Consider the following 115343-nt stretch of genomic DNA (forward strand, 5'->3'; position numbering starts at 1 on the left):
TGGTGTTCCCGAGTAGCAGCGAGCTCGTGGAATTTGCTGTGAATCTGCCGGGACCACCCGGTAAGCCTAAATACTTCCTGAAGACCGATAGCGGACGAGTACCGTGAGGGAAAGATGAAAAGTACCCCGGGAGGGGAGTGAAAGAGTACCTGAAACCGTGTGCCTACAAGCCGTCAGAGCCTACTTGTTGGGTGATGGCGTGCCTTTTGAAGAATGAGCCTGCGAGTTAGTGCTGCGTGGCGAGGTTAACCCGTGTGGGGTAGCCGTAGCGAAAGCGAGTCTGAATAGGGCGCCTATAGTCGCGTGGTCTAGACCCGAAGCGGAGTGATCTACCCATGGCCAGGGTGAAGCGACGGTAAGACGTCGTGGAGGCCCGAACCCACTTAGGTTGAAAACTGAGGGGATGAGCTGTGGGTAGGGGTGAAAGGCCAATCAAACTCCGTGATAGCTGGTTCTCCCCGAAATGCATTTAGGTGCAGCGTCGTATGTTTCTCCACGGGGGTAGAGCTACTGGATGGTCTAGGGGCCTTACCGGGTTACCGAAATCAACCAAACTCCGAATACCGTGGTGTTAGAGTACGGCAGTGAGACGGCGGGGGATAAGCTTCGTCGTCGAGAGGGAAACAGCCCAGAACACCAGCTAAGGCCCCTAAGTGTGTGCTCAGTGGGAAAGGATGTGGGATTGCCCAGACAACCAGGAGGTTGGCTTAGAAGCAGCCACCCTTGAAAGAGTGCGTAATAGCTCACTGGTCAAGTGGTCCTGCGCCGACAATGTAGCGGGGCTTAAGCACACCGCCGAAGCTGTGTCATTGACACATGTGATCCATGCGAGCCCTTGAGGTTTGTGTGTAGTCGTGTTGATGGGTAGGGGAGCGTCCTGCACCCAGGGAAGCCGTGGCGGAAGCTAGCGGTGGAGGGTGTGGGAGTGAGAATGCAGGCATGAGTAGCGAATGCAGAGTGAGAAACTCTGCCGCCGGATGACCAAGGGTTCCTGGGCCAGGCTAATCCGCCCAGGGTAAGTCGGGACCTAAGGCGAGGCCGACAGGCGTAGTCGATGGACAACGGGTTGATATTCCCGTACCCGAGCATGTGCGCCCATGACGAGGCGTTTGATACTAACCACCCAAAGCCATCGCTTGAAGCCTTCGGGTGGATGGTGGTGTGTGGAGCGTGGGACCTGATTTCGTAGTAGTCAAGCGATGGGGTGACGCAGGAAGGTAGCTCCGCCAGGCGATGGTTGTCCTGGTGTAAGCGTGTAGGCCGAGTGGTAGGCAAATCCGTCACTCGTGAAGGCTGAGACGTGATGCGTAGCCGTTTGAGGCGAAGTAGAGTGATCCTATGCTGCCGAGAAAAGCCTCTAGTGAGTGCATGCACGGCCCGTACCCCAAACCAACACAGGTGGTCAGGTAGAGAATACCAAGGCGATCGGGTGAACTGTGGTTAAGGAACTCGGCAAAATGCCCCCGTAACTTCGGGAGAAGGGGGGCCAAACATCCTGAAGCCCTTCGCGGGCTAGGGGTGGGTGGCCGCAGAGACCAGCGGAAAGCGACTGTTTACTAAAAACACAGGTCCATGCGAAGTCGCAAGACGATGTATATGGACTGACGCCTGCCCGGTGCTGGAACGTTAAGAGGACCGGTTAGCCAGCAATGGCGAAGCTGAGAATTTAAGCGCCAGTAAACGGCGGTGGTAACTATAACCATCCTAAGGTAGCGAAATTCCTTGTCGGGTAAGTTCCGACCTGCACGAATGGCGTAACGACTTTCCGGCTGTCTCAACCACAGGCCCGGCGAAATTGCACTACGAGTAAAGATGCTCGTTACGCGCGGCAGGACGGAAAGACCCCGGGACCTTTACTATAGTTTGGTATTGGTTTTCGGTTCGGCTTGTGTAGGATAGGTGGGAGACTGTGAAGTGGTCACGCTAGTGGCTGTGGAGTCGTTGTTGAAATACCACTCTGGTCGAATTGGGAATCTGAACCTCGGGCCATGATCTGGTTCAGGGACAGTGCCTGATGGGTAGTTTAACTGGGGCGGTTGCCTCCTAAAGAGTAACGGAGGCGCCCAAAGGTTCCCTCAGCCTGGTTGGCAATCAGGTGTTGAGTGCAAGTGCACAAGGGAGCTTGACTGTGAGACAGACATGTCGAGCAGGGACGAAAGTCGGGACTAGTGATCCGGCACCTCCTGGTGGAAGGGGTGTCGCTCAACGGATAAAAGGTACCCCGGGGATAACAGGCTGATCTTGCCCAAGAGTCCATATCGACGGCATGGTTTGGCACCTCGATGTCGGCTCGTCGCATCCTGGGGCCGGAGTAGGTCCCAAGGGTTGGGCTGTTCGCCCATTAAAGCGGCACGCGAGCTGGGTTTAGAACGTCGTGAGACAGTTCGGTCCCTATCCGCCGCGCGCGTAGGATACTTGAGGAAGGCTGTCCCTAGTACGAGAGGACCGGGACGGACGAACCTCTGGTGTGCCAGTTGTTCTGCCAAGGGCATGGCTGGTTGGCCACGTTCGGAAGGGATAACCGCTGAAGGCATCTAAGCGGGAAGCCTGTTCCAAGATGAGGTATCCCACCCTTTGTGGGTTAAGGCCCCCAACAGACCATTGGGTTGATAGGCCAGAAATGGAAGCACAGTAATGTGTTGTCGAGTTGACTGGTACTAATAGGCCGAGGACTTGTCTACGAAGATGTTGCGCATCCACTCTACGGTTCTGAAACACCACGCCGGTGAACGGTGTGTGTTGTTTCGGAGTGTTTCGGTGGTTTTAGCGTCAGGGAAACGCCCGGTCCCATTCCGAACCCGGAAGCTAAGCCTGACAGCGCCGATGGTACTGCAACCGAAGGGTTGTGGGAGAGTAGGACACCGCCGAACTCAACATGATGGAAAGGCCCCGGTCGAGAACCCCGCAAGGTTCTCCCGGGGCCTTTTCCTATTCCCCGGCCGGCCGGCGCAGCAGGCACGTGTCCATGATCCACCCGTGCCGTTCCCGCGCCTCCGCCCGGACGCGCCGGATGTCCTCGGCCAGCGCCGGCGTCAGCGGGCCCGAACGCAGGATCTCGTGCGGCGTGCCGAGGTAGGCGCCCCAGAAGATGTGCAGCCCCTCGTCGACGTAGCGGTCGAACGTCGTGTGGGCGTCCAGCAACACGAACACGTCGTCGGCCCCGTCCGGCCAGCCCGAAGCGAGCCGGCGGCCCGTGGTCAGCTGGACCGCCCGGCCGATCTGGTTCATCGTCGTCCGGTGCCGGGCCGCCAACGCCGAAATGCTGCTGATCCCCGGCACCACCTCGTACTCGAACGCCACGTTCCCCCGCACCAGCACCGCCTCGATCAACGCGATCGTGCTGTCGTACAGCGACGGGTCACCCCACACCAGGAACGCGCCCACCTCGCCCGGCCCCAGCGACGACAGGATCAGCGATTCGTACACCGCCGCGCGCGCCGCGTGCCAGTCCGCCACCGCCGCGCGGTAATCCGCCGGGGTGCGGTCACGGGGTGGGTCCTCCGCCCGGACCACGCGGTACTCGCGCGTCACGAACCGGTCCAGGATCTCCTGCCGCAGCCGCACCAGGTCGGCCTTCTCCGCGCCCTTGTCGAGGACGAAGAACACGTCGACGCGGTTGAGGCGGTCGATGGCCTGGACCGTCAGGTGCTCGGGGTCGCCGGCGCCGATGCCGATCGCGTAGATCTTCCGCATGCCGCGAGTCTGGCGGGCCCCGATGGAGAACCCCTACCCCCGATGGGTATAAAGGAAGGAGACGAAAGGAGCGGGAAATGGCCGAAACGACCTACACCGTCGAGGGCATGACCTGCGGGCACTGTGCCACGTCGGTCCGCGAGGAGGTCTCCGAACTCGACGGCGTCCGGAACGTGGACGTCGACGTCGAGAGCGGGCGCGTGACCGTGACCAGCGACACCCCGCTCACCACCGACGCGGTGGCCGCCGCCGTGACCGAGGCCGGCTACCGCCTGGTCGCGTGAGCCCCGCCGACGTGACCACCGCGACCCGCGTCGAGCTCGCCATCGGCGGGATGACGTGCGCGTCCTGCGCCGCCCGCGTCGAGCGGAAGCTCAACAAGGTCGACGGCGTCACCGCGACGGTCAACTACGCCACCGAAAAAGCCCAGGTCAGCTACCCGAGCCGGCTTTCGGTGAGCGACCTCACGGCCGTCGTCGAAGCCGCCGGCTACTCCGCGCGGCTCCCCGAGCCGGAGACGCCGGACGAACCGGCGACCCTGCGCAAACGTTTGCTCACCTCCGCGGTGCTCACCGTGCCGCTGGTCGCGCTCGCGATGGTCCCGGCTTGGCAGTTCCCGGGCTGGGCCTGGGCCGCGCTCGTCCTCGCCGCCCCGGTCGTGACCTGGGGCGCCTGGCCGTTCCACCGTGCCGCCGCGGTCAACCTGCGGCACGCGACCGCCACGATGGACACGCTGATCTCCCTCGGTGTCGTCGCTTCCGTGGCCTGGTCGCTGTACGCCCTCCTCGCCGGCGGCGGCCACCACCACCTGTACTTCGAGGTCGCCGCCGCCGTCGCCACGTTCATCCTGGCCGGCCGCTACTTCGAGACGCGGGCGAAGCGCCGCGCCGGCGCCGCCCTGCGCGCGCTCATGGACCTCGGTGCGAAGGACGTCACCGTCCTGCGCGACGGCGAGGAGCACCTGGTCCCGGTGGCCGGCCTCCACGAAGGAGACTTCTTCCTCGTCCGGCCCGGCGAGAAGATCGCCACCGACGGCGTGGTCACCGAAGGCGGCTCCGCGGTCGACACCAGCATGCTCACCGGGGAATCCGTCCCGGTCGAGGTCGGGCCGGGCGACGCGGTCACCGGCGCCACCGTCAACGTCGGCGGGCGCCTGTTCGTGCGGGCCACCCGCGTCGGCGACGACACGCGCCTGGCGCAGATGGCGCGGCTCGTCGAGGCCGCCCAGAACGGCAAGGCCGGGGCCCAGCGGCTCGCCGACCGCGTCTCGGCGGTGTTCGTCCCGCTGGTCGTCCTCGCGGCGCTGGCCACGCTGGTGGTCTGGCTCGCCACCGGCGGGGCCCCGGACCAGGCGTTCACCGCCGCGGTCGCGGTGCTGATCATCGCCTGCCCGTGCGCGCTCGGCCTCGCGACGCCGACGGCGCTGCTCGTCGGCACCGGCCGGGGCGCCCAGCTGGGCATCCTGATCAAGGGCCCCGAGGTGCTCGAATCCACCCGCCGCGCCGACACCGTCGTCCTGGACAAGACCGGCACCGTCACCACCGGCCGGATGACCCTGGTCGAGGGCGACGGCGAGGCGCTGCGGCTGGCGGGCGCCGTCGAGGCCGCCTCCGAACACCCCATCGGCCGCGCCATCGCGGAGGCGGCGAAGCAGCGGTTCGGCGTGCTTCCCGCGGTCACGGACTTCCGCAGCACGCCGGGCGTCGGCGTGACCGGCGTGGTCGAAGGCCGCACGGTCAGCGTCGGGCGCGCCGAGGGCGACGCCGCGACGACGGTCGGCGTGACCTGGGACGGCGAGGTCCGCGGCCGGCTGGTCGTCGCCGACACGATCAAGCCGACGTCCGCGCAGGCCGTCGCCGAGCTGCGCGAACTCGGCCTGACGCCGGTGCTGCTGACTGGCGACAACGCCGGCGCGGCGCGGGCGATCGCGGCCGAGGCGGGGATCGACGAGGTCGTCGCCGAGGTGCTGCCGGAGGAGAAGGTCGCGGTCGTCAAGCGGCTGCAGGCCGAGGGCCGCGTGGTGGCGATGGTCGGCGACGGCGTCAACGACGCGGCCGCGCTCGCCCAGGCCGACCTGGGCCTGGCCATGGGCACCGGCACGGACGCGGCGATCGAGGCGAGCGACCTGACCCTGGTGCGCGGCGACCTGCGCGTGGCGGCCGACGCGATCCGGCTGGCCCGGCGGACGCTGTCGACGATCAAGGCCAACCTGTTCTGGGCGTTCGCCTACAACGTGGCGGCGCTGCCGCTGGCCGCACTGGGCCTGCTCGACCCGATGATCGCGGGCGCGGCGATGGCGTGCTCGTCGGCGTTCGTGGTCAGCAACAGCCTCCGCCTGCGCCGCTTCCGCTGACACCCCGGGAGGGTATAGTCGGTGGCGGGAAGCCGACGACGGGGACAGGTGGGCGATGACGGGTTACGGCAGCGAGCGGGACGCCTATCTCAAGCGGCTGCGCCGGATCGAGGGGCAGATCCGCGGGTTGCAGCGCATGGTCGAGCAGGACAAGTACTGCATCGACATCCTGACCCAGGTCTCGGCGGCCACGAAGGCGCTGCAGTCGTTCTCCCTGGAGCTGCTGGACGAGCACCTGGCCACCTGCGTGGTCCAGGCGGCCGCTGCGGGCGGCGAGGAAGCGGACCTGAAGGTGCGGGAAGCGTCGGACGCCATCGCGCGGCTGGTTCGCTCGTAGGCGGCAGCGCTGCTGGTTCGTTCTTCGGGGCGGGAGCGCTACTGGTTCGTTCTTCGGGGCAGGAGCGCTGCTGGTTCGTTCTTCGGGGCAGGAGCGCTGCTGGTTCGTTCGTGAGCCGAGCGCCGCTCAGCGCACCAATACCGCGAGGGCCAGGCCGCCCGCGTTGGTCGTGAAGTGCACGATCACCGACGCCAGCACGCCGCGGCCCGTGTGCCGCCACCAGTGCAGGAAGATCCCGGCCGCGCCTGCTGCCGCCATGGCCAGGACCTGCAGCACCACCGCCGGCGTCGAACCGAACACCTCGTGGACCGCCGCGTTGCGGCCGATCGCCAGGGCCGGGAGCGCGTGCCACAGGCCGAACAGCGCCGCCGCCGCGAGGATCGGGCGCCAGCGCCACCGTTCGTCGGCCGCGCCGAACAGGGCCGGGAGCACTCCGCGGAACGCCACCTCCTCGATCAGCACCGTGCCGAACAGGATGCGGCCGCACGTCAGCCACAGCAGCTGGGCGAAGTCCGGGTCGCCGACGCGGCCGTCCTGATACACCGTGCGCAGCGCCGGGACCGCCAGCGCGATGCCGAACACCACCGCCACCAGCCCCGCTCCGGCCAAGCCGACCAGCGCGGGACGGCGGACCGTGTGCAAGCCCAGGTCAAGCCACGAACACCCGGCCGCGCGGGCCAGCGCCACCAGCACCGCCGCCGCCACCAGGCCGCACAGCGGGTACGCCCACCCCGGCAGGACTCGGTTGGCCAGGGTCGTCGACGCCGCCAGCGTCACCACCGCCGCGGCCACCGCCGGCCCGCGCCGGACCGAAGCGGCGGCGTTCGTCAACCGACCGCCAGGTCGGTCGCCGGTGAACGGCGCTGGACCGGGACTCTCTTCGACATCGGCAACGTCGCCTCCGGGTCGAACGGTCCCGGGCGGTCGTCGAGGGCGACCGCCGCGTCGGCCAGCAGGGACCGGCAGCCCGTGAGGCTCGCATGGAGCTTGTCGCGGACCTCGGACAACGCCGTGACCTCGCGTCGGGCCGCCTCGACCAGCGATTCGCCGTGGCGGGTCGCGTCGGTGACCACCTGCGCCGCCTTCTCGCGGGCCGCGGCCAGCTCGCCTTTGGCCGTCGTGACCAGCTGATCCGCCTTCGCGCGGGCGGCCGCTTCCTGCTCGGCCAGCTCGCGCGCCGCGTCGGTGCGCCGGACCGTCATGGCGCGCGTGTGGTCCTCTTCCAGCTGGGCGCGGCGATGCGCCGCGGCCTCGTCGAGCTCGCGACGGCGCAGCTCGGCCGCGCGGACGAACTCCTCGTGCTCGGCGCGCTGCCGCTCGCGCTCGGCCTCGGCGTCCGCGACCAGCCGGCGTTCCTTCTCGGTGAGCCGGACGGCCTCCGCCTCGGCCTCGCGGCGGATCCCCGCCGCCGTTTCCCTTGCCTGCGCGGTGATTTCCGCCGCTTCCTCGCGGGTCAGCTCGATCATCCGGCGAGCGCGCTCCTGCAGCGCGTCCGCCGGGATCGGCGTCATGCTGATCCGGTCGATCTTCACGCGGAGCTCACGGTTCTCCTCGGCGAGCTCGGCCCCGCGTCGCCGCGCCGCGTCGCGTTCGGCGGTGAGCCTGCGGATCTCGGCCTCGGCCCACTCGACGTATTCGGTGACCTGTGCGCGCTGAAAACCGCGCCACGCCAGGTCGAATCCGGGCAACGCGAGCGCCACGTCCTCGCCACCGCCGGGGGCCATGTCTCACCTCCGAATTGGATGGTTTCTCCCCGGCCGCGCGTTTCCGTTGCGGCATCGGGGAATTTCGTGTGTACCCCAGTGTGCCGCAAACTCCCCGCCGAGCGCTCCCCGGGCGGGCGATCATTCGTCGAACGGTTCCCCGCGGCCGGTGGACGTGCTCCGCACGCCGGGCAGTTCGGCCAGTTCCCCGGCGAGGTCGTAAAGATCACCGCGCCCGTCCAGGCGCAGCGTGACGACCGCAATCCGGTGCCCCTCCTCGGAAACCGACTCGTGGTCGACGTCGACGCGGTGCACGGACCAGCCGCGTCCGGTGCACGCGGCGAGCGCCGCGCGCAGCACGCCGCGGCCGTCGAGATAGCTCAACCGGATCACCGGCGGTTCACGCCGGTGGCGCGCGACGAACCGCTGCAGCGGCGGCAGCCCGCGCGTCACCACGAAATGGGCGATGGTCGTGCCGGCGGCGAGCACCGGCAGCCCGGCACCGCACGCCGTGCCGACGGCGGCGGTGAGCCAGATGGTCGCCGCCGTGGTCAGCCCGCGCACCGCGTCGCGGCGGACGAAGATCAGGCCGCCGCCGACGAAGCCGATGCCGGACACGATCTGCGCGGCGATCCGCGACGGGTCGAGCGAGACTTGGTCGAGGCCGAGCAGGTCGGCGAAGCCGTACTTCGACACGAGCATGAACACGGCCGAGCCGACGCCGACCAGGCTGTGCGTGCGCAGCCCGGCGGCCTTCATGCCGGCCTCGCGCTCGAGCCCGATGGCGACGCTCAGCACGAGCGCCAGCAGGACCGGCGGCAGCAGCTCCCACTGCGCCGACGTGGACCACAGGGTGGGCAACGGACCTCCAAGCGGGTTCGGTGGCGGCACGCGAGGAGAACCGGCGGGGCCGCCACCAGGGCATACTGGGCCTCGAGCACCGATCGTGCCAGGGTGAGGTGGAACGCGTGACAGCGACTCGGCCGGTCCCGGCACCGGACTTCGTGGGCTACCCGGCGGTGCGGCGCGGCATCCGCGCCCTGCTCGAGGGGCGGCCCGGCGACCACCACCGCCCGGTCCCGGCGTGTCCTGAATGGACGGTCACCGACCTGCTCGGCCACCTCACCGCCATCGCCGAACGCGTGCTCGCCCGCCACGGCGGCACCCCGCCCCCGGCACCGGACGAGCCGCCGTCGGTGCCGGCGCTGCTCGACCGCTGGGACGAGGTCGGCGCGGAGGTCGACCGCCGGCTCGCGGCCGCGGGCGGGACCAGCGGCGAGATCATGGTGATGGACGCCTACACCCACGAGCTGGACCTGCGCGCGGCACTGGGCGTGCCGCCGCCGGTGGAGCACGCGGCCTGGGCGCCGAGCTTCGACCTGCTGGTCCGCGGCTTCTCGGGTTCGGTCACCGGCCACGGGCTGCGACCCCTGCACCTGCGCACGACCGGCGGTTCGGTGTGGACGGCGGGCCCGGGCCGGCCCACGGCATCGCTGACGGCGCCGGCGTACGACCTGTACCGCGCGCTGGCCGGCCGCCGGTCGCTCGGGCAGCTGGCGGAGCTGGAGTGGAGTGAGGCGCCGGGGCCGTGGCTGCCGGCGTTCACGTGGGGGCCGTTCGCACCGCCGGCACGGCCGGGCGCTTGAGGGCCTCCCGGCTGGCTGACGGCTGACTGGCGGCTGACACCGCCACGCCGGCCGTGGCTGATCGGGCGGGGCGACCGCTCCCCAGCCGCGGGGGTGGTGAGCAGCGCCGGAACCCCGACGCCGGCCGGCCGGAGTGGGGGCCGGCCTCAGCAGAGCGGTGGGGAGCGCCATCCTTGCCGCGGCTGCTCGGTGGTGGGGCGACCGCCCGCGGCAGCGGGGCGGGTGAGCGGCCTCGGCCGTCGGGTGGGGCGGTGTGCAGCGCCGGCACCGCTACCCTTGCCGCGGCTGCTCGGAGGCGAGGCGACCGCCCACGGCTGCGGGGCGGGTGAGCGGCCTCGGCCGTCGGGTGGGGCGGTGTGCAGCGCCGGCACCGCCGCACCTGCTCGGGGCGAGGCGACCGCCCGCACCTGCTCGGGGCGAGGCAACCGCCCGCAGCTGCGGCGCGGCCTCAGCCGCCCGGTGGGGTCACTGTCAGCAAGGCCGCCAGCGCCAACACCCCCACGCTGAGCACCACCTCGACCGCCACCGCCAGCCGCAAGCGGTGCAAGCTTGCCGCGACCGTCTTCGTTGCGCCCTTCTCCGCGGTGCCCGTCAAACTCCGGTGCACCGCCCGGCGCGACCGGCTCGCCACCGCCAGCAGCACCGCGAAGCCGGCGATCTTCAGCAGTACCAGCAGGCCGAACCCGGTGGTCCAGAGCGTGCGCAACGACGGCATGATGCGCAGGGCCAGCACCGCGCCGCTGAGGGCGATCGCTCCCACCGAGCCCGCCGCGAGGCCGGAGAACCGGGCCGCCACCGGGGCGAGGTCCTCGTCCGCGGCCGGGCGGAACAGGGCCAGGGCCAGCTGGGTCAACCCGCCCGCCCAGAGGGCGATCGCGCCGAAGTGCACCAGGTCCGCCGTCACCGAGACGAACATGATCGGGTCCGTGACCGGGTGGCCGGTGGCCGAGAACGTCAGCAGCACCACGAAGCCGCTCACCATGGCCAGGTTCTCGTAGCGGGACCGCAGCCGGTCGGGGAGCGCCGGCCGCAGGAGGCCCGGCACCAGCACCGCCAGCGCGGCCACCGCCGCCAGCCGCAGGAGCAGGAGCTTTCCGTACGCGACGCGCCAGGTGTCCGCGAGCAGCCCCGTGTCGAAGACCGCCTCGAGGTTCCGGCCGGCCGCGTACGGGCCCTGCAGCACGAAGGCCGCCACCGTGGTCACCGCGACCAGCCCGGCGCCCCAGCTCAGGAGCCGCCGGGCGCGGGGGTCGGTGCGGGCCGCCGGGCGGCACAGGACCACGAACGCCAGGCCGCCCAGGAGCACCACGCCCAGGTAGGCGAGCCAGCGCACCGTCGTCGACAGGGCGCCGACGGCCGCGTCGGTGCCGGTGGCCGCCGACACCGCGCCCGCCGACGTCACCAGCGGGCCGGTGCCGACCACGAACGCGACGGTGCCGCGCACCGGGTGGGAATCGGCCGAGACGAAGGCGTATTCGACCAGGTAGCTGCCGTCCGGCAGGCCGGCCTGCAGCCGCACCGCGACCTGCTCGGCGGCCTCGCCGGGCTGGAACACCGGCCCGGTGTCCACCTGCCGGCCGCCGAGGTCGACGACCTTGATCGACCCCGGCTGGATCCCGACGTTCTCCGACAGGGTGACCGACACGAGGGACGGCGCCGCGCTCAGGCGGGCGCCGTCCCCGGGGGTCGACGAGATGATCTCGACGTGGGCGGACGCCGGCGTGGCGCTGAACAGCAGCCAGCCGGCGAGCAGCGCCAGCAGCGCCAGCGCCCGCTTCACGACGCGGCGAGCACGGGCTGCCTGGGCGTGCCGCAGGAGCAGCCGGTCACCTTGCGCTCGGCGGCCGAGGCGCGCCGGTGCAGGACGACCGCGACGATCATCGGGATGGTGACGATCGTGTTGTAGAACAGGTGCAGCTCCACGCGGGGCACCAGCAGCTGGATGATGCTCGTGGGCACCTTCTGCCCGGCCAGCCGCCAGCCCGACTGCGCCTGGATGAACAGCAGCAGGTGCTCGATGTGGTGCCAGAACTGGATGCCCAGCGCGAGGTTCCACCACTGCCGGGACCGGCCCGCGAAGCCGTGGCGCAGGACCCACAGGAAGACCAGCATCACCAGCGCGTAGCCGTAGTGCAGCCACTCCTGCGAAATCAGCCACGGGAACGGCATCCCGAGCACGCCGCGCGCCTTCGAGGTGGGCCAGCCGAAGCCGTAGATCTGGACGGCCTGGACGATGTGCTCGGCCCAGTGCGCGACGACGATGACCATGAACACGGCGAGCGCGCGGTGGTGGTGGCGGCTGTTGAGCTCGCCGAGGAACCCGCCCGGCCGGGCGACTGCGGACGTCGACATGTGCACCCCAGTGTCTCGCGAATCCGGCATTTCGGTGTGTCGACGATATCGGGCCGCGGGCGGCCGCCGATTACTCCAGAGTGCTGATCCCGGAACGGGAATTGCGGCACCCGGCGGATTGCGCCGGGGCCGCGGGTGGGACGTCCGGAACGGGCGGGTCAGTGCAGCGCGAGACCGGTCGAGCGCTCGGGGGCCGGCGGGATGTGGAACAGCCGGGTGAACACGTCGAGGTGGGCGGGGTCGCCCTCCAGCCGGACCTTGCCGCCGTCGATGGCGTCCTTGGCCGACAGGCTGCCGGTGAGCAGGTCGAACAGCGCCGGGCCCTGCGGTTCGATCACCAGGTCGGCGTCGGGCAGCGCCCCCGCGGACGCCTTGAGCGCGCCGTCGTCGACCATCGCGTGCACGATCATCTCGCCGCCGAGGTGGTGCACCTCGTAGTTCAGGTGGACACCCGCGGCGGCCTCCTCCTGGAAGGTCGCGTACAGCGAGATGATCGCCGTGTCCAGGGTGAAGGCGTCGTCCGGCTTCGGGTAGCTCAGCGAGCGCGCGCCCCACAGGCCGAGGTCGAGCACGATCTGGTCCAGCTCGGCGCCGTACTCGGTGAGTTCGTAGACGACGCCGGCGTCCAGCTGCGAGAGGACGCGGCGGCGCAGGACGCCCGCCTCCTCGAGCTCGTTCAGGCGCGAGGTCAGGATGCTCACCGGGATCCGCGGCAGGGTGCGCTGCAGGTCGTTGAACCGCTTCGGGCCGAGCATGAGGTCACGCACGACGAGCAGCGACCACCGTTCCCCGACGATCTCGAGTGCCCGGGCGAGGCCGCAGAACTGTCCGTAGGTGCGAGCAGAGGTAGGCATACTCGGGTCCTCACTTGTGTCGGAGTGCCGGCCCGGGAGCGGTCCGATTCGCGCAGGGCCGCGACTTCGGTTACGGTGCGCCGTGCCGCCAAGGGCGTCGCTGTCTACGGTGACGGTTCCCGGCCGCGTACGGCCAGTGAGCCGTGCACTCCCGCGCTGTGCGTTTTTCATGTTCAAACATGGGAAACGCACGTCTTCGGCCGTGCTCGCGGCACTGGCCGTGCGGTCACCTGGTGGAGCAGGATTCTGATTCCTCGTCCCGCCCACCCGACGACCGGCAGGAGAGCGCATGCGCAACGCAGCGGTGGACGCGCGGATCCCGGCAGGCGACGGCGAGCCCGCGCCCGCGCCGGCCGCCACCCCGGCGCCCGCCTTCCGACGGCACCTGCGGGCCGAAGTCCGGGAGGGCAAGGGGGCCTACCTCTTTTCCGAACAGGGCGTCATCGCGATGCGCGGCGCCAAGATCGAGTCGCTGGCGGCGCTGCTGGACGGCACCCACGACCTCGAACGGCTGCTGCGCGGCCGTCCCGGCGGGATGGCGCCCGAGGAGGTCGCCGCGCTGCTGACGCAGCTGGTCGACGCCGGCCTGGTGACGTTGCGCAGCCGGCCCGCCGAACCGCGTCCCGGCGACGAGGGCGTGCTGGCCTACTGGGACGCCTGTGGCGTCGACGCCGACCTCGCGGCCGCACGGCAGGGCACCGTGCAGCTGATCGCGGTGGGCGACGACGCCGACGGCGTCGACCCGGGCGCGGTCGAGCGGGCCCTGGCCGGCGCCGGGCTCGGCGTGCGCACGGACGGCGGCCCCGCCGAGCTTTCGGTCGTGCTGTGCGCCGACTACCTCGACCCGCGGCTGGCCACGATCGACGCGGAGCACCGGCGGGCCGGGCGGCCGTGGCTGCTGGCCCGGCCGTGGGGCGCCCACGTCTGGATCGGGCCCGTGCTGCAGCCGGGCGGCGCGTGCTGGCACTGCCTGACCCACCGGCTGTGGGGCCACCGGCACGCCGAGGCGTGCGTGCAGGAGGAACTCGGCCACGACGGCCCGGCGCGCCGGCCGATGGCCGCGCTGCCGCCGCTGACCGCGGCCGCCGCGCACCTGGTCGCCCTGGAGGCGGCCAAGTGGGTGGCCGGGTACCGCTACCAGGGCCAGCAGTGCGTGTGGACGCTCGACACGCTCGACCTGCAGGGCCGGCTGCACGAGCTGCGCCGCCGCCCGCAGTGCCCGCGCTGCGGCGACCCGTGGCTGGTGGCGTGGCGTTCGACGCGGCCGGTCGTGCTGCAGCCGGCCAAGAAGGCGACCACCGGCGGCGGCGGGCACCGCACCGCGACGCCGGCGCAGATGCTCGACCGGCACCGGCACCTGGTCAGCCCGATCACCGGAATTGTCAAGGAGATCCAGCGCGACCCGGCCGCGCCGTGGTTCGCCAACGCGTACCGCTCCGGGCCCAACATCGCCCGGGGCGTCACCGGCATGGCGGCCCTCGCCGCCGGGCTGCGCTGCGAGAACGGCGGCAAGGGCGTCAGCCCGCTCGACGCCGAGGTCAGCGCGCTCTGCGAGGCCGCGGAACGGTTCTCCGGCAACTTCCAGGGTGACGAGCTGCGGATCCGGGGCTCCTTCGACGAGCTGGCCGAGCAGGCCGTCCACCCCAACGACTGCATGCTCTTCGCGGACCGGCAGTACACCGAGCGCACCGCCTGGAACGCCGAGCACGCGGACTTCCAGCGCGTAGGCGAGCCGTTCGACCGCGCCGCCCGGATCGACTGGACGCCGGTGTGGTCGACGTCCGGGCGCCGCCGCCTGCTGCCGACGTCGTTCCTGTACTACGGCACCCCGCGGGAGGGGTCGGCGCGCGGGGTGCGCGCCGACTCGAACGGCGCCGCGGCGGGCAGCAGCCTGGAGGACGCCATCCTGCAGGGGGCGCTGGAGCTCGTCGAGCGCGACGCCGTCGCCCTGTGGTGGTACAACCGCACGCCGGTGCCGGGCGTCGACCTCGCGTCGTTCGCCGACCCGTGGCTGGCGGAGATGTCCGCGAACTACGCGGCGATCAACCGCGAGCTGTGGGTCCTCGACGTCACCTCGGACCTGGGGATCCCGGTGACCGTCGCGCTGTCCCGGCGGACCGACAGCTCGCACGAGGACATCATGCTGGGCTTCGGCGCGCACCTGGACCCGCGGATCGCGGTCCGCCGCGCGGTGACCGAGCTGAACCAGATGCTGCCCATCGTGCAGGCCGCCGGCGCGGGCCTCGACGACCCGGACGCGCGCCGCTGGCTCGCGCACGCCACCGTCGCGAACCAGCCGTACCTGCGGCCCGCGGCCGGGCAGCGGATGCGGACCGCCGCGGACTTCCCGTTCGTCAACCGGACCGACGTCCGCGACGACGTCGAGGCGCTGGGCCGGGTGTTCGGCCGCGCCGGGCTGGACCTGCTGGTGCTCGACCAGACCCGGCCCGACGTCGGGATCCCGGTGGTCAAGGTGCTCGCGCCGGGGCTCCGCCCGTTCTGGGCCCGGTTCGCGCCCGGCCGGCTCTTCGACGTTCCGGTCCGGCTGGGCCGGCTCGACGTGCCGACGCCGTACGAGGGGCTCAACCCCTTCCCGATGTTCCTGTGAGGGCGTCCCCGCAGGGGGCCCGTGTTCGTTAGGTTCGCTTGAGGAGTTGGCCTTGCCTGCTGACCGCCCGGAAGGGATCCCGGAGACCGTCCGGCTCTGGTCCCTCACCGAAGACACCTTGCTGGAGGCGGGGGACGACGACACCGTCGTCGCGATCACCTGGTGGGGCGAGTACGAACTGGCGGGGATACCCGGGCCGGTCCGCGAGTCGCTGAGCCGGATGGTGCTCGGCCCGGTGTCGATGCGCAACCTCGCGTCGTCGGTGGCCGGCGGCGCGGAAGCGTGGGCGGCGGCGCTGCGGAAGGTCCTCAACCGGCTGTCCGGCTCGGTCGTGCACTCGCTGGCCCTCAACGACGGCCGCGGACCGGTGCTTTCGGCGATCCCGGTGACCCAGTCGCCGGTCTTCGCGACCGATCCGGTGCCACCCGGACGGCTGATCAAGCTGTCGCGGTTCTCGGCGATGCGCCCGGAGGACGGCGGCCTGCTGCTCGAGTCGCCCCGCGCCCGGTACCGGGTCGCCCTGCTGCGCCCGCCCGCGGTGACCGTGGCGTCGTCGCTGGCCGGCCCGGTCACCGTCGCGCAGGTGGCCGAGGCGACCGGGCTGACCGAGCTGCTGGTGGCGGACGTCGTGGCGTTCCTGGTGGCCGCGGGCGTGGTGCTGGTGGCCGACGACTGGGCGGCGTTCGCCGAGGACACCGACGCCGAACTGGCCGTCTGGTCGCCCGACGACCTGATGTTCCACGCCCGCAGCCGGACCTGGCAGAAGAGCAGGCCGCCGGACCCGGAGGCGCACCGGGTGGGGACCGAACCGCCGGTGGTCAAGCAGCTCACCGCGGGTCCGACCTTCCCGCTGCACCGGCCCGACCGGGCGGTGATCGAGGCGACCGACCCGGCCCTGACCACGCTGCTCGAACGCGACCACACGTGCCCCGAGGTGACCGAGCGCGCGTTGTCCGCCGAGCAGGTCGGCGAGCTGCTCTACCGCGCGGCGCGGGTGCGGTCGATCGGGCCGGCCCACCTGCCGGGCGGCCCCGGCCACGAGGCGTCCCAGCGGCCGTACTTCAGCGTCGCCTGCCTGTACGAGCTGGAGATCTACGTCGGGATCAACCGCTGCGCGGGCCTGGCGCGGGGGATCTACCACTACGACCCGCTGTGGCACACGCTGACGCTGATCAACGACGACATGGGCGTCCTGGACGGCATGCTCGACGTGGCGATGATCGGCGCCGGCAGCCACCGCCGTCCCTCGGTGCTGCTGACGATGACCGCGCGGATGTCGCGGATCGCCTGGGTCCTCGGCAGCGCGGCGTACGCGACGACGCTGGTGCACGTGGGCGCCCTGCAGCAGGTGCTCTACCTCACCGCGAAGGCGATGGGCCTGACCGCGCACGCCGTCCCGGTCGACGCCGGCGACCGCGTCGACCGCTCGCTGAAGCTGGAGTGGCCGACGGAGGTGAGCGTCGGGGAGTGCGTGCTGGACTTCCCGTTCTCCGGGTAGCCGCAGCCGCGGACCGCCGGCCGATGATCGATCGGCACCCTCGTGCCCTGTTACCTTGGTAGCACTGGGGGCACGGGGGGTAAGCGGGAGGGGGCCGTGGTTCGGCCGGTGCGCAATCGCGGTACAGGAGTCCGGCGACGGGCCGGCGGGCCGTCCGCTCCTCCGATGCCGGAGGAACGGCCCGGGGTGCGGGCGCTCGTGTTCGGCGCGCAGCCGGCCGCGGTCGCCGCGCTCGCGCTGCTCGCGTTCCTGTCCGTGCTGACCGCCCGGGCGTCCTGGCTGGACCGGCTGGCCGCGCTGGCCTGCGCCGCGGCCCTCGCGGCCGGGCACCTGATCTGGTTCACGCACGGCCGGGCCGGCCGCCGGCTCGTGGTCCTGGCCGTCCAGGCCGCGCTGGGCTTCGTGCCGTTGCTGCAGTTCGGCGCCCTGTGGAGCCCGGCGAGCGGGTTCTTCGCCGGCGGGCTGCTGCTGGCGTTCCCGCCGTCCAAGGCGGTGCCCGGCGCGTTGCTGGCGTGCGTCGTGGCCGGGCTCGGCTCGGCGTGGCCCGGAGCCTCGGTGCACGCGGGCGTGGCCGGTGCGGTGGTCGCCGGGGTCGCCGGCCTCACCCTGTTCGGGCTCGGCACGTCGGCGCGGCTGGTGGCCGAGCGGGACGTGGAGGTGCGCGAGCTGAAGCGCCAGGCCATCGCCGAAGAGCGCAAGCGGTTCTCCCGCGACGTCCACGACCTGCTTGGGCTCAGCCTGTCGGCGATCACCCTCAAGGGTGAACTTGTGCACCGCCTGGTGCCCACCCGGCCCGCGCAGGCGAAGGAGGAGCTCGCCGAGCTGCTGGTGATGTCGCGGCGGGCGCTGGCCGACGTCCGCACGATTGCCGCGGGCTACCGCGAACTGTCGCTCGAGGAGGAGTGCCGGGCCGCGGCCGACGTGCTCAGCGCGGCCGGGACCCGGGTGACGGTGGCCCGCTCCGGCCTCGACGAGCTGCCCCTGCGGGTGGCCACCGCGCTCGGGACGGCGCTGCGCGAAGGCGTCACGAACGTGGTGCGCCACAGCACCGCGAGCTGGTGCGCGCTGTCGGTGAGCACCGAGGACGGGACGGCCTGGCTGGAGATCGTCAACGACGGCGCGGCCGGGGCGGCCGACGCCGGGGCGGACGCCGGCGCGGGCCTGCGGAACCTCCGCGACCGCATCGACGTCCTGAACGGCACGCTGACGACCGAAGCGGGTCCCGACGGGACCCACCGCCTGCTGGTGGCGATCCCGCTGGGGCGTGCGGCGTCCTAGCTGTTCTGTCCGGGGAGGTTGCGATCGTGGTGCCACCTGATCGGATGATCTTGATGTGAAGGAGGCCTCCGGGTTCGGTGTGGAGTGCGACGTCTACACCGAGCAGCGGAGGCTCTCGCGGCGGATCATCGAAGTCCGCCTGATCCGCCGGTGGGACTGGCCCGGATCGCCTACCTGCCGGGTTGAACCCCGCAACGGTGCATCAGGTCCTGGTCCGTTACCGGCTGGCCCGCCTCGATCGAGCTTCCGGTCGCCCCATTCGCGCTACGAACACGCCGCCCCCGGCGATCTGGTGCACATGGACATCAAGAAGCGACACGCTGCGCGGCGCGCAGATCACCCGCAAACACACCCGCCCCTACCGTCCCCAGACCACCGGCAAGGTGGAGCGGTTCAACCGGACCCTGCTCGACGAATGGGCCTATGACCAGCCCTGCCGCACCGAGGCCGAACGTCGGGCTGCGCTACCGCGGTGGCTGCACACCTACAGTCACCACTGCGGCCACACCGCGCTGGGCGGCAAACCACCCGCCGGCCGCGTCCCCAACCTCGCAGGGCAATACACCTGGCCGGCGCGGGTCGGGTAAGCGTTTTCCCGGAGGTTTCTCCGTGGTGAAGCGGATCCGGCCGGTGGGTCAGAGCCACTCGGCTTCGGTGGCGATGCGGATGGCGTGCACCCGGTTGCGGGCGTTCAGCTTCGTCACGACCGAGGCCAGGTAGTTGCGGACCGTGCCGGCCGAGAGGAACAGCTCGGAGGCGATGTCGGACACCGTGCGCCCCTTGGCCGCCAGGCCCAGGATTTCGACCTCGCGCGGGGTCAGCGGGCAGTCGTCGGTCTCCCAGGCGGCCAGGGCCAGCTCGCTGTCGATGACCCGGCGGCCGATGGCGACCGACCGCACGGCGTTCGCCAGCTTGTCCGACGGCGCGTCCTTGAGCAGGAAGCCGTTCACCTTGGCGTCCAGCGCCCGGCGGACCGTGCCCGGGCGGCCCAGGCTGGTCAGGATGAGCGTGTGGCAGTCCGGCAGGCTCTCGTGGATCTCGATCGCCGCGGACAGCCCGTCCTTGCCCGGCAGATCGATGTCGATGACCGCGACGTCGGGGTGGGCCGCCTTCGCGGCGGGGAGGATCTGGTCGCCCGAGGACACCTCGGCCACCACTTCGATGTCGGATTCGAGGTTCAGCAGGGCGACCAGGGCGCCGCGGACCATGTGCATGTCCTCGGCCAGCAACACCTTGATCACGTCGGTACCTCGCACCCCAGTCCGGCGACTCCGAACCGCAATTGTACGCCATTGCGCGGCCTTGCCGGTGTTTCCCGCGATCGCGGCCGCCGGAATACCGAATATTCACCCGCCGCCTACCCGATCCGGGCCGGTGCGGGCAATCCGGCCGCCGATGCCTGCTGCTGGGCCGAATGGCTGTGCCTCACCCCGAACAGGTGAGTCCGCCGCCCGTGGATTAACGGACGGCGGATTCGATCCCCCGGAATTGCACGCTCAGCTCGCGAGCGGGCGTGAGACTACGGCGTGGCGCAGGTCGGGCAGGGCCAGCAGGACGGGCGGGTCGAAGCCGTGCCGCGGGCGCAGCCGGACGTCGGCGAGGCTCGCCGTGACGCCGCGGTGGATGGTCACCGGCCCGGTCAGGCCGGTGAACGGCCGCAGCCCGTGGTTGTCGAGCGGGGTGGTCCCGTAGGCGTGCGTCAGGACGTACCAGGACCCCAGCGGGACGTCGGTCAGCGCGTACGGCCCCGGACCGGGCAGGATGGCGTACCGGGCCGGCGCGCCTTCGGCGATCCGGGCGGCGAACAGCCCGACGAACACCGGTCCGACCTCGGCGGCGGAGGCGACGCGCAGCTGGCCCCGCACGGTCGCCCCGGACCCCGGCTGGGCCTGCCGGTCGGCGATCCGCGGCGCCATGCCGTGCAGCTGGCGGTAGCCCGACGGCGAGACGCCGACGCTCCCGCTGAACCGCGCGCTGAACGTGCCGACGCTGTTGTACCCGACCTGGTGGCTGATGTCGGCCACCGAGATGACGGTGGTGGCCAGCAGGCGCTTGGCCTCCGCCAGCCGCAGGGCCGACAGGAACCGGCCCGGCGACAGGCCGGTGACCCGCAGGAACACCCGGGTGAAGTGGAACTTGCTGAACATGGCCGCGCGGGCGAGGTCGTCGATCGTGAGCCGCTCGCCCAGGTTGTCTCGCATGGTCACGATGGCACGTGCCACGGCTTGCCGGACGATCTCATCCATGGTGGGCCGTCCCCTCCGGTCGACGGTGCCGCGTCCGGGCCTTCCGGTGAAGTGTCCGGGTGCGGAAAAACGATTCCGACCAAAACTGTAGAACGGCGGACGTCTACTTCTTAAGTGCTCTGTGCACCGGTGCGGATGGATTTCACCGGTGGTCGACATGCGTTTTGCACATGCCGGGTTTGACGTCGCCGATGCTGGGTATCCGACCCGTGACGGATGCACATGGGTGCTGCCGGTGACCGCACCCCGCACCCGGCCGATCGCGCTTGGTGACGAAATCAGCGTGATTCGACCCGCATTCGATGGTTGGTTAGGCCGTTCGGCCCCATTCCGGAAACCGCACGGACCATGTGTAAGCCACGGCGGCCCGATGACGCGGGCACTGGCTGATACCGCGGCACTGGGCGACGATTTATGTCACGTGAAGCATTCATCTTCGCCACTGGGAGCACATAATGTCCGCACAGGTTTCCGCCAACGTCCGCGCACTTTTCGCCGATCTGGGCATCGAGGTCGAGAAGACCGTCACCGACCTGTCGATCGACCGGTTCGAGCAGTGGAGCGACGGCACCGCCGACGTCCGGCCGATCCTGGGGAGCATCTGCCGGCTGGACGTGCTCGAGGCGGCCTGAGCACCGTTTTCGCTGTTCTCGTGTTTGCCGGGCCGGTCACGCCGGGCGCGCTCCGCGCGCCGGGTGGCGACCGGCCCGTCGCATGTGGAGCACATCGACGTCGTCCACAAACGACGTGACGGGAAAATTTCCAACAGCCTGTGGATCATGGCAAGAACTCGTTACCGGTCGTAGTCGCACGGTCGCGACAAGGCAGTTTTAACCCGGCATTTGCCTGTGCCGGTGCATTTCGCGGCAGTGCTGTCCAGAGATGCCCGAACGGTGTAACCGATTCGTCAAGCAGAATGGTTGACTTGAGTTCTGGGGAATCGTGACTGCGGAGGCACCCGTGATCAGAGTGCTGGTTGCCGAGGACATGCACATCGTACGGGGGGCGCTGGTCGCCCTGCTGCGGCTGGAACCCGACATCGACGTGGTCGCGGAGGTCGCGTCCGGCCTGGAGATCCTGGCCGCGGCCCGCGCCAACCACGCGCAGGTGGCGGTCATCGACATCGACCTGCCGGGCAAGGACGGCCTCACCGCGGCCGGTGAGCTGCACGAACAGCTGCCGGGGTGCCGGACGCTCATCCTGACCAGCCTGGGCCGGCCGGGGACGCTGCGGCGGGCGCTGGACGCCAAGGTGGGCGGCTTCCTGCTGAAGGACGCGCCGCCCGACAAGCTGGCCAACGCCGTCCGCGGGGTCCTCGCCGGCCGCCGGATGGTGGACGGCGACCTGGCGCTGGCCGCGTGGGACTCCGTCGACTGCCCGCTCACCGGCCGCGAGCTGGACGTGCTCCGGATGACCGCGCAGGGCTACGGGACGGTGGAGGTCGCCGCGCGGCTGTACCTGTCCGCCGGCACGGTCCGGAACTACCTGACGACGGTGGTGGCGAAGCTCAACGCCCGCAACCGGGTCGACGCGATCCGGATCGCCGAGGAGTCCGGCTGGCTCTGAGCCGCGAACAGGTATAGACCAGTAAGGAATCCGGCCGTCAGACCGGAACCACGGCCCGCAGCCGGAACCGGCCGTCCGCCTCCACCCCCGCGGTCAGCTCGCCGCCGAGGTCGGCGACCCGGTGCGAGAGGTTGCCGATCCCGCTGCCCGGCGAGGAATCGCGGGGCGCGGTGCGCGGCGCGGGCACGACCGGCGCCGGCGGTTCCGCGGGATCGCCGGGGTCATCGGGGTTTTCGGGGTTTTCGGCCCGCGCGTCACGGTAGCCGCCGACGCCGTCGTTGACGATGTCGAGGCTGATCCCGCCGTCCGTGCGGTGCATGGCGATCTCGCAGCTCTCCACCTTGCTGTGCCGCAGCACGTTCGTGACGCCTTCGCGCAGCACCACGGCCAGCACCGTCCGCACCGGCGTCGGCAGCTCGTCTTCGAGCATCTCCATGCGCACCCGGACGTCGGCGGAAATCAGCACCGACTTCGCGGTGCGGGACTCGCTGGCCAGGGACAGTTCGCGGTAGCCGCTGGCCACCGACCGCACGTCGGACAGCGCTTGCCGGGTCAGGCCGAGGACCTCGGCGAGCTCGTCGGCGGCGCGGTGGCGGTCCAGCGACAGGATCCGGGCCGTCAGCTCGCTCTTCAACGCGATCGCCGACAGGCTCATCCCGAGCAGGTCGTGCAGGTCGCGGGCGAAGCGCAGCCGTTCCTCGGCGAGGGCCATCTCGGCCAGCCGCCGCCGGGTGTTGTCGAGCTCGGTTACCAGCCGGACCAGCCACAGCAGCCCGAACACGGCCAGCCCGGTCATCACGGTCGCGGCCGTGTAGAAGACCGTCGAGGTGATGTCCGCGCCCGAGATCCGCTGGATTTCCGCGTACGCGGCGATGTTGAGCGCGAAGAACACCCACCCCGCGACCGGCGGCAGGACGAGCAGCGAACTCCCGATCAGCAGCCCGGGCAGGCTCACCCAGTTCGGGCCGAGCGGCAGCAGCGGGAGGTAGACCAGGCAGGCCTGGACGAACACCATGCCGTAGCTCTGCGCCGTGCGCAGGTTGGTGGCCGGCCGGTTGAAGTAGGAGAACTGCAGCGCCAGCAACGCCACGATGGAGCCGACGACCAGGATCACCTGCCACGGCTGGGTGGTCAGCTCGAGCACGTGCAGCGTGGCCCCGCACGCCATCAGGGACATGACCACCGGGAGCAGCCGGCGGATCCGCTTGGACTCGGTCTCCGTCTGCTGCTCGGCTTCGTGCGCGGCCCCGCTGCCCAGCCGTTCCGGGACCGGGAGCTCGACCCGGAGCCGGAAGCGGCCGTCCGAACCGGTCTTCGCGGTCGCCGTGCCGCCGAGCGCGGCGACCTCGTCGGGCAGGGTCGCCAGCGTGGCCGCCGGGTCGTCCGCCGTCACGCCGTCGTTGACGATTTCGAGGGTGACCTTGCCGTCGTGGTGGCGGACGTCGATCTCGCAGTGCTCGACCTCGCTGTAGCGCAGCACGTTCGTGACGCCTTCGCGGAGCACCTTGGCCAGCAGCGTGCGCGCCTGGACCGGGAGGTCGCCCTGGTCGAGGTGGACCCGGACGGCGACGTCCGAGGCCGACAGCAGCGTTTCGGCCGTCCGCGACTCCTTCTCCAGCGAGAGTTCGCGGTAGCCGTGCGAGACCGCGCGGACGTCGGACAGCGTGCGCTGGGCGGTCGCGGTGATCTCGCCGAGCTCGGCCTTGGCCGCCTCGACGGACTTGCGCATCAGCCGCTGCGCGAGCTCGCCCTTGAGCGCGATCGCGGACAGGCTCAGGCCGAGCAGGTCGTGCAGGTCGCGGGCGAAGGCGAGGCGTTGCTCGGCCACCGCGCGCTGGGCCAGTTCGGTGCGGGCGCGGTGGAGTTCGTGGACCATCCGCGCGAGCCGGGCCAGCAGGTAGTAGAGGATGCTGTAGAAGCAGGCGGAAAAGCCGATGTAGATCGTGTCCAGGGGGGACGCGCCGAACGTGTGGTAGACCCACACCTCGCTGAGCGCGACCACCCCCAGCGTCGGCCACGCGTACCGCGGCGGCAGCACCAGCAGCGCCGCGCCGCCGACGAAGTCCGGCATGTCCGCCCACAGGATGCCGAAGGTCGGCAGCGGGACGTAGGCCAGCACGACCACCACGGCGAGCAGCACCCGGCTGGTGACCGAGTCGAGCCGCGCGGACGGGCGGCTGAACCACAGCAGCTGAATGCCGAGCAGGCCGGCGACGGCGGCGACGGCGTACAGGGCGTGGAGGCCGTCGACCGACGCCGGCAGCAGGCCGACGACGCCGATCACGCTGAACCCGGCGATGACGACGACGATGATGGCCGAGGCCAGGTAGGTGGCCAGCCGGGGGCGCCGGTCCGCCGCGGTGGTGCCGCGGGGTTCGGCGGTCGCTGAGCGCCCGGTGGAGGGCTCGAGAGCGGCGACCGGAGACATCAGTGCGGACCCTCCGGATCTGCGCGGCGACCGGCCGCCCGGGAGGCCGGGTCTGGGCGCTGTGTGTGCGAGCTGACGGCTGATCATAACTCAAGGGCGCGCACCGGAAACGGTGCGAAAACGTGCGATCGGACGGGCCGGCGCGGCCTGGCCGCGTCCGATCGGGTCAGCGGCCGTCCGGTGTGGGCGGCAGCCCGCGCGCGTTCGCGAGCAGGCTCAGGAAGTCGAGGCGCGGCACGGCGACCGAGCCGGTGTGCAGCACGGAACCGGCCGCCAGCCGGAAGAAGCTGAGCCCGGACTCGTCGTCGTCCCAGGAGTCGCCCCCCGCGGCGCCGGGCACGTGCCGGGTGGCCGGGAAGTCGTCGGTGAACGCGGTACCGGCGGCCGAGTACGCGGCGACGTTCCAGCCGAGGTGCCGCCAGTACTGCGCCAGTTTGGCGTAGGGCGCGCGGGAGACGAGCACCAGCCGCAGGCCCGGGTCGTGCAGCGCGTCGGTGACTTCTGCGGCCGGGACGACGTCCGCGGGTCCGCTGTGGTCGGCCATCGGGTGGTGCACGGCGAGCCGCGGGTGCCCGAGGAACAGCTCGGTCAGCGAGACCCGCCCGCGCGGGCCTTCGAACAGGTACCTGGCCCCGGCGACGACACGGGGGCTGTCGAGTTCCGGCACGGTCAGCTCCGTCATCACTGGCCCTCCCTGGCTGTGGTCCACTGCGGATTGTGGGCCGCCACCCGCGGGTGGGCCCAGCGTTCGGTCCGGGTACGGCAAGATAGGAGACGCGCGGGGGCCGCCGCGCCGTCCCGGGCGGCCGAAACTAGGCTCGGCCCATGGCACGCTATTTCGACCTGCACCCGGAGAACCCCCAGAAGCGGTCGCTGGGCCAGGTGGTCGAGATCCTCCGGAACGACGGGCTGATCGCCTACCCGACCGACTCGTGCTTCGCGCTCGGGTGCCGCCCGGGCAACCGCGACGGGCTCGACCGCATCCGCGCCATCCGCAAGCTGGACCACCGCCACCACTTCACCCTGGTCTGCCAGGACTTCGCCCAGCTCGGCCAGTTCGTCCACATCGACAACGCGGTGTTCCGCGCGATCAAGGCGGCGACCCCGGGCAGCTACACGTTCATCCTCCCGGCCACCAAGGAGGTGCCGCGCCGGCTGATGCACGAGAAGAAGAAGACGGTCGGCGTGCGCATCCCGGACCACCGCGTCACCCAGGCGTTGCTGGCCGAGCTCGGCGAGCCGTTGCTGTCGAGCACGCTTCTGCTGCCGGGCGAAGGCGAGCCGATGACGCAGGGCTGGGAGATCAAGGAGGAGCTGGACAACGCCCTGGAGGCGGTCCTGGACTCGGGCGACTGCGGCGTGGAACCGACGACGGTGGTCGACTTCTCTTCCGGGGAAGCGGAGATCCTGCGGGTGGGGGCGGGGGATCCGGCACCGTTCGAGTAGGCCGCGGGTGGGCCAGGACCGGCGGCCGGCGCCGGCGTTGAGGCCGCGCCAATGCACCTGCGTGAGCGGCTGGGTGGCCTGCGAGGTTGCCGCGCGCTGGCCGTTGCGCCGCGAGGAGCGGCCGGCGGTGCGGCCGCGGGCGGGCCCCGCCGGTGCACCTGCGGGAGCGGCTGCACGCCCACCGAGCCGGCCGCGGCGAGAGTCCCGCGGCCCGGCGCCGGATGAGCGCAGGCCGGCGAACCCCGGACCTACCGAAGCCTCAGCGCTCCAGCAACTCCAGCCATTCGGCGGTGTGCCCGCCCGTGAACACCAGGGACAGGTCCTCCGCGAACCGGCGGCCGGTCACCAGGAGGCAGAAGTCCTCCGCCGGACCCGTGATGCGGTCGCGGGCGTCCTGGGGGCCGAACGCCCACAGCTCGCCCGAGGGCGCGCGCAGCTCGAAGCGGAACTGGCCCGGCGGTGTCTCCTGGTGGCGGTGGTACACGCGGTCGCGGGTGCGGATGCCGTAGTAGGCGACGTGGCCGATCGCGTCGTCGCGGCGGAGGCGGATGCCGACCGCGTCGGCGATGTCCTGGCCGCAGGCGAACAGCTCGGTCAGCACCGCCGCCGCGAGGACCGAGGGGCGCAGGGGGCCGTCGCTCCACGGGAGCTCCGGTTCCGGCGGGGCCGAGGTGAGCAGGGCCGTCGCCTTGCGCTGCTCGATCAGCCAGCTCACGATCGCCTCGTCGAGCGTGTCGTACGAGATCTGCGGGGTCACCCCGAACGCCGCCGGGTGCTCGACGCTGAGGCGGACCAGGCGGGCGGTCGACGTCAGCCGGGCGAAGTACCCGGCGAGGTCCGGGCCGGGGCCGTACCCGTGCCGCTCGGCCAGTTCGGCCAGCGCCTCGGTCTCGGTCTGCAGGTCCGTGAACACGTCGGCCATCGGCGCCCAACCTCCTGGTCCGGGCAGCCGGGACTGCCCGTAACCAGCCTCGCAGGCCCCCGCGCGGCGGCTCCACTCCGCGGTTGCGGCGCGGTCGGCTATCTTCGGCCACGGACGCGGCGAGGGTGGCTGAAGGGAGCCCGGACGTGAAGTACCTGCTGGCGATGTACCTGAACCCGGACGTGCTGGCGAAGCTGTCCGAGCAGGACATGGACGCCATCATGACCGGGCACCAGGAGTTCATCCGCACCATCCGGGAAACCGGCGAGATGATCAGCACCCAGGCGCTCGGCGCGGTCGCCGACAGCAGCGTCGTGCGGGTGCGCGGGGGCCTGCCCGCCGTCACCGACGGCCCGTTCCTGGAGTCGAAGGAGTTCCTGGCCGGCTACTACCTCGTCGAGTGCGCGAGCAAGGAGCGCGCCGTCGAGCTCGCCGGGATGATCCCGGACGCCGCCGTCGAAGGCCTCGGCATCGAGGTCCGCGAGGTGGTCTACTTCGCCGACGCCGAAACCGAAGTGCCCATGGCGTGACCGCGGTCGCCGACGTGCTGCGGCCGCTCGTGCCGCAGGTGCTGGGCGTGCTGGTCCGCCGGTACGGCCAGTTCGACGCGTGCGAGGACGCGGTCCAGGAGGCGCTGCTGGCGGCGAGCGGGCAGTGGCCGGCCGAGGGCGTGCCGGACAACCCGCGCAGCTGGCTGGTGACGGTCGCGACCCGGCGGCTCACCGACAGCTGGCGCAGCGAGAGCGCGCGGCGGCGGCGTGAGGAGTCGGTCGCCGTGCGGGAGCCGGTGACCGTCGTGCCCGGGCCCGGCGAGGAGCAGCCCGCGGCCGGGGACGACACGCTGAAGCTGCTGTTCCTGTGCTGCCACCCGGCGGTCTCGCCGCCTTCGCAGGTCGCGCTGACGCTGCGGGCCGTCGGCGGCCTGACCACGGCGCAGATCGCGAGCGCCTTCCTGGTGCCCGAGGCGACCATGACGCGGCGCATCACCCGCGCGAAGGAGAGCATCGCCGCGGCGGGGTCGACCTTCAGCGAGCCGTCGCCGGCCGACTTCCCGGCGCGGCTGCAGGTGGTGCTCCAGGTGCTGTACCTGATCTTCAACGAGGGGTACACGGCGACGTCGGGGGAGAACCTGCTGCGCGCCGAGCTGGCCACCGAGGCGATCCGGCTGACCCGCGCGGTGCACGCGCTGATCCCCGGCGAGGGCGAGGTCGCGGGCCTGCTGGCGCTGATGCTCCTGACCGACGCCCGCCGCGCGGCGCGCACCGGCCCGGACGGCGAGCTGGTGCCGCTGCCCGAGCAGGACCGCGGCCGCTGGGACGCGGCGATGATCGAGGAAGGCGTCACGCTGGTGCGTTCGACGCTGGGCCGGGGCCCGGTGGGGCCGTACCAGGTCCAGGCGGCGATCGCGGCGCTGCACGACGAGGCACCCGGCACGGACGAGACCGACTGGCCGCAGATCGTGGAGCTGTACGGCGTGCTGGGCGAGCTCATGCCGGGGCCGGTGGTGACGGTGAACCTGGCGGTGGCCCTCGCCCAGGTGGCGGGCCCGGACGCCGGGCTGGCGGTGCTGGACGGGATCGACGCCAAGCTGGACGTCGGACGCCGCGTGGACGCGGTCCGGGCGCACCTGCTGGAGCGCGCGGGCCGGCCGGCCGACGCGCGGGAGTACTACCTGCGCGCGGCGGAGCGGACGGAGAGCGTCCCGGAGCGGCGCTACCTGGAGGCGCAGGCCGCGCGGGTCGGCCTGCCCCGGTCCTGAAGGCGGCACTTTCACGTGAAAGCGCCCACCTGGGGCGGCACTTTCACGTGAAAGTGCCGCTCGGGTGCCGGGCCTGCGCGGGGGCAGGCCCGGCCGTGGGTCAGACCGCGATGCCGCCGGCCGGCTCCGGAGCCGCCGGGACGTGGAACAGCTGCGCGAACAGCTCCAGGTCCGCCACCTCGCCCTCGATGGTGAGCTTGCCCGAGCGGACCGCCGCCGCGGCGGTGAGCTGGCCGCTCATCAGGTCCAGCAGCGCCGCGTTGTGGCCGGTGCGGATGGCCAGCTCGGCGCCGGGGAACCGGCCTTCGCCGACCTTGACCGCGCCGTCCTCGACGAGGGCGTGCACCGTCATGCGGTCGTCGTAGCGGATCTCGAAGTTGATCTGCACGCCTTCGGCCCGCTCGGGACGGAACGTCGTGTAGAGCGACAGGATCGCCGCGTCGAGGGTGACCACGTCGTCGGCGGCCGGCTTGCTCAGCGAGCGTGCGCCCCAGAGGCCGAGGTCGAGCACGATGTTGTCGAGCTCGCTGCCGTACTGGGTCAGCTCGTAGACCAGGCCCGCGTCGAGCTCGGCGCGGACGCGGCGGCGGATCACGCCGGTCGCCTCCAGGTCGTTGAGCCGGGCGGACAGGATGGACGGCGGGATCTTCGGCAGGCCGGCCTGCAGCTCGTCGTACCGCTTGGCGCCGAGCACCAGGTCACGGATGATCAGCAGCGACCAGCGCTCGCCGATGAGCTCGAGCGCGCGGGCGACGCCGCAGAACTGGCCGTAGGCACGGGTGTGCGGAGTGGGCATCGAACTTTCCTCACTTCTTTTCGGGCGGTGCGACGGCCCGGCGGGAGCCGGGAACGGAGGCGGGGCGGCTCACCGGTGGTCGCCCTCGGAAATCAGCTCGCGGTGCAGAACCTGCAGGTCGTCGCACGGTTCGACGCCCAGCTCGCCGGCCAGCCGCGTGCGGAGCCTGCGGTAGACGGCCATCGCGTCGGACCGCCGGCCGCTGCGGCCCAGTGCCCGCATCAGCTGCCCGTGCAGGGCTTCGTCGAGCGGGCTGCCGGTGGTCAGCGACCGCAGCTCGCCGATCAGCTCGCGGTGCCGCCCGCTGACGATCTCCGCTTCGATCCGCAGGTGCAGGACGCTGCGCCGCAGTTCGAGCAGCTCGGTCCGGTAGGCCGACAACACCGGTCCACAGTGGATGTTCGCCAGCGGCGGCCCGGACCAGAGGTCGAGCGCGGCGCGGCAGGCGTCGGCGGCACCCGCGTGGTCGCCGGCCGCCTGGCGCTCGAACCCCTGCTGCTGCAGCCGCACGAACCGGTGGATGTCCACTTGGGCCGGATCGATGTTGAAGGTGTACCCGGACTGCTTGGTGACCAGCAGCTTCTCGGCGTCCTCCGCGAGGTCGTTCTGCATGATGCAGCGACGCAGGTGGTAGACGTAGGTGTGCAGGGTGGTCCGGACGGTGCGCGGCGGGTTGTCCGACCACAGCTCCCGGATCAGGGTGTCGATGTGTACCATCTTGCCCGGGCGCATGACGAGCACGGCGAGCAGCGCCAGCACCTTCGGGGCGCTCGGCGCGTAGTCGACGCCCTCGCGCAGCACTTCCAGCGGGCCCAGCACGCTGAAGTGGACACCACCGTCGTACGGCTCGTCGGTTCGCTGCGGTTCGGAGTACATGGCTGGCCTCCAGCATCGTCAAGGCGTCCTCGCGCTCCCCAGGTCGTGCCGCGCGGGTCGGTGGACGGCCGAACTCCGGGCTTCTATCCGAATGTGACAGAGCGCCGACCCGGCGGCCAGTGAACCGCCCACCGGACCCGGCGTGGGTTCGTCCTGCCCCCGCATGCGTTCCGCAGGTTCCGGGGGTGCGCTACGCACCCGCCGCCATCTGGTGGAACCCGCCCCCCGCCGGGGCGCGGCCTCCCCGGATCGGACCAAACGCGCGTCCCGCGGGACCGCTGCCGATCATGGCCGCGGGTGTCCGGCACACCGCACCCGGGCGTTCCGCACGCGCCGGTCCGGGTGGACCACCCGCCCACGACCGGGTGTCCCGCGGACGGGTGAATCGGATCCCCGGTGTCCTCCATCGCTCGTCAATCGATCTCCGAGATACGGCGTCTTCCCTGACACGAGGAGAAGGAGAACTTCCACCAGGGGATTAGAGGTTGGACTGATGATGTTGCGCTCTATAGCGGCTGTCGGACACGGCAGCGAGTTCGACGCTCCAGCCCGGGAGCCGGCGCTCGAGAGAGTGGACAGGTCGGTCCGGCCCGCGGTGCTGCAGGCCATCTCGTCGATCCGGGAGCGGTACTTCGAGCCGATCACGCTCGCCGACCTGGCGTCCGAAGTGTTCGTCAGCCGGTTCCACTTCTCCCGGATGTTCGCCGACGCCACCGGGGTGACGCCCGGCCGGTTCCTCACCGCCGTGCGCCTCTTCGAAGCGAAGCGGCTGCTGCTGACGACGTCCCTGAACGTCTCCGACATCGTGTGCAGCGTCGGCTACAGCAGCGTCGGCACGTTCACCAGCCGGTTCTCGCGGGCGGTCGGGATGACGCCGACGCAGTACCGGGAACCGCAGGTCGCCGAGCTGCTCGTGGCGATCTCCCCGACGCTGCGGCGGCTGCCGCCGCTGCGGACGCTGCGCGCGGCCGGCCGCAACTGCGCGTCGCTGCAGGCGGGCACCGGCGAGCTGGCGATCCAGCTGGACCTGCCCGGGGGCGCGGCGCCGGCGGACACGCTGGTCGGGCTATTCGCCGACCCGGTGCCGCAGTGCGGCCCGGTCGCCTTCACCGGCATGGCGAACATGAACTCGGGCGAGCTGACCATCCACGGCGCACCGGCCGGGCAGTGGACCGCGATCGCGGTCGCGCAGCACCAGCCGGGCACCGCCGGGCCGCGGTTCTCGATCGCCTACTCGACCGTCCACGTGGCACCGCACGGGCGCTCCGCCGCCCGGATCGGGCTGCGCGCGCCGGCGCCGACCGACGCCCCGATCGCGATCACGCTCGCGTCGAAGCAGTCGCCGTTCACCCAGCGCATGCTCGCCGCGGCCCGGCCGCACCTGCGCGCCGTCGCCTGAGCCACCGCCGACCAAGGGGCCAATCACGATGTCCACCGTTATCGGAGTTCTGCGCAAGCGTTTTCTCGCTCCATCGCTGGCGTCCGTCGGCTTCGCCGAACGCGGCTTCCCGGTCACCCACACCGACGCGACGGCCCGGCTGGAGGCGGTGCCGCAGGCGGTCATTTGCGGGTTCGAGTGGGCGGTCGAGGGCGCGTCGCTGTGGGAGGTCGAGCGCCGGCTCGCGCTGATCGAGCCGGAGCAGCGCGGGTTCGCCTACGAGGGCGCGACGATGGGCTACACCGTCCTCGACGCGATGCCCGGCGGCGGCCGCGACCGCACGCGCGCGCTGCTGGAGGGGCCGGCGCGCCCGTACATCTTCCTGACCTACATCGGGATCGGCTTCGCGATGGCGCGGCTGCCGCGGCCGCTGTGGAAGAACATCCTGCCGGAGCTGACCGGGGTGGCCTACCACCCGACGATGAGCTGGCTGGCCGTCGACGGCTACGGCTTCGACCGGGCCTACTTCGACACCGAAAAGTGGGTCGGCAGGCAGGCCGAGCCGGTGCCCTACCCGTGGGAAGGGCGGCCCGAGTACTTCGCCCGCGCCTTCGACCAGGGGGTCGGCCGGGCGCTCTGGTTCATCCACGGCGGCAACCCGGCCGCGGCCGCCGCCGCGGCGGGGCGGTTCGCCGAACACCGCCGGGCGGACCTGTGGAGCGGGATCGGGCTCGCCTCGACCTTCGCCGGCGGCGCCGACCAGCGCGGCCTGGCGATCCTGCGCCGCGCGGCGGGCGAGTACCACGACGAGCTCGCCCTGGGCGTGGTCTTCGCGGTCAAGGCGCGCACCTACGCCGCCTACGTGCCCGCGCACACGCACCTCGCCGCCGAGGTGCTCACCGGCCACTCCGTGCAGCAGCTGCGGGACATCTCCGACCGGACCGAAGCCGCCGGCGGCGGCGACGGCGACCTTCCGATGTACGAGGTCTGGCGCGAGCGGATCCGGGCCGAATTCCGGCCCGACGCCCGCCGCCTGGCGAGCTGAACCCCAGGTCCGCGGCCCGGCGGCAAACGTGGAGTAGAGCTGCCGGTGCGGAATCTGTGACCGTGGATGCATTCGGCCAAGAATTTATGCGACCCGTAAGGGGGAAGTGCGTTGGGCGACGGTTGGCGCGCGTTGAGGCGCCGCATCCTGACACCGGACGTCTCCGAGACGTCGCTGGACAAGCGTGGTTTCCACAAGAAGAGTCCGCAGGCTCAGGAATTGCTGGAAACGGTGGGGGAGAAGTTCCTGCTCGGCTACGCACACGCCGTGGAAGCGCGGACCCCCGCTCAGTGCGAAGAATGGCTGGGTCGCATTCCGGAACAGTTCCGCGGATTCGCCTACGAAGGCGCGGGAATGGGCTACGCGATGCTCGACGGGCTGCCCTTCGGCGGCCGGAAGCACATCGACGACTTCGTGGCCGGACCCGGCGGGACGCAGCAGCACTACATCATCCTGGTCGGCGTCGGCTGGGCGATGGCGCGGCTACCGCGCTTCGCGTGGCCGAAGGCGGACCGGTTCGACCCGCTGCTGCGCTGGCTGGTGCTCGACGGCTACGGCTTCCACCAGGCGTACTTCAAGACCGAGAAGTACGTGCGGCAGCAGTACCAGGAGCCGGGCTTCCCGTGGCCGTCGCGGCAGTACAGCAGCTACTCGCTACGGGCCATGGACCAGGGCATCGGCCGCGCGCTGTGGTTCATCTGCGGCACCGACGTCGACCTGGTGACGAAGACCATCGCCGGGTTCGACCCGGCCCGCCACGGTGACCTGTACGCCGGGGTCGGGCTGGCGTCGACCTACGCGTGCGGGGTCGCCGAAGCCGAGCTGGTCGAGCTCGCCGAGCGCGCGGGCAAGCACCGCGGGCAGCTCGCCCAGGGCAGTGCCTTCGCGGCCGACGCCCGGGTGCGCGGCGGCGTGCTGATCCCCCAGACCGAGGTCGCCACGCGGGCGATCTGCGGGCTGCCCGCCGAGCGCGCGGCGGCGATCACCCAGGAAGTGCGCCCGGCGGAGGTCGTCGACGGCGAGCTCCCGGCATTCGAGGCCTGGCGGCAGCGGATCGCCGGCGAAGTGCTGACCCATGGAAGAGTGAACCAATGACCGCGACCACACGCTGGCTGCGTCGGCAGCTCGCGGGCATCGTGGCGATCGCGCTGGTGCTGACGTTGTTCTTCGTCGCGCGCCTGCCGAGCGTCTCGGCCGCCGAGCAGGACCAGCTGGCAGGCAAGTTCCAGTTCACCCCGATGACGATCGCGTTGCCGGCGGCGGCGAAGTCGCAGTACGTCCGGACGCTGAACAAGCAGTACGAGCACATCTCGGCCTGGATGTCCTCGACCGGTGCCGCCATCGCGATGAACGACCTCGACGGTGACGGCCTGGCCAACGACATCTGCCTGGTCGACCCGCGCAGCGACCAGGTCGTCGTGACGCCGGCGCCCGGCAAGGGGCAGGGCCGCTACGCCCCGTTCGCCCTCGACCCGGCGCCGCTGCCGACGTGGGACTACCTGGCCCCGATGGGCTGCGTCCCCGGCGACTTCAACGAAGACGGCCGGATGGACGTCCTGGTCTACTACTGGGGCCGCACCCCGGTGGTGTTCCTGCAGAAGGCCGGCGCCACCAAGCTCGCCCCCTCGGCCTACGCGCCGGCCGAGCTCGTGCCGGGCAGCAAGCGCGGCCCGGACGGCAAGTACAACGGCCCGCTGTGGAACAGCAACGCGGCCACCATCGGCGACTTCGACGGCGACGGGCACGTGGACGTCTTCGTCGGCAACTACTTCCCGGACAGCAAGGTGCTGGACCCGAACGCCGACGGCGGCATCACGATGAACCAGTCGATGTCGCACGCGAAGAACGGCGGCGGCAAGTACCTCTACCGCTGGACCGGCGCCACCGCGGGGACGAGCCCGACCGCGTCGTTCGCCGACGCCTCGGACGCGATCCCGGCCGGCGACCGCACCGGCTGGACGCTGGGGGCCAGCGCCACCGACATCGACGCCGACGGCCTGCCCGAGCTCTACATCGCCAACGACTTCGGGCACGACCACCTGCTCTACAACAAATCGACGCCAGGGCACGTGGCGTTCGGCGAGGTCACCGGGGTCCGCGGGGTCACCGAACCGAAGTCGAAGGTGCTCGGCAACGACTCGTTCAAGGGCATGGGCGTCGACTTCGGCGACTTCAACCACGACGGCCTGTACGACATCTTCGTCTCCAACATCACCACCTCGTGGGGTGTCGAAGAGTCGAACCTCCAGTTCGTCAACACCGCCAAGGACCTGACCGACCTGCGCACGCAGCTGAAGGACGGCGTGGCCCCGTTCCACGACGAGAGCGGCGACACGCGGACGGCGTGGTCCGGCTGGGGCTGGGACCCCAAGATCGAGGACTTCAACAACAGCGGTGACGTCCAGATCGCCCAGGCGACCGGGTTCATCAAGGGCCAGGTCAACCGGTGGCCGCAGCTGCAGGAGCTGGCGGTGGCCAACGACGGCATGACGTCCAACCCGTTCTGGTGGCCGAACGCCCGGCCCGGCGACGACCTCGCCGGTGACCAGACGCTGCACTTCTTCGTCAAGCGCTCGGACGGCACCTACGTCGACCTCGCGCCGAAGCTCGGCCTGGCCGTCCCGGTGCCCACCCGTGGCATCGGCGTCGGCGACGCGGACGGGGACGGCCTGCCCGAGTTCGCCGTCGCGCGGCAGTGGGAGCAGCCCGTCTTCTACCACAACGACAGCCCGAAGACCGGCAAGTTCCTGCAGCTGAAACTGAGCACCGACGCTCCCGTGGCGCCGGGCCCGCTGCCTTCGGCCGGTTCGCCGGCGATCGGCGCCGAGGTCACGGTGACCGCCGCGGACGGCAAGAAGTACGTGGGCCGCGTCGACGGCAGCAGCGGGCACGCCGGCCGCCGCAGCTTCGACGTCCAGATCGGGCTGGGCGAGAACGTCTCCGGTCCGCTCGCCGTGCACCTGCAGTGGCGGGACCGCACCGGGCAGCTGCGCACGCAGGACCTGCAGCTCGCCCCCGGCTGCCACATGTTCCAGCTCGGTACCCAGGCGAAGGAAGAGATGTGACGTCATGGCGACGCCCATAACGACCAAAGTGGACACTGCCCCGCCGAAGCGGACCAACAAGGTCATCACGGCCCTGCGCCGCTTCGCCATCTCGATCACGATCTTCAACATCCTCGGCTACACCGTGCTCGGCTTCGAGCAGCCGTGGCTGTACCCGTTCGTCGCCGTGGGGGTCGCGTACACCACGGAGATCCTGCTGGAGATCATCAACGCCCGGGTCACCCACCGCGAGGTGCGGTTCCGCGGCAACGGGTTCCGGGGCCTGGTCGAGTTCCTGTTCCCGGCGCACATCAGCGGCCTGGCGCTGAACATGCTGACCTACGTCAACGACCACATCTGGGCGATGATCTTCGGCGTGGTCGTCGCGGTCGGCGCGAAGTGGGTGCTGCAGGCGCCGGTGTACGGCCGGCTGCGGCACTACATGAACCCGTCGAACTTCGGCATCACGATCATGCTGCTGGTGTTCCCGTGGGTCAACATGACCCCGCCGTACCACTTCTCGGAGAAGGTCGACACCTGGGTCGGCTGGCTGATCGTGGCGGTCATCCTGATTTCGGGCACGGTGCTCAACTCGCTGCTGACCGGCCGGATGTGGCTGATCTTCGGCTGGTTGTCCTTCTTCGTCGTCCAGGCGTTCCTGCGCGGCGCGCTCTTCGGCACGTCCATCCCGGGCGCGCTGGCGATGGGCACCGGGATCGCGTTCGTGCTCTACACGAACTACATGGTGACCGACCCGGGCACGTCGCCCTCGAAGCCGGTTTCGCAGTTCGCCTTCGGGGCCGGGATCGCGATGATGTACGGGTTCTTCACCGCCGCGCACATCGCCTACGGGCTGTTCTTCGCCACCGCTTCGGTGTGCCTGATCCGCGGGATGTACCTGTGGGGCCTGCACTTCTCGAACAAGGCGCGGATCAAGTTCGAGGCCGAGCAGGCGGCGCAGAAGGTGCAGCTCGCCGCGGCACCGCCGGCGCCGTCCGGTGACGAAAAGCCCTTGGCGGCGTGACCGCTCTACTGTGGACAGTCTGGTGAGGAGGTAGGCCGGTGGCAAGCGAAGAAGAGGTCCAGGTGCTGACCCTGGAGGCGTACGCCGACACGATCGTGCCGGGGGAGAAGCGGTACCCGGAGGACCGCGCCGTGGCGGGGGCCGCACCCGGGCCCGGCGCGGTGGAGGCGGGTGCGCTCGAACTGCTCAACTACGACGCCACCGGCATCACCGCCGGCCTGCCCTACCTGGTGCAGTCGCTCAACGACCACGCGAAGTCGTACGCGGGGGAGGTCGAGCTGGAGCTCGACACCGACCTCCCGCCGTTCGTCGCGTTGCCGTACGAGCACCGGCGGGCCCTGGTGACCCGGCTGACCAAGCCGGGGCACCCGGAGAAGGAGGGGTGGGTGAGCCTGGCCCTGTTCTGCAACATGGCCTTCGACACCGCCCCGCACCGGCACACCAAGGAGGCCCTGGAGAACGGGCACCCCGGGTTGCTCGCCCTCGGCTACCGCCTCCCGGACGACGACGGGCTGTGGCGGTTCCCGAAGTTCTCCTACGGCCGCAAGCTGGCCGATCTCCATCCCGACACCACACCTTCGGGGAGCCCGGCATGAGTGCCATCGAGAAGACCGACGTCGTCATCGTCGGGAGCGGCTTCGGCGGCTCGATCCCGGCGTACCACCTCGCGGCGGGCGGCGCGAAGGTCGTCGTGCTCGAACGCGGGCCGTGGCTGGCCGCGGAGGACTTCGAGCACGACTACCTGCTGGGTTCGTCCTACACGCGGGTGTTCGACTTCGTCGCCGGCGAGGGGATGAGCGTGCTCGGCGGCAACTGCGTCGGGGGCGGCAGCGTGGTGTACTTCGCCGCGATGCCGCGGGCGCCGAAGTTCGTCTTCGACCGGCACGGCAGCATCGGCCGCCGGATGTGGCCGGCGGAGATCAGCCGGGACTCCCTCGAGCCGTGGTACGACCGGGTGGACGAGTCGATCCCGGTGTCCAAACAGGACTGGAACGACGTCTCGTACGCCGGTGGGCTGTGGGCCGCGGCCTGCAACCACTCGGGCCGCACGGCGAACCCGGCCCCGGTGGCCGTGGACAACGACCGGTGCACCAACTGCAACTTCCAGATGGCGGGCTGCCGGTTCGACGCGAAGCGGTCGATGCTGACCAACTACCTTCCCGCCGCGCTGGCGCACGGCGCGCAGATCCGGCCGCTGCACGAGGTGGAGCGGCTGGAGCGCACCGAGGACGGCGGCTACCGCGTCCACTTCGACCTGATCGACGAAGAGGACTACCGGATCCACACCGGGTCCGGGGTGATCGAGGCGAAGATCGTCATCATCGCCGCCGGGGCCGGCGCGACGCCGGTGATCCTGCAGCGTTCCGAGGCGGCGCTGGGCACCATGCCGCACGGCGTCGGCCGGTACTTCTCCGGCAACGGCGAGCGGCTGAACACCGCGATCATCGACGAGGACCGGGTGCGCGAGGTGCTCGGGCTGTCCCGTGAGGACGGTGCCGTCTACGCGGCCAACCACATCGGCAAGGGCCCGACGGTGGCGAACTGGGACAAGCTCGACGGCTCGCTGCCGGAGTACGAGCGGTACTCGCTGGAGCAGCTGTACTTCCCGCCCGGGCTCGGCACGATCCTCGCGCAGGCCCCCGGCGGCGAGGAGCCGCGCTGGTTCGGCGCGGAGAAGAAGCAGATCCTCGAGAAGTGGGCCAACTGGCTGACGATCTTCCTGATGACCGAGGACGACAACGAGGGTGTCTTCGGCACCCCGCCGCCGACCGGCAACGCCTACCGCATCTCGCAGCAGATGCTCGGCCGCGGGCCGCTGCGCTACGAGCCGACGGCGAACACCCTGCGCGGCTGGGCGCTGGCGGACGCGGACTGCAAGGCGATCATCGAGAAGGACGGCCTGGCGAAGGTGTCGCCGTGGACCAACGACGTCGTCGGCGCGTACACCGTGCACCCGCTGGCGTCCTGCCGGATCGGCGACGACCCGGCGACCTCGGCCCTGCACCCCAGCCACGAGCTGCGCGACCACGCGGGCATCTTCGTGACCGACAGCGCGTCGGTGCCCGGGGCGCTCACGGTGAACCCGGCCATGACGATCGCGGCGCTGGCCGAACGGGCCGTCCCGGGCATCGTCCGGGCGCTGCAGGAGCGCGGGGTCGACGTCAAGTACGGCGCCCCGGCGCCCGACGGGTCCATCACCGGCCGCCGCGCGGTGTCCAAACTGGACCTGGTGGCCGGCAACTGATCGAAGCCGGGTGCGGCGCCCGCCGCGCCCGGCAGGAGAAGACCCCGGTCGTCGCGGCAGGTGACGATCGGAAGGCAGATCGGGCGCCGGGGCTTCGCAGCCCCGGGACAACCGACCCCGAGTCCGGGACCGGCCGTCGCGCCGGCGCACCCGATCCGCCGTCCCCGATGGCCGCGGTGGCGGTACCCCCGCCCCCGCGGCCATCGCGGACAGCCCAGGTACAACCGAGGATCGAGAGGACGGCAAGGTGACTGACACGACGGGCGTGATCGCCGACTTGACCGCCGAGGCCGACGTGGTCGACGTGCTCGTGGCGCGCCTCGCCGAAGCGGAGTGGGAGACTCCCACCCCCGCGCCGGGCTGGCGGGTCCGGGAGCAGATCGCCCACCTGACGTTCATCCTCCGCATCGCCGGGCTGGCCGCGGCCCAGCCGGAGGTCTTCGTCGCGATGACGAAGTCGCTGACCGGCGGGCTCGACGTGGCGGTCAACGCGGCCCTGAAGGAGTTCGAGCACGACCCGGCGGAAGTGCTGCTGACGAAGTGGCGCGCCGATCGCGACACCGCCATCAAGGCGCTCGCCGCGGTGCCGGGCGACCAGCTCGTCCCGTGGCTGGTGCGGCCGCTGCCGCCGTACGTGCTCGCGTGCGCCGGGATGATGGAGCTGTTCGGGCACGGCCAGGACATCGCCGACGCGCTCGGCGTCCGGCCGGCGCGCACCGACCGGCTGCGCCACCTCGTCGGGTTCGCCGTGCGCGTCCGCGACTTCGGCTACGAAGCGCACGGGCTGACGCCGCCGGAGACCGAGTTCCGGTTCGAGATCACCGGGCCGTCGGGCGCGGTCTGGACCTTCGGGCCGGAGGACTCGCCGGAGCGGATCACCGGGAGCGCCGAGGACTTCTGCCTGCTGGTCACCCGGCGCCGGCACCGCGACGACCTCGACCTTCGGGCCGAGGGGGCGCTGGCCGACCGGTGGCTCGACATCGCGCAGGCCTACCGCGGCCCGGCCGGCGAAGGCCGCCAACCGGGGCAGTTCGCCGACTGAGCGGTGTCCGTCCATTGTGGAACATGAGTTGTCGCTGCGTGCGGACAAGGCGGCCGCGGGCATGGAGAAAGAAGACTTGACCGGCAGGCAAAGCCATGCTGGAACCGGATCGGGTTACTGGGACCGCGATATCCGGGGCTCCGCCCCGGGCCGGGGGCTCCGCCACCCGGAACCCCCCAAAGACACAAGAGCCAGTGGGAGTGCGTTGGCATGAGCGGTGAGCGGATTTCGATCGTGGGTATCGGCCTCCGGTATCCGGACGCAAGTTCCCCGGAGGAGCTCTGGGAGAACGTGCTGGCCGGCCGCCGGGCCTTCCGACGGCTGCCCGACGAGCGGATGAACCGGGCGGACTACTACTCGCCCGACCCGAAGGCGCCGGACCGGTTCTACGCCCAGAACGCGGCGGTGCTGCGCGACTACGAGTTCGACCGGGTCGCCCACAAGGTCGCGGGCAGCACCTTCCGCGCCACCGACACGACGCACTGGCTCGCCCTCGACGTCGCCGAGCAGGCGCTCGCCGACGCCGGGTTCCCCGAGGGCGAAGGGGCGCCGAAGACGGCGACCGGCGTCGTCATCGGCAACAGCCTGACCGGCGAGTTCTCCCGCGCCAACGTGCTGCGGCTGCGCTGGCCCTACGTCCGGCGCACGGTCGCCGCGGCGCTGGCCGAGCGCGGCTGGGCCGACGACGAGACCGCGGACTTCCTGCGCGAGCTGGAGGTCCAGTACAAGGAGCCGTTCCCCGAGATCAACGAGGACACCCTGGCCGGCGGCCTGGCGAACACCATCGCCGGGCGCGTCTGCAACCACTTCGACTTCGCCGGCGGCGGCTACACCGTGGACGGCGCCTGCTCGTCCTCGCTGCTGTCCGTGGTCAGCGCCGCGAACGCGCTGGCCCAGGGCGACCTCGACGTCGGCATCGCCGGCGGTGTCGACCTTTCGATCGACCCGTTCGAGGTGATCGGCTTCGCCAAGACCGGCGCGCTGGCCAAGCGCGAGATGAAGGTCTACGACGCCGACTCGAACGGCTTCTGGCCGGGCGAAGGCTCGGGCATGCTGGTGCTGATGCGCGAAGCCGACGCGATCGAGCAGGGCAAGCGGATCTACGCCACGGTCGCCGGCTGGGGCATCTCCTCCGACGGCAAGGGCGGCATCACGCGGCCGGAAGCCGCCGGTCACCAGCTCGCCCTGAAGCGCGCCTACACCCGCGCGGGCTACGGCGTCGAGACCGTGTCCTACTTCGAGGGCCACGGCACCGGCACCGCGCTCGGCGACGCCACGGAGATCGAGGCGCTGTCCACCGCACGCCGGGAGGCGGACCCGCTGGCCAAGCCGGCCGCGCTGTCCACGATCAAGGGCAACATCGGGCACACGAAGGCCGCGGCCGGCGTCGCCGGGCTGATCAAGGCCACGCTGTCGGTCTACCACCAGGTCATCCCGCCCGCCACCGGGCACTACGTGCCGCACGAGTCGCTGACCGGCGACTCCGCCCGGATGTACGTGCCGCGCGAGGCCACGCTGTGGCCGTCGGACCAGCCGGTGCGCGCCGGCGTGTCCGCGATGGGCTTCGGCGGGATCAACTCGCACGTCACGGTGGCCGAGGCGCCCAACGCGGCGCGCCGCGCCGACCTCGACGAGCGGTCCCGCACCCTGGTCGCCGGCCGGCAGGACGCCGAGCTGCTGCTGTTCGACGCCGACGACGTCGCCACCCTGCGCGGCCGGATCGCCGCGCTGCTGGAGCTGGTGCCCAAGCTGTCCTTCGCCGAGCTGACCGACCTGGCCGGCTCGCTGGCCGGGGAGCTTTCGGGCAAGGCGGTCCGGGCCGCGGTCGTCGCCGCGAACCCGGAGCAGGCCGAGCGGAAGCTGACCCGGCTGCTCGAACTGCTCGAGGAGGGCCCGGCGGTCTTCGACGCCGCCGACGGCATCTTCGCGAGCTCGCGGCCGTCCGCGCCGAAGATCGGGTTCCTGTTCCCCGGCCAGGGTTCCGGCCGCGGTGGCGACAGCGCGCTGCGCCGCCGGTTCGCCGCGGCCGCCGAGATCCACGACGCCGCGGGGCTGCCGGTCACCGGCGACCAGGTCGCCACCGAGGTGGCGCAGCCGCGGATCGTCACCGGCTCGCTCGCCGGGCTGCGCGTGCTGCGCGCGTTCGGCATCGAGGCCGACGCGGCCACCGGGCACAGCCTCGGCGAGCTGACCGCCCTGCACTGGGCGGGCGCGGTCGGCGAGCGGGACGTGCTGAAGCTCGCGAAGATCCGCGGCAAGGTGATGGCGACCGAGGTCGGCCCGGGCACCGGCGCGATGGCCAGCATCGCGGCCTCGCCCGGCCGCACCGAAGAGCTCGGCCTGGGTTCGGACGTCGTCATCGCCGGCTACAACGCACCCCAGCAGACGGTCATCTCCGGGCCGGCCACCGCGGTCGACCGGGTGGTCGACCGGGCGAAGGCCCAGGGCGTCAGCGCGGGCCGGATCAAGGTGTCGCACGCGTTCCATTCCCCGGAGGTCGAGCCCGCGGCGACCGCGATGATCGAGCGGCTCGGCGAATTCGCCTTCGCGCGGCTCGAGCGTCCGGTGGTCTCCACGGTGACCGGCGACGTCCTGCACGCCGCCGAGAACCTGCCGGAGCTGCTGCGCGACCAGATCGTGCAGCCGGTCCGGTTCCGCGAAGCGGCGGCGAAGGTCGCCGAGCGCAGCGACCTGGTGATCGAGGTCGGTCCCGGCCGGGTGCTCACCGGCCTGTTCGAGGAGATCGCGCCGGGCACCCCGGTGCTGGCGCTGGACACGGACAACGCCTCCCTCTCCGGGGTGCTGCGGGTGCTGGGCGCGGCGTTCGCGCTGGGCGCGCCGGTCACCGCGGAGCGGCTGTTCGCCGGCCGCGTGGTCCGCGAACTGCCCGCCGACGGGGTGTTCCGGTTCCTGGCCAGCCCCTGCGAGGCCGCGCCGGCGATCGACGCCGACCTCGCCGCCGAGCTGGCCGCGGAGCGGGCCCAGGCCACCGAGGCCGAGGTCGACGCGACCGCGGACAGCGGCAGCACGCTCGACCTGCTCCGCAAGCTCGCCGCCGAACGCGTCGAGCTGCCCCTGGAGTCCGTCACGGCCGACACCCACCCGCTCGACGACCTGCACCTGTCGTCGATCACGGTGGGCCAGCTGGTCAACGACGTCACCCGCGCCCTGGGCCGGCCGGCCCTGGAGGGCATGCCGAACTTCGCCACGGTCTGCCTCGGCGAGCTCGCCGAGATGATCGACGAACTGGCGCAGACGGCGAAGCCGGACGACAACGCCGGCAAGGGCGAGGCGCCCGGGATCGGGCCGTGGGTCCGCCCGTTCGCCGTCGAGTACCTGCCCGCGGCGCGCCCGGCCGCGGACCTCACCACCGGCACCGGTGCAGCGGAGTGGCAGGTCTTCGCCACCCCGCGGAACCTGCTGGCGGAGCCGCTGCGGACGGCGCTCGCGCACAGCGGCGTCGGCGACGGCGTCCTGCTGTGCCTGCCCGCCGACTGCGATGCGAGCCACGTCGGGCTGTTCCTCGACGCGGCCCGGACGCTGCTGGCCGCGCCCAACGGCACGCGGTTCGTCGTCGTGCACCACGGGTACGGCGCTTCCGGCCTGGCGAAGACGCTGCGGCTGGAGGACCCGTCGGCGAAGACCACGATCGTCGACCTGGCCGACCCGACCCCGGCGGCCCCCGAGGCGATCGAGGCGGCGGTGACGGCGGTGGTCGCCGAGGTCGCCGCGACCACGGACTTCACCGAAGCCCGCTACGACAGCCAAGGCGGGCGCACGGTGCCGCGGCTGGTCGGCCTCCCGGCCGCGCCGGCCGGGCCGATCCCGGAGACCCTCGACCGCACCGACGTCCTGCTGGTCACCGGGGGCGGCAAGGGCATCACCGCGGAAAGCGCGCTGGCGCTGGCGAAAGACTCCGGGGCGAAGCTCGCCCTCCTCGGCCGCAGCGACCCGGAGCAGGACGCCGAACTGGCGGAGAACCTCGACCGGATGGAAGCGGCCGGCGTCCGGTACCGCTACGAGCGGGCCGACGTCACCAACGCCGTGCAGGTCGCCGAGGCGGTCGCCCGGATGCAGGCCGACCTGGGCCAGGTCACCGCGGTCATGCACGGCGCGGGCCGCAACGAGCCGGCCGCGTTGTTCAGCCTGACCGAGGACACCTTCCGCAAGACGCTCGCGCCGAAGATCGGCGGCCTCAACGCCGTGCTCGACGCGGTCGACAAGAGCCGGATCAAGCTGCTGGTCACCTTCGGCAGCATCATCGGCCGGGCCGGCCTCCGCGGTGAGGCGCACTACTCCACCGCGAACGACTGGCTGACCGAGGCGACCCTGCGCTTCGGCCGCGAGTACCCGCAGGCGCGGGCGATCGCGCTGGAGTGGTCGGTCTGGTCCGGGGCCGGCATGGGCGAGAAGCTCGGCGTGGTCACCGCGCTGCAGCGCGACGGCATCACGCCGATCCCGCTCGACGACGGCATCGCCATCCTGCGCCGCCTGCTCTCCGACCCGGCCACCCCGCCGGTGCTGGTGATCTGCGGCCGGATGAACGGCCTGCCCACGCTGCCGATCCAGCGGCGCGAGCTGCCGCTGACCCGGTTCATCGACCGGGCGGTCGTGCACTACCCCGGCGTCGAGCTGATCACCGAGGCCGAGCTGTCCGCGGGCAGTGACCCGTACCTGGCCGACCACCTGCTCGACGGCCAGCTGCTCTTCCCGGCCGTGCTGGGCATGGAAGCGATGACCCAGGCCGCGACGGCGACCCTCGGCCGCGGCGGGACGCCGGTGCTCGAGAACGTCGAGTTCCTCCGGCCGATCATCGTCTCGCCCGGCCGGTCGACGACGATCCGGCTGGCCACGCTGGCCCGGGACGCCGACACGGTGGACGTCGTGCTCCGCAGCGACGAGACCGGCTTCAGCGCCGACCACTTCCGCGCCCGGCTGAACTTCGGCCGCCCGGCGGAGCTCGGTGAAGCGGTGCGGCGGGACGTCGCGCTGCCGCCGGTCCCGGTGGAGCCGATCAGCGAGCTCTACGGCACGGTCCTGTTCCAGGGCAAGCGGTTCCAGCGCGTCGTCGGCTACCGGCGGGCCAGTGCCCGGCACGCCGTCGCCGAGATCGCGACGACCGCGAACGTCTCCTGGTTCGCGCCGTTCCTGCCGCAGGAGCAGCTGCTCGCCGACCCGGGGACCCGCGACGCGATGATGCACGCGATCCAGTGCTGCATCCCCGACGCGACCCTGCTGCCGCAGAGCATCGAGAAGCTGTACCTGGCCGAGCCGGGGGCCCAGCACGACGAGTACGTCCTGCTGGACGCCCGCGAACGGTTCCAGGACGACGACAGCTACGTCTACGACCTCGACGTCCGCAACCCGGACGGCACCCTGGTCGAACGCTGGGAAGGGCTGATGCTGCGGGCGGTCCGCAAGCGCGACGGCGCGGGCCCCTGGGTCCCGTCGATGCTCGGCTCCCATGTGGAGCGGGCGTGCGAGCGGCTGCTCGGCGGGACCCGGTCGGTGGTCGTCGAGCCGGACCCGGTCGGCAGCCCGGCCGAAGGCATCGCCGAGCGGCGGGCGCAGACCGCGCTGGCCGCGAGCCGGAGCGTCGACCGGCAGCTCGAGATCCGCTACCGCCCGGACGGCAAGCCGGAAACGGACGGCGTCGAGGTGAGCGCGTCCCACACGGCGCAGCTGACCCTGGCCGTCACCGGGACCGGGCAGCTCACCTGCGACATCGAGAGCGCGATCGAGCGGACCGACGAGGACTGGGCCGGGCTGCTGGGCGAGGAGCTCGTCGCCGTCGGCCGGCTGCTGGCCGCGGACACCGGGGAGCCGCTCGCGGTGGCCAACACCCGGGTGTGGAGCGCGCTGGAATGCGTCCGCAAGACCGGCCTGATGACCCAGGCGCTCACCGTCCGCCGGGTGGAGCCCGACGGCTGGGCCCTGCTCGCCTGCGGCAGCGCCCTGATCGCGACCTGGTCGACCACGGTCAACGACCGGCCGGACCCCGTGGTCTTCGCCGTGCTCCAGGCAGAGGGGAACTGAGATGACCGACTACTACGAGCTCCGCCACACGGTCGGCTTCGAAGAGACCAACATGGTGGGCAACGTCTACTACGTCAACTACGTGCGGTGGCAGGGGCGCTGCCGCGAGATGTTCCTCCTGGAGAAGGCTCCGGCGGTCCTGGAGGACATCCGCGGCGACCTCAAGCTCTACACGCTCCGCGTGGAGTGCGAGTACTTCGCCGAGATCACCGGGTTCGACGAGCTGTCCATCCGGATGCGCCTGGAGCAGCTGACCCAGACGCAGCTGCAGTTCACGTTCGACTACGTGCACCTGCACCCGGACGGCGAGCGGCTGGTGGCGCGCGGGCGGCAGCGGATCGCGTGCATGCGCGGGCCGAACAACGCGACCGCGCCGGCCCGGGTGCCCGAAGCGCTGCTGGAGGCACTGAGGCCGTACACGGTGGCTTCGGTGCTCAACGGCAAGGGAGCGTGAAGTGGCCCAAGCAGGAGGGAACTCCGTCGAACGGCGGCCGCTGAAGCGGCTGCCGAAGTCGCCGGGCCGGCGGGACCTCTCGCCGCAACCCGCGCTGCGGCAGGTGATGTCACGCTTCGCGACGGGCGTCACGGTGCTCACCGTCGGCGGCGAGGGCGCGCACGCCATGACGGCGAACGCGTTCACGTCGGTGTCGCTGGACCCGCCGCTCGTGCTCTGCTGCGTGTCGAAGGCGGCCCGGATGCACTCGTCGATCGTCGCCGCCGGCTCGTTCGCGGTGAACATCCTCGCGTCGGACCAGCAGGGCCTGTCGAAGTACTTCGCCGACTGGCGGCGGCCGGACGGGATGGCCCAGTTCGACAGCGTGGCCTGCACCCTCGGCACGCAGACCGGCGCGCCGCTGCTCACCGGCGCGCTGGCCTGGCTGGAGTGCGAGGTGGCGCAGGTCGTGCAGGGTGGTGACCACTCGATCTTCCTCGGCCGCGTGGTCGCGGCCAGCTCGGGAACCGGCGAGCACGCGCTCGTCTTCTACGGCGGTGGCTACCACAACGTGGACGCCCGCGCCCGCGCGGCGTGAAGACGCCGCACAAGGATGCCGGTCCCGGACGAGCCGGGACCGCGGTGATGGAGGAGGTCTACCCGTGACCGCCAGTGAGGCAGGACGCCCGGAGTCCGGTGCGGCACCGGTGCGGCTCGTTCCCGAAGCGAGCGCGCCGGCCGAGGTGATCACCCACCCGATGCCGCGGCTCGGCCGGGGCATCGTGTGGTCGGACATCGTCGCCGAGATCGAGCGTGACCGGGAAGAGCGGATGAGGGATGCCGCGTGAGCGGTCCCTCCGACAGCGGCGCCCAGCGCGCGGACGAGACGGACGTGGTGCCCGTCCCGGCCGAACTCCGCGCCGGGCGCCGCCGGCTCGGCCGGAGCGCGGAAACCGGCGACGCCCAGGTGATCGCGCTCGCCACGGCCGACTCCGTGCCCGCGCCGCCACCCGGCATGCCGCTGCTGCGGCAGCGCCGGCGTGAGCTGCGCGGGCACATCGTCGACGGGAAGCTCGACGCGGTGCGGCGCCAGCATTCGCTGGGCAAGCTCACCGCCCGGGAACGGCTCGCGCTCCTGCTGGACGAGGACTCGTTCCTGGAGCTTGAGCCGTACCGCCGTCACCAGGCCACCGGGCCCGGGCTGGCCGCGAACCGGCCGCACACCGACGGCGTCGTCACCGGCTCCGGCACGATCGACGGCCGCCGCGTGTTCGTCTACGCCCAGGACTTCACCCTCTTCGGCGGGTCCTTGGGGCAGGCGCACGCGGCGAAGATCCAGAAGGTGCTCGACCTCGCCGTGGCCAACGGTGCCCCGGTGATCGCCCTGAACGACAGCGGGGGCGCGCGGATCCAGGAGGGCGTGCTCGCGCTCGACGGCTACGGCGGGATCTTCCGCCGCCAGGTCGAGGCGTCCGGCGTGATCCCGCAGATCAGCGTGATCCTCGGGCCGTGCGCCGGCGGCGCCGCCTACTCGCCGGCGTTGGCCGACTTCACCTTCATGGTGCGCGACACCGCGCGGATGTACCTGACCGGCCCCGACGTGGTCGAGGCCGTGACCGGACGGCGCGTCAGCCACGAAGAACTCGGCGGGGCCGACGTCCACGGGTCGCATTCGGGGGTCGCCACCGTCGTGCACGACGACGAGCAGGAATGCCTCGCCGACGTGCGCCACCTGATTTCCCTGCTGCCGTCGAACTACCTCGAGCAGCCGCCGGTGACCGCCCCGACCGGGGCGGTGGAGGACTACCGGCCGAAACTGGCGGAGATCGTGCCGTCGGAACCGAACCAGCCCTACGACATGCGGGACGTGTTCGCCGAGATCGCCGACGACGAAGAGTTCTTCGAGCTGCACGCGGGCTGGGCCCGCAACGTGCTGTGCGCGCTCGCCCGCGTCGACGGCCGGGTGGTCGGGCTCGTCGGCAACCAGCCGGTGGTGTTCGCCGGGGTGCTCGACGGGCCGGCGTCACAGAAGGCGGCCCGGTTCGTGCGGTTCTGCGACGCCTTCGGCATCCCGCTGGTCAGCCTGGTCGACGTCCCCGGCTTCCTGCCGGGCGTCGAGCAGGAGCGCGGCGGCATCATCCGCCAGGGCGCGCAGCTGCTGCACGCCTACTGCGAAGCGACCGTCCCGCGGATCCAGGTGATCCTGCGCAAGGCCTACGGCGGCGCGTACATCGTGATGGACTCCCGGTCCATCGGCTGTGACCTGTCACTGGCCTGGCCGACGAACGAGATCGCGGTGATGGGGGCGGAGGGCGCGGTGAACGTGCTGCACCGCCGTGACCTCGCGGCCGCCCCGGACCCGGCGGCGTTGCGAGCCCGCCTCGTCGCGGAGTACACCGAGGAGTACCTGAACCCGCAGTACGCCGCCGAGCGCGGCCTGGTCGACGACATAATCGACCCGGCCGACACCCGAGCGGCGATCGCCCGGGGCCTGTCAATGCTGCGCGACAAGCGCAAACCCGCCCCGGCCCGCAAACACGGCAACCTGCCGATCTGACGGGGGCGGGTGTGACGAAGGAACTGGTCCTGGTCGTACGCGGCGAAGCGGACGACGCGAGCCTGGCGGCACTGGTGACGGTGCTGGCCGGGCTCGCCGCCGCCGCGCAGGAGTCCCCGCCACCCACGCGTTCGGCGTGGGCCGGCGGAGGCTGGGGGAACGGCCCGGAAGCATGGCGCCGCTCGGCGCTGCCGCGGTAGATCGGGTCGGCTGTTTCTTTCGGCCTCCGCAGCCGACCCCCCAGGTACGCAAGCCGACGGTCCAGGCACGCAAGCCGACCCTCCCGCCACACACCGGCGCCCGAGAATCCCACCCGCGGCAGCCCACACCACCAACCGGCGGCCGAGAGCGCAACAAAACCCCACGCCACCCAGTCCCCCCGCAACCCCGATCCGAAGTCAGAACACGGCCGGCGGCACCGGGTCAAGGCACGCTTTCCCGCCTTGACGCGGTGTCGCCGGCCGTAGTCACAATCAGGCTTCGGGGTTGCGGCACGCAAAGAGCCGACCAAAGCACCCAAGCCGGCCGGCTCACGCACCCAAGCCGGCCGGCCCGCCTGCCCGGAGGGTCATCTCGCGTGTCTGGGGAGTCATCTCGCGTGATTGGAGGGTCGCTGCCCGGTGGCGAACTCGCGTGCCCGGCCGGACGACACTGTCCACCGAACACGCGAGTTCGCCGTTTACCGCGCGCTCACGCGGGGTCCAGGCTGCCGGCCAGCCAGGTGCTGACCCGGCGGGCCGCCGCCATGCCGGCCCACGCCGCCAGCTCGATCAGCGTCGCGTCGGCGGGGGCCGTGGCGCGGAAGGCGTCGACCAGGCCCTCGTCGACCTGGTAGGACGCCAGCGCCACGGCCAGCGCGAGCCGGCCGGCCGGGCGGTCCGCCTCGGTGAGGCCGGCGACCGCTTCCTCGAGCCAGGCGCGGCTGAGGCCCGGCGGCTGTCCGTCCCAGGTGGACAGCCGGTCGTGCAGCAGCGTGCGGACGGCCGGCGGCACCGAGCGTTCGCCCGCGGCCTCCGTCGCCGCGTAGGCGCGGGCGAACGCATCGGCCACGACCGCGTTCGGCCGGGCCCAGCCCAGGTCCTCCGGGAGCGGGGCCGGCGGCAGCAGGCCCACCGAGTCGCCCGCCCGCGGGCCCGGCCCCGACGGCGGCCGCAGCACGCCGCCGAGCACGCGCCGCGCCTGCGGCTTGGCCGATTCCGGTACGTGGGCGGGGAACGGCGACTCCCGCAGGAACACGTTGACCATGCGGTTGTAGTACTGGAACGCCACGGCCACGCCGACCAGCTCGGGCGCGTGCGCCGGCGGGAACGGCGGTGCGTCCGCCGTCCCCGTCGCGGACGCGCGCGCCCACGCCTCGAGGGCGGCCGTGTCCGGTCCGGCCGGGATCGCGGCCAGCGTCATGCCGTGCACGTCCACGCAGTACGGGCAGCTGTTCGCCACCGACACCCCGGTGGCCACCGCCTCCTTGGCGGCCCGGCCGGCGACCCCCTGGGCCAGCAGGGTTTCCCGCAGGACCGTCCACGCGGCGGCCAGCGCTTCCGGCGCCGCGGAGTGCAGGGCGACCGGCGGGGCGAGCATGCTGAAATCGCGCTCGACCTGCCGGTACACCTCGGCGACCAGGCCCGTGGCCCGGCGCCGCGGGACGACCCGGACGTACCGGGTGTCCCGCAGCGACCGGCGCACGGCGAACCGGACCAGTCCGGCGACCATCGCGGGCCCTACCGCGCCGCGCGGGCGATCACGGCGCCCACGACGAAGTCGGGGTACTCCTCGGCGATCGCGTCGACGTCCGGGAGCACCGTCACGTCGCCGAGCCCGGCCGCCTCGAACGTGGCGCGCCAGGCCGCCGGGGTCAGGAAGCCGTGCGTCGGCCGCTTCACCGGGTCGGTCATCACGTCGGTGAAGCTGTCCAGGAAGTCGAAGATGATCTCGGCGTGGATCGGCCGGGCGAGCTTCGTGGGCCGCACGCATTCGGAGACGACGACCGCCCCGCCCGGCTTCAGCGCCTTCGCCGCCTCGGCGACGACGAAGTCGAGGTCGGGCGCCACGTGGAAGCAGTTGACCGCGTACACCGCGTCGAACGTGCCGGGCTCGACGCCCTGCGCTTCCCACGGCAGCGTCATGTCGATCCGGGCCGACTCGACCGTCGTCGACGGCGACGCGGCCGCGGCCGCCGCCTTCTCGCCGTGCCGGGCGAACGTCTCGGCCACCTCGGTGAACCGGTAGCGCTTGACGTCGGTCCCGAGCGTGCGCAGCACCTGCTCGGCGCCGCTGCCGCAGCCGCCGCCGATCTCCAGGATCTCGATCCCGCCCGCGGGCACCAGGCGGGACAGCGCCTCCGCGCCCACCTTGTTGTTGATCGAGTACAGCAGGTTGTCGTTCGAGAAGTACTTGAGCCACAACGGGAGCTGCGCCGGCGCGAAGAGGATCTCGTCGCCGGTGGCCTCGCCGGCGAAGAACTTCTTCGCCTCGTCGACCAGGGTCTGCAGGATGTCGGCGGCGACGGCGGCCCCCGGCTCCCGCGCGGCGAGCTCGGCCGCAACGTCGTCCCACACCGGGACGGCCGCCGAGCCGGGGACGTACCGGCCGCCCTCGCGGGCGAAGATCCCCGAGTCGGACAGCTTTTCGTAGAGGAAGTGCAGCGGGATCGTCCGGCGCCACGGGATCGACAGGTCCCGCTTGGCCTGCGGCACCGAAATGCCGTCGGCGGTCGGCAGGGCGCCGATCGACGCCAGGATCCGGTGCGCCGTCGCGTCGACCAGGCGGGCGAAGGTCTCGTTGGCCGCCAGGAACCGGAACGGGAAGTGCTCACGGACGCGTTCGTCGGCGATGGCGGCACGCAGCTTCGCGAAATCCGCCGCCTTCGGGTGCTCTTCGGGCAGACCGTAGGGGCTCTCCGCCTGGTCACTCATGTACTTCACTCACTTTCGCGACGTGGGACGGGGTCAGGCCGCGGAACGGCCGGCGTCCGGGAACGAGCGGACGGTCAGCGGGAGGCCGCCGCCGAGGCGCAGCGACATCATCGGCTCGGGCACGACCGTCCGGCCGGGCACCGTTTCGAAGTGCAGCTCGCGCAGCAGCGTGGAGATGATGAAGGTGGCCTCCATCAGCCCCAGGTGGTTGCCGACGCAGAACCGCGGACCGGCGCCGAACGGGATGTGGGCGTAGCGGGGGCGGTCCACCGGCTTGTCCGGGTCGAACCGGTCCGGGTCGAACCGCTCCGGCTCCGGCCAGTACCGCGGGTGCCGGTGCAGGGTGTACGGGCAGATCAGCACCTCGGCGCCGGCCGGCACGTGGTAGCCGCCGACCTCGTCGTCGGCGACCGCCCGGCGCGGCAGGATCCACACCGGCGGATTCAGCCGCATGGCCTCCTGCAGCACCATGTGGGTGTAGCGCAGGCGCGTCAGGTCCGCGTACTCCGGACGGCGGTCGCCGTAGACCGCCACCGCCTCCGCGTGCAGCCGCTCCCGGACCTCCGGGTGCCGGCTCACGTGGTCCAGCGTCCAGCCGACCGTGCTGGCGGTCGTCTCGTGCCCGGCCAGCAGCAGGGTGACCAGCTCGTCGCGCATGCGCCGGTCGGCGACGCGCCGGTCGCTCTCCTTGGCGGTGGAGGCGATCAGCCGGGTCAGCACGTCGTCGCCGGCCGCGGACGGCTGCGCCTTCCGCCGCTCGACGAGGATCCCGACGACCTCCTGGAGGTGGTCGCGCGCCGACCGGAACGCCCGCTGCCCCTTCAGCGGCAGCCACCGCGGCACCAGGCCCAGGGTCTCCATCTCGAACATGGCCTGGTCCTGGACGGCCTCGAAGGAGTGCTCGACGCCGTCGAACTCGCCGAGGTCGATGTCCAGCAGGGTGCTGCCGAGCACGCCCAGGGTGAGGGCGGTGACCTCGGTCAGCACGTCCACCGGCCGGCCGGTGTCCCGGTGGGCGGTGAGCCGGCCGACCAGGCGGAGCGCCTCGTCGATGATCACGTCGGCCTGCGCGGCGATCCGCTTGTGCTGGAACACCGGCTGGATGGTGCGCCGCTGCTCTTTCCACAGCGCGCCCTCCGACGTCAGCAGCCCGTCGCCCAGCGCGCGTTTGGCCTCGGTGTAGCCGATGCCCTTGTGGTAGTTGGCCGCGTTGTCCGCGAGCACGTGCTTGGCGTGGTCGGGGTGGTTGAAGATGTAAAGCGTCTTCGGGCCGATCGCCACCCGCACCGCGTCGCCGTACTCGCGGACGGCCTCGCTCATCAGGCCCAGCCGGTCCGCGCGCAGCTTGCGCAGGATCCCCGGGGCCGCCCGGCGCGGGGGTCCCGGGGGGACGCGGCGGAGGGCGCCGGTCATGCCGCGGAGGTGGTCGTGCCGGGGACCGGCAGGCCGTGCTTCGCCGGGGTGTTCTGGTACGCGGCGAGCTTCCACTGGCCGTCGGTGCGCACGGCGAACCAGGACGCGCGGATGGCCTGGGCGTCGGACACCTCGGTCTCGCCGGCCGCCACGACACCGCCCGAGGACAGCAGCAGCGCGACGTCGGCGCCGAGGAACCGCAGGCCGATCGGCTTGCCGACGACCTGGGTGCCGGCGTACTGGTTGTCGAAGGCGTCCTTGAAGAAGGCCTGGATGTCCGGGCGGCCCTGCTTGAAGATGCCGGGCAGGATCAGCGTGCCGTCCTCGGTGAACAGATCGGCGATCGACGCGGCGTCCTGGTGGACCCAGGCCGCGAGGAGCCGCTGGGTGAGCACTGCGACGGCCGCCTGGTCGGCGGGCGACACCTCGGTCGTGGTCATGGTGCTTCCTTTCGGCGCGAGCGAGAGAAACCGCGGGCGGCGGAGGGAAACTGGCCCCGAACGCGGGCGCTCGTCTCCCAGCCGGCCCTTCCACGTTCGCACCGACGCCGCGCCACCCACGTCTCCCGCAGTGCGGACCGGGCGGGTCAGGCCGCGGCTTCGCGGGCCGGTGCCGTCCGTGCCGCGGGCAGCCGGGACGTGGCCAGCCGCTCGCGCGCCGGAGCGTGCGTGCTGTGCCCGGAATGCACCGCCACGTACCGGATTTCGCCGTCGATCAGCACTTCGAGCTCGGTCCGCCGGCCGGGCTCGAACGCCGCGCCGCACGCCGCGCAGGTGCGCTGGCGCGCGGCCGCACCGGCCGGGGACTGCGGGGCCGGGCCGCCGTGCGGGGCGGGGTGGTCGGTCATGGGGCACCTCCTGTGCGGACGCCGGTGTCGTCACCGGGCGGTGTGCGGAACTCCTGCCCCCCGAGTGCACACCGCACGGCTTCGGCGGGACGTCTTGTGCACTGCGCAATCCCCGCGGTATGGCGGATCCGCCCGGCGCGGCACGGCACGGTCGGAGATGCCCGCGCCGCCGCGTCCCGGCCAGACTGGACGCTGTGTGGGCCGGAGTGTCACCGAGCCCGGCGCGGACCAGGCCCGCGACCCGTCCCGGGTTTCCGACGGACGTTGATGGGGAGGCCGGCTGATGGCGATGCGCCTCCAGCTCACCGATGGGTTCGAATTGCTGGAAGAGTGGGCCGAATCGGCGTCGCAGGCCGAGCGGAACGTCATGTACGACGCATTGTTCGCGGTCGGCGACGGATCCGCATTCCTGATTTACGACATATTCGGCGACCCACGGGACCGCAGCAATTTCATTGTCTCGGTAAAACCGGGTCTGGTGCTGAAAGTGCTGCTGCGGCGGGCGGATTCATCGTTCGCGATCCGCTACCTCGGCGCCCCCGACGCCGACCCCGGCGACGCGGCCGGGAACACCACACCGGCCCGCGAGGAGCCGAGCAGCCCGGAAGGCGCCTAGGCCGAACGGGTTAGCCCGGATGTCCCCACCGGCCGCGCCGATCACGCGTCGTCGATCATGCATTCCTCACCTTGACAGCCTCTCAAGGCGTGTGAAAGCCTTTTTGTGTTTGCTGGTCAGCCCACATTACTGGGGTCTTCAACATAGGAGGCTGCACCATGTCATCACCTGAATTGCCGGGACTGGACGTCTCCGGTCGCGTGCGGGCCCGTGACATTCAGATGACCGGTGTGGCCGACCTCGGCCGCCGGGTGTTGATGATCACCGGCGCGATCGACACGACCGACCACGACGTCGCGGTCAACGTGACCCTGCCGGAGCCCGGCCGCTGGCAGGTCATCAAGGCCGAGACGAACCTGACCGACCGCACCTGGGTGGCCATGCAGGCGGTGCTGGACGAGGACTCGACGTTCGTCGACGACCCCGGCACCGCGGTGATGTCCCCGCAGTTTTCGAAGAGCTTCATGACGCCCGACCAGCGGCGGCTCACCTTCTACGACGGCGAGGTCCGCCCGGGTGAGTCGGTGCTGAAGATGTATTCGATGGAGACGAGCGGCCGCAAGCCGGGGTACTTCTACTCCCGCTACAGCCCGATCGCCACCGACAGCGCCGAGCAGTCCCAGGCGACCCTGGACCAGCTGGTCAGCGACGGGATGCAGCAGCGCCCGGTGATCGAGCTGATCGTGCCGATCACCGTCGTCGACTGAGCCCGGCAGGGGCCCCGTGATCAAGTTCGTGCCGGAGCCGCACCTGCTCGAATCGCCCCGCGGACGTGACTGGCCGCGCCTGCCCGCGCCCGCCGCCCCCGGCTCCGGCGGCACTCCGGGGAACGCCGCCGACGTCGTCATCGTCGGGGCCGGCCCGGCGGGGCTCGCGGTCGCGTCCGCGCTGTGGCACCACGGCGTCCGCGACGTCGTGGTGCTCGACCGGACCGGCCGTCCGTGCGGGCGGTTCTTCGGCCGGATCGACCGCCTCGGCCAGCGCGTGCTGCGCTCGCCGTACGAGCACCACCCCGGCGTGGAGGGGTTCCGCGACTGCGAGCTGCTGGACTTCGCCCGGCTGCACTGGTCGCGGCTGACCCGCACCGAACGCCGGGAGGTCCGGATGGCGCAGGCCGGGCACCGCTCGGTCGTGCCGGTCGACGTCTTCGAGGCCTACTGCGACCACCTGGTCACGAGCCACCACGTCGCGGAGAAGACGTGGCAGGCGTCCGTGCGCGAGGTGCTGCCGACGTCCGACGCGGTCACCGTGCGCGCGAACCGGTTCACCGTCACCGCGCAGCACGCCGTGCTCTGCCTCGGCGAGGAGCGCCGCCCGGCGCCCGACGCCTGGTGGGGCGGGGGACGGCCGCCGGCCGGAGTGTCCTATTGGGACGAACCGGTGCCCGCGGGCGCGCGGCGCCAGATCGTGGTCGGCGCCGGGCTCACCGCGGCGCACCTGATCACCGGCGCGCTCGAGGCGGGCCGCCAGGTGCACTGGGTGGTCCGGGAAACCGCCGAGCGCTACCAGTGCGCCGACGTCAATTCGTCGTTCTTCCGCCCGGAGGGCCGGGCCCGCTTCGACGGCGTCGACCGGGCCGGCCGCCTGGAGCTGATGCGCCGCCACCGGCGGGCGTCGGTGATGTTCGAGTTCCGGCCGCTGCTGCAGCAGGCCGAAGCCGACGGGCGGCTGGTCGTCCACCGCGGCGAGGCGGTCAAGGAGATCGGCGACGGCGTGGTCTGCCGGCTGGAGAGCGGGCGCCTGGTCGAGGCGGACACCGCCGTGCTGGCCCTCGGCACCACGCCGGCCAGCGGCGCCGGGCTGCTGCCCCCGGACCTCGTGGGTGAACGGGACGGCTGGCCGGACCTGGACGAACGGACGCTCGGCTACACCCTCGCTCCCCGCGTTTCGGTGGTCGGCGCGGCCGCCGGGCTGATGCTCGGCCCGGCCGCGCGCAACATCGACGGCCACCGCGTGACGACCGCGCGGGTGGCCGCGGCCATCGCGCACAGCCTGCGCCACGAGCGCGTCCCGGTGGTGACGGGTGCCTGACACGCGGTTCGCCCTCCCCGCGATCGACGACCCGGGCTCGACCGAGGTGGGCGTCATCCTGCTGGGCCTCGACGCGCCCCGTCTGCTGGCCGGGGTGGGGTTCGCGCGGCTCGCCGACGACCCCGGCCTGGTGACGCAGGCGGTCGACCAGGCCCGCCACGGCGTGGCCGGGTTCGGGTTCCCCGGCCTGGTCGCGGCCGGGTGCGCGCGCTGGCGCACGGTCCGGGACACCGTCGGCGACCCGCCCGGGACCTCGTCCCCCGCCGCGCTGCGGGGCGCGTGGGTCGAGGCCGCCGAGCGCGTCGCCGCCGCCGTGCCCGAGGCCGGTCCGGCCTCGATCGCCTACCTGACCGCCTGTTCGCTGCGGCGCGGGGAAATCGACCGACTGGCCGACGGAGACGGAGATCCCGATGTCCTACCTGAAGTCCCTGCCGGCTGAAACCCGGCTGCTGCACGTCTTCGAGGCCTACCCCGGACCGGCCCGGCCGCTGCTGGACCTGCACGAGCAGGTGATGCGGGCCGAATCCCCGTTCACCCCGGGCGAGCGCGAGCTGATCGCGGCCTACGTGTCGGGCGTGAACAGCTGCGGCTACTGCCACGGGATCCACACGATCACCGCGGAGGCCTTCGGCATCCCCGAAGGGCTGCTCGCCGCCGCGGTGCGCGACCTCGACACCGCGCCGGTGGACGAGAAGTTCCGGCCGGTGCTGGCCTACGTCGGCAAGCTGACCCGGACGCCGTCCCGGATGACCGAGGCCGACGCCGGAGCCGTGTTCGCCGCGGGCTGGGACGACCACGCCCTGCACGACGCGATCCAGGTGTGCGCCCTGTTCAACTTCATGAACCGCGTCGTCGAGGGCGTGGGCCTGCGGGCCGACGACGCCTACGCGACGACGTCCGGCCTGCGCCTGCGCGAGGTCGGTTACGCGGGCCTGGCGCAGTTCTTCACGCCGGGGAACTGAAACCGCCGCACCCGTGGAGACGCAGGTTTCCGCCGCCCGGCCGGATGCTCGATCCAGCAGCCGACCCGCCGGCGCCCGCCGGCGGCGGAAGCCGTAGCGCTGGAGGGTGCGGAAATCATGGTCATCGTCATGGCTGTCGATGCCACGGCCGGGGACGTCGAAGCGGTCGTCGACCGTGTGACGGCGGCAGGCGGCGAAGCCTTCGTCAGCCGCGGGGTGAGCCGCACGGTCATCGGGCTGGTCGGCGAGGTCGACCGGTTCGAGGCCCTCAACCTCGGCGGGATGCGGGGGGTGCGCAGCGTCACCCGGATCTCCGCCAAGTACAAGCTGGTCAGCCTGGAGCACCACCGGGAGCGGTCCACGGTGCACGTCCGCGGCGTGCCGATCGGCCCGGACAGCGTCACCCTGATCGCCGGCCCGTGCGCGGTGGAGACGCCCGAGCAGACCCTGGAAGCGGCGCGGATGGCCCAGGCCGCGGGGGCGACCCTGCTGCGCGGCGGCGCGTTCAAGCCGCGCACGTCGCCGTATGCGTTCCAGGGCCTCGGCGAGCTCGGCCTGCGGATCCTGGCCGACGTCCGGGCCGAAACCGGCCTGCCGGTCGTCACCGAGGTGGTCGCGGCGCACGACGTCGAAATGGTCGCCCGGTACGCCGACATGCTGCAGATCGGCACGCGGAACATGCAGAACTTCGGGCTGCTGCAGGCCGTCGGCGAGGCCGGCAAGCCGGTGCTGCTCAAGCGCGGGATGAGCGCCACCATCGAAGAGTGGCTGATGGCCGCCGAATACATCGCCCAGCGCGGCAACCTGGACATCGTGCTGTGCGAGCGCGGAATCCGCACGTTCGAGACGGCCACCCGCAACACCCTCGACATCTCGGCGGTGCCGGTGGTCCAACGCCTTTCGCACCTGCCGGTGATGATCGACCCGTCGCACTCCGGCGGGCGGCGCGACCTCGTGCTGCCGCTTTCGCGCGCGGCGATCGCGGTGGGCGCCGACGGCGTGCTCGTCGACGTCCACCCGCACCCCGAAGAGGCCCGCTGCGACGGCCCGCAGGCCCTGGTCGCCGACGACCTTCGCGTCCTGCAGCAGTCCCTGGAGGACCTCGCACCGGTCCTCGGCCGGAAGCCGCCGACGTGGCGGAACCGGCGTCTGCTGGCCGGGTGAGCGCAGGTTCGCACGCTCGAATGTTCCGTGCCGGAAGGCATTCCGGCTAACTTGCGATGACGGTTCCCCTCGAACACCCGGAGCTCTCGTGACAATCAAGCCGAAGCACACGATGTACCAGACCACCGTGCTCGACGCCGACCCGGACACGGTGTGGGCCGAGATCCGCAACGTCCTGAACCTGGTGAAGATCCTGTTCGGGGACACGGTCGGGAACTCGCACTGGGTCGACGGCGGGGCGCCGGAACTGGTGCCGTCGCGGTACGAGTTCACCATGCTGCAGAACCAGGGGCTCGTGCAGCAGGAAGTCGCCGGGCGCAACGAGGTGGACCGTTCGCTCACCTACCGCACGCTGGCCCCGGTGCTCTGCCTCTACGACTACGTCGCCACCTACCGCGTCTTCCCGGTGACCAACGAGCCCGGCCGCAGTTTCCTCGAGTACCGCCGGGAATTCATGGTCACCGACGACGCCGCGCCGGAGATCGTGCAGGGGCTGATGGGCATGATGGAGAACCAGATCAGCGTCGTGCGCGACTACTTCGCCGCTCCGCAGCAGTAACCACGGGCATGGCGACCACAGTGGACGGTGGGACACCGGTGCCCTTCCTGGACGTCACCGCACCCGGGTTCGGCTTCGGCACGCCGGAAGTGGCCGAGGCGCAGGCGCGGAGCTGGTACGCGGAGAGCCCGGTCGGCCTGTTCGTCCTGCGTTACGCGGAGGGCCACGCCCTGCTGCGGGACCAGCGGCTGAACCACAACGGCAAGCGCTTCATGGAGATGAACGGCGTCACCGGCGGGCCGATCCACGACTGGTTCGTCCCGATGATCATGAACCACGACGGGGCGCACCACCGCCGCCTGCGCGGCCTGGTGGGCAAGGCGTTCACGCCGAAGATGATCGCCGGGCTGCGCCCGTTCATCCGGGCCCGGGCCGAGAAACTGGCCGGGGACCTGGCCGAGGCCGGGGCGTGCGAGTTCATCGGGGACTTCGCGAACCCGCTGCCGCTGGCGGTGATGAGCGAGATGCTCGGCGTGCCGCCGGAGGACCACGAGCTCTTCCACACCTGGACGACGGACGTCGGCCTGGTGTTCAGCATCGCGCTCGGGGGCGACGTCGTGGCCCGCGTGGAGGCCGCGCTCGTCGGGCTGGGCGAGTACATCGACGCGCTGGTGTCCCGCAAGAAAGCGCTACCCGGGGACGACCTGATTTCGGCCCTGGTGGCCGCCCGGCAGGACGACTCTTCGGTGAGCGCGGCGGAGCTGCGGAACCTCATCGTCACCACGGTGTTCGCGGCCCACGACACGACCCGCCACCAGCTGGCCAACGCGATGGTGGCGTTCGCCGGCCACCCGGACCAGTGGCGCCTGCTGGGTGACCGGCCGGACCTGGCGGACCAGGCGGTCGACGAGGTGATGCGCTGGCTCCCGTCCTCGCCGACGATCTACCGGTTCGCCGCGGAGGACTTCGAGTACCAGGGCCTGCCGATCGCGAAGGACACGTTCCTGACGGTGTGCGTCACGGCGGCCCAGCGCGATCCCCGGGTGTTCCGCAACGGTGCGAAGTTCGACATCACCGTGCCGTGCGAGGCCCCGCTGCTGCAGTTCGGCGCGGGACCGCACCACTGCTTGGGCATCGCGCTGGCCAAGGCGGAACTGGCGGAGGCCTTGCCGGCCCTGGCGACGCGGCTGGGGGTGCCGGCGGTGGCGGGGCCGTTCACGTGGCGGCCGCCGATCGGTATCCACGGGCCGAACGCGCTGCCGTTGCGGTTCGCCTGAACAGCAGAGGAGAACGGGTTGCCGGCCGAGGCCGGCAACCCGTTCTGCGTTCCCCGGTCAAGCCGCCCTGGGCAGCTCGTCGTCCACCTTGTGCTCCAGCTAGTGCACTTCGGCCTGCAGCCGCGCCTCGCGGCGGCCCGCCCGCTTGTCCAGGTACTGCGCCATCGGGGCCGTCATCGCCGTCGAAATCAGGGCCATCAGGACCAGCATCGTGAACATCTCCGGCGACAGCACCCCGAGGTCCAGGCCCACGTTCAGGACGATGAGCTCGGTCAGGCCCCGGCAGTTCATCAGGACGCCGATCTGCAGCGCCCGGCAGAAGCTCTCCCCGACGCTGCGGGCCGCCACCGTGGCGCTGACCAGCTTGCCCACCACCGCGACCACCAGGATCGCCGCGCACCACAGCCACAGCGCCGGATCGGCCAGCAGCCCGATGTTCGTGCGGAGGCCGCTGTAGGCGAAGAACAACGGCAGCATCAACGCCGTCGTGAGGCCGCTCGCGTTCTCGTGCAGCCACTGCTCCACCACGTTGCCGCGCGGGAAGACCAGGCCGAACATGAACGCGCCGAACATCGCGTGCACGCCGATCCAGTCCGTGGCCATCGCGCACAGCAGCACACCGACCAGGGCCAGCGGGGCGACGCGGCGCAGGACCGGCTCCGACGTGCGGGTGAAGAACCTCGCCAGCAGCGGGCGGACGACGTAGTACAGCAGGCCGGCGAACGCCGCCGCCAGGCCGAGCGTCAGCAGCACGCCGAGCATCGACGACGCCGTGATCAGCGCGACCACCAGCGCCAGCAGTGACCACGCCGTGACGTCGTCGACCACCGCGCAGGTCACCGCGACCACCCCGACGCGGCTGTGGAACATGCCGGTGTCCTTGAGGATCCGGACCAGCACCGGCAACGCCGTGATGCTCATCGAAACCCCGATGAACAGGGCGAACGGCAGCGAGCCGACGCCCTTCGGCGCGAACTTGGCGTAGGCGACCACGGCGAGCAGGATGCCCAGCACGAACGGCACCGCGATGCTGACGTGGCTGACCACCAGCGCCAGGTGCCCGCGCCCGCGGATCAGCCGCGTGTTGAGCTCGAGCCCGGTGAGGAACACGAACAGCACGATGCCCACCTGGGCCAGCACGTTCAGCTGGGGCATGATCGCGGCCGGCAGCACGGCGGACGCGCCCGCCGGCCAGATCGTCCCGAGCAGTGACGGGCCGAGCACGATGCCCGCGGCGATCTCGCCGACCACCGGCGGCTGGCCGATCCGCCGCATCACCCAGCCGGTCGCCTTGCACGCGGCGATGACGACCGCGATCGCCAGGAGCAGCTGGGCCACCGGGTGGCCGGCCGCCGCGGCCGCCTTGGCCGCGGCCCCCGTCCGGGTGCCCTCCCGGGTCAGCAGGAGGATGCTGGCCAGCACCGGGATCACGACGAGCAGGCCGTAGACCCCCAGGGCCCGCAGGCCGTGCTTGCGCTTGCCTTCCGCCATCCGTGATCTCCTGTTCGTCAGAGTGCGCACGGGCTGACCGTGACCGGTACGCCGTTGAACACCGCGTTGCCCGACGGGACGTCCACGACCAGCTCGTCGGTCAGCGCGTTCGCGTTGACCCCGGGGTGCTGCGCGGCGATGCGCTGCGAGCTGCCCGCGTGCCCCCAGCCGTGGGGGAGGCTCACGACGCCCGGCATGATCGTGTCGGTCGGCTCGACCTCGACGACCAGCTCGCCCGCCGATGAGCGCACGACCGCCCTTTCACCCAGCCCGAGCCGGCTGACGTCGGCCGGGTTGACGTGCAGGGTGCAGCGGTTGCTGCCGCCGACCAGCGACGGGACGTTGTGCAGCCAGCTGTTGTTGGACCGCAGCTGGCGCCGGCCGATCAGCAGCATCTCCGGGACCGGCGCGGCCAGCCGGGCGCGCAGCCGCGCGAAGTCGGCGACGATCGGCTCCGGGGTGAGCTCGATCTTGCCGGACGGCGTGCACACCAGTTCCTTCAGTCGCGGCTCGAGCGGGCCGAGGTCGATGCCGTTCGGCTTCTCCTTGAGCTTCGCCAGGGAAAGGCCGTAGGGCCCGAACTTCAGCAGGGTGTCCAGGATCTGCTCGGGCCCGTCGTCGCCCTCGATGGTGGCGCGCAGCGTGGCGACGTCCATGCCCTCGACCGGCGAGCCCGGCATCTGGGTGGCGCCGGTCAGCAGCTGCTCGATGAAACCCTCGTCGACGGCGGCCGCCGGCACCTGCAGGGGCGCGCCGCCCGCGATCAGCGTCAGCCGGGCCAGGATCTCCGCCTCCGAGCGCTGGTCCGCTTCGAGCGGCAGCACCGCCGGGGAGTAGCGGGTGTAGTTGCGCACCATGACGATCTGCATCAGGAAGTCGTAGTGCGGCATCTGCAGGATGCGCGGCGGCGGCAGGATGACGTGGGCGCGCCGGGTGGTCTCGGTGAGGTACGGGTCGACGCAGACCATGAAGTCCAGCGAGTCGAACGCCCGCCCGAACCGCGGCCCGTTGGGCGCCGCCACCACCTGGTTGGCGGCGATGTTGATCAGCGCCCGGACCTGCCCTTCACCCGGCGTCTCGATCTCGTCCGGCAGGGTGGCCGTCGGCAGCTCGCCGAGCACCTCCGGGAAGCCCTTCACGCGGCTGTGCCAGCGGCCGTGCTCGAACGGCTGCCCGGTGCGGAACACCTCGAGCGCGGCGGTCCGGGTGAACATCGGGCCACCGGGGCGGTCCAGGTTGCCGGTCAGGATGTTGATCACGTCGACCAGCCACTGCGTGATCGTCCCGAACTCCACCACCGACCCGCCCATGCGCGAGTACACGACCGCCGTCGGCGCCGCGGCCAGCTCGCGGGCGATCCGCGCGATGTCGGCCGCGGGCACGCCGCACAGCACCTCGGCCGCCGCCGGCGAGAACTCCTCCGTCAGGGTGCGGAGCTCGTCGAGCCCGGCGACGTCGAGGGTGACCTTGGCCAGGTTCTCCTGCAGCAGCGTGTGGACGATGCCCAGCAGCAGCACCGAGTCCGTGCCCGGCCGGACGAAGAAGTGCTCGTCGCAGTTCTTCGCGGTGCGGGTCCGGCGCGGGTCGACGACGACGAGCTTGCCGCCGCGCTCGCGCAGCGCCCGCAGGCGCGCGGGCATGTCGGGGGCGCAGAACAGGGAACCGTGCGACTCCATCGGGTTCGCGCCGAGCACGAGCAGGTAGTCGGTGCGGTCGATGTCCGGCACGGCGATGGCGAACGGGTCGCCGTAGAGGTGCGCGCAGGCGACGTGCTTGGGCATGTGGTCGATGGTGCCGGAGGAGTAGACGTTCTTCGTCGCCAGCGACTGGATCAGCGGGATGCGGTACAGGAACCCGGCCATCGTGTGGTAAGTCGGGTTGCCGAAGTAGACGGCGACCGCGTCCCGACCGTGCTTCTCGATCACTCCGGCGATCCCGCGCTCGACGGCCTCGAACGCCTCGTCCCAGGAGGCTTCCCGCCACTCGTCCCCTTCGCGGATCATGGGGTGGCGGAGGCGGTCGGGGTCTTCGTCGAGCTGGCCGAGGCTGGCGCCCTTCGGGCAGATGTAGCCGGCGGTGAACGGGTCGTCGGTGTCACCGCGCACCTTCGTGACGCGGCCGGCGGGGTCGAGATCGATCTTCAGTCCGCAGACGGCGTCGCAGATGGGACACGTCCGGTGGGCGGTGGTCATCGGTACTCCAGTGGTGGGAACGCCCATACGGGCACGGCCACGACAGTCCCGAAAGGACTGTCGTGGCCGTGGTGAACAGGGAGAACGGTCATGCCGCCTTCGGCAGCTCGGCGGTTTCGCCGAACGCGGGTTCGACGCCCTCGGCCACCGGGAACGTGTACGGCTCCCGGCTTTCCTTCGCCGGGCCGAACAGCGACTTCCACAGCACCTTCAGCGCGAAGCCCGGCTTCATCAGCGCCTCCGGCTTCTGGACGAGCCCCGCCGTCTTGAAGTACTCGGCGGTGATGGCCCCGTCGCGGGTGGCGGCGATCTGCACCCGCTTCAGGAACCAGTTGCCCACCTTCACCTTGAGCGGGCGCTCGCCTTCGACGCCCGGCAGGCTCAGGTCGATCTGGTTGGTCATCTCCCACGCCTGGTCGATGGCGTCGGTGGCCAGGTCGCGGAAGTAGTCCTGCGGCACCGGCGCGGCCCCGCTGTGCAGGTGCTGGCGCAGCACCAGGGCGCACAGCGCGGCGACGCTCATGCCCTGGGCGTACACCGGGTTGAACGTGGTGACGGCGTCCCCGGTGACGAGCAGGCCCTCGGGGAAGCGGCGCAGCGTGTGGTAGTGGCGGCGCAGCGTCGTCGGGAACTTGAACGGCATCGCCTTGTCGACCGGGTCGGCGTACCGCAGCGTGTTGTAGACGTCCTTGGCGGGCAGGGACTTCAGCCACGCCATCAGGCCGTCGTAGTCGGTGGGCGGGTGGTCGCCGAGGATGCCGTAGGTGGTCAGCTCGACCTTGCCGTCCTCGACCAGGAAGAAGACGTTGCCGCGGGGCACGGCGGCGTGCGCGATCTGGTTGATCGCCACGTCGTTCTGGAACCCGTTGGCGCCCTTGCGCAGCCGGAAGTGCTGCGTCACGTAGCCGAGGTCGATCTTCTTGCGCTCCTCGAAGGGCTTCTCGTAGCCGAGCTGCTCCAGCCAGACGGGGGTCCGCGAGCCGCGGCCGGTGGCGTCGACCACCAGGTCGGCCTCGATGACCTCGTCGTGGTCCGTGCCGCGCTTCTGCACGCGGGCGCCGGTGACCTGGCTCTTGTCGGCCGTCGTGGTGAGGCCGAGGATGTCGTGCTCCTCGACGAACGTCACGTTGGGGAACTGCTGCACGCGCTCGCGGATGAACCACTCGAACAGCGGCCGCACCACCCCGAGCGTGGTCAGCCCGGCGTGCTGCTGCTTGAGCCGGTTGCCGCGGGCGTACCAGCGGCAGGACCCGGACAGGTCGCCGGTCGGCACGCCGTAGTCGACCATTTCCTGGGTGAGGCCCGGGAAGAGCTCCTCCATCACCTGCACGCCGCGGGCGAGCAGACCGTTGGCCTGGTGGCTCTGCGGGCAGAACCGCCGCACGCCCTTGACACCGACGAGCTTGTCGCGGTCCACGATCAGGACCTCGTCGTAGGCGTCCGCGAGCACCCTGGCCGCAAACAGGCCGGCAATGCTGCCGCCCAGCACCACCGCGCGGGTTCCGGCATCCTGGCCCATCGCGGTCACCTCCTTGATTCCGTGGTTGACATTCCGGGCGGGCGAGCGATCCGCCCCGCCGGTGATCCAGCCGTGCTGCCAGCGTCACACCCGCCGCCCGCGCCCGGCATCTCTGCCGTTGCGGGGTCGGCGGCCGTTCGGCTCACCGCAACACGAACCCTTCGTAGCCGTTCCCGGCGACTTCGTCGCACTTCGCGCGGTACGGCCCGACCCCGCCGACGTAGGGCATGAAGACCCGCGGCTTCCCGGGGACGTTGGCGCCGAGGTAGAACGAGTCCGCCTGCGGCAGGAGCGTCATGTCGCTCACCGCGCGGACGTGTTCGGTCCACTCCTTCTCGGCGGTGTCCACCGCCTCGACGACGGCCCGGTCGTGCCGGGCCATGTGGTCGACCAGGTCGCCGATCCACTCGACGTGCTGTTCGATCGAGACGATCATGTTGCCGAACACCGACGGGCTGCCCGGGCCGGTGATCGTGAACAGGTTCGGGAAGCCGGCCACCGCGACCCCGAGGTAGGTCTCCGGGCCGTTGCGCCACTTGTCCCGCAGCGCGACGCCGTCGCGGCCCCGGATGTCCACGGCGAGCAGCGCGCCGGTCATCGCGTCGAAGCCGGTCGCGATGACCAGGCTGTCGAACTCGTACTCGCGCTCGGAGGTCAGCACGCCGTTCGCGGTGATCTCGACGAGGTCCTCTTCGCGCAGGTCCACCAGGTGCACGTGCTCGCGGTTGTAGGTCTCGTAGTAGCCGGTGTCGAGGCAGGGACGCTTGGTTGCGAACGGGTAGCCGCGCGGCTCCAGCTTGCGCGCCAGCTCGGGGTCGGTGACCCGGTCGCGGACCTTCTCGCGGAGGAACTCGGCGGCGGTCTCGTTGGACCCGGCGTCGAAGATGAGGTCGGTGTAGGACTGCACGAGGGCGAAGACGTGCCCGCGGTCCCAGCACTCCTGGTAGACCGCGCGGCGCTCGGCGTCGGTCACCTCGAGGGCGGACTGCGTCGGCATGTCCATCGCGACGCCGAAGAGCGACTGGCGGGCCGCCGTGCGGACGTCCCGGTAGTGCGCCTTGGTCTCCGCGACGACGGACTGGTCGATGGGCCCGTTGAAGGCGGGGAAGACGAAGTTCGGGGTGCGCTGGAAGACCGTCAGCTCACTCGCCTGCGCGGCGAGGAACGGGATGGCCTGCACGCCCGAGGACCCGGTGCCGAGCACGCCGAGGCGCTGCCCGCGGAAGCCGGGGTCGTCCGCCGGCCACCGCGCGGTGTGGTACCAGGGGCCGGAAAACCGTTCCAGGCCGGGCACTTCCGGGAACTTCGGCGTCGAAAGGCAGCCGGTGGCCATGATGCAGAACCGCGCCGACACCTCGTGCCCGCCGTCGGTGCGGACGGTCCACCGCGAGGTGTCCTCGTCGAACACCGCCGTCGTCACGCGCGTCTGCAGGACGATGTCCCGGCGCAGGTCGTGGCGGTCGGCGACGTGCCGGAGGTAGGCGTGGATCTCCGGCTGGCTCGCGTACTTCTCGGTCCACTCCCAGTCCTGCTCGAGGTCCGGGTCGAAGGAGTAGGAGTAGTTGAGGCTGTCCACGTCGCACCGGGCGCCCGGGTAGCGGTTCCAGTACCAGGTGCCACCGACGTCGGCCCCCGCTTCGAAGACCTTGACGGACAGCCCCTGCCCGCGGAGGCGGTGAAGCATGTAAAGCCCGGCGAAGCCGGCACCCACGACGACTGCATCGAGTTCTTCGGCCGCACTGGCCATGGGGTCATCCTCTCTACCGCGGGCGGTACCGGGACGCGCCGGCCACCGGGAACGGGCAAGACCGCCGTGGAAACCACGTTAACGGCGGCCGTCGCGCGGGACTCTCTTCGCGTGCGGCGCTGGGCCGACCGCGCAGCGGCGGAGAAGACGCGTGGATCGGGGCGGGGAAAGTCTGGGGCACCACGATCCCCGGGAGGTCACGATGGGCCGCGACTACTACACGGCAGCGGTGCAGGGACCGCACGAGCACTTCGCCCTCGGGGCGTTCACAGTGGACAGTGGGGTGACCCTGCCGGACGCACGGCTGGCGTACCGCACGCACGGCCGCCTCAACGCGGCGCGCGACAACGCCGTGCTCGTGCCGCACATGTACTCGGGCACGTCGGCGGCGATGGAGGGCCTGATCGGCGAGGGCCGCGCGCTCGACCCGTCCCGGTACTTCATCATCCTGCCCGACCAGCTCGGCAGCGGTCTGTCCTCTTCGCCGAGCAACACCCCGGCACCGTTCGACGGACCGCGGTTCCCGGCCGTCACGATCGCCGACGACGTGCGCGCCCAGCACCGCCTGGTGACCGAGCACTTCGGCCTCACCACCCTGCACGCGGTGATCGGCTGGTCGATGGGCGGGCTGCAGACGTACGACTGGGCGGTCCGCCACCCGGACCTGGTGCAGCGCGCGGGCGTGTTCGCGGCCACGGCGAAGACGCCGGTGCAGAACCAGCTGTTCATCGACGTCCACACGGAGCTGCTGCGCTCGGACCCGGCCTTCGCGAACGGCTCGTACACCGACTCCGACGACGTCCACATCGGCCTGGCCCGCCACGCGACGGCCTTCGCCGCGGCGGCGACCAGCCGCGACTTCTTCCGCAAGGAGGTCTGGCGCCGGCTCGGCTTCTCGGCGGTGGAGGAGTTCACCCTCGGCTTCATGCGCGGCCACTTCGCCCCGATGGACCCGAACAACCTCCTCTGCCAGGCCGCAAAGTGGCGCGCGGCGGACGTGAGCGCCCAGACGGGCGGCGACATGGCGGCGGCACTGGGACGTATCACGGCCCGCTTCTTCGTGTACCCGTTCGGCGGGGACGAGTTCTTCCCGGCGGTGGATCATGAGCCGGATGTCGCCCTGATCGAGGGTGCGCAGCTGCGGGTGATCGACAGTCCACTCGGGCACTTCACGATGTTCGGGTTGCTGCCGGAGGACGTGGCCGCGGTGGATGAGGCGCTGGCGGAGGTCCTCAAGTCCTGAGGGGTCGTTTCCGGGCCGGTCGCGGTGCGCCGGCCCGGGAGGCCGTCGGTGGGGTTGCGGTGGGTTGCGGCGAGGTCTCGGCCACGGCCCTCGCGCCCCGGCCGCCGGTGCGCCGGGCGGGGCGCCCCGGCCGCCGGTGCGCCGGGCGGGGTGCCCCGGGCGGGGCCGTCGTCCTTTTGGGAGCCATTTTGTCCATTTCGGCGCGGCACCCTGCGAGCACCGAAGTGGACCGGGCCCGCCCTGATTCCCGGCGCGCTGCGTCGCCCCGGTGGCAGCCGGGGCACGAGCAGTTACATTCTGCTTCCGTCGCCGCCGAAAGTACCGGCCCGGCCGTGGCGGCATAAATCCCCACACCCTCAACCGGAACGAATCCAGCCGCTCCTCGAAAAGCAACCCCGCGTACCGGATCCGCTGCGGGGTGTAGACATTCGTGACGCATCATCCCGTTCTGCGCTCAACCAGTCCGTTTTTCCCTCCTTTCGCGCATGTACAGAGATGTCCGCGCCACCCCCGGCAACAGAGGATCGCTCGGTCGGGGGGACGGCGCCGGGATCGGCGCCGTGGGATGGGACAACGAGACCCGAGGAGCGGGCGATGTTGAATCGAAGAAAGATGCTGGGGTGGATGACGGCGGGCGGCGTCGCGGGGGGTGCGGCGCTGCTGCCGTCGGCCTTGGCGGCCGGGGCCGCTCCGGCCGAGGCCGACCACACCGGACACGGGGCGGCCGCCGGGAGTGAACCCGCGGCGCGGCGGTCCTTCGGGGTCAGCCAGTTCACCCAGGTCATGCCGGTGCCGCAGACGCTGACGCCGGTGCGCCGGGCGGACGGGACCGAGACCTACCGGATTCCGATCAAGACCGCGAACTTCGCGTTCACGCCCGGCAAGCCGACGCCGGTGCGGACCTTCGGCGGTCAGTTCCTCGGGCCGCTGATCCGCGCGAAAACCGGCACCCCGGTCGAAATCACCTTCTGCAACGAGCTGTCCTTGGCGTCCAACGTGCACCTGCACGGCGGGCACAACCCGCAGGTCAGCGACGGCTACCCGATGGACCTGATCCAGCCGGGCCAGAGCCGCACCTACCGGTACCCGAACCAGCAGCAGGGCGCCACGCTCTGGTACCACGACCACTCGCACGGGACCGAGGCCGAGAACGTCTACAAAGGACTACACGGCTTCTACATCCTGGACGACGACGCCGAGAAGAGCCTGAACCTGCCCAGCGGGCAGTACGACGTGCCGATCATGCTCCGGGACGCCCAGATCGACGCCAACGGCGGCCTCGTCTGGCCGAACTTCGCCCCGGACCGCACCACCGTGCTCACCAACGGCGTGGTGGCGCCGTACTTCCCGGTCGCGGCGCGCAAGTACCGGTTCCGGCTGCTCAACACCGGCAACGAGCGCGGGTTCCGGCTCACCCTGGGCGGGCTGGCGATGACGCAGATCGGTTCCGACGGCGGCCTGCTGCCGGCGCCGGTGACGCGCTCGGACATCACGTTCACCTCCGGGGAACGCGTGGACATCGTGGTCGACTTCTCGAACCAGCCGATCGGGTCGAAGTTCGTGCTGTCCGACGTCTCGGGCCCGGTGCTCCGGTTCGACGTCACGCGCACCGCGTCCGACACGAGCCGGGTGCCCGCCACCCTGCGGCCGCTGGCCGCGCTGGGGACCGCCACCGTGCAGCGGCACGTCACGATGAAGTTCGACGACTCGGGCAACGTCGGGCTGGTCAACGACCTGGCCTTCGACGTGAACCGGGTCGACTTCCAGGTCAAGCGCGGGGCGACGGAGATCTGGACGGTCACCAACACCGACACGGTCTGGGGGGCGCCACACACGTTCCACCTGCACCTGGAGCAGTTCCGGGTGCTCGACCGCAACGGCGCGGCCCCGGGCCCGGACGACGCCGGCCGCAAGGACACGGTCCTCATCATGCCCGGCGAGTCGATCCGGGTGCAGACCACGTTCACCGAGTACACCGGCAAGTACGTCTACCACTGCCACTTCCTGGACCACTCGGCGATCGGCATGATGGCGCAGATGGAGATCATCCCGTGAGTTCGTCCACACCGGACTGATGTCCGTCCGCTGTGGACATGACTGGGGAAGGCATGCCGGAAGATGCCGGACGCCGGGTGCGTCCGGGAGGATCCGGGAACGTATGCAGTCAGCCAAGCGGCCGGGGCTCCTCGCGGGGCCCCGGCCCGCTCGACGAGGAGGACGTTATGCCTGACGCATTGCCCGGCGTGGCCGCCGGCACCTGGGTGATCGACCCGGCCCACTCGAACGTCGCGTTCGCGGTGCGCCACCTGATGAGCAAGGTGCGCGGCCGGTTCACCGCGTTCGAAGGCCAGCTCGTGATCGACGAGGACCCGGCTCGCTCGTCGGCGTCGGTGACGATCGACATGGCTTCGGTCGACACCGGCAACGAGATGCGCGACAACCACCTGCGCACCCGGGACTTCTTCGACGTGGAACAGGCGCCGAAGCTGACGTTCACGAGCACCGGCCTGCGCCAGGACGGCTCGCAGTGGCTGCTGACCGGGGACCTGGAGATCCGCGACGTCACGAAGGGCGTCGAGATCGAGCTGGAGTTCCTCGGCGTGGACCCCACGGGCGTCCAGGGCGAACCGCGGGTCGGCTTCGGCGGCCGCACCTCGATCGCCCGCAGCGACTTCGGCATCGACTTCGGCCTGGTCGAGGGCGCGAAGATCGTCGTGGGGGACAAGGTGGAGATCGAGCTCGAGATCGAGGCGTTCCTCGCCGGCTGAGGGCGTCGTGGCACCGGAAAGGGCGGGTCTCCTCGGGAGACCCGCCCTTTCGTGCGTGGCCGCTCAGTCCGCGCGGCGCTCTTCCAGCAGGTAGAGCGCGTACGCGGCCAGCGTCGAATTGTCCTTGATCCGGCCGTCCCGGATCATCCGCTCGACCTCCTCGCGCGAGAACCAGCGGTGACGCATGTCCTGCTCCGTCGGTTCCCGCGCCGGCGGCCCCGGCGTGAGGTCCGTGGCCACGAACACGTCGCACGTCTGCCCGCTCGCGCCGTGCCAGCCGAACAGGTTGCCGAGGTGGCGCAGCTCGCCCGCGCGCAGGCCCGTCTCCTCGGAAAGCTCCGCGTACGCCAGCTCCACCGGCGTTCCGGTCCGGCCCGCCGGGAAGCAGCCCTGCGGGAACTCCCAGAACCGCCCGCCCACCGGATAGCGGTACTGGTCGACCAGGTGGAACCCGCCGTTCTCGACCGCGATCACCACCGTGAAGTCCGGGCGGTCCACCACCGAGTAGATCCCCTCGGACCCGTCCTGGCGCTCGATCCGGTCTTCGCGCAACGAGAGCCACTCGTTGCGGTAGACCAGGCGGGACGACAGCTGCCGGATCACCTAGGCGGCCAGGTCGGTGGTACGGGCCGTCACGCAGTCGCGGACGGCGTCGACCACCCGGCGCACGTCACCGTCGCTCAGGCCCTGGTGCATGGGCAGCAGCAGGGTCCGGGCCGAGGCCGCCTCCGAGCCCGGCAACGGCGTTTCCCAGCCGTACGCCGGCACCTGGTGCAGCGGCGGGTAGCGGAACGTCGTGTAGACACCGCGGGCGTAGAGGTCGCGGGCGATGACGTCCCGCAGCTCCGGGGCGAGCTGCACCCAGTACATGTAGTGGGACGTCCGGTGCCCGGCGGGCAGCCGCGGCGGGCGGCGCAGCCCGGCCAGGCCGGCGAAGCCCTCGTCGTAGGCCGCGGCCACCTCGGCCCGGCGGGCCACGAACTCCGGCAGCTGCTCGAGCTGCACGATGCCGATGGCGCTGAGCACGTCGTTGGTCGTCGACCGGCGGGAGAACGACGTCACGTCGAAGTCCCACCAGCGGGTGTTCGCGCGCATGGCCTGGTCGAAGCCGCTGCGCTGCTCCATGCCGAGGTAGGCCACCTTCGGTGCGCGGGCCGCCAGCTCGGGGTCGCGGACGTAGAGCATGCCGCCGTCCACGGTGACCACGATCTTGCCGTGGTCGAAGCTCCACACGGCGATGTCGCCGAAGGTGCCGCACGCCTGGCCGTCCACCCGCGAGTCGGGGGCGATGGCCGCGTCCTCGACCAGCTTGATGCCGCGGTCCCGGCACAGCGCGGCGATCGCGACGACGTCGCCGGGGTGCCCGCCGTAGTGCAGGATCACCACCGCCTTGGTCCGCGGGCTCAGCACGGCTTCGATGTCGGCTACCCGCGGGTTGAGCGTGTGCGGGTCGACGTCGCAGAACACCGGCCGCGCGCCGCGCGAGGCGATCGCGTTGGCCACGCCGACGAAGCTGATCGACGGCAGCACGACCTCGTCGCCGGGGCCGACACCGAGCAGTTCCATGGCGATGAACGTGCCCTCGGTACAGGAGTTGACCGAAACCACGTGCTCACGCCCGACGCCGAGGTGCTCGGCCCACCGCGTCTCGAACTCGGCGGTGCGCCGTCCGCGGCCGATCCAGTTGCTCTCGAAGACTTCCCGCACCGCGGCGAGCTCTCGTTCGCCGAGGCTGGGCTGCATCACGTTGATGAGGTCGTCGCTCATGGGCTCCCCTACGGACGGACACTGTCCGGCGAACGCTCCCATCGCGCGCACCCGGGGCACACCTCCCGGAGTGCGGGCTCGGCCGGACCTCCTCCCGGCGTGCTCTGTTCCCCGCACCGGCAACCGAGGAGAGGCCGCCGGCGGCCACGGTCCGTGACCCTGGAGTCCAGGCGGCCGGCTGTCCGGACCGCGACATTCGATTGGAGACACGGATGCGTTTCCTGTCTGAGAACAAGCCGATCACGGTGGCCGTGATCGGCTTCGGCTACGTCGGCTCGTGCGTCGCCGCGACGTTGGCCGACCGCGGCTTCGACGTCGTTGCGGTCGACAGCGACCCGCAGCTCGTCGAAGAGCTCTCGTGGGGCTACTTCCGGATCGAGGAAGCGGGTCTGCCCGACATGGTCTTCCGCGGCATGGAGGCGGGGCGGCTGCGGGTCACCACCGACTTCGCCGAGACGGCGGCCGCCGACGTGATCCTGATCTGCGTCGGCACGCCGGTCCGCGACGACGGTTCGCTGTCCTCGGAGCAGCTCATCGGCGCCTGCCGGGAGCTTCGCGCACACCTGCGGCCCGGCCAGCTGGTGGTGCTCAAGAGCACCGTCCCGCCCGGCACGACCCGGGAGGTCGTGCTTCCCGAGCTGGAGGGCGGGGGCCTGCGCGGTGGCGTCGACTTCGGCCTCGCGTTCACCCCGGAGCGGCTGGCGGAAGGCACCGCGCTCGCCGAGCTGCGCGCGTTCCCGATCGTGGCCGGCGGCTACGGCGACGACTGCGTGCAGGCCGCCGTCGAGTTCTGGCGGCGCGGGCTGGGCGTCGAGGTCATCCAGCGCGACTCGCTGGAGGCGGCGGAGATCATCAAGCTCGCCAGCAACTGGTGGATCGACCTGAACATCGCGCTGGCCAACGAGCTCGCCAAGTTCTGCGCCATCTACGGCGTGGACGTGCTCGACGTCGTGTCCGCGGCCAACACGATCCCCAAGGGCACCGGCAACGTCAACATCCTGCTGCCGAGCGTCGGCGTCGGCGGCTCCTGCCTGACCAAGGACCCGTGGATGGTCTGGAAGTCCGCCCAGGAGCACGGGGTCGACATCCGCACCGCGCCCACCGGCCGCGAGGTCAACGCGGGCATGCCGGAGTACGCCGCCCAGCTGGCGATCGACGAGCTGGTCCGCCAGGGCAAGGACCCGGCGCGGTCGGTCATCGGCGTGCTCGGGCTGGCGTTCAAGAACAACACCGGCGACCTGCGGGCGACGCCGACGGAGGCGACCGTGAAGGCGCTGAAGAAGGCGGGCGCGACCGTGCGCGTGTACGACCCGCTCGTGGAGGCGAAGCAGATCGAGCCGATGTTCGGCATCGCGCCGTCCGCGTCGGTGGAAGAGACGGTCCGCGACGCCGACTGCATCGCCGTGCTGGCGCTGCACCGGGACTTCGAGGACATCGACTTCGCGGCCCTGCCGGTGGCGCCGAAGTGCGTGCTGCTCGACGGGCGCGCGTACTACTCGAAGGACCGGATCGCCGAGCTCGTCGCGGCCGGCTACACCTACCGCGGGATCGGCCGGGGGAGCGCGCTGCGCGACCTCGAATCCGGCGTCGAGTGGGCGGAGGCCGGCTGATGGCGGGACGCAGCGCACGCCGGGTCCTGGTCACCGGCGGCTCCGGGTTCATCGGCCACCACCTCGTCGAACGCCTGCTGGACCGCGGCGACGAGGTCACCGTGTTCGACGCGGTCGCGCCGCGCGGCGCGGTCCGGGAGGGGGTCCGGGTCGTCGAAGGCGACCTGCGCGACAGCGCGGCCCTCGCCCGGGCCGCGGCCGGCACCGAGGTCGTCTTCCACCTCGCCGCCGTGGTCGGCGTGGACCAGTACCTGGCCCGCCCGCTCGACGTGGTCGACATCAACTTCACCGGCACCCGCAACGTGCTCGAGGCGGCCGACGCCGCGGGCGCCCGGGTGGTGCTCAGCTCGACCAGCGAGGTGTTCGGCAAGAACCCGACCGTGCCGTGGCGCGAGGACGGCGACCGGGTGCTCGGCCCGACGTCGTCGGACCGCTGGTCCTACTCCTCGAGCAAGGCGCTGGCGGAGCACCTCACCTACGCCTACGCGCGCCAGCACGGCATCGAGGCGACGATCGTGCGGTACTTCAACGTCTACGGTCCCCGGCAGCGCCCGGCGTACGTGGTCAGCCGGTCGGTGCACCGCGCGCTCAACGGCAAGCCACTGGTGATCTACGACCGCGGCGTGCAGACCCGGTGCTTCACCTACATCGACGACGCGGTGGAGGGCACGCTGCTCGCCGCCGCGCACCCCGGTGCGGTCGGCGAGGCGTTCAACATCGGCAGCATGGTCGAAACCACGGTGGGGGAGGTCGTGCGGCTCGTCGCCGAGCTGACCGGCGCACCCGGCACGATCGAGGTCGACACCGCGGAGAAGCTCGGCGCGTCCTACGAGGACCTGCTGCGCCGCGTGCCGGACAACGCCAAGGCGGGCCGGATCCTCGGCTGGCGGCCGGAAACGTCGTTGCGGGACGGGCTGACCAAGACCATCGAGTGGGCACGGGCGAGCGACTGGTGGCTCAACCTGTCCGACAACGGAGCCGTCTGACGGCCGGCGGCCGGTCGCGAAAGGACAGTGAAAGAGCGATGGAAGAAACCACTTGCCGGGTCTGCGGCGGAGCGGTGCTCGAGTTCGTCGACCTGGGTGACCAGCCGACGGCCAACGGGTTCCTGCTGCCCGAAGAGGTGGCCGGGGAGTTCCGGTTCCGCCTCGCGGTCGGCGCCTGCACCCACTGCCGCCTGGTGCAGCTGGTCACCGTGGTGCCGCAGGAACTGCGCTACCACGCGGGTTACCGCTACCACGCGTCCGGCTCGGCCAGCCACCGCGACCACTTCGCGGCCGACGCCCGGCACTTCCTCGAAGCGGAACTGACCGGGCCGGACCCGTTCATCGTCGAGATCGGCTGCAACGACGGTGTCATGCTCGGCACCATCGCCGCCGCGGGCGTCCGGCACCTGGGTGTCGAGCCGTCCGGGAACGTCGCGGACATCGCCCGGGAGAAGGGTGTCCGGGTGCTGTCGGCGTTCTTCGACGAGGACACCGCGGCCGCGGTGCGGGCCGAGCACGGTCCGGCCGACGTCGTCTTCGGCGCCAACACCATCTGCCACATCGCGCACATCGACTCGGTGTTCCGCGGCCTGGACGCGCTGCTCACCCCGGGCGGGGTGTTCGTCTTCGAGGAGCCGTACCTGGAGACGATCGTCAGCGGGATGGCGTTCGACCAGATCTACGACGAGCACGTGTACTACTTCAGCGTGGCGTCGGTGCAGGCGATGGCCGCGCGGTTCGGGTTCGAGCTGGTCGACGCCGAGCGCATCGCCATGCACGGCGGCGAGGTGCGCTACACGATCGCCCGCCCGGGCGCGCGGGTGCCGTCGGACCGCCTGGCGGCGCTGCTCGCCGAGGAGGAGGCGAGCAAGCTCAACGAGCCGGCCACGCTCGCCGAGTTCGGCCGCAACGTGGCCCGCATCCGCGACGACCTGATGACGCTGCTGCGGCAGCTGCGGGCGGACGGGAAGCGGGTCGTCGGCTACGGCGCCCCGGGCAAGAGCTCGACGGTGACCAACTACTGCGGGATCGGCACCGACCTGGTGCCGTTCGTGTGCGACTCGACACCGGGCAAGCAGGGGCGCCTGCTGCCCGGCTCGCACCTGCCGGTCCGCCCGCCCGCGGATTTCGCCGACCCGTACCCGGACTACGCGCTGCTGTTCGCGTGGAACCACGCCGAGGAGATCATGGCCAAGGAGCAGGCGTTCCGCGAGGCCGGGGGGAAGTGGATCCGCTTCGTGCCCGACGTCGAGGTGCTCTGACCCAGTTCCGGCCGAAGGGGCCGCCACCGGAGTGATCCGGTGGCGGCCCCTTTTGTGCTGCTCAGGAGCCGGTTCGTGGCGAATTCACGCGGGACCGATGAGTTTCGGCGCGCTCCGCCGTCGTATTGGGCAGAGGCGGCGAACACGCCGGACCCGAACAAAGGAGACCCCGATGACTCAGCAGGACTTCGCCACCCGGCAGACCCCGGCCACCGCGGACAAGCGCCCCGGCAAGGCCCTCAACGTCGTGCTGTGGGTGCTGCAGATCGGCCTGCTGGCCGAGTTCGCGCTGGCCGGCATCGCCAAGGTCACGGCCAACCCGCAGATGGTCGACATGTTCGCCGAAATCGGTGCCGGGCAGTGGTTCCGCGTGCTGACCGGCGTGCTGGAGCTGGCGGGCGCGATCGGCCTCGCCATCCCGGCGCTGTGCGGCCTGGCCGGCCTGGGCCTGGCGGCCCTGAGCGTCGGCGCCACCATCACCAACATCTTCGTGCTGCACACGAACCCGACCATCACGATCGTGCTGTTCGTGGTCGCCGCGGTGGTCGCGTGGGGCCGGCGCGGGCGCACCGCCGAGCTGGTGAACCGGTTCCGGCGATGACCGGCGGACGCGGCCGTCCCGCCCGCCGCCGTGCGGGACGGCCGCGGCGCTTCTCGCAAAATGCGCTTTCGGTGGGAAAACCGGCAGGCGGGTGTCACAGCGAGGTGATCGGCCGTCACGCCAAGCCGTATGGTCGTGGCGGAAACGCGGTCCAGGTCGTTCGCGTGAATCGATCACGGAGGATTTCATGAGTGCACAGGGAACGATCGACGAGGACCGCACGCAGGTCGCCGCCGCCCTGGCGGGAGACCGGGAGGCGTTCGGCGGGTTCGTCGAGCGGTACCGGGCGGCGCTGCAGGTGCACTGCTACCGGATGCTCGGCTCGCTCGACGACGCCGAAGACATGGTGCAGGAAACCTTCCTGCGGGCGTGGAACAAGCGGGCGAGCTTCGAGCGCCGCTCGGCGTTCCGCTCGTGGCTGTACCGGATCGCCACCAACGCCTGCCTCGACCACCTCGACCGGCGCGGGCGCCAGGCGGTGCCGGCCGATCTCGGGCCGTCGGCCGAGTCGACGGCGTCGCCGGGCGAGGTGCCCTGGCTGCAGCCGGTGCCGGACCGGCTGCTGGACGAGGCCACGTCGGCGGAGGCCGACCCGCAGGCGGTGGTGATCGCCAAGGAGACGATCGAGCTCGCGTTCCTGACCGCGATCCAGTACCTGCCCCCGCGCCAGCGCGCGATCCTGGTGATGCGGGACGTGCTGGGCTGGCCGGCCAAGGACGCGGCGGAGCTGCTCGGGATGACGGTCGCGTCGGCGAACAGCGGGCTGCAGCGGGCCCGCGCGTCGCTCAAGGAGCACCTGCCCCCGCAGCGGTCGGAATGGGCGCCGGACACGGACCCGACGACGGCCGAGCGGGCGTTGCTGCAGCAGTACATGGACGCCCACGAGCGCGTCGACCTCGACGCGATCACCGAGCTCCTGTGCGCGGACGCCCGCCTGACGATGCCCCCGCACCCGGCGGCGTTCCTCGGCCGCGACGCGATCGTGGAGTTCGCGGGCGCAACGGTCGCCGAAGGCCGCTACGGCGAGTTCCGCGTGCTCCCGACACGGGCCAACCGCCAGCCGGCGTGCGCGAAGTACGTACGCCGGGCCGGCGACGACCGGTTCCGCGCCCAGTCGCTCGACGTGCTCCGCTTCGCCGACGGCAAGGTCGCGGAGATCACCACGTTCATGCCGGACGTGTTCGCCGCGTTCGGCCTGCCCCCGACGTGGGAGCTGGGCGAGCGAGATGCGGCGCGATGAGCGTGACCCGCCGGCCTTCGACCGCCGCGAGGTGGTCATCCCCCCGGACCGCTCGCAGGCACTGGGACCGGGCTGGCCGGAGGGCCTGGTCGTGGTCCGGAGGGGAACGCTCGAAGTCCTGACGGCGGACGGCGGTCACGCCCGTTTCGCGGCGGGTTCGGTGCTGGCGTTCTCGAAGGCGCTGGTCCCGGCGATCCGCGGCGGGGACGGGAAACCGGCGGTGCTGGTGGTGGTCTCGCGGCGGTGCCCGGCCCCGCGGACGGCCGAAGACGCGGAGGACGGCGACCGGGTCCGGGGCCGCTGAACCCGGCTTTCGAGGAGATGCCCCGCCCCGCCCGGCCCGGCCATACTCGGCTTGACCGGCGAGGAGCGGAGCGCTGATGAACGAGCCGCGGTTCGCCACCGGAACAGGTGGCGGTCCCCGACCATCCACTTTGGACGAAAGTGGCCGGCTGCGCGTGCCCGGCGCGAGCCTGTACTACGAGGTGCGCGGGACCGGTCCCGCGTTGCTGCTGATCCCCACCGGCAACGGTGACGGCGGCCCGTACACCCCGCTCGCCGAAGTGCTGGCCGGCCGGCACACCGTGATCACCTACGACAAGCGCGCCTATTCGCGCAGCCCGCTCGACGCCCCCGACGAAGGGGCGGACCGGGTGCGGGCCGACGTCGAGGACGCCCGGGCGGTCATCGAGCACGTCGCCGGCGGGCGGGCCGATGTGCTGGGCGGCAGCTCCGGCGCCATCGTCGCGCTGGAGCTGCTCACGCGGCACCCGGAGTGCGTCGGCACCGCCGTCGTGCACGAGCCGCCGCTGGCGTCGGTGCTGCCGGACGCCGCGCAGTGGCTGGACTTCTACGCCGGCCTCTACCGGACCTACCAGGATTCCGGGCCGTCGGTGGCGATGGGTGTCTTCCGCGAGCGGATGGGCATGCGCGGCGCCACCAAGCCCCCGGACGACGCGCAGCTGCCGCCGGCCGAGCTGGCCGCCATGCTGGCGCGGATCCGGGCCAACCACACGTTGTGGTTCGAACGGGAGGTCCGCGCGTACCCGGCGCTCGTCCCCGACGTCGAGGCGCTGCGGCCGCTCGCCGGGCGGCTGGTGCTCGGCGGCGGCGACACGTCCCGCGACGACTTCCCCTACCAGCCGAACCGGGTGCTTTCGGCCCGCCTCGGCATCCCGATCACCCACTTCCCCGGCGGCCACGTCGGGTTCGTGACCCACCCGGCCGAGTTCGCCGACGCCCTGTCCGCACTGCTCACGCGACAACACGCAACCGCGGAGATGCGTCGCCGCACGTCCGGGCGCTGAGATGAACTCGCCCGACGAGCCCGCCACGAGAAGGAGAACCCCCATGCGCGTCCTGTTTGCCTGCTACCCGGCGCACGCGCACTTCTACCCGTTCGCCACCACCGCGTGGGCGCTGCAGAGCGCGGGCCACGACGTGCGCGTCGCGACCTTCCACGGCCTGACGAACATCATCGCGGCCGCGGGCCTCACACCGGTGCCGCTCGGCGACCCGGACTCGATCGAAGCCCGCTTCCTCGAGGACGCCGGCCTCCCGAGCGCCGGCGACGAGATCGACCGCTACGCCCAGGCGCTGGCCATCGAGCCGCACGAGCGCGACGCGTGGGACGTGTTCTACCAGTACATGCTGCTGCCGTGCGGCGACTACCTGCGCCCGGACCGCCCGGAGGCGGCCCAGCTGGTGGAGTTCACCCGCACGTGGCAGCCGGACCTGGTGATCTACGACCCGACGTTCCCGATCGCCGCCATCGCGGCGAAGGCGTGCGGCGCGGCGCAGGCCCGCTTCCTGCTCGGCCCGGACATCTACGCGTGGAGCCTCGACCGGCTCGCCGCCTACCGCGAGCAGGTGCTCGCCGCCGGCCTCGACGAGAACCCGCTCGGCTCGATGATCAAGCCGGTGGCGGAGCGGCTGGGCGTCGAAATGGGCGACGACCTGCTCTACGGGCACTGGTCGCTGGACGCGGTGTCGCCGGGGCTGCGGATGCCGACGAGCGCCAAGACGGTCCCCGTCCGGTACGTGCCGTTCGCGGGCGCGTCGGAGCTGCCGGGCTGGCTGTACGAGAAGCCGCAGCGCCCGCGCGTCGCGGTTTCGCTCGGGGTGTCGACCCGCCAGGCGTACGCCGGCTCGCACGTGCGGGACGAGGCCGAGCGCGGCGAGAACGCGTTCGAGTTCGAGGCGAACCCCGAGGTCGTCCGCCTGACCATGCTGATGGAAGCGCTGGGGGAGCTGGACGTCGAGGTGATCGCGACGCTGAGCGAGGGCCAGCTCGCGGGCATCCCGCCGCTGCCGGCGAACGTCCGCGCGGTGCACTACCTCCCGCTGCCCCAGCTCCTGCCGACGTGCACGGCCCTGATCCACCACGGCGGCATCGGCACCCTGGCCGCGGCGACCGGCGCGGAGGTCCCCCAGCTGATCTTCGACACCGGCGAGGCGGCCCGCGTGGTGGTGACGGTCCAGGAGGACGGCAGCATCGAGTACGCGATGCCGGACAAGAAGGTCGAGGCGACCTGGACGTCGACGTTCGTGATGGACCACGGCGCCGGCGAGCGGCTCAACCACAAGACGCAGTCGGTCGAGGAGATGCGGAAGCTGATCCAGCAGGTCCTGGAGAACCAGTCCTACCGGGACGGTGCCCGCGCCCTCCACGACGAGTGGCTGGCGACTCCTGGGCCGAACGACATCGTGCCGACGCTGGAGGTTCTCACGGCGCACCACCGGTCGCGCTGACGGTTTGATCGGAGGCCCCGCACGCTGGTCGCGTGCGGGGCCTCTTCCGTTTTGTCAGGCGACAAAACCGGGGCCCGGCGCGCACGCCGGGCCCCGACTTGTTGCGAGAGAACTAAAGCAGCTCCCGCAGCACCTTCTTGTCCGCCTTGCCCACCGCCGTGTGGCGGAACGCGGCCAGTACCTCCAGGCGCTCCGGGAGCTTGAACGCCGCCAGCCCGCGGGCCGTCAAGGCCGCACACAGCTCCTCCAGCGTCAGCGCGAACCCGGGGTGCAGGCGGACGAACAGGCACACCCGCTCGCCCAGCTCCGGGTCCGGCATCGGCACCGCCGCCGCTTCCGCCACCGCGGGGAGCTCCTGGGCCAGGAGCTCCACCTCGGCCGCCGAGATCTTCTCGCCGCCGCGGTTGATCAGGTCCTTCACCCGGCCGCACACCACGAGGTTGCCCTCCGGGGTGATGCGGACCAGGTCGCCCGTGCGGAACCAGCCGTCCGGGGTGAACACCTCGCGGTTCACCTCCGGGACCCCGAAGTAGCCTCGGGGCGTGTATGGCCCGCGGGTGAGCAGCTCGCCCACCTCGCCCGGGGCCACCGGCTCGCCGTCCGGGCCGACCAGCAGCAGCTCGTCGAACGGGCTGATCGGCTTGCCCTGCGTGCCGTGCGCCTCCTCGTCGGGTGCGCCCGGGGCCGTGTAGCAGACCAGGCCCTCCGCCATTCCGTACACCTGCTGCAGCCCGCAGCCCAGGGCCGGCCCGATGCGGGCCGCCACCTCCGGCGCCAGCACCGAACCGCCCACGTGCAGGTGCTGCAGGCTGCTCAGGTCGCGGGTGTTCGCCGCGGCCGCCTCGATCCACCTGAGCGCGACCGCCGGGACCGCCGAGGTGTCCGTGACGCCCTCCGCCTCGACCGCCTCGAACACCGACTCCGGCCGCGGCGAAGGCAGCAGGACCGCCCGGCCGCCCGCGTACAGCGCGCCCAGGATGCCCGGGTTGGCCAGCGGGAAATTGTGCCCGGCCGGGAGCACCGCCAGGTACACCGTTTCGGGGGTGAACCCGCACGCCGCCGCGCACCGGCGGATGTTGTACTCGTAGTCGTCGTGCGTGCGGGCGATCACCTTGGGCGTGCCCGTCGTCCCGCCCGAGAGCAGGAACACGGCCACGTCGGAACCGGACGGCGCGTGCTCGTCCAGCCACTGCCGCCGGGCGACCGGGTCGCCGGACTGCTTGATCAGGCCCCGCACGTCGACGTGACCCGCCCGCACCTCGTCGCCGACCACCAGCACCCGCACCGGGCCGGGCAGCGTGGCCGCCACCCGCTCGGCGAGGTCCTGGTGGTCGTAACCCTTCCAGGTGTCCGGGACGACGATCGCCTTCGCCCGCACGTGCGCGCCGATCGAGGCGAGCTCGTGCTCGCGGTGCGGTGGCAGCATCATCACCGGCACCACGCCGAGCCGGAAGCAGGCGAGCGTGACGACCACGAACTCCCACTGGTTCGGCAGCTGCACGAGCACCGTGTCGCCGCGGGCGAGCCCGCTCGCGGCGAGCCCGGTGGCCAGGCCGTCGGCGTGCTCGGCCAGGTCGCGGTAGGTGAGCCGGACGTCGCCGTCCACCACCGCGACCCGGCCGGGCCGGCGCTCCGCCCACTCCCACAGGGAGGAGCCCAGTGGCCGGCCGCGCCAGCAGCCGGCCGCCCGGTAGGCGTGCGCCAGGTCGGCGGGCCACGGCACGACGCCTTCGTCGATCCCGGTGCCCGGACGGGGTTCGCTCACGCCGCCTGCTCCAGTTCCGCCGGGTCGAGCCGCTCGGTGAGCAGCTCGGCCACGGCCTCGACGGTCGGCCGGTCCCAGAACAGCGTCGACGGCAGCTGCAGCCCGAACCGCCGCTCGAGGCCGCGGCGGATCCGGACCGTCATCACCGAGTCGAGACCCATCTCGACCAGCGGCCGTCGGGGGTCCACCTCGGCGGCCGGCAGCTTCGTCTCCGCCGACACCTGGTCGCGGATCTCCGCGGTGAGCACCGCGGTCAGCTCCGGCCCGGTCAGCCCGGCCCACGGCTCGTCGTGCTCCGCCTCGCCGTCCTGACCCGAGGTGTCCTCCGGCAGCACCGAAAGCAGCGGCAGCCGGCGGTCACCCGGACCCAGCGGGACCGTGCGCAGCACGGCCGCGTAGCCGAGTTCGTGCCGCTCGATCAGCTCCCACGCGGCGAACGCGTCGGCCACGGCGATGTCCGCGGTGCCGCGGGCGGCCAGTTCGACGTCGATGATCTCCGAGGAGGTCGACATGCCGAGCCCGCGCCACGACGTCCAGCCGAAGCTGGTCGTCCCGGTGTCCCCGGCGGCGCGCCGGTGCGCGGCGAGCCCGTCGAGGAACGCGTTGGCCGCCGCGTAGCTGGCCTGCCCGGGCAGGCCGAGCAGGTAGCCGCTGGAGGAGAACAGCGCGAAGAAGTCCACGCTCCCCGGCGGGTACAGCCGGTGCAGCGTGAGCCCGCCGTCGACCTTGGGCCGCAGCACCGTGCGCAGCGACTCCTCGTCGAGCGTGCGGAGTTCGCGGTTGTCCAGCACACCGGCCGCGTGCACCACCCCCCGCACGGGCGGCAGCCCGAGCGCGGCGGGAGCGAGCAGCCGGGCGGCCTCGTCGTGGTCGGCGATGTCGACCGCGACCGGGACCACGGTGACGCCGAGCCGCTCCAGCGAGCGCACGGCGTCGAGCTTCGCCTTCTCCGCGGGATCCGTGACGCTGTCCCAGGTGTCGCGCGGCGGCAGCCCGTGGCGGCCGGCGAGCACGATCCGCCGCGCGCCCCGGTCGGCCAGCCACTGCGCGACCCGCAGGCCGAGCACGCCCAGCCCGCCGGTGACGAGGTAGGTGCCGTCCGGCTGGCAGCCGCGCGCCCGGCCGGCCGGCTCCCCGTCGAGCGGGAGCAGCCGGGGGACCAGCGGTTCGCCGTCCCGGATCGCCACGACGTCCTCGCCGCGGGCCGTCGTCAGCACGTCGAGCAGGGCCGGGACGTCCTCGGGGGAGTTGCCGACGTCGACGACCCCGCCCCAGATCTCCGGGTGCTCGCCGCCGACGATCCGGCCGATGCCCCACGCCGACGCGTGCGCGAGCGCGGCTTCGTCCACTCCGGACCGCACGCCCTGCGTGACGCACCAGAGCCGGGCCTGCGCCGAGGTCAGCCGCTGGGCCGTGGCCGAGAGCAGCCACGAGGCCTCGGCGGCCGCCGAGGCGATCGTCGCCGGCCGGGCCCGGCCCGGCACGACCAGGATGTCGTACCCGCCGGTCAGCTCGGCCTCGGTCAGCTCCTCCGGGCCGCCGACGACGCGGAAGGACACCTCCGCGCCGGCCAGCCGCTCGGTGAGCCGGCCGATCAGCGCGCTGTCCGGTCCGACCAGGACCGCGGCGCGCCGCGGCCGGGGTTCGACACCCTCCAGGGGCACCCAGCCGATCGGGTGGACCAGCTTGTGCGGGGCGACCCCGGTGCCGGCGTCACCCGCCGGGGCACCGTCCAGGACGCCGTAGCGCAGCCCGGCCAGCCGGCCGGCCACCGCACCGTCGGCGTCGGCGATCTCGACGTCCACGGTGAGCTCGCCGGTCTGCCGCACGGTGATCGTGGCCTGCGCGGGTGGCGTGTCGGCCAGCGAAACCCGCGTGATGTGCGCGGGCATGCGCAGGATCGGCTCCCCGGTGAACACGACCGACGCGGTCGACAGCGCCGCGTCGAGGACCGAGGCCCAGGTGTCCGGCCGGGTGCCCGGGTCGGGATCGGCGCGGACGGCGGCCACGAGCGTGCCCTCGCCGCGGTGGAGCCGTTCCACGACCCACGGGAACCCCATGGCGGCGACCCCGAGCGAGGCCAGCCGTTCGATCACGAACCCGGCGGGCAGCTCCTCGGTGGTGGCGGCGTCCCCGGCCGGCCCGGCCGCCGGGTCGGTCCGCGGTTCGAGGGTGGCCGTGGTGTGGGTGGCCCAGCCCTGCTCGGCGCCGTCCCCGCCGGGCGCCGCGCGCCCGCTCAGCCGGCTCGACAGCCGGATCGTCCCGTCCTGCAGCACCACCTGCAGGTCCCGCGTGCTGGTGACGCTGACCGGGACGCGCAGGGCGACCTCGGCCAGGTCCGCCCGCGGGCCGACCGCCGCCGCCGCGGTGGCGAAGGTGTTCAGCAGCACGGCGGCCGGGATGATCTCGACGGTGCGGACCGGGTGGTTGCCGGGGTACGGCCGGGATTCGCGGTCCAGCCGGGTCGCCCAGACGTGCGCCGGCGTGGTGCCGCGCACGACGGTCCGCCCGCCCAGCAGTGTGTGCCCGGCCGGGTCGTGGTGCTCGGCCAGCGCGGTCGGCGCGTCCGGCTCCTCGGCCCAGTGGGGCTTGTGCTGCCACGCGGTCGTGGGCAGGTCGGCGACGGTACCTTCGGGCCACAGGGCCCGCCAGTCGACGTCGGCGCCCTGGGCGTGCAGCAGGCCGAGGTTGGTCAGCAGGGTCTCGCGCTCCGGCTTGGCCCGCCGCAGGGTGTGGGTGACGAACCCGTCCGTGATCCCGAGCCCGTCGAAGGTCTCGTTGATCGAGTGCTCGACGACCGGGTGCGGCGACACCTCCAGGAACAGCCGGTGGCCGTCCTCCAGCGCGGCGGTCACCGCCTGGACGAACCGCACCGTGTTGCGCAGGTTGGCGGCCCAGTAGGTGCCGTCGCGCGTGCTGTCCGTGCGCGGGTCGGCGAGCGCGGTGCTGTAGAGCGGGACGGTGGCCGGCCGCGGGTCGAGGTCGGCCGCGGCCGCGGCCAGCTCGTCCAGCAGCGGGTCCATCTGTGCGCTGTGGAAAGCGACGTCGGAGTCGACCAGCCGGCCGCCGGTGCCTTCGGCACGCAGCCGGTCGGTGAACTCCTGGATCGCCGTGACGTCCCCGGACACCACGGTCGACGTGGTGGCCGAGGCGACCGCGACCGCGAGGTCGGTGCGGCCGGCCAGCCGGCGCTCCACCTCCTCGGGCGGCAGCGCCACCATCACCATGCCGCCCTGCCCGGCGACCCGGCGCAGCAGCGCCGAACGCCGGCAGACCAGCCGGGCCCCCTCGTCGAGGGTCAGCACCCCGGCGGTGACCGCCGCGGCGATCTCGCCGACCGAGTGCCCGAGCACCGCGGCCGGGCGCAGGCCCCGCGCGCGCCAGGTCGCGGCCAGCGCCACCTGCATCGCGAAGATCATCGGCTGGATGACGTCCACCGGCTGCCGGGCGTCCGATCGCACGACGGCCTTCGGCGACACCCCGAGCTCGGCGACGAAGATCGGATCCACCCGGTCGAGCACGGCGGCGAAGTCCGGATCGGTGTCCATCAGCTCGCGGCCCATCCCGACCCACTGCGAACCGTGGCCCGAGAACACCCAGACCGCCCCCGTCCCGGCGGCCGGGCCGGCGACCGGCTCCGGTCCCGAGACGGCCAGCTCGCCGAGCCGGTTGATCAGCTCGGTGCGGTCCTCGGCGAAGACCGCGGCCCGGTGCGGCAGGTGCGGGCGCCGCACGGCCAGGGTGTGGCCGATGTCGGCCAGGCTCGTGTCGCGGTGCGCGGTCAGCCAGCTGACGAGCCGGCCCGCGTTCTGCCGCACCGCCTCGGCGCTGGCCCCGGACACCGGGTAGAGCGCGGGCCCGGTGTCCTCTGTGGACGGCCGGGCTTCGGCCGCGTCCGCCTCTTCGAGGATGACGTGCGCGATCGTGCCGCCGTAGCCGTACCCGGAGACCCCGGCGCGGCGCGGGCCGGCCTGCACCGGGAACGGCGTCGGCTCGGTCACCACCCGCAGCCGGGCTTCGTCCCAGGGGATGGCCGGGTTGGGCGTGCTGCAGCCGAGGCTCGGCGGGATCTCGGCGTGCTGCAGGGCCAGCACGGCCTTGATGACACCGGCGACGCCCGCACCGGCCTCCAGGTGGCCGATGTTGGGCTTGACCGAGCCGATCAGGCACGGCTCTTCGGCCGGGCGGCCCTTCCCGAACACCGACGCCATCGCGGCGGCCTCGAGCGGGTCGCCCGCGCGGGTGCCGGTGCCGTGCGCCTCGACGTAGCCGACGGTCGCCGGGTCGATGCCCGCGGCCTCGTAGGTGCGGCGCATCAGGTGGGCCTGCGCGTCGCCGCTCGGGGCCATGATGCCGTTGGTGCGGCCGTCCTGGTGCACCGCGCTGCCGCGGAGCACGGCGAGGACGGGGTCGCCGTCGCGGCGGGCGTCGGCCAGCCGCTTGAGCACGACCATCCCGCCGCCCTCGCCGCGGCCGTAGCCGTCGGCGTCGGCGGCGAAGGACTTGCAGCGGCCGTCGGGTGAGGTGGCCCCGGCCGCGTCCAGGACGAGCGAAAGCCCGGGCGCGGCCATCACCAGCACGCCGCCGGCCAGCGCCACCGGGCACTCGCCGGCCCGCAGGGCCTGCGCCGCCAGGTGGATGGACACCAGTGACGACGAGCACGCGGTGTCCACCACCGCGCTCGGGCCGCGCAGGTCCAGCGCGTAGGAGACCCGGTTGGCCACCGCGCAGTACGAACTGCCGATGCCGGTCCAGGCCTCGATCCGCGGCAGGTCCTCCAGCAGCCGGCGGCCGTAGTCGTCGGCGCCGACGCCCATGAACACGCCGGTGTCGGTGCCGGCGAGCGAGCGCGGCGGGATGCCCGCGTGTTCCAGGGCCTCCCAGGCCAGTTCCAGGACGATCCGCTGCTGCGGGTCCATCAACGCGGCTTCACGCGGGGTGAGGTCGAAGAAGTCCGCGTCGAAGCCCTTGATGTCGTCGAGGAAGGCGCCGGCCCGGGTGACGTCGCGCAGGGCGGCCGCGTGGGCGCCGCTCTGCCGCGCGTACCAGGCCCAGCGCTCCTCCGGGACCTCGCCGATCGTGTCCGCACCCTCGCGCAGCAGGCGCCAGAACTTCGCCGGCGAGTCGACCCCGCCGGCGAAGCGGCAGGCCAGCCCGATCACGGCGATCGGCTCCGGCCCTGCACCGGAATGCTCGAGCCCCTCGGTCATCGACCCTCCTGGCCGGCGGTTTCCTTGTGCGCGACGACGAGGGCGTGGCTGAAGCCCATGTCCTGGTGCAGGTCGACGCGCGCGAAGCCGGCGTCGAGCGCGGCGCGCTCCATGTCGGCGGGCGCGTAGGTCATGCCCTCGCCGGAGGCGAGCGTGAGGAAGTACGGCGAGACCAGCCCGGCCGCCATCGACCCGGTGCCCTCGTCGTTGCAGACCCAGTTGTAGACCAGGCACACGCCACCCTCGGGCAGCGCGTCGTAGCAGCGGCGCAGCAGCTCGGTGTTGCGCTCCAGGGACCAGATTTCGAAGATGTGGAACACGAAGATCGCGTCCGCGCCCTCGGGGTAGGCGTCGTGGAGGATGTCGCCGGCGTGGAAGTGCACGCGCTTGCGGACGTCCGGGTCCTCGATGCGGCCGGCGGCCAGCTGCGTCACGCTTTCCTGGTCCATCACCGTGATCTCGAGCTCCGGGTAGCGCTTGGCCAGCTCCACGGAGTTGCTGCCGTCGCCGCCCGCGAGGTCGATGGCGTGGCGGATGCCGGAGAAGTCGTACTTCTCCAGAATCTGCGCGAACGCCCGCCGCGACGCGTCGCCCATGTTGTCGTAGAACACCTTCTGCAGGTCCGGGGTCGCCGTGAGGCGCTCGTAGAGCGTGTCGCCGGGGCCTTCGAGCCGGCGCAGGCCGACGTTGGTGTTCTGCCGGATCGACTCGGCGAAGTCGACCATGGTGGCGTTGATGATCTTCGCCTGGATGTCGATGAGCGGGCCGAGGAAGCGCTCGCCCTCGCGCAGCAGCTTGCGCTCGACCATCTTGCTGTTGACGTACTTGTCGCCCTGCTTTTCCAGCAGCAGCAGGGAAGCGAGCCCCAGCAGCAGAATCCGGGCCGGCTGGCGTTCGACGCCGAGCGCGGCCGCCGTCTCGTCGACGTCCATGCCGCCCGCCGCGTCCAGCTTCTCGAAGAGCTCGAACTCGAGGGCGGTGCGCAGCACCTCGAACGCGGAGGTGCCGTGGACCAGGATCCGCAGATAGTCGGCCTCAGAGATGGTTACCTTGCGACTGTCCGCCATGGTTCCTCCGTCGGTTAGCTACGTCGCTTTCGGATGCGACACACCTGGCGTCCATGGTCTTCCGCGGGGGCCTTGCCGCTCGACTCCGTTCATGCGATCCCGGCGGGGATCGTTATTTCTCGCAACGCCGAAGCCATGGGCGCGCTGTAACCCCGAAGCCATGGGCGCGCTGTAACTTTGAAGCCATGGGCGCCTGCAACTTCGAAGCCCATGGGCCCGAAGCCATGGGCGTGCTGCAACCCCGAAGCCCGATTGTGACTACGGCCGGCGGCACCTTGTCAAGGCGGGAAAGCGTGCCTTGACAAGGTGCCGCCGGCCGTGTTCTGGCTTCGGATCGGGGTTGCGGGGGGACTGGGTTCCCTTCGGGGCTGGGTGGGCTTGCGGCCGCCGGGGTGCTGTGGGCTTCGGCCGCCGGTGATGCTGTGGCTTCGGCCGCCGGGTGCTGTGGGCTTCGGCCGCCGGTGATGCTGTGGGGTGTGCCGCTGGTGCCTTCGCGCGGCGAAACGACGAGTGGCCCCGCTGGGGGCGGGGCCACTCGTCGTCTTGCTGTGCGGGGGTCAGACCGCGGTGGTCGGCACCTGGCCGTCCTCCTGGCCGGCCGGGGCCGGGGCTTCCTCCTCCGGCGGCGGGCCGCCGGGTGCGCCCAGGGGCGCGAGGGAGCGCAGCGTTGCGTAGGTCAGCACGGCCAGGGCCGCGAAGGCGACCGCGCAGACCGTGGCGGCCAGCGAGACCGAGGAGTTGAACGCCTCGCGAGCCGTCGTCAGCAGGCTGCTCGCGATGTCGCCCGGGAGCTTCGCCGCCCCGATGAACGCGCCGGCGATGCTTTCGCTCGCCGGGCCGGCGACGTCCGCCGGTACGTTCGCGGGCACGCTCACCTTGGACTGGTACACGGCCGTTGCGAGGCTGCCCAGGGCCGCGATGCCCAGGGCCAGCCCGAGCTCGCCACCGGTGGAGGCCAGGGAGGCCGCCGAGCCGGCGCGCTCCGGCGGGGCCGCCCGCATGACCAGCTGGCTGACCAGCGGGCCGACCGGGCTCACCCCGAGGAACACGAGGCTCAGCCCGAGGATCAGGGTGCCGATCCCGCCCACGCTGATCTGCGTCAGCACCACCATGCCGACGGCGGAAACGAGGGCACCGCCGATCAGCAGGAAGGCCGGGCGCACCTTGGCCGACAGGCCCGTGACCACCTGGATGCCCATGATCAGCGCGAAGGACGGCACCAGCATCCACAACCCGGCCGCCAGCGGCGACAGGTCGTCGACCAGCTGCATGTGCTGGGTCAGCAGGAAGGCCGCGCCACCCTGCACCGAGGCGACCAGGACGCTGAGGATCAGCGAGCCGCTCACCGCCGGGATGGCGAACAGCCGGATGTCCAGCAGCGGGTGGTCCAGGCTGCGCTGCCGCAGCACGAACACGATGCCGAAGACCACGCCGACGACCACCGCGATGATCTGCACGGCGCCGGCGCCGGAGCGGGCCAGCTCCTTGAGGCCGTAGATGAACGGCAGGATCGCGGCCAGGGACAGCGCGACGCTGAACAGGTCCACGCGGCCCGCGTGCGGGTTCTTCGACTCCGGCAGCAGGAACGGGCCGACCGCCAGCAGCAGCACCATGACCGGCACGCCGATCAGGAAGACCGAGCCCCACCAGAAGGAGTTCAGCAGCGCGCCACCGATCACCGGGCCGAGGGCCACCCCGGCCATCATGGCCGTGGACCAGATCCCGATCGCCGCGCCCATCTGCTTGGGGTTCGGGAACATGTTCATGATCAACGCGAGTGTCGACGGCATGATCGTCGCACCCGCCACACCCATCAGGGCCCGGGCGACGATCAGCATCTCCGGGCTCGTCGAGTACGCCGCGACGATCGACAGCAGGCCGAAGGCCGCTGCCCCGATCAGGAGCAGCCGGCGCCGGCCGATCCGGTCACCCAACGTGCCCATGGTGACGAGGAAGCCGGCGATGAGGAAGCCGTAGATGTCGGTGATCCACAGCTGTTCCAGGCTGCTCGCACCCAGGCTTTCGCTCAGGTGGGGTACCGCGAGGAACAACACGCCGTTGTCGAGCATCGTCAGCATGGTGGGCAGGGCGAGTATCGCCAGCCCGATCCATTCCCGCCGCCCTGCCAGAGGCGGACCTTGTGCGCCAGTCACTTTTCTGTCCTCTCGTCTTGCTCTGCCGATTGTCCGCGTCGGATGCCGCACGTGCGACGGAGCGCGAACCATCTTCGCGGAAACACCCCGTTCGCGGCACCTTCAGGAATGCGCAGTGCGTCCGGACGAGGAGCGCGGGCCCGGTTGCGCGTCACCGACCATCGCGCCGTGCCGGGCCCCTCGCATCTCCGCCGTTGCGCCGACTCCGCAGCCGCGGAGACGAGCTCGCAAGTTGCCTGGATCTAACGTCCGCAGCAGGGTGAATCGGTTCTGGAAACGGGGGAGAAACGCATGCGGGTGCTGTTCACGTCCGCGGCACTGTGTGGCCATTTCTACCCGCTCGTGCCGCTCGCGTGGGCTTTTCGCGGACTCGGCCACGAGGTGCTGGTGGCGGTGGCCGACGATTTCGTCCCCGAGGTGCTGCGGGCCGGCCTCCCGTCCGTTTCGTGTGGACCGGCGGCGGACTTCACCGGGTTCGCCGCCGAGGGCGAACCCGGCCGGCTGGCCGAGCGGCGGTACGGCAACGGGCGGGTGTTCGGCCGCAACGCGGCGCAGAACCTGCCGGGCCTGTTGTCCATAGTGGAGTCCTGGCGGCCGGACCTGGTGCTCAGCGAGCGCGCGGAGGCGGCTGGCCCGGTGGCGGCGTCGGTCTTCGGCGTGCCCTCGGCCGAACTGCAGTGGGGAATCCCGCTGCTGCACGAGTACCGGGCCGCGGCCGGCGACGAGCTCGCACCGCACCTGGCGGGCCTGGGCCTGCCGTCGGTGCCGCCGCCGCTCACCGTGCTGAACCCGTGGCCCCCCAGCATGCGCCGGTCGCACGCGCTCACCCAGCGCCGGATGCGCAACGTGCCCTACGACGGCCAGGCCCGGGTCCCCGCCTGGGTGTGGCAGCCGCGCACCCGCCCGCGCATCGGCCTGACCCTGGGCACGGTGCTGCCCCGCCTCGGCCTCGACGGCGGGTCGGGCGTGGTCATCGCGATGCTGCGCGAGCTCGCCCGCCTCGAGGTGGACGTGGTGGTGGCGGTGGAGGACGAGGTGGCGGCGGGCTGGCCCCCGCTGCCGGAGGTGGCCACGCACGTCGGCCGCCTCCCGCTGTCCCACGTCCTGCGAGCGTGCGACGTCGCCATTCACCACGGCGGCCAGGGCACATCGTTGACGGCGCTGGGCGCGGGCCGCCCACAGCTGGTCCTGCCGGCCTTCGACGACCAGCTGGACAACGCGGCGGCGGTGGTGGCGGCGGGCGCGGGCCTGCAGCTGCCTCCGGGCGAGGCGGACCCGGCGACGGTGGCGGAGCATTGCGCGGAGCTGCTGGGACGGCCGGAGTACCGCCGGGCGGCGGCGGGCATCGCGGCGGAGATCGAGCGGCAGCCGTCGCTGGCGGAGGTGGCGGAGGATTTGACGGCGCTGGCGGAGCAGGGTCGCCGCCCGAACGCCGCCTGAGCCGGAGCCGCTGCCGAGCCCTCCGAGGAGCACCGAGGCGGCCGTCGTGCTGTTCGCACGAGCAAATAGCTCCGTGTCGTTTCGGCGGGTCCGGGGTTAGCTTCGGGCGATGGCGAACGAACTGACCATTCCGCTCCTGCCCTGTCCGTCGATCGACGAGATCGCGCCGTTCTACGAGATGCTCGGCTTCGGGATCACCTACCGGCAGACGCGGCCGAACCCGCACGTCGCGGTGCGCCGGGACGACATCAACCTGCACTTCTTCGGGATGGACGGCTACGACCCGGCGCAGTCGTACAGCACGTGCCTGGTCATCGTGGCGGACACCGGCGAGCTGTTCGAGGCCTTCGCGGCGGGGATGCGTTCCGTGCACGGGAAACTGCTCGTCTCCGGCATCCCGCGGATGACCCGCCCGCGGCTGCGCAACGACCGGTACACCGGGTTCACCGTCGTCGATCCGGGCGGCAACTGGATCCGGATCCACCAGGCCACCAGGGAACCCGAGGCGCGGACCAAGCTCGCGAAAGCCATGGAGAACGCCGCGAGGCAGGCGGATGCGCGCGGCGACGAACGCCAGGGGCTGAAGATCCTGGAAGGCGCGTTGAAGCGGGCGACCGGCGACGAACCCGAGTTCCCGGCGGTGCAGCAGTACCGCGACGAGCTCGTCGAGCGGCTCAACGGGCTCTGAAACGGCCGGAAAAAAGCACGCTGGGAGTTGCGCCCATCCCTATTCCTCCCGAACCTCCGAAGGTGCCCGATCGAACCGGGGCCGCCGGCCGGGGACGGTATGCTCGCCCCGATCGTTTCGATTACTGCAGGCGAAAGGGAGCGGGATATTGGGAAAGGTCATCGTCGACATCACGGTGTCGTTGGACGGGTTCATCGCCACGCCGGACGATGACGTGGAACGCCTGCACCGGTGGGCTTTCACGAGCATCGGGGCGGACGACGAATACACCGCCGAAGCGCGGGAACTGTTCGAGAAGAACGAGTTCGGGGCGATTTTCGCCGGGCGGCGGACGTACGAGGTGTCCGGGGCGTGGAGCGGGAACCCGCCCGTTCCGGTGCCGTACGTGATTCTGTCGCACGACGTCCCGGAAAAGGTGAAGTCCGGTGAGTGGTCGCGGTTCGTCTTCGTTTCCGGGGACATCGAAACCGCGATGGCCAAGGCGACCGAGGTCGCCGGCGGCCGCTCGGTGGGGGTGATGGGCGGCGCCGACGTCATCCAGCAGTGCCTCAAGGCCGGCCTGGTCGACGAGCTCTGGCTGCACGTCGTGCCGGTGCTGCTCGGCTCGGGCATCCGGCTGTTCGACCACCTCGGCGGCCAGCAGGAGCTCGAACTCCTGCACACGAAGGAGGGACCGGAAACCTTCCGGATGCTCTACCGCGTCGTCAAGTAGGGGACGGGTGCGTGGGTCGGCCGCGCACCCGCCCTCAGGCGTGTTCGGCGACCAGCCGGGACAGCCGCCGCACGCCCTCCGCGATCTCGGCCGCCTCCAGGTAGCTGCACGACAGCCGGAGCGCGTGGTGGCCGCCGTCGGCGTAGAAGAAGCTCATCGGCGTCCACAGCACGCCGAACTGCTCCGCCGAGAGCTCGAGGAGTTTCTCGTCGGCGCGGAACGGCACGTCGACGACGGCGAAGAAGCCGCCGCTCGGCACGTTCCAGCGCACCCCGCGGCCGGCGCCCGGGAAGTGCTCCTCCAGCGCGGCGAGCAGGGTCCGCAGGTTCGTCCGGTAGAACGCGATCTTGTCCCGGTTGGCCGCGCGCAGGCTGCCGCCCGACTCGACGAGCACCCCGCCGATGACCGCCTGCGCGATCGGCGAGGTGTTGACGGTCAGCATGCTCTTCACGGCCGACATCTCCTCGGCCAGCAGGGTGCGCCGGCCCTGCTCGTCGACCACGGCCTGGTCGGCGACGAGGAAACCCACGCGCGCGCCGGGGAACACCGACTTGGCGAACGAGCCGAGGTAGAGCACGCGCCCGTCGGTGTCGAGCGACTTCAGCGTCGGGCGCGGCTCGTCGTCCAGCCCGAACAGCCCGTACGGGTCGTCTTCGAGCAGCAGCAGGTCCTGCTCGGCGGCCGTGTCGAGCAGCAGGCGGCGGGTCGGCACGGGCAGCGAAACCCCGGACGGGTTGGAGAAGTTCGGCACCAGGTAGAGCGCCCGCGGCCGCTTGCCGGACGCGCGGACGCGCTGGGCGACGTCGGCGACGGTCCGCGGGTCGAGGCCGCCGGGGCCCTCGGGCACCGGCACCACCTCGACCCCGAGGATCCGCGCCGCGCCGGTCAGCCCGACGTAGCAGGGATCGGCCACGAGCACGACGTCGTCCGGGCCCGCGCACAGCGAACGCAGCACGACGACCATGGCCTCCTGGCAGCCCGAGGTGACCATCACCGCCGCCGGCGGCACCACGATGCCCTCGTCGACCTCCAGCATCCGGGCGATCAGCGCGCCGAGCTGGCCGTTGGTGCGCCCGTACTGCAGCAGCAGCCGGCGCACGGCCGCTTCGTCGAGCCCGCCGGCCCGCAGGTGGTCCACATAGGACTGCTGGTACCGGGCGATGTCGGTCACCGAGTAGAAGCCGTCGTACGGCCGGCCGGCGGCGAGCGAGATCGCGTCCGGGTACCGGCCGGCGACCTCGTTGAGGAAGTTCATCGACGTCGCCACCGGGTCGGAGACCGAGACGTGCAGGTCGGCGCGGGACAGGTCAGTCATGGTTCCCCAATCCGGCGGCCCGCCGGGTCAGCTCGACGAGCCGGGTGCCGACGTCGACGACCGGCAGGTCGCAGGCGGCGGTCACGAACGGCAGGATGGACGTGAAGTGCGTGCAGGCCAGGACGACCGCCTCCAGGCCGAGGCGTTCGGCCAGGCGCAGGGTGTCCGGCAGGTGCGAGGCCGCGAACGCCGCTTCCGGGTCGCCGGCCTCGATGCCGCGGACGAGCGCGGGGTCGGAGATCCCCAGCACCCGGTGGTCCGGGTTGGCCAGCCGGACCGTCCGCTCGACGCCGAGGGCGGCGTTCGCGTTCCCGGTGACCGCCAGCGAAGAGCCCAGGACCGGCAGGTGTTCCCGGTAGACGGTGACCGGCGAGACGACGGGGATCGCGGTGTCGTCGTGGTCCACCACCGAGGCCAGCGAGTTGCAGAACAGCATCGCCAGTGGCGTCCCCTGCGCCCGCAGCCCGGCGAGCCGGTCGTGGAACGCGGCCGACAACGCGCCGGGGTCCTTGTACTGCAACGCGTCCTGCTCGTCGGGCGACGCCGCCATGGCGTACGCGGCCGCGGGAACCCCTTGCGCCTGCAGCAACGCGGCCCCGAGGCCGGAGTCGTACGGGGTGCCGGCGAGCACCGCCACCGGGCCGCCGTCGAACGCCATCGCCGCCTCCGTCCGAAGATCCGCTCCCTGGATGCTCCCAAGGGGAGCCGGCCGCCGCCGTCTCCTCGGTTGCTCCTCAGCCCGGCGCGACCACCTTGCCCGGGTTGAGGATCCCGGCCGGGTCGAGCGCGGCCTTGAGGGCCCGGTGGACCCGCACGCCGACCGGGCCGAGCTCGTGCGCCAGCCAGTTCCGCTTGAGCAGGCCGACGCCGTGTTCGCCGGTGCAGGTGCCGCCGAGAGCGAGGCCCAGCCGCATGATCTCGTCGAACACCACCCGGCCCCGGTCCACACTGGACGGATCGGCCCGGTCGACCACGATCACCGGGTGCAGGTTGCCGTCCCCGGCGTGCCCGACCACACCCACCAGCACGTCGTGCCGGGCGGCGATCTCCTCGACGCCGGCGACCAGGTCCACGATCCGCGACCGCGGCACGGCGACGTCGTCGACCACCAGCCCGCCCCGGCCGCCGGGGAACGCCTCCCGCGCCAGGTTTTCCATCGCCGGGTGGGCGAGCCGGCGGGCCGCGGTCAGCGCCTCGGCCTCGGCCGCGTCCCCGGCGACGTACAGCTCGCTCGCGCCGGCTTCCCGGCAGCACGCGGCGATCCGCTCGAGGTCCGCCGCGGCGCGCTCGCCGGTGTCCGCCGCGATCAGCAGCATCGCCGCGGCCCCGGTGTCCAGGCCCATCGGCCGGTACGCCTCGATCGCGCGCAGGTGCGTGCGGTCGAGCAGCTCCAGCATGCTCGGCACGTGACCGGCGGCGGTCACCGCGGACACCGCCCGGCCGGCGGCCGCCACGTCCGGGTACACGGCCACCAGGGTCAGGGCCGGCTCGGCCTCGGGACGCAGCCGGACGGTGATCTCGGTGATGATGCCGAGCGTGCCCTCCGCGCCGACGAACAGCCGCGTCAGGTCGTAGCCCGCGACCCCCTTCACCGTGCGGCGGCCGCAGCGCAGGATCTCCCCGTCGGCGAGCACGACCTCCAGGCCCAGCACGTATTCGCCGGTGACGCCGTACTTGACGCAGCACATCCCGCCCGCGTCGGTCGAGACGTTGCCGCCGACGGTCGACGACTCCCACGAGCCGGGGTCCGGCGGGTAGGCGAGCCCCTCCTTGGCGACGGCCCGGCGCAGCTCGGCGTTCACCACGCCCGGCTGCACCACGGCGATCCGCTCGCCGGGGTCGATCTCGAGGATCCGGTTCAGCCCGGTGAGCGAAACGACCAGGGCGCCGTCGACCGCGTTCGCCCCGCCGGCGAGCCCGGTCCGCGCCCCCTGCGGGACGACCGGGATGCCGTGCGCGGCGGCCACCCGGACGGCCGCGGCGACCTCCGCGGTGTCCTGCGGACGCACCAGGGCGAGCGGGGTGCCGGCGTCGCACAGGTCCGCTTCGTCACGGCTGTGGGCGGCGAGCAGGTCCGGGTCGGTGAACACCCGCCCGGCGGGCAGCGCCGCCAGCAGGTCGTCGACAGGGGAGGCCATACCTCCCAAGCTAACGACCGTCCCGGCGGCGCGACAGACCGCGGCGCGAAGTCCGCAGCCCGGAGGAAAGCCCGCGAAACGGCCGGTGGCCGGGTGTGCGGACACACCCGGCCACCGGCCGCCTTCCGTCAGGTCACGCCGCCGCGGGGAGCTCCGGGAGTGCCTGCGAAAGCCGGACGGGCAGGTGCCGGTGCCCGTTCATGATGAAACTGGGGTAGGGCACCAGGTCCTTCGGGTCGACCGCGAGCGTCAGGTCGGGGAAGCGCTCGAACAGCGCCGACAGGCTCGCCTTGGCCAGCATCCGGGCGATGCCGGCGCCGAGGCAGTAGTGCGGCCCGTGCCCGAACGACAGGTGCTCCTTCGACTCGCGGGTGATGTCGAAGGTGGCGGCCGACGCGCCGTGCAGGGCCGGGTCCCGGCCGAGCGCGGCGTAGTTGACCAGGATCGGGTCGCCCTTGGGGATGGTCACCCCGTCCAGCTCGATGTCCTCCACCGCGAACCGCAGGGGCAGGCTCGCCAGGGGTGACTGCAGCCGCAGCACCTCTTCGATGACCTCGTCCCACGAGACGCGGCCGGTCTTGACCAGCTCCAGCTGCTCCGGGTGGGTGAGCAGCTCGGTGACCGCGTTGTCGATGAAGTTGATCGTGGTCTCGGAGCCGGCGCCGAGGATGGCGAAGACCGTGTCGGTCATCTCCTGCTCGGTCATCCGCGAGCCGTCCTCGTCCCGGGCGGCGATCAGGTCGCTCGTGATGTCCGGGCCGGGGTTCTCGCGCTTCTGCGCGATGAGGTTCGCGATGGCGGTGCGCCAGCCCAGCAGCGTGTCCTGGGCCTGCTCCGGGGTCACGTTCGTGGCGACCATCAGGTCGATCATCTTCGCCGCGGCCACCCGGGCCTCGTCCGACATGCCGATCAGCTCGGCCACCAGCATGCCGGGCAGCGGGTAGGCGAACGACGTCTTCAGGTCGACCACCTCACCCGCGGCTTCGGCGGCCTCGATGCGGTCGAGCAGGTCGTCGATCATCGCCTGCGCCCGGGGCCGCACCTCCTCCGGACGGCGGGCGTTGAACGCCTTGCTGGTCAGCCTGCGCAGCCGGCGGTGGTCCTTGCCGAAGGTGGTGGAGATGTTGTCCATCGCCACCCAGCTGATCATCTCCCAGTCGGGCGCGACCTCGCCGTTGGCGAAGGCCGGCCAGTGCCGGCGGGCGCTCTTGCTGACGTTCGGGTCGCCCAGCAGCTTCTTGCTGACCTCGTAGCTGTTGATCGACCAGGCCAGCACGCCACCGGGCAGCTGCACCCGGGTCGTGGGGCCCAGCCGCCGCAGGTGGTCGGCTTCGGCGTGGATGTCCCGGCCCGTGGGGTCCAAGGTGAAGGGGCGTTCTGTGTTCATCGCGGCCTCCGGGGGCTTCGGCGTTGGGACCTGTTTTGCGTGGGGGGTCTCGGCGTCGACGGGACGTTCAGGGGCGATCCGGCCGGGCCGGCGTCAGTGCGCCTCGCCGGTGTCCAGCGCGGCCAGTTCGCGCCGGGCCACCTTGGCCAGGAACAGGCTCACCCCGGCGTGGCTGTGCAACGTCGAGATGTCCCGCCAGATCCGCTCGATCCGCTCGCCCGCCCGCACGGCGCTCGAACCGGCGGTCGGGAAGAGGTTCTCCGACACCGCGCTCCAGGACAGCCGGACGGCTTCGTGGCTGATCAGCGACAGCCGCACGTCCACGTCACGGGTGAACGCGGCGGACCCGCGTTCCGTGGTCTCGTGCCACTGGCGGACCGCGTCCGAGAGCGCGGCCCGCGCGGCGGCGATCCGGCCGGCCGCTTCGCCGTAGTGGAGCTGGAAGTCGGGGTCTTCGGAGCGCGGGACGATCGGCGGGTAGATCGTGGTGCGTTCCCGCATCAGCCGGGCGTACTCGTCGAGGGCCGCGGTGGCCATGCCGACCGCCAGCGCGCCGACCTGGAACTGGATCATGCTCAGCACGCCGCCGCCGTACAGCGGGTTGCCGTGCAGTTCGAGCCCGGCGGTGCCGTCCACGACCGACGTCATGCCCATGTGCGTGCCGGGCAGCGCGCGGTGGGCGGGGACGTGCACCTTGTCGAGCTTGACGCTGTGGGAGCCGCTGCCCTTCAGGCCCAGCTGTCCCTGCCAGTCGTCCAGCCGCTCCCACTGGTCGCGGGGCACGGCGAAGAGCAGCGGCGCGGGCGGCTCGCCTTCGGCGTGGAAGAAGAGGGTGTGGCCGATGAAGTGCGTGGCGTACGGCGAGCCGGAGCTGTAGCGGTGGACGCCGTCGACGACCCAGCCGCCGTCCTCGGCCGGCTCGGCGATCCCGACCGGCCCGATGGTGGCCGGGGAGATGAAGTCGCCGCCGGCGAACAGCTCGTCCTGCGCCTGCTCGCCGAACAGCGTGGCGGCGGTGTGGGCGTGCGAGTGGCCGAAGGTGTACATCCACGCCGTGGACGCGCAGCCGCGGGCGAGTTCGGACACCACCCGCACGTAGGTGTCGAGCCCGAATTCGTAGCCGCCGTAGCGCTTCGGCACCAGGAGGCGGTAGAAGCCGGCCTCGAGGAGTTCGTTGTGGGTGTCGAGCCCGTAGTACCCGCGCTCTTCCGTCTCCTGCTGCCGGCCGGCGAGGCGGTCCGCGATGCGGGCGGCGCGGGCGACGACCTCCTCGGCCGTCAGGCCCGGTTCGGGCGGCGACGGGTGACCTTCGGTCGGCAGGCTCCTGGCGGCTGTCATGGCGTGGTGTTCCTTCCCGCATCTTTCGTCCTGATCGTCGCATTCGCGAGATCTCGTGGACGTCCTCCGAAATGCTGTTGATCCACCCGGTTCTTCTACGAAAAACGAAGATCCAGTGGGTTTCGAGTCGTCATGCCGTACGGCGGACAGCGGTAACGGCCGGGTGGCGTCCGCCACCCGGCCGTCCGTGGAGCACCGCCGTGCTGCCCCGCACCGGGGCCGTGGGTCCGGTCAGGGCTTCCTGGCGCAGAGGATCAGGTAGTCCACGTCTTCCGGGCCGAGGTGGAAGGCGGTCTGCATGCCCTTCCGGATGTCCGCGGTGATCTCTTCGCCGAACTCGCCGGCGAGCAGGCCGCTGACCTCGTCGTGCCGGTTGAGGTAGCGCTTACCGCTGTTGACGTACACCCGGCGGCCGCACCGGACCTGCTCTTCGACGACGAAACCCGCGGTCTCGAACGCCTGGGCCCAGGCGTCGGCCGTCATCGGCTCGCGCGCCTGCGGGAACGGCTTCTTCGCCTGCGAGGCCGAAGTCGTCTTGATCATTTCCGAGAAGGCGACGCGGCCGCCGGGCCGCAGCACCCGGTGGAACTCCAGCAGCGCCTTGTCCAGGTCGAAGGCGTTGAAGAGCGACTCGATCGCGACCACGGCGTCGAAGTGGTTCTCGGCGTGCGGCAGCGAGTGGTAGTCGGCGACCTCGAACCCGACGAGGTCCGCGACGCCGCTCTCCTGCGCCCGCGCCTCGGCGCGGGCGGCTTCGACCGGGCTGATGGTGATGCCGGTGACGCGGGCGCCGTACTCGCTCGCGATGTGGATGGCCGGCGCACCCAGCCCGCACCCGGCGTCCAGCAGGTGCTCGCCGCGGCGCAGGCCGAGGGTGTCGACGATCTTGCCGGTCAGGCGCTTGGTGGCGTCCTCCAGCGTGGCGTCGTCGGTTTCGTCGTACCAGTAACCCAGGTGCTGGTAGCCGAAGTAGTACTTGTCGGCCATCGGGCTCGAGCCGTCGTAGAACTCAGCGACCTCGGGCGGTGTCCAGTTCAGTTCGCTCACGGAATTCTCCCGTCGGGCAGCATGTCCGACCCAGCATTCCGGCGGCCCGCTCCGGCGGCGTCTTCCCGCGTGCGCTGGGGTCCCGGCAATCGGAGAGATGCCCCCGCGTGGGCCCGGCTGTCACTGTCGATGACTGACGGTCTTCAGGCTTTCCCCGTCGGTGGCGGCTCCTTTGGAGGTTGGGTGACGATGTCGCGAGCGCGAGCATCCGAAAACGTGACCATTGATCATGTCGAGTTCTACGTCGAGGACATCGAACGAACCATCAAGTGGCTCGTGGACGGGTACGGCTGCGCGGTCCGCGCGACTTCGGGTGACGAGCCGGGGCCGGTCCGCTCGGTCGTGGTCGGCCAGGGCGGCATCGACCTGGTGCTGACCCAGCCGGTCGCGCAGGACCACCCGGTGGCCGCCTACGTCGAGCGCCACGGCGACGGCGTGGCCGGCATCGGCCTGCGGGTGCCCGACGCGGCGGCCGCGTTCGAAGCGGCGGTCCGCGGCGGGGCCCGCCCGGTCGCGCCGCCGGTCGAGCGCGACGGCGTGGTGACCGCGACGATCATCGGCTTCGGCGACGTGACGCACACCTTCGTGCAGCGCCCGGACGGCTCCGCCGCGCACGAGGTGTACGACCTGGTCGCGGCGCCCGCCGAGGCGCCCGGTACCGGCACCGGCCTGCTCGTCGTCGACCACTTCGCGGTCGTCGTGGAGCCGGGCCGGCTCGACGAGACCGTCGAGTTCTACCGGCAGGCGCTGGACTTCGACCTCACCCTCGCCGAGCGCATCGAGACCGGCGACCAGGCGATGTTCATCAAGGTCGTGCAGAGCAAGTCGCGCGCGGTCACGCTGACCCTGATCGAGTCCGACGCCTCGATGGAGTCCGGGCACGTCGACGAGTTCCTCAAGGACCACGGCGGCCCGGGCGTGCAGCACATGGCGCTGCGCACCGACGACATCCTCGACACGGTCGGGCAACTGGGCGCCCACGGCGTCGAGCTGCTGTCCACTCCGGACGCCTACTACACGCTGCTGGCCGAGCGCGTGCAGCCGGACCGGCACACCGTCGACGAGCTCCGCGTGCTGAACATCCTGCTCGACGAGGACCACGACGGCCAGCTGTACCAGATCTTCGCGAAGTCGGTGCACCCGCGGAACACGATCTTCCTGGAGATCATCGAGCGGGCGGGCGCGAGCACGTTCGGCAGCTCGAACATCAAGTCCCTGTACGAAGCCGTCGAGACGCAGCGTCACCGGAACGGCGACTGAGCACCCGAAGCGACCAACGGAGGAAGCACGACCATGACTCGCAAGGAAGACTTCGACGTCGTCGTCATCGGTGGCGGTCCGGGCGGTTCGGCGACGGCCGGGCTGCTGGCCCAGCAGGGCCACAAGGTGCTCGTGCTGGAAAAGGAGAAGTTCCCCCGCTACCACATCGGTGAGTCGCTCATCACCGGCTCGATGCCGACGATCGAGGCGCTCGGCCTGCGCGACAAGCTGGACCGGATGGGGTACGTCCGCAAGTACGGCGGCACCCTGCTGTGGGGCCGCAACCAGGGCGCCTGGGACTTCCGGTTCACCGAGGCGTCGGAGTACGAGTACACCTTCCAGGTCCGCCGGGCGGACTTCGACTCGGTCCTGCTGGCCCGCGCCCGTGAGCTCGGCGCGCTGGTCGTCGAGGAGGCCAGCGTCCAGGACGTGCTCTTCGAGGGCGACCGCGCCGTCGGCGTGCGCTACCTGCGCAAGAGCGACGCGGAGCCGACCACCGTCAACTCGAAGCTCGTCGTCGACGCCTCCGGCCAGCAGCACCTGCTGGCGCGCAAGCTGGACCTCATCGAGTACCACAGCGACCTGCGCAACCTCGCGGTCTGGGCGTACTTCCAGGGCTGCAACCGCTACAGCGGCACGCGGTGGGGCGACACGCTCACCGAGAACCGCCCCAACGGCTGGTTCTGGTTCATCCCGCTTTCGGACAGCACGGTCAGCGTCGGCTACGTGACCCCGATCGAAGCGTTCAAGGCGTCCGGCAAGACGCTGGAGGAGCTGCACGCGAGCGAGCTGGCCGCGGCCGACGAGATCACCTCGCTGACCGCGCCGGCCACCCGGGTCAGCGGCTTCCGCACGATCAAGGACTGGTCCTACACCTGCAAGAAGTTCTACGGTCCCGGCTGGGCCCTGGTCGGCGACGCGGCCGCGTTCATCGACCCGCTGCTGTCCACCGGCGTCGGCCTGACCCTGCGCGGCTCGCTCGGCCTGTTCGAGACGGCCAACCTCGCGCTGCACAACCCGAACGAGGAGACGGCGCTGTACGAGCGCTACGAGCGCAACTACCGCGAGTTCCTCAACTCGCTGCTGGAGTTCGTCCGGTTCTTCTACGACCGCACGAAGTCCAAAGAGGACTACTTCGAGGCGGCGCAGCAGAGCATCGACCCGAAGCGCCTCCGGCCGCGCAAGATCGACTTCGCGCGGATGCTGTCCGGGGTGTCCGGCATGCGCGACATCTTCGACGGGCCGCTGGCGCTGCGCGCCTTCCGCGACTCCGACGCACCGCAGACGCCGGACACGCTGGCCGGCTAGGGATGGGAAGCGCGGAAATGGAAACGTTTGTGATCTCCGAGCGGTTCGCCGGCCAGGTCGCGCGGACGCCGGACGCGGTGGCGGTGTCCACCGAGGCGGAGCGGCTGACCTACCGGGAGCTGGACGAGCGGGCCAACCGGCTCGCCCACCGGCTGATCGGCCTCGGCGTGCGCCAGGACGACCGCGTGGCCGTGCTGCTGGAGCGGTCGATCGACCTGGTCGTGGCCATCCTCGCGACGGTGAAGTCGGGGGCCTGCTACGTCCCGGTGCACGAGGACTACCCGCCCGAGCGCCGGCAGTGGGTCGTCGACCACGCCGAGGTGGCGGTGCTGCTTGCCGACACCGCCCAGCGCGCGGGCGGGCTGCCCACCGGGGTGCCCACCGTGGTCGTCGACGACGACCCGGCCACCCTCGAGCAGCCCGGCACCGATCCCGCCGTGCCCATCCACCCGGACCAGCTGGCCTACGTGATCCACACGTCGGGCTCCACCGGCCACCCCAAGGGCGTCGCGGTGACGCAGCGGGACGTCGTGCGGCTGATCTTCAACCCCCAGTGGACGGTCGAGCGGCACGCCCGGGTGCTGATGGTGGCGCCGTACGCGTTCAACGTGTCGACCTACGAGCTCTGGATGCCGCTGCTGCACGGCGGCGAGGTCGTCCTCGCCCCGGCCGGGCACCTGGAGCCGGCGACGCTGCGCCGGCTGATCACCGAGAAGGAGATCACCGGGATCCACCTGACCGCCGGGCTCTTCCGCGTGCTCGCCGAAGAGTCGCCGGAGATGTTCACCGGCGTGCAGGAGATCCTGACCGGCGGCGACGTGATCTCGCCGGGCGCGGTGCGCAAGGTGTTCGACGTCTGCCCGGACATCGTCATCCGGGCGATGTACGGCGTCACGGAGACGTCCCTGTTCTCCGCGCACAACCCGCTGTCCGCGACCTACCGCCCGGGCAAGCTGGTGCCGGTGGGCGAGGGGTTCGACGACGTCAAGATCCACATCCTCGACGACCGGCTGTCGCCGGTGCCGCCGGGCATCGAAGGCGAGATCTACATCGCCGGCCGCGGGGTGGCGCGGGGCTACTTCGGCCGCACCGACCTGACCGCGGAGCAGTTCGTCGCGGACCCGTACGGCGAGCCGGGCGCGCGGATGTACCGGACCGGTGACCTGGCCCGCCGCGACGACGACGGCCTGATCGAGTTCATCGGCCGGGCCAGCAGCCAGGTGAAGATCCTCGGCTTCCGGATCGAGCTGGCCGAGGTCGAGGCGGCGCTGACCGGCTACCCCGGGCTCGCCCAGGTCGTCGTGGTGGTGCGCGAACTCGAGTCGGGGGAGAAGCGCCTGGTCGCCTACGTCGTGCCGGAGTCCGGTGACCTGGACATCGCGGGCCTGCGTGAGCACGTGCGGGGGACGCTGCCCGACTACATGGTCCCGGCCGCGTTCGTCCAGCTGCCGTCGCTTCCGCTGACCGCCAACGGGAAGCTCGACCGCAAGGCGATGCCGGAGCCCGACTTCGACAGCAGCTCGGCCTACCAGCCGCCGGAAACGCCGTTGCAGGAGAAGCTGTGCGCGATCTTCGGCTCGGTGCTGGAGGTGGGCGAGGTCGGCATCCACGACAGCTTCTTCGACCTCGGCGGCCAGTCGCTGCAGGCGATGCGGCTGCTCAGCCGGATCCGCACCGACCTCGACGTCGACCTGCTGATCAACGTGCTCTTCGACGTCCCCACCGTGGCCGGGCTGGCCAAGCACATCGAGGGCGAAGCGGCCGCGGCCGCGGCCTGACCCGGGAGGAGAAGAGCCGATGAGCAACCCGTTCGAAGAGCCGGACGCCCACTACACCGTCCTGCGCAACGAAGAGGACCAGCACTCCCTGTGGCCGGGCTTCGCCGAGGTGCCGGCCGGCTGGACCGTCGCGCACGGGCCGGCCCGCCGCGAGGAGTGCCTGGACTACGTCCGGGAGCACTGGGTCGACCTGCGCCCGCGCCGCGTCGCCGAGTTCGTCGCCGCCCAGACCAGTACGCACTGACCCCCTTGGAGGATGCCGTGTCGGACGCTGCTGCCCCGGCCGGAACGACGACGCTCGACGTCTGGCTCACCGACCACCCGATCCCGGACTTCAACGCTCCGGTCAAGGCGGCGGCCGAGACGTTCGAGCGGGCGCACCCCGGCTACCGGATCCGGATCCGGGAGATCGGCTACCGCGATCTCCCGGCCGCCGTCGCCGAGGCGGTGGCGGAGGGGAACCCGCCGGACATCGCCGAGTACTACTTCCCGGCCGGCCAGGTGGCGCTCGACACGCGCGCCGCCGACGGCTCCCCGCTGTTCGTGCCCATCGCGCAGGCGATCGGGGACCGCACGAAGATCCTCGGCGAGCCGGTGGTCGTCGACGACATCGTGCCCGTCGTGCGGGACTACTACAGCCGCGGCGGCGAGCTGGTGTCGATGCCGACGATGGTGTCGACCGCGATCCTGTTCGCCAACCGCGACCTCCTGAGCCGCGCGGGGATCGACCGGCTGCCGTCGACCTGGCGGGAGCTCGCGGACGCGTGCGCCGCCGTCACCGCGCTCCCGGACGGCCCGGCGCACGGGATCGCCTGGCCCAACCACGGCTGGCTGATCCAGATGGAGCTGGCCGCCCAGGGCGGGCTGCTCGGCAACAGCGGCAACGGCCGGACCGGCCGGTCGACCCGGGTGACCCTCGATTCGCCCGAGATCGTCGCCTACGCCAAGTGGTGGCAGCGCATGCACGCGGACGGCCACTACCTCTACACCGGTGAGCCGCGGGACTTCTGGGGCGCCATGGAGGCGTTCACGCAGCAGCGGACCGCGTTCGTGATCACGTCGTCGGCGACCGGGCCGTTCCTGACGGACCTGGCCGGCAAGGCCGGGTTCGAGCTCACGACGGGTGCGCTGCCGCGCAACGAGGAAGCGCCGTACGCCGGCCGGAGCCTCGGCGGCCAGTCGATGTTCCTCAAGGCGGGCCTGCCTGCCGAAAAGGAAGACGGCGCGCTCGCCTTCACCCAGCACCTGCTCAACGCCGACCACTCGGTGCGGCGGCTGTACGCCGGCTCCCTGCCGGTGATGCAGCCGGCGTACGAGCAGGTCGTGGCCGACGGCTGGGCGGACCGCGAGCCCGGCTTCCGCGTCGCGGCGGAGCAGGTCATGGCCTCGGACCGGACGCCGGCGGCGACCGGCGCGCTGCTCGGGGACATCAACGGGATCAACGAAGAGCTGACCTCGGCGATCCACGACATCCTGCTCTCCGGGGCGGACCCGGCCGAGCGGCTGCGGACGGCGACCGAGCGCGCCCAGGCCCGTCTCGACCGGTACAACGAGGCGTGCCTGGCCTACCCGCCGGTGACGCCGGAGGCCCTGCAGGCCGGCTGACCCACCGCAGCAACCGAAAATCCCGTCCGGCGATCCGCCGGACGGGATTTTCGGTTGCCGTGACTACGCGGCGAGCTGCGTGCCGAACGGCGCGTCCATGTCGGCGACGGCGACCCGCAGCAGCTCGATGTACCTGGTCACCAGGCCCTCCAGCGTCGCGGCGTCGAAGTCGTTGCTGTTGAACCGGACGCTGCCGACGATGTCGCCTTCCGGGTCGATGTCCAGGGCCCACACGACGCCGTCGGGGATGTCGGAGGTGTCCGGGTCGGACAGCAGCCGGCGGCGCAGTTCGGCGATCCGGATGTCCCCGACCGGCGCACCCTCGGCCCCGACCGGGAACTGGAAGCACTGGAACGCCTGGACCGCCTGGGTGAGGTCGCCGAACGGGGCGACGACCGCCGGCGCCTCGGCGACGATCTCGCCGAACGGGACCTCGTAGGAGTACATCTCGAGGCAGGTGCCGCGGGTCTTCGTGACCAGCTCCCGGAAGGTGCGGCAGGTCGAGAGGTCCGTGCGCAGCGGCATGAAGTTGAAGAACGGCCCGACGGTCTCGGCGAACGTGGGGTTGCTGCGGCCCGAGGTGATGGTCGGCACGGTCAGGTCGGTCGCCCCGCTGATTTCGTGGGTCAGCAGGTTGAACGCGGCGAGCAGCACCATGAACGGCGAGCTGCGCAGCTGCTTCGCGACCGACTGCGTCGCCGAGGTGATCTCGCGGTCGATGAGGAAGCGGTGCACCGAGTACACGCCGGTGGCGTCCGTGCGCGTCCGGTCGGTCGGCAGCGACGCGAACTGCGCGCCGGCCAGCTTGTCACGCCAGTACGCCCGGGCCTTGGCGACCGGCGCGCTGGTCAGGTACTCCTGCTGCCACTCGGCGTATTCCCGGTACTGCGCCATCTCGGGCAGGTCGGCCTCGCCCGCGCCGCGGCGCGCCGCGTACAGCTGCGCCAGGTCGCGGATGACGATCTGCAGGGACCAGCTGTCGCTCACCGTGTGGTGGGCGTAGAGGACCAGGACGGCGTCCTGGTCGTCGAACCGGCCGAGCGCGGCCCGGATCAGCGGCTGCTCGGTGCTCGGGCACCGGCCGGCCTCGATCCGGTTGAGGAATTCGTGCGCGGCGGTCTCCCGCTCCTCGGCGCCGGCGCCGGCGCCGGTCAGCTCGTGCTCGGTGAGCTCCGGCGTCGAGGGCGGGTGCACCTGCTGGTACGGCGGCTCGACGTCGCGGATGATGCTGGTGCGCAACGACTCGTGCCGGACGACGAGGTCGCCCAGCGCGGCCCGCAGGGCTTCGGAGTCGACCGGGCCGGTGATCCGCCAGCCGGAGGCCACGATGTGCCGTGGCCCGAACACCCCCTGGTCCGGCCCTTTGTCGAACATGCACAGGAAGTGCTGGTTCGTCGACAAGGGGGCGCCTCGGGGCGCCGGTTCCGAAACAGTCATCGTGGTCTTCCTTCCGTGAACTCGCCGAACATCGGTGCTCGGGTACGTCTGGTTCGCACCGGCGGTGCGCGCGGTCAGCTCAGCAGGTCGCGGCCCGCGGCCCCCAGCTCCTCGAACGAGGCGAGGTCCGGCACCTGCCAGCCGTCGAGGTCGTACTCGCTCATGCACTGGTCGACGAGGGCCTTGTACGAGTCCAGCTGGCCGTCGGCCATCTGGCCGAACAGCAGTTCCATCCGGGTGTTTTCGTGGTTGCCCGCGTAGTTGCGTTCGTACAGGTCGTGCCGGCCGCCGAACTCGGTGCCGATCGCGTCCCACAGCAGCTTCATCACCTTGACCCGCTCGACCGACGCGACGCCGTGCGAGCCGCGCAGGTACTTGTCCAGGTACGGCCGGATCTCCGGGTTCTGGAAGTCCTTCGCGCTGGAGTTCAGGTAGATGAGCCCGCTGGCGACGTCCTGCAGCGCGATCTCGCGCAGCCGCGCGTAACCGAGCTGCGAGAACCACCGGTAGGCCAGGCCGTAACGCGGGTTCGGCAGCACCGCCCCGTTCCGCCACTTCACCGGGTTGCGCGCGGCCGCGTCGGACAGTCCCCAGAACAGGTTGCGCCACGCGAGGACCTCGCCCAGGCGTGTCTGCACGCCGCGGAAGTCGCTGACCCCGGTGAGTTCGAGCGCCTTGGCCAGCAGGCCGGCGAGGAATTCGAACTTCACCGCGAGCCGGGTGCAGCCGTGGAAGGTGAACCGCTCGATGAAGCCGGAGTGCCCGGTGAACATGCCGACCTTGGCGACGTCCCCGTAGATGAAGACGTTTTCCCACGGGATCAGGACCTTGTCGAGGACGAGGATGGTGTCGTTCTCGTCGAGCCGCGAGGAGAGCGGGTAGTCGAACGGGCTGCCGGTCAGCGCGGACGCGGCCGTGTAGGACTGCCGGCAGATCAGCTTCATCCCGCGGGCGTTCATCGGCACGGTGGCGACGATGGCGAACTTGCGGTCCTTGATCGGCAGCCCGTAGTGGGCGATGAAGTTGTAGTGGGTCAGCGCGGACCCGGTCGCCACGACCTTCGCCCCGGAGACGATCACGCCGCTGTCGGTTTCCCGCTCGACGTGCACGAAGACGTCGGCGACCTCGTCCGGCGGCCGGTCGCGGTCCACCGGCGGGTGCACGATCGCGTGGTTCCAGTACAGGACCTTCTCCTGCGACTCCTTGTACCAGCGCTTCGCGTTGGTGGAGAAGGGGTTGTAGAAGTCGGCGTTCGCGCCGAGGGTCCCGAGGAACGACGCCTTGTAGTCGGGCGAGCGGCCCATCCAGCCGTAGCTCAGCCGCGCCCACTGGGCGATGGCCTGCTGGTCGGCGACGAGGTCGTCGACGCTGTGCGGCGTGGTGTAGAAGCGGTGCGTGTACCCGCCGGGGCCGCCGGCGTCGGTGGCCGTGGTCAGGACGTCGCGGTACTGCGGGTCGTGCAGCGCGTCGTAGAGCCGGGCCGTCATCCGCACCGGGTTGTGGAACGCGGGGTGCTGGGTCACGTCCTTGACCCGGTCACCGTAGAGGTAGATTTCCCGGTCGTCGCGCAGGCTTTCGATGTACTCGGCCCCGGTCAGCGGCCGGGTCTGCCCGGCCATGTGAGCACCGGCGTCGTCAGCTGGCATGCCTGTCACCCCTTCGGCGAACTTCGCTCGGCACCGAGCATCACACCGGCGTTCCGGGCTCACATCCTTGGGAATGCGGTGGTTGCCCCACCCGCGGGAACGGCGGCCCCGGCCGCAAAGGAGGAGATGCGCGACGCGGGCTGCCGGGGGCAGTCTCGAACCCGGAATGTCCGTGGACGCCTCGCGCTTTTCGTCCGTTCCCCTTGGAGGATATCTTGGCCACGACGATCCCGACGCGCGAGGAAATCGTGCGCAAGGTGTCGGAACTCATCCCGTCCCTGCGCAAACAGTCGCCGTGGGCCGAGGAAAACCGCCGCCTGCCCGAAGAGACCATCGAGGCGCTGGCCGACGCCGGCGTCTTCAAGCTCCGGCGTCCCAAGCACTTCGGCGGCTACGAAGCGGACACCACGACGCTCACCGAGGTCGCGACCGAGCTGGGCCGCGGCTGCCCGTCGACCGCCTGGGTCGCGTCGGTGTACTGGATCCCGACCTGGATGGCGTGCCAGTTCCCGGACGAGGTCCAGGAGGAGGTGTTCGCCACCCCGGACACCCGCATCTGCGGCACCCTGAGCCCGTCGGCGATGGCGACGCCGGTCGACGGCGGCATCACGGTGAACGGCAAGTGGGGCTTCATCAGCGGCGCCCACCACGCGCAGTGGCAGGAGATCATCGCGATCCTGGTCCCGCCGGACGGCGAGCCGTACCCGGTGATGGCCCTGGTCCCGCTGTCGGACCTGCTGGTCATGGACGACTGGGACACCTCGGGCCTGCGCGGCACGGGCAGCATCAGCACGTTCGCGAAGGACCTGTTCGTCCCGCAGGAGCGCGTGCTGCCGCTCCCGGTGGTCCTGTCCGGCCAGAGCGCGTCCAAGCGCAACGCGAACTCCCCGATCTACCGCGCCCCGCTGATGCCGGTCGCGGCGGCGTCTTCGACGGGCGCGATCGTCGGCATGGCCCGCGGAGCGATGGACGTCTTCCTCGACCGCCTGCCCGACCGCAAGATCACGTATACGAATTACGACAGTCAGCGCGACGCCCCGATCACGCACTTCCAGGTGGCCGAGGCGGCCCTGAAGACGGACCAGGCCGCGTTCCACGCCTGGCGCGCGGGCAACCTGGTCGACCGCAAGTGCGAAGAGGGCACGGAGTGGAAGCTCGAGGAGCGCGCCCGCACCCGCGCCGACGTGGGCAGCGTGATCCAGCTGGCCAAGGAGGCCATCGGCATCCTCGCCAACGCGAGCGGCGGGACGTCCATCTACAAGGGAATCCCGATCCAGCGCATCAACCGTGACATCCTGACGGTCAACCAGCACGCGCTGATGCACCCGAACACGAACTTCGAGCTGTACGGCCGCGTCCTGTGCGGCCTCGAGCCGAACACCCTGTACATCTAGATCCGGTCCAGCCCCCGGCCGCCACCCGCCCCCGCGGGCGGCGGCCGGCGTTCGTCGCCTGGAGGTCCCGATGTTGGTCAGCATCACGGGCGGAACGGGATACGTGGGCGCCCACTCGGCGGCCGCCCTCCTGAGAGCCGGCCACCGCGTCCGCCTCCTGGTCCGCGACGAGTCCACAGTGGAGGGTGCATTGGCCCCCCTGGGCGTGGACCCGGCGGCGGTGGACGTGGTGACGGGCAACATCCTCGACCGCTTCGGAGTGGACCGCCTGGTCCGCGGAACGGATGCCCTCCTGCACGCGGCATCGGTGTATTCGTTCGACAGCCGCGCCCACGCCGAGCTGTCCCGAACGAATGTGGCGGGCACCGAGCTGGTTCTGGAAACGGCCCGCAGAGCGGGAATGGGCCGCATCGTGTACGTGTCCAGCTTCGGGGCGCTGGTACCCTCCCGCGCCCCGTTGGACGGGAACAGCCCGGTGGGCCAACCCCGCGAGCCGTACTTGGCGGCCAAGGCGGCAGCGGAGTCGGTGGCCCGTACCCACCAGGCGGCGGGCGTACCGCTGACGATCACGTACCCCCCGGCCTTGCTGGGCCCCCACGACCCGAAGCTGGGCGACCAGGTGACAAGGCTGCGCAACACGTTGCGAGGCTTGATGCCGGTATGGCCGACGGGAGGCCTCCCGATGGGCGACGTCCGCGACACGGCGGCCCTCCACGCCGCGTTGATCACGGGGACAGGCCCGCCGGGAAACCGCCATTTCGCCCCGGGCCGGTACGTGAGCACCCGCGAGTTCGTGAGAACGCTGCGCGAGGTGACGGGCCGAGCCCTGCCGGCGGTGTACCTGCCGGCGCGGGCCATGCTGCCCCTGGGAGTGCTGACGGGCTGGCTCCAGCGCGCGTGGCCATGGCACATCCCGGCGGAGTACGGCGCGATGTACACGTGCGCGTGCGCGGCGAGGGTGGCGGACGGGCCCGGGGGCAGGGAGATGAGCGAGACACTGGCGGACACGATCCGCTGGCTGCACGGCGAGGGTCTCCTGGCGGCGCGAGCCGCGGGGACGGTCGCGGATGGCGGGCTGCGCGCAGCCTGACCGGGGTGCCTTGCTGTGGGGTCGGGTTGCCGAACTCGCTCGGTGGCCACACGGGCCCGTTCACTTCGGTGCACGTGTCCCCGGACAGGCGCCTAGGGCTGGGTTGGCCGCAGGTGTCTGCCGCGCAGGTGCCTGCCGCGCTGGTGGTTTGAGGCGTTCGTGGCTGTGCTTTTTCGGCTGCGCGCCGTGCTGGTGGGTCCCGGCGCGTGCTGTGGCGAGTCGGTGGGTGCTGAGGTGGTGGATCCGGCCTACAGGTGGTTGTGCCGCCTCGGCCAGGTGGTTGTGCCGCCTCGGCCAGGTGTTGTGCCGCCTCGGCGCGAGCCGGCCGCCGGTGGGGTAGGTGGCGGACTCTGTGCGGTTGCGGGGAATCGGTTCGGGGTTCGTGGTGGTCCGCCTGATGCCCGTACCGGCAGACCATCGACCCAGCCGGAATGGACCGCCGGGCTTGGTGGTCCGGTCCCGGGGCCTGGCCTGCCGGCACGCCGGGGCGGGCGTGCCGGCAGGGGCGGGGCGGCGTGGGGCTCGCCGTCCCGGTCCGGGCGTGCCTCAGGCCGCGTCCGATGTGGAGGGCGGGGCCTTTTCCGGCGCCTCCGGTGCTCGGGGTGGGGGTTCGGGGGCCGGGCGGGCGCGGTCGGCCAGGTACCTGAGCTTGGTCAGGTGGCGTTGGACCAGACCTGCGCGGCGGGCTTCGTCCAGCGTTGCGCGGGTGAGGGTGTTCTGCCTTCGCCGGCGGTGGCGGCCGCCGGGGAGTTCGTGGTTCACCTGGGGCTCCTGTGAGAGATGGCTTCACTCGATCGTGTGGCGCGGGGATGGGCCGATCGGCCCGATAACAAGGTTGTCTCGGGAAGAACTCTTTCGGGAACCGTTGGGCCACCTGGGCGCTTACGCGGTGCGCCTTCCGGAGTCCGGCGGCCGGAACGAAGAGAAACGAGACCGTCCACAGTGGGACCACGGCCGCGGGCGAAAAGCGGTGGGGCCGATCACTGGCCCGGGGTGCGCCGTGCGCTGGTGCGCACGGCGTCTTCCCTGGTGGCGCCCCCGGCAGGACTCGAACCTGCGACCTAGAGATTAGAAGGCTCTTGCTCTATCCAGCTGAGCTACGAGGGCCCGCGCCGACGGCCGCTACCGGTGACCCGGCACTGGCAGCTTAGTCGTCGCCATCCACTCGATCGTTCGACACCGGCGAATCGTTTCAGGTCGCGTTCGACGTAATTCGCGAAGACGGGGGTGCACCTCCTCCTGTGTCCGGGAAACTCCTGAGCGTGACCGAGTGGGCTTCTCCCGGCGGCCGGAACCTGTAACCTGACCGTCAGAAGGCTCTTGCTCGGTCCAGCCAGAACCCTGCTCGCCCGCGACCTGCGGCCGGGCAGGCAGCGCCATGGGCGTCCGCGCGCCGCTGCCTGCCCCGCCGCATCGGGTGGGAGGTTCGCCTCTGCGTGGCTGCCGAAATCGTCCCTGGTCAGAGGCTTCCGCCGGTGGAACCCGTGGCGGCCGCTTGAGCC

General features: G+C 71.7%; 93 protein-coding genes, 1 tRNA gene, 2 rRNA genes and 1 pseudogene. 58 read left to right on the forward strand and 39 right to left on the reverse strand.

Annotated features, from left to right (window positions below; genetic code table 11):
• Together C2L59_RS28140 and rrf are read left to right on the forward strand one after the other, a co-directional pair.
• Positions 1–2681: ribosomal RNA gene (locus C2L59_RS28140) — 23S ribosomal RNA — on the forward strand; the annotation flags it as partial.
• Positions 2682–2753: 72 nt separating this feature from the next.
• A 5S ribosomal RNA gene (rrf, locus tag C2L59_RS28145) occupies positions 2754–2870 on the forward strand.
• Between the two features lie 58 nt (positions 2871–2928).
• On the opposite strand, the gene cobF is transcribed toward rrf, so the two are convergent.
• Positions 2929–3693, reverse strand: coding sequence for a precorrin-6A synthase (deacetylating) (gene cobF / locus C2L59_RS28150; protein WP_103352545.1), 765 nt, complete (start codon positions 3691–3693; stop codon positions 2929–2931).
• Positions 3694–3770: 77 nt separating this feature from the next.
• On the opposite strand from cobF, the gene C2L59_RS28155 reads away from it, so the two are divergent.
• The 3 genes from C2L59_RS28155 to C2L59_RS28165 are packed head-to-tail and all read left to right on the forward strand — an operon-like array spanning position 3771 to position 6383.
• Positions 3771–3977, forward strand: coding sequence for a heavy-metal-associated domain-containing protein (locus C2L59_RS28155; protein ID WP_103352546.1), 207 nt, complete (start codon positions 3771–3773; stop codon positions 3975–3977).
• Positions 3974–6046, forward strand: a complete 2073-nt coding sequence (locus C2L59_RS28160) for a cation-translocating P-type ATPase (protein ID WP_103352547.1) — start codon at positions 3974–3976, stop codon at positions 6044–6046. Before C2L59_RS28155 ends, C2L59_RS28160 begins: the two co-directional genes overlap by 4 nt.
• A 55-nt stretch (positions 6047–6101) precedes the next feature.
• Positions 6102–6383 (forward strand): metal-sensitive transcriptional regulator, encoded by a 282-nt coding sequence (locus C2L59_RS28165; RefSeq protein WP_043785431.1) that lies wholly within the window; start codon positions 6102–6104, stop codon positions 6381–6383.
• Positions 6384–6509: 126 nt separating this feature from the next.
• Here C2L59_RS28165 and C2L59_RS28170 read toward each other — a convergent pair whose 3' ends face one another.
• From C2L59_RS28170 to C2L59_RS28180, 3 genes are all read right to left on the reverse strand, one after another.
• The gene (locus tag C2L59_RS28170) at positions 6510–7214 is read right to left on the reverse strand and encodes a type II CAAX prenyl endopeptidase Rce1 family protein (RefSeq protein WP_103352548.1); all 705 of its coding nucleotides are present in this window, start codon (positions 7212–7214) and stop codon (positions 6510–6512) included.
• A complete protein-coding gene (locus C2L59_RS28175) occupies positions 7211–8107 on the reverse strand; it encodes a M protein (RefSeq protein ID WP_103352549.1) in 897 nt (298 codons plus the stop codon). The genes C2L59_RS28170 and C2L59_RS28175 overlap by 4 nt, the downstream gene beginning before the upstream one ends.
• Positions 8108–8227: 120 nt before the next feature.
• On the reverse strand, positions 8228–8947 hold the full coding sequence (locus tag C2L59_RS28180) for an MgtC/SapB family protein (protein ID WP_103352550.1): 720 nt from the start codon (positions 8945–8947) through the stop codon (positions 8228–8230).
• A gap of 107 nt (positions 8948–9054) precedes the next feature.
• On the opposite strand from C2L59_RS28180, the gene C2L59_RS28185 reads away from it, so the two are divergent.
• Entirely contained in the window at positions 9055–9732 is a 678-nt protein-coding gene (locus tag C2L59_RS28185) for a maleylpyruvate isomerase family mycothiol-dependent enzyme (RefSeq protein ID WP_103352551.1), read from the forward strand.
• Between the two features lie 448 nt (positions 9733–10180).
• Here the strand turns inward: C2L59_RS28185 and C2L59_RS28190 are convergent, their stop codons facing one another.
• From C2L59_RS28190 to C2L59_RS28200, 3 genes are all read right to left on the reverse strand, one after another.
• Positions 10181–11512: a copper resistance CopC/CopD family protein gene (locus C2L59_RS28190; RefSeq protein ID WP_103352552.1), complete on the reverse strand. Its 1332-nt coding sequence runs from the start codon at positions 11510–11512 to the stop codon at positions 10181–10183.
• Complete coding sequence (locus C2L59_RS28195; RefSeq protein WP_103352553.1) at positions 11509–12084, reverse strand: hypothetical protein; 576 nt, start codon at positions 12082–12084, stop codon at positions 11509–11511. Before C2L59_RS28195 ends, C2L59_RS28190 begins: the two co-directional genes overlap by 4 nt.
• Positions 12085–12242: 158 nt before the next feature.
• Positions 12243–12938 carry a winged helix-turn-helix transcriptional regulator gene (locus C2L59_RS28200; protein ID WP_103352554.1) on the reverse strand — a complete coding sequence of 232 codons (696 nt, stop codon included), beginning with the start codon at positions 12936–12938 and terminating at the stop codon, positions 12243–12245.
• Positions 12939–13227: 289 nt separating this feature from the next.
• Between C2L59_RS28200 and C2L59_RS28205 the strand changes: the two genes are divergently transcribed.
• The 4 genes and pseudogenes from C2L59_RS28205 to C2L59_RS50460 all read left to right on the forward strand — a co-directional run.
• Positions 13228–15546 carry a TOMM precursor leader peptide-binding protein gene (locus tag C2L59_RS28205; protein ID WP_103352555.1) on the forward strand — a complete coding sequence of 773 codons (2319 nt, stop codon included), beginning with the start codon at positions 13228–13230 and terminating at the stop codon, positions 15544–15546.
• A gap of 52 nt (positions 15547–15598) precedes the next feature.
• On the forward strand, positions 15599–17044 hold the full coding sequence (locus tag C2L59_RS28210) for a SagB/ThcOx family dehydrogenase (protein WP_103352556.1): 1446 nt from the start codon (positions 15599–15601) through the stop codon (positions 17042–17044).
• A gap of 165 nt (positions 17045–17209) precedes the next feature.
• Positions 17210–18322 (forward strand): sensor histidine kinase, encoded by a 1113-nt coding sequence (locus C2L59_RS28215; RefSeq protein WP_103352557.1) that lies wholly within the window; start codon positions 17210–17212, stop codon positions 18320–18322.
• Between the two features lie 109 nt (positions 18323–18431).
• Positions 18432–18909 (forward strand): annotated as a pseudogene (locus tag C2L59_RS50460) (integrase core domain-containing protein); the annotation flags it as partial.
• Between the two features lie 48 nt (positions 18910–18957).
• Here the strand turns inward: C2L59_RS50460 and C2L59_RS28225 are convergent.
• Complete coding sequence (locus tag C2L59_RS28225; RefSeq protein WP_103352558.1) at positions 18958–19563, reverse strand: DNA-binding response regulator; 606 nt, start codon at positions 19561–19563, stop codon at positions 18958–18960.
• A gap of 255 nt (positions 19564–19818) precedes the next feature.
• Positions 19819–20568, reverse strand: coding sequence for an AraC family transcriptional regulator (locus C2L59_RS28230; RefSeq protein WP_103352559.1), 750 nt, complete (start codon positions 20566–20568; stop codon positions 19819–19821).
• Positions 20569–21023: 455 nt separating this feature from the next.
• Here C2L59_RS28230 and C2L59_RS48235 point away from each other — a divergent pair, with 455 nt between their 5' ends.
• Both C2L59_RS48235 and C2L59_RS28235 read left to right on the forward strand, forming a co-directional pair.
• Positions 21024–21200 (forward strand): hypothetical protein, encoded by a 177-nt coding sequence (locus C2L59_RS48235; RefSeq protein ID WP_199199291.1) that lies wholly within the window; start codon positions 21024–21026, stop codon positions 21198–21200.
• A 328-nt stretch (positions 21201–21528) separates the two neighbouring features.
• On the forward strand, positions 21529–22134 hold the full coding sequence (locus tag C2L59_RS28235; RefSeq protein ID WP_103352560.1) for a DNA-binding response regulator: 606 nt from the start codon (positions 21529–21531) through the stop codon (positions 22132–22134).
• Between the two features lie 37 nt (positions 22135–22171).
• Here C2L59_RS28235 and C2L59_RS28240 read toward each other — a convergent pair whose 3' ends face one another.
• Both C2L59_RS28240 and C2L59_RS28245 read right to left on the reverse strand, forming a co-directional pair.
• Entirely contained in the window at positions 22172–24562 is a 2391-nt protein-coding gene (locus C2L59_RS28240; RefSeq protein ID WP_103352561.1) for a sensor histidine kinase, read from the reverse strand.
• A 166-nt stretch (positions 24563–24728) separates the two neighbouring features.
• Entirely contained in the window at positions 24729–25244 is a 516-nt protein-coding gene (locus C2L59_RS28245; protein WP_103352562.1) for a DUF899 family protein, read from the reverse strand.
• 143 nt (positions 25245–25387) lie between these two features.
• Here C2L59_RS28245 and C2L59_RS28250 point away from each other — a divergent pair, with 143 nt between their 5' ends.
• Positions 25388–26008, forward strand: a complete 621-nt coding sequence (locus C2L59_RS28250; RefSeq protein WP_103352563.1) for an L-threonylcarbamoyladenylate synthase — start codon at positions 25388–25390, stop codon at positions 26006–26008.
• Positions 26009–26267: 259 nt separating this feature from the next.
• On the opposite strand, the gene C2L59_RS28255 is transcribed toward C2L59_RS28250, so the two are convergent.
• Entirely contained in the window at positions 26268–26930 is a 663-nt protein-coding gene (locus C2L59_RS28255) for a maleylpyruvate isomerase family mycothiol-dependent enzyme (protein ID WP_103352564.1), read from the reverse strand.
• A 146-nt stretch (positions 26931–27076) separates the two neighbouring features.
• On the opposite strand from C2L59_RS28255, the gene C2L59_RS28260 reads away from it, so the two are divergent.
• Both C2L59_RS28260 and C2L59_RS28265 read left to right on the forward strand, forming a co-directional pair.
• Entirely contained in the window at positions 27077–27460 is a 384-nt protein-coding gene (locus tag C2L59_RS28260) for a YciI family protein (RefSeq protein ID WP_103352565.1), read from the forward strand.
• Entirely contained in the window at positions 27457–28689 is a 1233-nt protein-coding gene (locus tag C2L59_RS28265; RefSeq protein ID WP_103352566.1) for an RNA polymerase sigma factor, read from the forward strand. Before C2L59_RS28260 ends, C2L59_RS28265 begins: the two co-directional genes overlap by 4 nt.
• Positions 28690–28789: 100 nt before the next feature.
• Here the strand turns inward: C2L59_RS28265 and C2L59_RS28270 are convergent, their stop codons facing one another.
• Complete coding sequence (locus tag C2L59_RS28270) at positions 28790–29485, reverse strand: winged helix-turn-helix transcriptional regulator (protein ID WP_103352567.1); 696 nt, start codon at positions 29483–29485, stop codon at positions 28790–28792.
• A gap of 69 nt (positions 29486–29554) precedes the next feature.
• A complete protein-coding gene (locus C2L59_RS28275) occupies positions 29555–30361 on the reverse strand; it encodes an AfsR/SARP family transcriptional regulator (RefSeq protein ID WP_103352568.1) in 807 nt (268 codons plus the stop codon).
• A 571-nt stretch (positions 30362–30932) separates the two neighbouring features.
• Between C2L59_RS28275 and C2L59_RS28280 the strand changes: the two genes are divergently transcribed.
• The 14 genes from C2L59_RS28280 (at position 30933) to C2L59_RS28345 (ending at position 49365) form a co-directional block, all read left to right on the forward strand.
• Positions 30933–31760, forward strand: a complete 828-nt coding sequence (locus C2L59_RS28280) for a helix-turn-helix transcriptional regulator (RefSeq protein WP_103352569.1) — start codon at positions 30933–30935, stop codon at positions 31758–31760.
• Positions 31761–31788: 28 nt separating this feature from the next.
• A complete protein-coding gene (locus tag C2L59_RS28285; RefSeq protein ID WP_103352570.1) occupies positions 31789–32784 on the forward strand; it encodes a DUF1702 family protein in 996 nt (331 codons plus the stop codon).
• A gap of 132 nt (positions 32785–32916) precedes the next feature.
• The gene (locus C2L59_RS28290; RefSeq protein WP_103352643.1) at positions 32917–33879 is read left to right on the forward strand and encodes a DUF1702 family protein; all 963 of its coding nucleotides are present in this window, start codon (positions 32917–32919) and stop codon (positions 33877–33879) included.
• Positions 33876–35849, forward strand: a complete 1974-nt coding sequence (locus C2L59_RS28295; protein WP_103352571.1) for a CRTAC1 family protein — start codon at positions 33876–33878, stop codon at positions 35847–35849. Before C2L59_RS28290 ends, C2L59_RS28295 begins: the two co-directional genes overlap by 4 nt.
• A 4-nt stretch (positions 35850–35853) precedes the next feature.
• A complete protein-coding gene (locus tag C2L59_RS28300; protein WP_103352572.1) occupies positions 35854–36852 on the forward strand; it encodes an enediyne biosynthesis protein in 999 nt (332 codons plus the stop codon).
• A gap of 38 nt (positions 36853–36890) precedes the next feature.
• Positions 36891–37448 (forward strand): DUF5987 family protein, encoded by a 558-nt coding sequence (locus C2L59_RS28305; protein WP_103352573.1) that lies wholly within the window; start codon positions 36891–36893, stop codon positions 37446–37448.
• On the forward strand, positions 37445–39097 hold the full coding sequence (locus C2L59_RS28310) for a GMC family oxidoreductase N-terminal domain-containing protein (protein WP_103352574.1): 1653 nt from the start codon (positions 37445–37447) through the stop codon (positions 39095–39097). The genes C2L59_RS28305 and C2L59_RS28310 overlap by 4 nt, the downstream gene beginning before the upstream one ends.
• 247 nt (positions 39098–39344) lie before the next feature.
• The gene (locus C2L59_RS28315) at positions 39345–40139 is read left to right on the forward strand and encodes a TIGR03084 family metal-binding protein (protein ID WP_103352575.1); all 795 of its coding nucleotides are present in this window, start codon (positions 39345–39347) and stop codon (positions 40137–40139) included.
• 210 nt (positions 40140–40349) lie between these two features.
• Positions 40350–46175 carry a type I polyketide synthase gene (locus C2L59_RS28320; RefSeq protein ID WP_103352576.1) on the forward strand — a complete coding sequence of 1942 codons (5826 nt, stop codon included), beginning with the start codon at positions 40350–40352 and terminating at the stop codon, positions 46173–46175.
• 1 nt (position 46176) lies between these two features.
• The gene (locus tag C2L59_RS28325) at positions 46177–46629 is read left to right on the forward strand and encodes a thioesterase family protein (RefSeq protein ID WP_103352577.1); all 453 of its coding nucleotides are present in this window, start codon (positions 46177–46179) and stop codon (positions 46627–46629) included.
• A gap of 1 nt (position 46630) precedes the next feature.
• Positions 46631–47206, forward strand: coding sequence for a flavin reductase family protein (locus tag C2L59_RS28330; RefSeq protein ID WP_103352578.1), 576 nt, complete (start codon positions 46631–46633; stop codon positions 47204–47206).
• A 64-nt stretch (positions 47207–47270) separates the two neighbouring features.
• Positions 47271–47456 (forward strand): DUF6222 family protein, encoded by a 186-nt coding sequence (locus C2L59_RS28335; RefSeq protein WP_103352579.1) that lies wholly within the window; start codon positions 47271–47273, stop codon positions 47454–47456.
• The gene (locus tag C2L59_RS28340) at positions 47453–49165 is read left to right on the forward strand and encodes an acyl-CoA carboxylase subunit beta (RefSeq protein WP_103352580.1); all 1713 of its coding nucleotides are present in this window, start codon (positions 47453–47455) and stop codon (positions 49163–49165) included. Before C2L59_RS28335 ends, C2L59_RS28340 begins: the two co-directional genes overlap by 4 nt.
• A gap of 11 nt (positions 49166–49176) precedes the next feature.
• Positions 49177–49365 carry an acyl-CoA carboxylase subunit epsilon gene (locus tag C2L59_RS28345; protein ID WP_103352581.1) on the forward strand — a complete coding sequence of 63 codons (189 nt, stop codon included), beginning with the start codon at positions 49177–49179 and terminating at the stop codon, positions 49363–49365.
• A gap of 490 nt (positions 49366–49855) precedes the next feature.
• Here the strand turns inward: C2L59_RS28345 and C2L59_RS28350 are convergent, their stop codons facing one another.
• The 5 genes from C2L59_RS28350 to C2L59_RS28370 form a co-directional block, all read right to left on the reverse strand.
• Positions 49856–50875, reverse strand: coding sequence for a carboxymuconolactone decarboxylase family protein (locus C2L59_RS28350; protein WP_103352582.1), 1020 nt, complete (start codon positions 50873–50875; stop codon positions 49856–49858).
• Between the two features lie 8 nt (positions 50876–50883).
• Positions 50884–52077 carry a class I SAM-dependent methyltransferase gene (locus tag C2L59_RS28355; protein WP_233223735.1) on the reverse strand — a complete coding sequence of 398 codons (1194 nt, stop codon included), beginning with the start codon at positions 52075–52077 and terminating at the stop codon, positions 50884–50886.
• Positions 52078–52110: 33 nt separating this feature from the next.
• Positions 52111–53490 (reverse strand): cytochrome P450, encoded by a 1380-nt coding sequence (locus tag C2L59_RS28360; protein ID WP_103352584.1) that lies wholly within the window; start codon positions 53488–53490, stop codon positions 52111–52113.
• Entirely contained in the window at positions 53487–53930 is a 444-nt protein-coding gene (locus C2L59_RS28365) for an SgcJ/EcaC family oxidoreductase (protein ID WP_103352585.1), read from the reverse strand. The genes C2L59_RS28360 and C2L59_RS28365 overlap by 4 nt, the downstream gene beginning before the upstream one ends.
• Before the next feature lie 146 nt (positions 53931–54076).
• Positions 54077–54337: a hypothetical protein gene (locus C2L59_RS28370; RefSeq protein WP_103352586.1), complete on the reverse strand. Its 261-nt coding sequence runs from the start codon at positions 54335–54337 to the stop codon at positions 54077–54079.
• A 283-nt stretch (positions 54338–54620) separates the two neighbouring features.
• Here C2L59_RS28370 and C2L59_RS28375 point away from each other — a divergent pair, with 283 nt between their 5' ends.
• The 8 genes from C2L59_RS28375 to C2L59_RS28410 all read left to right on the forward strand — a co-directional run bounded on the left by C2L59_RS28375 (position 54621) and on the right by C2L59_RS28410 (position 60886).
• Positions 54621–54953: a DUF6235 family protein gene (locus C2L59_RS28375; protein ID WP_233223737.1), complete on the forward strand. Its 333-nt coding sequence runs from the start codon at positions 54621–54623 to the stop codon at positions 54951–54953.
• Positions 54954–55174: 221 nt separating this feature from the next.
• Positions 55175–55660, forward strand: coding sequence for a DUF6423 family protein (locus tag C2L59_RS28380; RefSeq protein ID WP_199199297.1), 486 nt, complete (start codon positions 55175–55177; stop codon positions 55658–55660).
• A 16-nt stretch (positions 55661–55676) separates the two neighbouring features.
• On the forward strand, positions 55677–56984 hold the full coding sequence (locus C2L59_RS28385) for an FAD-dependent oxidoreductase (RefSeq protein WP_103352588.1): 1308 nt from the start codon (positions 55677–55679) through the stop codon (positions 56982–56984).
• Positions 56977–57423 carry a DUF6187 family protein gene (locus C2L59_RS28390; protein WP_103352644.1) on the forward strand — a complete coding sequence of 149 codons (447 nt, stop codon included), beginning with the start codon at positions 56977–56979 and terminating at the stop codon, positions 57421–57423. Before C2L59_RS28385 ends, C2L59_RS28390 begins: the two co-directional genes overlap by 8 nt.
• Complete coding sequence (locus tag C2L59_RS28395; protein ID WP_103352589.1) at positions 57395–57946, forward strand: carboxymuconolactone decarboxylase family protein; 552 nt, start codon at positions 57395–57397, stop codon at positions 57944–57946. The genes C2L59_RS28390 and C2L59_RS28395 overlap by 29 nt, the downstream gene beginning before the upstream one ends.
• Positions 57947–58075: 129 nt before the next feature.
• Entirely contained in the window at positions 58076–59110 is a 1035-nt protein-coding gene (gene aroF, locus C2L59_RS28400) for a 3-deoxy-7-phosphoheptulonate synthase (protein WP_233223740.1), read from the forward strand.
• An 88-nt stretch (positions 59111–59198) separates the two neighbouring features.
• Positions 59199–59669, forward strand: a complete 471-nt coding sequence (locus C2L59_RS28405; protein ID WP_103352591.1) for an SRPBCC family protein — start codon at positions 59199–59201, stop codon at positions 59667–59669.
• 8 nt (positions 59670–59677) lie between these two features.
• Positions 59678–60886: a cytochrome P450 gene (locus C2L59_RS28410; protein ID WP_103352592.1), complete on the forward strand. Its 1209-nt coding sequence runs from the start codon at positions 59678–59680 to the stop codon at positions 60884–60886.
• Between the two features lie 99 nt (positions 60887–60985).
• Here the strand turns inward: C2L59_RS28410 and C2L59_RS28415 are convergent, their stop codons facing one another.
• From C2L59_RS28415 to C2L59_RS28430, 4 genes are all read right to left on the reverse strand, one after another.
• Complete coding sequence (locus tag C2L59_RS28415; RefSeq protein ID WP_103352593.1) at positions 60986–62377, reverse strand: cation:proton antiporter; 1392 nt, start codon at positions 62375–62377, stop codon at positions 60986–60988.
• A gap of 17 nt (positions 62378–62394) precedes the next feature.
• Positions 62395–64569, reverse strand: coding sequence for a molybdopterin oxidoreductase family protein (locus C2L59_RS28420; RefSeq protein ID WP_103352594.1), 2175 nt, complete (start codon positions 64567–64569; stop codon positions 62395–62397).
• An 88-nt stretch (positions 64570–64657) separates the two neighbouring features.
• Complete coding sequence (locus C2L59_RS28425; protein WP_103352595.1) at positions 64658–66088, reverse strand: NAD(P)/FAD-dependent oxidoreductase; 1431 nt, start codon at positions 66086–66088, stop codon at positions 64658–64660.
• Positions 66089–66230: 142 nt separating this feature from the next.
• The gene (locus C2L59_RS28430; protein ID WP_103352596.1) at positions 66231–67835 is read right to left on the reverse strand and encodes an NAD(P)/FAD-dependent oxidoreductase; all 1605 of its coding nucleotides are present in this window, start codon (positions 67833–67835) and stop codon (positions 66231–66233) included.
• A 202-nt stretch (positions 67836–68037) separates the two neighbouring features.
• Between C2L59_RS28430 and C2L59_RS28435 the strand changes: the two genes are divergently transcribed.
• The 3 genes from C2L59_RS28435 to C2L59_RS28445 all read left to right on the forward strand — a co-directional run bounded on the left by C2L59_RS28435 (position 68038) and on the right by C2L59_RS28445 (position 71846).
• Positions 68038–69078 carry an alpha/beta fold hydrolase gene (locus C2L59_RS28435; protein ID WP_103352597.1) on the forward strand — a complete coding sequence of 347 codons (1041 nt, stop codon included), beginning with the start codon at positions 68038–68040 and terminating at the stop codon, positions 69076–69078.
• Positions 69079–69672: 594 nt separating this feature from the next.
• Positions 69673–71133, forward strand: a complete 1461-nt coding sequence (locus tag C2L59_RS28440; RefSeq protein WP_233223741.1) for a multicopper oxidase family protein — start codon at positions 69673–69675, stop codon at positions 71131–71133.
• A gap of 167 nt (positions 71134–71300) precedes the next feature.
• The gene (locus C2L59_RS28445; RefSeq protein ID WP_103352598.1) at positions 71301–71846 is read left to right on the forward strand and encodes a YceI family protein; all 546 of its coding nucleotides are present in this window, start codon (positions 71301–71303) and stop codon (positions 71844–71846) included.
• Between the two features lie 63 nt (positions 71847–71909).
• Here the strand turns inward: C2L59_RS28445 and C2L59_RS28450 are convergent, their stop codons facing one another.
• Positions 71910–72446, reverse strand: coding sequence for an NUDIX hydrolase (locus C2L59_RS28450; protein WP_103352646.1), 537 nt, complete (start codon positions 72444–72446; stop codon positions 71910–71912).
• A 3-nt stretch (positions 72447–72449) separates the two neighbouring features.
• Complete coding sequence (locus tag C2L59_RS28455; RefSeq protein WP_103352599.1) at positions 72450–73613, reverse strand: DegT/DnrJ/EryC1/StrS aminotransferase family protein; 1164 nt, start codon at positions 73611–73613, stop codon at positions 72450–72452.
• Between the two features lie 212 nt (positions 73614–73825).
• Between C2L59_RS28455 and C2L59_RS28460 the strand changes: the two genes are divergently transcribed.
• The 8 genes from C2L59_RS28460 (at position 73826) to C2L59_RS28495 (ending at position 82063) form a co-directional block, all read left to right on the forward strand.
• Positions 73826–75223 (forward strand): nucleotide sugar dehydrogenase, encoded by a 1398-nt coding sequence (locus C2L59_RS28460; RefSeq protein ID WP_103352600.1) that lies wholly within the window; start codon positions 73826–73828, stop codon positions 75221–75223.
• Positions 75223–76209: an NAD(P)-dependent oxidoreductase gene (locus C2L59_RS28465; RefSeq protein WP_103352647.1), complete on the forward strand. Its 987-nt coding sequence runs from the start codon at positions 75223–75225 to the stop codon at positions 76207–76209. Before C2L59_RS28460 ends, C2L59_RS28465 begins: the two co-directional genes overlap by 1 nt.
• Before the next feature lie 38 nt (positions 76210–76247).
• A complete protein-coding gene (locus tag C2L59_RS28470) occupies positions 76248–77471 on the forward strand; it encodes a class I SAM-dependent methyltransferase (protein ID WP_103352601.1) in 1224 nt (407 codons plus the stop codon).
• 172 nt (positions 77472–77643) lie between these two features.
• Positions 77644–78072 carry a DoxX family protein gene (locus tag C2L59_RS28475; protein WP_103352602.1) on the forward strand — a complete coding sequence of 143 codons (429 nt, stop codon included), beginning with the start codon at positions 77644–77646 and terminating at the stop codon, positions 78070–78072.
• A 187-nt stretch (positions 78073–78259) separates the two neighbouring features.
• Entirely contained in the window at positions 78260–79312 is a 1053-nt protein-coding gene (locus tag C2L59_RS28480) for a sigma-70 family RNA polymerase sigma factor (protein WP_103352603.1), read from the forward strand.
• Positions 79299–79616 carry a hypothetical protein gene (locus C2L59_RS28485; RefSeq protein ID WP_103352604.1) on the forward strand — a complete coding sequence of 106 codons (318 nt, stop codon included), beginning with the start codon at positions 79299–79301 and terminating at the stop codon, positions 79614–79616. Before C2L59_RS28480 ends, C2L59_RS28485 begins: the two co-directional genes overlap by 14 nt.
• 76 nt (positions 79617–79692) lie before the next feature.
• Positions 79693–80619, forward strand: coding sequence for an alpha/beta fold hydrolase (locus C2L59_RS28490; protein ID WP_233223743.1), 927 nt, complete (start codon positions 79693–79695; stop codon positions 80617–80619).
• 43 nt (positions 80620–80662) lie between these two features.
• Positions 80663–82063: a nucleotide disphospho-sugar-binding domain-containing protein gene (locus C2L59_RS28495; protein WP_158263117.1), complete on the forward strand. Its 1401-nt coding sequence runs from the start codon at positions 80663–80665 to the stop codon at positions 82061–82063.
• A gap of 112 nt (positions 82064–82175) precedes the next feature.
• Here the strand turns inward: C2L59_RS28495 and C2L59_RS28500 are convergent, their stop codons facing one another.
• The 4 genes from C2L59_RS28500 to C2L59_RS28515 form a co-directional block, all read right to left on the reverse strand.
• The gene (locus tag C2L59_RS28500) at positions 82176–83828 is read right to left on the reverse strand and encodes a (2,3-dihydroxybenzoyl)adenylate synthase (protein WP_233223745.1); all 1653 of its coding nucleotides are present in this window, start codon (positions 83826–83828) and stop codon (positions 82176–82178) included.
• Complete coding sequence (locus tag C2L59_RS28505) at positions 83825–89038, reverse strand: type I polyketide synthase (RefSeq protein WP_103352606.1); 5214 nt, start codon at positions 89036–89038, stop codon at positions 83825–83827. The genes C2L59_RS28500 and C2L59_RS28505 overlap by 4 nt, the downstream gene beginning before the upstream one ends.
• Complete coding sequence (locus C2L59_RS28510) at positions 89035–90105, reverse strand: methyltransferase (protein ID WP_103352607.1); 1071 nt, start codon at positions 90103–90105, stop codon at positions 89035–89037. Before C2L59_RS28510 ends, C2L59_RS28505 begins: the two co-directional genes overlap by 4 nt.
• Before the next feature lie 557 nt (positions 90106–90662).
• A complete protein-coding gene (locus C2L59_RS28515; protein WP_233223746.1) occupies positions 90663–92183 on the reverse strand; it encodes an MFS transporter in 1521 nt (506 codons plus the stop codon).
• 366 nt (positions 92184–92549) lie between these two features.
• On the opposite strand from C2L59_RS28515, the gene C2L59_RS50120 reads away from it, so the two are divergent.
• The 3 genes from C2L59_RS50120 to C2L59_RS28530 all read left to right on the forward strand — a co-directional run bounded on the left by C2L59_RS50120 (position 92550) and on the right by C2L59_RS28530 (position 95098).
• Positions 92550–93698 (forward strand): nucleotide disphospho-sugar-binding domain-containing protein, encoded by a 1149-nt coding sequence (locus C2L59_RS50120; protein WP_103352609.1) that lies wholly within the window; start codon positions 92550–92552, stop codon positions 93696–93698.
• A gap of 109 nt (positions 93699–93807) precedes the next feature.
• Positions 93808–94386: a hypothetical protein gene (locus C2L59_RS28525; protein ID WP_103352610.1), complete on the forward strand. Its 579-nt coding sequence runs from the start codon at positions 93808–93810 to the stop codon at positions 94384–94386.
• Between the two features lie 148 nt (positions 94387–94534).
• Entirely contained in the window at positions 94535–95098 is a 564-nt protein-coding gene (locus C2L59_RS28530) for a dihydrofolate reductase family protein (protein WP_158263118.1), read from the forward strand.
• Between the two features lie 34 nt (positions 95099–95132).
• Here C2L59_RS28530 and C2L59_RS28535 read toward each other — a convergent pair whose 3' ends face one another.
• The 6 genes from C2L59_RS28535 to C2L59_RS28560 form a co-directional block, all read right to left on the reverse strand.
• Positions 95133–96413, reverse strand: coding sequence for a PLP-dependent aminotransferase family protein (locus C2L59_RS28535; RefSeq protein WP_103352612.1), 1281 nt, complete (start codon positions 96411–96413; stop codon positions 95133–95135).
• Complete coding sequence (locus C2L59_RS28540) at positions 96406–97071, reverse strand: glutamate racemase (protein ID WP_103352613.1); 666 nt, start codon at positions 97069–97071, stop codon at positions 96406–96408. Before C2L59_RS28540 ends, C2L59_RS28535 begins: the two co-directional genes overlap by 8 nt.
• Positions 97072–97147: 76 nt before the next feature.
• Positions 97148–98551 (reverse strand): FAD-binding oxidoreductase, encoded by a 1404-nt coding sequence (locus tag C2L59_RS28545; RefSeq protein WP_103352614.1) that lies wholly within the window; start codon positions 98549–98551, stop codon positions 97148–97150.
• 133 nt (positions 98552–98684) lie between these two features.
• Positions 98685–99938, reverse strand: a complete 1254-nt coding sequence (locus tag C2L59_RS28550; protein ID WP_103352615.1) for a cytochrome P450 — start codon at positions 99936–99938, stop codon at positions 98685–98687.
• Between the two features lie 93 nt (positions 99939–100031).
• Positions 100032–101276: an acyl-CoA dehydrogenase family protein gene (locus tag C2L59_RS28555; protein WP_103352616.1), complete on the reverse strand. Its 1245-nt coding sequence runs from the start codon at positions 101274–101276 to the stop codon at positions 100032–100034.
• Positions 101277–101507: 231 nt separating this feature from the next.
• Complete coding sequence (locus tag C2L59_RS28560; RefSeq protein WP_103352617.1) at positions 101508–102323, reverse strand: cyclopropane-fatty-acyl-phospholipid synthase family protein; 816 nt, start codon at positions 102321–102323, stop codon at positions 101508–101510.
• Positions 102324–102539: 216 nt separating this feature from the next.
• Here C2L59_RS28560 and hppD point away from each other — a divergent pair, with 216 nt between their 5' ends.
• Genes hppD through C2L59_RS28585 form a run of 5 tightly spaced genes read left to right on the forward strand, consistent with a single transcriptional unit; the run spans position 102540 to position 108274 of the window.
• Positions 102540–103583, forward strand: coding sequence for a 4-hydroxyphenylpyruvate dioxygenase (hppD, locus tag C2L59_RS28565; protein ID WP_233223747.1), 1044 nt, complete (start codon positions 102540–102542; stop codon positions 103581–103583).
• A gap of 33 nt (positions 103584–103616) precedes the next feature.
• Entirely contained in the window at positions 103617–104891 is a 1275-nt protein-coding gene (locus tag C2L59_RS28570; protein WP_103352619.1) for an NAD(P)/FAD-dependent oxidoreductase, read from the forward strand.
• Between the two features lie 17 nt (positions 104892–104908).
• Positions 104909–106669: an amino acid adenylation domain-containing protein gene (locus C2L59_RS28575; RefSeq protein WP_103352620.1), complete on the forward strand. Its 1761-nt coding sequence runs from the start codon at positions 104909–104911 to the stop codon at positions 106667–106669.
• 19 nt (positions 106670–106688) lie between these two features.
• Positions 106689–106913: an MbtH family protein gene (locus tag C2L59_RS28580; RefSeq protein WP_103352621.1), complete on the forward strand. Its 225-nt coding sequence runs from the start codon at positions 106689–106691 to the stop codon at positions 106911–106913.
• A 17-nt stretch (positions 106914–106930) separates the two neighbouring features.
• Positions 106931–108274, forward strand: a complete 1344-nt coding sequence (locus C2L59_RS28585) for an ABC transporter substrate-binding protein (protein WP_103352622.1) — start codon at positions 106931–106933, stop codon at positions 108272–108274.
• A gap of 63 nt (positions 108275–108337) precedes the next feature.
• Here the strand turns inward: C2L59_RS28585 and C2L59_RS28590 are convergent, their stop codons facing one another.
• Both C2L59_RS28590 and C2L59_RS28595 read right to left on the reverse strand, forming a co-directional pair.
• Complete coding sequence (locus C2L59_RS28590) at positions 108338–109711, reverse strand: condensation domain-containing protein (RefSeq protein WP_103352623.1); 1374 nt, start codon at positions 109709–109711, stop codon at positions 108338–108340.
• Positions 109712–109785: 74 nt separating this feature from the next.
• Complete coding sequence (locus C2L59_RS28595) at positions 109786–111357, reverse strand: 4-hydroxyphenylacetate 3-hydroxylase family protein (protein WP_233223748.1); 1572 nt, start codon at positions 111355–111357, stop codon at positions 109786–109788.
• A 215-nt stretch (positions 111358–111572) separates the two neighbouring features.
• Between C2L59_RS28595 and C2L59_RS28600 the strand changes: the two genes are divergently transcribed.
• Both C2L59_RS28600 and C2L59_RS28605 read left to right on the forward strand, forming a co-directional pair.
• Complete coding sequence (locus C2L59_RS28600) at positions 111573–112751, forward strand: acyl-CoA dehydrogenase family protein (RefSeq protein WP_370444788.1); 1179 nt, start codon at positions 111573–111575, stop codon at positions 112749–112751.
• A 70-nt stretch (positions 112752–112821) separates the two neighbouring features.
• Positions 112822–113841 (forward strand): NAD-dependent epimerase/dehydratase family protein, encoded by a 1020-nt coding sequence (locus C2L59_RS28605; protein ID WP_103352625.1) that lies wholly within the window; start codon positions 112822–112824, stop codon positions 113839–113841.
• A gap of 546 nt (positions 113842–114387) precedes the next feature.
• On the opposite strand, the gene C2L59_RS47190 is transcribed toward C2L59_RS28605, so the two are convergent.
• Together C2L59_RS47190 and C2L59_RS28610 are read right to left on the reverse strand one after the other, a co-directional pair.
• Positions 114388–114603 carry a hypothetical protein gene (locus C2L59_RS47190; RefSeq protein WP_146060451.1) on the reverse strand — a complete coding sequence of 72 codons (216 nt, stop codon included), beginning with the start codon at positions 114601–114603 and terminating at the stop codon, positions 114388–114390.
• Positions 114604–114871: 268 nt separating this feature from the next.
• Positions 114872–114948, reverse strand: a tRNA-Arg gene (locus tag C2L59_RS28610).
• Between the last annotated feature and the right edge of the window lie 395 nt (positions 114949–115343).

It is taken from the genome of Amycolatopsis sp. CA-128772, assembly GCF_002904295.1.
GTDB lineage: Bacteria > Actinomycetota > Actinomycetes > Mycobacteriales > Pseudonocardiaceae > Amycolatopsis.

What these genes read in the sequence shown, in the direction of transcription:
- C2L59_RS28555 (WP_103352616.1), bottom strand. Translation starts at nt 101,276, where the DNA reads ATGACAGCCGCCAGGAGCCTGCCGACCGAAGGTCACCCGTCGCCGCCC.
- C2L59_RS28300 (WP_103352572.1), top strand. Translation starts at nt 35,854, where the DNA reads ATGGCGACGCCCATAACGACCAAAGTGGACACTGCCCCGCCGAAGCGG.
- C2L59_RS28295 (WP_103352571.1), top strand. Translation starts at nt 33,876, where the DNA reads ATGACCGCGACCACACGCTGGCTGCGTCGGCAGCTCGCGGGCATCGTG.
- C2L59_RS28550 (WP_103352615.1), bottom strand. Translation starts at nt 99,938, where the DNA reads ATGAACACAGAACGCCCCTTCACCTTGGACCCCACGGGCCGGGACATC.
- C2L59_RS28370 (WP_103352586.1), bottom strand. Translation starts at nt 54,337, where the DNA reads ATGACCGACCACCCCGCCCCGCACGGCGGCCCGGCCCCGCAGTCCCCG.
- C2L59_RS28365 (WP_103352585.1), bottom strand. Translation starts at nt 53,930, where the DNA reads ATGACCACGACCGAGGTGTCGCCCGCCGACCAGGCGGCCGTCGCAGTG.
- C2L59_RS28575 (WP_103352620.1), top strand. Translation starts at nt 104,909, where the DNA reads ATGGAAACGTTTGTGATCTCCGAGCGGTTCGCCGGCCAGGTCGCGCGG.
- C2L59_RS28545 (WP_103352614.1), bottom strand. Translation starts at nt 98,551, where the DNA reads ATGGCCTCCCCTGTCGACGACCTGCTGGCGGCGCTGCCCGCCGGGCGG.
- C2L59_RS28320 (WP_103352576.1), top strand. Translation starts at nt 40,350, where the DNA reads ATGAGCGGTGAGCGGATTTCGATCGTGGGTATCGGCCTCCGGTATCCG.
- C2L59_RS28215 (WP_103352557.1), top strand. Translation starts at nt 17,210, where the DNA reads ATGCCGGAGGAACGGCCCGGGGTGCGGGCGCTCGTGTTCGGCGCGCAG.
- C2L59_RS28465 (WP_103352647.1), top strand. Translation starts at nt 75,223, where the DNA reads ATGGCGGGACGCAGCGCACGCCGGGTCCTGGTCACCGGCGGCTCCGGG.
- C2L59_RS28230 (WP_103352559.1), bottom strand. Translation starts at nt 20,568, where the DNA reads ATGGATGAGATCGTCCGGCAAGCCGTGGCACGTGCCATCGTGACCATG.
- C2L59_RS28595 (WP_233223748.1), bottom strand. Translation starts at nt 111,357, where the DNA reads ATGCCAGCTGACGACGCCGGTGCTCACATGGCCGGGCAGACCCGGCCG.
- cobF (WP_103352545.1), bottom strand. Translation starts at nt 3,693, where the DNA reads ATGCGGAAGATCTACGCGATCGGCATCGGCGCCGGCGACCCCGAGCAC.
- C2L59_RS28275 (WP_103352568.1), bottom strand. Translation starts at nt 30,361, where the DNA reads ATGTACTCCGAACCGCAGCGAACCGACGAGCCGTACGACGGTGGTGTC.
- C2L59_RS28155 (WP_103352546.1), top strand. Translation starts at nt 3,771, where the DNA reads ATGGCCGAAACGACCTACACCGTCGAGGGCATGACCTGCGGGCACTGT.
- C2L59_RS28350 (WP_103352582.1), bottom strand. Translation starts at nt 50,875, where the DNA reads ATGGTCGCCGGACTGGTCCGGTTCGCCGTGCGCCGGTCGCTGCGGGAC.
- C2L59_RS28240 (WP_103352561.1), bottom strand. Translation starts at nt 24,562, where the DNA reads ATGTCTCCGGTCGCCGCTCTCGAGCCCTCCACCGGGCGCTCAGCGACC.
- C2L59_RS28395 (WP_103352589.1), top strand. Translation starts at nt 57,395, where the DNA reads ATGTCCTACCTGAAGTCCCTGCCGGCTGAAACCCGGCTGCTGCACGTC.
- C2L59_RS48235 (WP_199199291.1), top strand. Translation starts at nt 21,024, where the DNA reads ATGTCCGCACAGGTTTCCGCCAACGTCCGCGCACTTTTCGCCGATCTG.
- C2L59_RS28525 (WP_103352610.1), top strand. Translation starts at nt 93,808, where the DNA reads ATGGCGAACGAACTGACCATTCCGCTCCTGCCCTGTCCGTCGATCGAC.
- C2L59_RS28605 (WP_103352625.1), top strand. Translation starts at nt 112,822, where the DNA reads ATGTTGGTCAGCATCACGGGCGGAACGGGATACGTGGGCGCCCACTCG.
- C2L59_RS28175 (WP_103352549.1), bottom strand. Translation starts at nt 8,107, where the DNA reads ATGGCCCCCGGCGGTGGCGAGGACGTGGCGCTCGCGTTGCCCGGATTC.
- C2L59_RS28355 (WP_233223735.1), bottom strand. Translation starts at nt 52,077, where the DNA reads ATGAGTGACCAGGCGGAGAGCCCCTACGGTCTGCCCGAAGAGCACCCG.
- C2L59_RS28490 (WP_233223743.1), top strand. Translation starts at nt 79,693, where the DNA reads ATGAACGAGCCGCGGTTCGCCACCGGAACAGGTGGCGGTCCCCGACCA.
- C2L59_RS28435 (WP_103352597.1), top strand. Translation starts at nt 68,038, where the DNA reads ATGGGCCGCGACTACTACACGGCAGCGGTGCAGGGACCGCACGAGCAC.
- C2L59_RS28470 (WP_103352601.1), top strand. Translation starts at nt 76,248, where the DNA reads ATGGAAGAAACCACTTGCCGGGTCTGCGGCGGAGCGGTGCTCGAGTTC.
- C2L59_RS50120 (WP_103352609.1), top strand. Translation starts at nt 92,550, where the DNA reads ATGCGGGTGCTGTTCACGTCCGCGGCACTGTGTGGCCATTTCTACCCG.
- C2L59_RS28540 (WP_103352613.1), bottom strand. Translation starts at nt 97,071, where the DNA reads ATGGCGTTCGACGGCGGCCCGGTGGCGGTGCTCGCCGGCACCCCGTAC.
- C2L59_RS28430 (WP_103352596.1), bottom strand. Translation starts at nt 67,835, where the DNA reads ATGGCCAGTGCGGCCGAAGAACTCGATGCAGTCGTCGTGGGTGCCGGC.
- C2L59_RS28495 (WP_158263117.1), top strand. Translation starts at nt 80,663, where the DNA reads ATGCGCGTCCTGTTTGCCTGCTACCCGGCGCACGCGCACTTCTACCCG.
- C2L59_RS28480 (WP_103352603.1), top strand. Translation starts at nt 78,260, where the DNA reads ATGAGTGCACAGGGAACGATCGACGAGGACCGCACGCAGGTCGCCGCC.
- C2L59_RS28380 (WP_199199297.1), top strand. Translation starts at nt 55,175, where the DNA reads ATGACCGGTGTGGCCGACCTCGGCCGCCGGGTGTTGATGATCACCGGC.
- C2L59_RS28580 (WP_103352621.1), top strand. Translation starts at nt 106,689, where the DNA reads ATGAGCAACCCGTTCGAAGAGCCGGACGCCCACTACACCGTCCTGCGC.
- C2L59_RS28485 (WP_103352604.1), top strand. Translation starts at nt 79,299, where the DNA reads ATGCGGCGCGATGAGCGTGACCCGCCGGCCTTCGACCGCCGCGAGGTG.
- C2L59_RS28440 (WP_233223741.1), top strand. Translation starts at nt 69,673, where the DNA reads ATGTTGAATCGAAGAAAGATGCTGGGGTGGATGACGGCGGGCGGCGTC.
- C2L59_RS28510 (WP_103352607.1), bottom strand. Translation starts at nt 90,105, where the DNA reads ATGGCGGACAGTCGCAAGGTAACCATCTCTGAGGCCGACTATCTGCGG.
- C2L59_RS28475 (WP_103352602.1), top strand. Translation starts at nt 77,644, where the DNA reads ATGACTCAGCAGGACTTCGCCACCCGGCAGACCCCGGCCACCGCGGAC.
- C2L59_RS28455 (WP_103352599.1), bottom strand. Translation starts at nt 73,613, where the DNA reads ATGAGCGACGACCTCATCAACGTGATGCAGCCCAGCCTCGGCGAACGA.
- aroF (WP_233223740.1), top strand. Translation starts at nt 58,076, where the DNA reads ATGGCTGTCGATGCCACGGCCGGGGACGTCGAAGCGGTCGTCGACCGT.
- C2L59_RS28505 (WP_103352606.1), bottom strand. Translation starts at nt 89,038, where the DNA reads ATGACCGAGGGGCTCGAGCATTCCGGTGCAGGGCCGGAGCCGATCGCC.
- C2L59_RS28410 (WP_103352592.1), top strand. Translation starts at nt 59,678, where the DNA reads ATGGCGACCACAGTGGACGGTGGGACACCGGTGCCCTTCCTGGACGTC.
- C2L59_RS28285 (WP_103352570.1), top strand. Translation starts at nt 31,789, where the DNA reads ATGTCCACCGTTATCGGAGTTCTGCGCAAGCGTTTTCTCGCTCCATCG.
- C2L59_RS28570 (WP_103352619.1), top strand. Translation starts at nt 103,617, where the DNA reads ATGACTCGCAAGGAAGACTTCGACGTCGTCGTCATCGGTGGCGGTCCG.
- C2L59_RS28200 (WP_103352554.1), bottom strand. Translation starts at nt 12,938, where the DNA reads ATGCCTACCTCTGCTCGCACCTACGGACAGTTCTGCGGCCTCGCCCGG.
- C2L59_RS28460 (WP_103352600.1), top strand. Translation starts at nt 73,826, where the DNA reads ATGCGTTTCCTGTCTGAGAACAAGCCGATCACGGTGGCCGTGATCGGC.
- C2L59_RS28255 (WP_103352564.1), bottom strand. Translation starts at nt 26,930, where the DNA reads ATGGCCGACGTGTTCACGGACCTGCAGACCGAGACCGAGGCGCTGGCC.
- C2L59_RS28310 (WP_103352574.1), top strand. Translation starts at nt 37,445, where the DNA reads ATGAGTGCCATCGAGAAGACCGACGTCGTCATCGTCGGGAGCGGCTTC.
- C2L59_RS28360 (WP_103352584.1), bottom strand. Translation starts at nt 53,490, where the DNA reads ATGACCGGCGCCCTCCGCCGCGTCCCCCCGGGACCCCCGCGCCGGGCG.
- C2L59_RS28165 (WP_043785431.1), top strand. Translation starts at nt 6,102, where the DNA reads ATGACGGGTTACGGCAGCGAGCGGGACGCCTATCTCAAGCGGCTGCGC.
- C2L59_RS28445 (WP_103352598.1), top strand. Translation starts at nt 71,301, where the DNA reads ATGCCTGACGCATTGCCCGGCGTGGCCGCCGGCACCTGGGTGATCGAC.
- C2L59_RS28515 (WP_233223746.1), bottom strand. Translation starts at nt 92,183, where the DNA reads ATGCTGACGATGCTCGACAACGGCGTGTTGTTCCTCGCGGTACCCCAC.
- C2L59_RS28535 (WP_103352612.1), bottom strand. Translation starts at nt 96,413, where the DNA reads ATGACTGACCTGTCCCGCGCCGACCTGCACGTCTCGGTCTCCGACCCG.
- C2L59_RS28415 (WP_103352593.1), bottom strand. Translation starts at nt 62,377, where the DNA reads ATGGCGGAAGGCAAGCGCAAGCACGGCCTGCGGGCCCTGGGGGTCTAC.
- C2L59_RS28245 (WP_103352562.1), bottom strand. Translation starts at nt 25,244, where the DNA reads ATGACGGAGCTGACCGTGCCGGAACTCGACAGCCCCCGTGTCGTCGCC.
- C2L59_RS28325 (WP_103352577.1), top strand. Translation starts at nt 46,177, where the DNA reads ATGACCGACTACTACGAGCTCCGCCACACGGTCGGCTTCGAAGAGACC.
- C2L59_RS28425 (WP_103352595.1), bottom strand. Translation starts at nt 66,088, where the DNA reads ATGGGCCAGGATGCCGGAACCCGCGCGGTGGTGCTGGGCGGCAGCATT.
- C2L59_RS28420 (WP_103352594.1), bottom strand. Translation starts at nt 64,569, where the DNA reads ATGACCACCGCCCACCGGACGTGTCCCATCTGCGACGCCGTCTGCGGA.
- C2L59_RS28375 (WP_233223737.1), top strand. Translation starts at nt 54,621, where the DNA reads ATGGCGATGCGCCTCCAGCTCACCGATGGGTTCGAATTGCTGGAAGAG.
- C2L59_RS28270 (WP_103352567.1), bottom strand. Translation starts at nt 29,485, where the DNA reads ATGCCCACTCCGCACACCCGTGCCTACGGCCAGTTCTGCGGCGTCGCC.
- C2L59_RS28195 (WP_103352553.1), bottom strand. Translation starts at nt 12,084, where the DNA reads ATGTCGACGTCCGCAGTCGCCCGGCCGGGCGGGTTCCTCGGCGAGCTC.
- C2L59_RS28250 (WP_103352563.1), top strand. Translation starts at nt 25,388, where the DNA reads ATGGCACGCTATTTCGACCTGCACCCGGAGAACCCCCAGAAGCGGTCG.
- C2L59_RS28205 (WP_103352555.1), top strand. Translation starts at nt 13,228, where the DNA reads ATGCGCAACGCAGCGGTGGACGCGCGGATCCCGGCAGGCGACGGCGAG.
- C2L59_RS28590 (WP_103352623.1), bottom strand. Translation starts at nt 109,711, where the DNA reads ATGACTGTTTCGGAACCGGCGCCCCGAGGCGCCCCCTTGTCGACGAAC.